At 72.9% G+C, this 80,974-nt stretch carries 71 protein-coding genes; 36 read left to right on the top strand and 35 right to left on the bottom strand.

Annotated features, from left to right (window positions below; translation table 11 throughout):
• A partial coding sequence (locus GB864_RS01925; RefSeq protein ID WP_336603836.1) for a hypothetical protein occupies positions 1 to 517 on the top strand: 517 nt, incomplete at its 5' end.
• 79 nt (positions 518 to 596) lie between these two features.
• Here the strand turns inward: GB864_RS01925 and GB864_RS18885 are convergent.
• From GB864_RS18885 to GB864_RS01910, 3 genes are all read right to left on the bottom strand, one after another.
• Positions 597 to 1,583, bottom strand: coding sequence for a GNAT family N-acetyltransferase (locus tag GB864_RS18885; RefSeq protein WP_160422666.1), 987 nt, complete (start codon positions 1,581 to 1,583; stop codon positions 597 to 599).
• Between the two features lie 230 nt (positions 1,584 to 1,813).
• Entirely contained in the window at positions 1,814 to 4,132 is a 2,319-nt protein-coding gene (gene purL, locus GB864_RS01915) for a phosphoribosylformylglycinamidine synthase subunit PurL (RefSeq protein ID WP_160422665.1), read from the bottom strand.
• Between the two features lie 197 nt (positions 4,133 to 4,329).
• On the bottom strand, positions 4,330 to 5,427 hold the full coding sequence (locus GB864_RS01910; protein ID WP_160422664.1) for a CE1 family esterase: 1,098 nt from the start codon (positions 5,425 to 5,427) through the stop codon (positions 4,330 to 4,332).
• Between the two features lie 184 nt (positions 5,428 to 5,611).
• Here GB864_RS01910 and GB864_RS01905 point away from each other — a divergent pair, with 184 nt between their 5' ends.
• The 5 genes from GB864_RS01905 to GB864_RS01885 all read left to right on the top strand — a co-directional run bounded on the left by GB864_RS01905 (position 5,612) and on the right by GB864_RS01885 (position 10,123).
• Positions 5,612 to 6,352 carry a DUF5058 family protein gene (locus GB864_RS01905; RefSeq protein WP_160422663.1) on the top strand — a complete coding sequence of 247 codons (741 nt, stop codon included), beginning with the start codon at positions 5,612 to 5,614 and terminating at the stop codon, positions 6,350 to 6,352.
• Positions 6,353 to 6,390: 38 nt separating this feature from the next.
• Entirely contained in the window at positions 6,391 to 6,999 is a 609-nt protein-coding gene (locus tag GB864_RS01900) for a hypothetical protein (RefSeq protein ID WP_160422662.1), read from the top strand.
• A gap of 73 nt (positions 7,000 to 7,072) precedes the next feature.
• Complete coding sequence (locus GB864_RS01895; RefSeq protein WP_160422661.1) at positions 7,073 to 8,362, top strand: amidohydrolase; 1,290 nt, start codon at positions 7,073 to 7,075, stop codon at positions 8,360 to 8,362.
• 35 nt (positions 8,363 to 8,397) lie between these two features.
• Complete coding sequence (locus GB864_RS01890) at positions 8,398 to 9,402, top strand: Lrp/AsnC family transcriptional regulator (RefSeq protein ID WP_160422660.1); 1,005 nt, start codon at positions 8,398 to 8,400, stop codon at positions 9,400 to 9,402.
• Positions 9,403 to 9,490: 88 nt separating this feature from the next.
• Entirely contained in the window at positions 9,491 to 10,123 is a 633-nt protein-coding gene (locus GB864_RS01885; protein WP_160422659.1) for a hypothetical protein, read from the top strand.
• A 5-nt stretch (positions 10,124 to 10,128) separates the two neighbouring features.
• Here GB864_RS01885 and GB864_RS01880 read toward each other — a convergent pair whose 3' ends face one another.
• Positions 10,129 to 11,088: a hypothetical protein gene (locus GB864_RS01880; protein ID WP_160422658.1), complete on the bottom strand. Its 960-nt coding sequence runs from the start codon at positions 11,086 to 11,088 to the stop codon at positions 10,129 to 10,131.
• A 136-nt stretch (positions 11,089 to 11,224) separates the two neighbouring features.
• Between GB864_RS01880 and GB864_RS01875 the strand changes: the two genes are divergently transcribed.
• The 5 genes from GB864_RS01875 to GB864_RS01855 all read left to right on the top strand — a co-directional run bounded on the left by GB864_RS01875 (position 11,225) and on the right by GB864_RS01855 (position 15,099).
• Complete coding sequence (locus tag GB864_RS01875; protein WP_160422657.1) at positions 11,225 to 11,584, top strand: hypothetical protein; 360 nt, start codon at positions 11,225 to 11,227, stop codon at positions 11,582 to 11,584.
• A 64-nt stretch (positions 11,585 to 11,648) separates the two neighbouring features.
• Positions 11,649 to 12,575 (top strand): SDR family NAD(P)-dependent oxidoreductase, encoded by a 927-nt coding sequence (locus tag GB864_RS01870; protein WP_160422656.1) that lies wholly within the window; start codon positions 11,649 to 11,651, stop codon positions 12,573 to 12,575.
• A 104-nt stretch (positions 12,576 to 12,679) separates the two neighbouring features.
• Positions 12,680 to 13,117, top strand: coding sequence for a Fur family transcriptional regulator (locus GB864_RS01865; protein ID WP_160422655.1), 438 nt, complete (start codon positions 12,680 to 12,682; stop codon positions 13,115 to 13,117).
• A 198-nt stretch (positions 13,118 to 13,315) separates the two neighbouring features.
• Positions 13,316 to 14,785: a catalase gene (locus GB864_RS01860; protein ID WP_160422654.1), complete on the top strand. Its 1,470-nt coding sequence runs from the start codon at positions 13,316 to 13,318 to the stop codon at positions 14,783 to 14,785.
• Entirely contained in the window at positions 14,782 to 15,099 is a 318-nt protein-coding gene (locus tag GB864_RS01855; RefSeq protein WP_160422653.1) for a hypothetical protein, read from the top strand. Before GB864_RS01860 ends, GB864_RS01855 begins: the two co-directional genes overlap by 4 nt.
• Before the next feature lie 4 nt (positions 15,100 to 15,103).
• On the opposite strand, the gene GB864_RS01850 is transcribed toward GB864_RS01855, so the two are convergent.
• A complete protein-coding gene (locus GB864_RS01850; RefSeq protein ID WP_160422652.1) occupies positions 15,104 to 15,919 on the bottom strand; it encodes a shikimate 5-dehydrogenase in 816 nt (271 codons plus the stop codon).
• A 167-nt stretch (positions 15,920 to 16,086) separates the two neighbouring features.
• Complete coding sequence (locus GB864_RS01845) at positions 16,087 to 16,542, bottom strand: DUF3817 domain-containing protein (protein WP_160422650.1); 456 nt, start codon at positions 16,540 to 16,542, stop codon at positions 16,087 to 16,089.
• Positions 16,543 to 16,635: 93 nt separating this feature from the next.
• Between GB864_RS01845 and GB864_RS01840 the strand changes: the two genes are divergently transcribed.
• From GB864_RS01840 to GB864_RS01830, 3 genes are all read left to right on the top strand, one after another.
• Positions 16,636 to 17,193 carry an adenine phosphoribosyltransferase gene (locus tag GB864_RS01840; protein WP_160422647.1) on the top strand — a complete coding sequence of 186 codons (558 nt, stop codon included), beginning with the start codon at positions 16,636 to 16,638 and terminating at the stop codon, positions 17,191 to 17,193.
• 58 nt (positions 17,194 to 17,251) lie between these two features.
• Positions 17,252 to 17,947 carry a hypothetical protein gene (locus tag GB864_RS01835; protein WP_336603835.1) on the top strand — a complete coding sequence of 232 codons (696 nt, stop codon included), beginning with the start codon at positions 17,252 to 17,254 and terminating at the stop codon, positions 17,945 to 17,947.
• A 70-nt stretch (positions 17,948 to 18,017) separates the two neighbouring features.
• On the top strand, positions 18,018 to 19,277 hold the full coding sequence (locus GB864_RS01830) for a mechanosensitive ion channel family protein (RefSeq protein ID WP_160422645.1): 1,260 nt from the start codon (positions 18,018 to 18,020) through the stop codon (positions 19,275 to 19,277).
• Positions 19,278 to 19,439: 162 nt separating this feature from the next.
• Here the strand turns inward: GB864_RS01830 and purQ are convergent, their stop codons facing one another.
• Both purQ and purS read right to left on the bottom strand, forming a co-directional pair.
• Positions 19,440 to 20,138, bottom strand: a complete 699-nt coding sequence (gene purQ / locus GB864_RS01825) for a phosphoribosylformylglycinamidine synthase subunit PurQ (RefSeq protein ID WP_160422643.1) — start codon at positions 20,136 to 20,138, stop codon at positions 19,440 to 19,442.
• Between the two features lie 14 nt (positions 20,139 to 20,152).
• Positions 20,153 to 20,407 carry a phosphoribosylformylglycinamidine synthase subunit PurS gene (gene purS, locus GB864_RS01820; RefSeq protein WP_336603834.1) on the bottom strand — a complete coding sequence of 85 codons (255 nt, stop codon included), beginning with the start codon at positions 20,405 to 20,407 and terminating at the stop codon, positions 20,153 to 20,155.
• Positions 20,408 to 20,710: 303 nt separating this feature from the next.
• Between purS and GB864_RS01815 the strand changes: the two genes are divergently transcribed.
• The 4 genes from GB864_RS01815 (at position 20,711) to GB864_RS01800 (ending at position 25,594) form a co-directional block, all read left to right on the top strand.
• Entirely contained in the window at positions 20,711 to 21,313 is a 603-nt protein-coding gene (locus GB864_RS01815) for a PadR family transcriptional regulator (protein ID WP_160422641.1), read from the top strand.
• A gap of 63 nt (positions 21,314 to 21,376) precedes the next feature.
• Positions 21,377 to 22,882 carry a DHA2 family efflux MFS transporter permease subunit gene (locus tag GB864_RS01810; RefSeq protein WP_160422639.1) on the top strand — a complete coding sequence of 502 codons (1,506 nt, stop codon included), beginning with the start codon at positions 21,377 to 21,379 and terminating at the stop codon, positions 22,880 to 22,882.
• A complete protein-coding gene (locus GB864_RS01805; protein ID WP_160422637.1) occupies positions 22,879 to 24,144 on the top strand; it encodes an aminoglycoside phosphotransferase family protein in 1,266 nt (421 codons plus the stop codon). Before GB864_RS01810 ends, GB864_RS01805 begins: the two co-directional genes overlap by 4 nt.
• A gap of 139 nt (positions 24,145 to 24,283) precedes the next feature.
• Complete coding sequence (locus GB864_RS01800; RefSeq protein WP_160422635.1) at positions 24,284 to 25,594, top strand: LCP family protein; 1,311 nt, start codon at positions 24,284 to 24,286, stop codon at positions 25,592 to 25,594.
• A gap of 19 nt (positions 25,595 to 25,613) precedes the next feature.
• Here GB864_RS01800 and GB864_RS01795 read toward each other — a convergent pair whose 3' ends face one another.
• Positions 25,614 to 26,867: a kynureninase gene (locus GB864_RS01795; RefSeq protein ID WP_236778823.1), complete on the bottom strand. Its 1,254-nt coding sequence runs from the start codon at positions 26,865 to 26,867 to the stop codon at positions 25,614 to 25,616.
• 69 nt (positions 26,868 to 26,936) lie between these two features.
• Here GB864_RS01795 and GB864_RS01790 point away from each other — a divergent pair, with 69 nt between their 5' ends.
• On the top strand, positions 26,937 to 27,536 hold the full coding sequence (locus GB864_RS01790) for a gamma carbonic anhydrase family protein (protein ID WP_160422631.1): 600 nt from the start codon (positions 26,937 to 26,939) through the stop codon (positions 27,534 to 27,536).
• 263 nt (positions 27,537 to 27,799) lie between these two features.
• Here GB864_RS01790 and GB864_RS01785 read toward each other — a convergent pair whose 3' ends face one another.
• The 3 genes from GB864_RS01785 to purD form a co-directional block, all read right to left on the bottom strand.
• Entirely contained in the window at positions 27,800 to 28,681 is an 882-nt protein-coding gene (locus GB864_RS01785) for a VOC family protein (protein WP_160422629.1), read from the bottom strand.
• Positions 28,682 to 29,076: 395 nt separating this feature from the next.
• Positions 29,077 to 30,024, bottom strand: coding sequence for a phosphoribosylaminoimidazolesuccinocarboxamide synthase (locus tag GB864_RS01780; RefSeq protein ID WP_160422627.1), 948 nt, complete (start codon positions 30,022 to 30,024; stop codon positions 29,077 to 29,079).
• Positions 30,025 to 30,041: 17 nt separating this feature from the next.
• Complete coding sequence (purD, locus tag GB864_RS01775) at positions 30,042 to 31,352, bottom strand: phosphoribosylamine--glycine ligase (RefSeq protein WP_160422625.1); 1,311 nt, start codon at positions 31,350 to 31,352, stop codon at positions 30,042 to 30,044.
• Between the two features lie 139 nt (positions 31,353 to 31,491).
• Between purD and GB864_RS01770 the strand changes: the two genes are divergently transcribed.
• Together GB864_RS01770 and GB864_RS01765 are read left to right on the top strand one after the other, a co-directional pair.
• Complete coding sequence (locus tag GB864_RS01770) at positions 31,492 to 31,881, top strand: sterol carrier family protein (protein WP_160422623.1); 390 nt, start codon at positions 31,492 to 31,494, stop codon at positions 31,879 to 31,881.
• Positions 31,882 to 31,975: 94 nt separating this feature from the next.
• Positions 31,976 to 32,464, top strand: a complete 489-nt coding sequence (locus tag GB864_RS01765) for a GNAT family N-acetyltransferase (protein ID WP_160422621.1) — start codon at positions 31,976 to 31,978, stop codon at positions 32,462 to 32,464.
• Positions 32,465 to 32,511: 47 nt separating this feature from the next.
• On the opposite strand, the gene GB864_RS01760 is transcribed toward GB864_RS01765, so the two are convergent.
• The 3 genes from GB864_RS01760 to GB864_RS01750 form a co-directional block, all read right to left on the bottom strand.
• A complete protein-coding gene (locus GB864_RS01760; protein ID WP_160422619.1) occupies positions 32,512 to 33,351 on the bottom strand; it encodes a heme ABC transporter ATP-binding protein in 840 nt (279 codons plus the stop codon).
• Entirely contained in the window at positions 33,348 to 34,361 is a 1,014-nt protein-coding gene (locus GB864_RS01755; RefSeq protein ID WP_336603837.1) for a FecCD family ABC transporter permease, read from the bottom strand. Before GB864_RS01755 ends, GB864_RS01760 begins: the two co-directional genes overlap by 4 nt.
• 176 nt (positions 34,362 to 34,537) lie before the next feature.
• Positions 34,538 to 35,680, bottom strand: coding sequence for a heme/hemin ABC transporter substrate-binding protein (locus GB864_RS01750; RefSeq protein WP_160422615.1), 1,143 nt, complete (start codon positions 35,678 to 35,680; stop codon positions 34,538 to 34,540).
• Between the two features lie 160 nt (positions 35,681 to 35,840).
• On the opposite strand from GB864_RS01750, the gene GB864_RS18880 reads away from it, so the two are divergent.
• Together GB864_RS18880 and GB864_RS01740 are read left to right on the top strand one after the other, a co-directional pair.
• Positions 35,841 to 39,911 (top strand): HtaA domain-containing protein, encoded by a 4,071-nt coding sequence (locus GB864_RS18880; protein ID WP_160422613.1) that lies wholly within the window; start codon positions 35,841 to 35,843, stop codon positions 39,909 to 39,911.
• A 151-nt stretch (positions 39,912 to 40,062) separates the two neighbouring features.
• Entirely contained in the window at positions 40,063 to 40,467 is a 405-nt protein-coding gene (locus GB864_RS01740) for a hypothetical protein (RefSeq protein ID WP_236778815.1), read from the top strand.
• A gap of 81 nt (positions 40,468 to 40,548) precedes the next feature.
• On the opposite strand, the gene purF is transcribed toward GB864_RS01740, so the two are convergent.
• The 3 genes from purF to GB864_RS01725 all read right to left on the bottom strand — a co-directional run bounded on the left by purF (position 40,549) and on the right by GB864_RS01725 (position 43,288).
• A complete protein-coding gene (gene purF / locus GB864_RS01735; protein ID WP_160422611.1) occupies positions 40,549 to 42,006 on the bottom strand; it encodes an amidophosphoribosyltransferase in 1,458 nt (485 codons plus the stop codon).
• Between the two features lie 245 nt (positions 42,007 to 42,251).
• Positions 42,252 to 42,686: a hotdog fold thioesterase gene (locus tag GB864_RS01730; RefSeq protein ID WP_160422609.1), complete on the bottom strand. Its 435-nt coding sequence runs from the start codon at positions 42,684 to 42,686 to the stop codon at positions 42,252 to 42,254.
• On the bottom strand, positions 42,683 to 43,288 hold the full coding sequence (locus GB864_RS01725) for a zinc-binding alcohol dehydrogenase (protein WP_160422607.1): 606 nt from the start codon (positions 43,286 to 43,288) through the stop codon (positions 42,683 to 42,685). The genes GB864_RS01730 and GB864_RS01725 overlap by 4 nt, the downstream gene beginning before the upstream one ends.
• A 60-nt stretch (positions 43,289 to 43,348) precedes the next feature.
• Between GB864_RS01725 and purM the strand changes: the two genes are divergently transcribed.
• Positions 43,349 to 44,455 carry a phosphoribosylformylglycinamidine cyclo-ligase gene (purM, locus tag GB864_RS01720; protein WP_160422605.1) on the top strand — a complete coding sequence of 369 codons (1,107 nt, stop codon included), beginning with the start codon at positions 43,349 to 43,351 and terminating at the stop codon, positions 44,453 to 44,455.
• Positions 44,456 to 44,496: 41 nt separating this feature from the next.
• The gene (locus GB864_RS01715) at positions 44,497 to 45,267 is read left to right on the top strand and encodes an LLM class flavin-dependent oxidoreductase (RefSeq protein ID WP_160422603.1); all 771 of its coding nucleotides are present in this window, start codon (positions 44,497 to 44,499) and stop codon (positions 45,265 to 45,267) included.
• A 69-nt stretch (positions 45,268 to 45,336) separates the two neighbouring features.
• Here GB864_RS01715 and GB864_RS01710 read toward each other — a convergent pair whose 3' ends face one another.
• A complete protein-coding gene (locus tag GB864_RS01710) occupies positions 45,337 to 45,537 on the bottom strand; it encodes a DUF3073 domain-containing protein (RefSeq protein WP_160422601.1) in 201 nt (66 codons plus the stop codon).
• A 193-nt stretch (positions 45,538 to 45,730) separates the two neighbouring features.
• Between GB864_RS01710 and GB864_RS01705 the strand changes: the two genes are divergently transcribed.
• The 3 genes from GB864_RS01705 to GB864_RS01695 all read left to right on the top strand — a co-directional run bounded on the left by GB864_RS01705 (position 45,731) and on the right by GB864_RS01695 (position 51,447).
• Complete coding sequence (locus GB864_RS01705) at positions 45,731 to 46,912, top strand: NAD(P)-binding domain-containing protein (RefSeq protein ID WP_160422599.1); 1,182 nt, start codon at positions 45,731 to 45,733, stop codon at positions 46,910 to 46,912.
• Positions 46,913 to 47,058: 146 nt separating this feature from the next.
• Positions 47,059 to 50,271 (top strand): hypothetical protein, encoded by a 3,213-nt coding sequence (locus GB864_RS01700; protein ID WP_160422597.1) that lies wholly within the window; start codon positions 47,059 to 47,061, stop codon positions 50,269 to 50,271.
• Between the two features lie 75 nt (positions 50,272 to 50,346).
• Positions 50,347 to 51,447, top strand: a complete 1,101-nt coding sequence (locus GB864_RS01695; protein WP_160422595.1) for a glycosyltransferase family 4 protein — start codon at positions 50,347 to 50,349, stop codon at positions 51,445 to 51,447.
• A 24-nt stretch (positions 51,448 to 51,471) separates the two neighbouring features.
• Here the strand turns inward: GB864_RS01695 and GB864_RS01690 are convergent, their stop codons facing one another.
• From GB864_RS01690 to GB864_RS01660, 7 genes are all read right to left on the bottom strand, one after another.
• Positions 51,472 to 52,374 carry a glycosyltransferase family A protein gene (locus GB864_RS01690; RefSeq protein ID WP_160422594.1) on the bottom strand — a complete coding sequence of 301 codons (903 nt, stop codon included), beginning with the start codon at positions 52,372 to 52,374 and terminating at the stop codon, positions 51,472 to 51,474.
• Positions 52,371 to 53,513 carry an NAD-dependent epimerase/dehydratase family protein gene (locus tag GB864_RS01685; protein ID WP_160422592.1) on the bottom strand — a complete coding sequence of 381 codons (1,143 nt, stop codon included), beginning with the start codon at positions 53,511 to 53,513 and terminating at the stop codon, positions 52,371 to 52,373. The genes GB864_RS01690 and GB864_RS01685 overlap by 4 nt, the downstream gene beginning before the upstream one ends.
• A 22-nt stretch (positions 53,514 to 53,535) precedes the next feature.
• Entirely contained in the window at positions 53,536 to 54,369 is an 834-nt protein-coding gene (locus GB864_RS01680) for a hypothetical protein (RefSeq protein ID WP_160422590.1), read from the bottom strand.
• On the bottom strand, positions 54,366 to 55,466 hold the full coding sequence (locus tag GB864_RS01675) for a glycosyltransferase (RefSeq protein WP_160422588.1): 1,101 nt from the start codon (positions 55,464 to 55,466) through the stop codon (positions 54,366 to 54,368). Before GB864_RS01675 ends, GB864_RS01680 begins: the two co-directional genes overlap by 4 nt.
• 2 nt (positions 55,467 to 55,468) lie before the next feature.
• Positions 55,469 to 56,542, bottom strand: a complete 1,074-nt coding sequence (locus GB864_RS01670) for a glycoside hydrolase family 99-like domain-containing protein (protein ID WP_160422586.1) — start codon at positions 56,540 to 56,542, stop codon at positions 55,469 to 55,471.
• A 135-nt stretch (positions 56,543 to 56,677) separates the two neighbouring features.
• Positions 56,678 to 57,496: an ABC transporter permease gene (locus GB864_RS01665; protein WP_160422584.1), complete on the bottom strand. Its 819-nt coding sequence runs from the start codon at positions 57,494 to 57,496 to the stop codon at positions 56,678 to 56,680.
• On the bottom strand, positions 57,496 to 58,704 hold the full coding sequence (locus GB864_RS01660; protein WP_160422582.1) for an ABC transporter ATP-binding protein: 1,209 nt from the start codon (positions 58,702 to 58,704) through the stop codon (positions 57,496 to 57,498). The genes GB864_RS01665 and GB864_RS01660 overlap by 1 nt, the downstream gene beginning before the upstream one ends.
• 271 nt (positions 58,705 to 58,975) lie before the next feature.
• Between GB864_RS01660 and GB864_RS01655 the strand changes: the two genes are divergently transcribed.
• Positions 58,976 to 60,121 carry a GNAT family N-acetyltransferase gene (locus tag GB864_RS01655; RefSeq protein ID WP_160422580.1) on the top strand — a complete coding sequence of 382 codons (1,146 nt, stop codon included), beginning with the start codon at positions 58,976 to 58,978 and terminating at the stop codon, positions 60,119 to 60,121.
• Between the two features lie 15 nt (positions 60,122 to 60,136).
• Here the strand turns inward: GB864_RS01655 and GB864_RS01650 are convergent, their stop codons facing one another.
• The gene (locus tag GB864_RS01650; protein WP_160422579.1) at positions 60,137 to 60,934 is read right to left on the bottom strand and encodes a polysaccharide deacetylase family protein; all 798 of its coding nucleotides are present in this window, start codon (positions 60,932 to 60,934) and stop codon (positions 60,137 to 60,139) included.
• The gene (locus tag GB864_RS01645) at positions 60,931 to 62,223 is read right to left on the bottom strand and encodes a glycosyltransferase family 87 protein (protein WP_160422577.1); all 1,293 of its coding nucleotides are present in this window, start codon (positions 62,221 to 62,223) and stop codon (positions 60,931 to 60,933) included. Before GB864_RS01645 ends, GB864_RS01650 begins: the two co-directional genes overlap by 4 nt.
• Positions 62,224 to 62,458: 235 nt before the next feature.
• Here GB864_RS01645 and GB864_RS01640 point away from each other — a divergent pair, with 235 nt between their 5' ends.
• Together GB864_RS01640 and GB864_RS01635 are read left to right on the top strand one after the other, a co-directional pair.
• The gene (locus GB864_RS01640) at positions 62,459 to 63,580 is read left to right on the top strand and encodes a DegT/DnrJ/EryC1/StrS family aminotransferase (protein ID WP_160422575.1); all 1,122 of its coding nucleotides are present in this window, start codon (positions 62,459 to 62,461) and stop codon (positions 63,578 to 63,580) included.
• The gene (locus tag GB864_RS01635) at positions 63,577 to 64,536 is read left to right on the top strand and encodes a Gfo/Idh/MocA family oxidoreductase (RefSeq protein WP_160422573.1); all 960 of its coding nucleotides are present in this window, start codon (positions 63,577 to 63,579) and stop codon (positions 64,534 to 64,536) included. Before GB864_RS01640 ends, GB864_RS01635 begins: the two co-directional genes overlap by 4 nt.
• A 64-nt stretch (positions 64,537 to 64,600) precedes the next feature.
• Here the strand turns inward: GB864_RS01635 and GB864_RS01630 are convergent, their stop codons facing one another.
• Together GB864_RS01630 and GB864_RS01625 are read right to left on the bottom strand one after the other, a co-directional pair.
• Positions 64,601 to 65,632: a glycosyltransferase family 2 protein gene (locus GB864_RS01630; protein ID WP_160422568.1), complete on the bottom strand. Its 1,032-nt coding sequence runs from the start codon at positions 65,630 to 65,632 to the stop codon at positions 64,601 to 64,603.
• A 90-nt stretch (positions 65,633 to 65,722) separates the two neighbouring features.
• Entirely contained in the window at positions 65,723 to 66,853 is a 1,131-nt protein-coding gene (locus GB864_RS01625; RefSeq protein WP_160422566.1) for a glycosyltransferase, read from the bottom strand.
• Between the two features lie 185 nt (positions 66,854 to 67,038).
• On the opposite strand from GB864_RS01625, the gene GB864_RS18875 reads away from it, so the two are divergent.
• The 4 genes from GB864_RS18875 to GB864_RS01605 all read left to right on the top strand — a co-directional run bounded on the left by GB864_RS18875 (position 67,039) and on the right by GB864_RS01605 (position 75,105).
• The gene (locus tag GB864_RS18875) at positions 67,039 to 68,406 is read left to right on the top strand and encodes an O-antigen ligase family protein (RefSeq protein WP_160422564.1); all 1,368 of its coding nucleotides are present in this window, start codon (positions 67,039 to 67,041) and stop codon (positions 68,404 to 68,406) included.
• Positions 68,403 to 69,554, top strand: coding sequence for a glycosyltransferase (locus GB864_RS18870; RefSeq protein WP_160422562.1), 1,152 nt, complete (start codon positions 68,403 to 68,405; stop codon positions 69,552 to 69,554). The genes GB864_RS18875 and GB864_RS18870 overlap by 4 nt, the downstream gene beginning before the upstream one ends.
• Before the next feature lie 19 nt (positions 69,555 to 69,573).
• On the top strand, positions 69,574 to 73,746 hold the full coding sequence (locus GB864_RS01610) for a glycosyltransferase (RefSeq protein ID WP_160422561.1): 4,173 nt from the start codon (positions 69,574 to 69,576) through the stop codon (positions 73,744 to 73,746).
• Positions 73,747 to 73,908: 162 nt separating this feature from the next.
• Positions 73,909 to 75,105 (top strand): glycosyltransferase, encoded by a 1,197-nt coding sequence (locus GB864_RS01605; protein WP_160422559.1) that lies wholly within the window; start codon positions 73,909 to 73,911, stop codon positions 75,103 to 75,105.
• Positions 75,106 to 75,120: 15 nt separating this feature from the next.
• On the opposite strand, the gene GB864_RS01600 is transcribed toward GB864_RS01605, so the two are convergent.
• From GB864_RS01600 to GB864_RS01585, 4 genes are all read right to left on the bottom strand, one after another.
• Positions 75,121 to 75,741, bottom strand: a complete 621-nt coding sequence (locus GB864_RS01600) for an arsenate reductase/protein-tyrosine-phosphatase family protein (RefSeq protein WP_160422557.1) — start codon at positions 75,739 to 75,741, stop codon at positions 75,121 to 75,123.
• Positions 75,735 to 77,576: a polysaccharide biosynthesis tyrosine autokinase gene (locus tag GB864_RS01595; protein WP_160422555.1), complete on the bottom strand. Its 1,842-nt coding sequence runs from the start codon at positions 77,574 to 77,576 to the stop codon at positions 75,735 to 75,737. Before GB864_RS01595 ends, GB864_RS01600 begins: the two co-directional genes overlap by 7 nt.
• Before the next feature lie 93 nt (positions 77,577 to 77,669).
• Positions 77,670 to 78,272 (bottom strand): PadR family transcriptional regulator, encoded by a 603-nt coding sequence (locus tag GB864_RS01590; protein ID WP_160422553.1) that lies wholly within the window; start codon positions 78,270 to 78,272, stop codon positions 77,670 to 77,672.
• Positions 78,269 to 79,132, bottom strand: a complete 864-nt coding sequence (locus GB864_RS01585; RefSeq protein ID WP_160422551.1) for a DUF4097 family beta strand repeat-containing protein — start codon at positions 79,130 to 79,132, stop codon at positions 78,269 to 78,271. Before GB864_RS01585 ends, GB864_RS01590 begins: the two co-directional genes overlap by 4 nt.
• A gap of 143 nt (positions 79,133 to 79,275) precedes the next feature.
• Here GB864_RS01585 and GB864_RS01580 point away from each other — a divergent pair, with 143 nt between their 5' ends.
• Positions 79,276 to 80,055, top strand: a complete 780-nt coding sequence (locus tag GB864_RS01580) for a MerR family transcriptional regulator (protein WP_160422549.1) — start codon at positions 79,276 to 79,278, stop codon at positions 80,053 to 80,055.
• 146 nt (positions 80,056 to 80,201) lie between these two features.
• On the opposite strand, the gene GB864_RS01575 is transcribed toward GB864_RS01580, so the two are convergent.
• On the bottom strand, positions 80,202 to 80,627 hold the full coding sequence (locus GB864_RS01575) for an MmcQ/YjbR family DNA-binding protein (RefSeq protein ID WP_160422547.1): 426 nt from the start codon (positions 80,625 to 80,627) through the stop codon (positions 80,202 to 80,204).
• Positions 80,628 to 80,974: the final 347 nt, after the last annotated feature.

The following is an 80,974-nucleotide window of genomic DNA, read 5'->3' as shown; positions in this document are numbered from 1 at the left end:
CGAGGCCGCTCCCGTCGACGCCGCCCTCGCACTGGCCCGGGAGGCCGCCGCGCGGCTCCGCGAAGCCGGCGCGCGCGACGAGGCGCTCGCCGAGTTCGTGCCCGCCCGGCGCCGCCTCGGGCTGCCGTTCGCCCCGCGGATGCGTCCGCTCGGCCGCGTCTGGCGGCTCGGGGTGCTGCTCCTCGACGCCGAGGGCGGGCTCCGGGCGACCGGCCGGGTCGTGCGCGCCGAGCGTCCCGTGCGCAAGAGCGTCACGGCCGAATCCGTCGCCGAGCACCGCGCCTACCGCGCCGCGGCCGTCAAGGGCGGCTATGCGGAGGGCGAGACCGTCGTCTTCGACGCGGCGCCCATCGACGCGGCCGCGCTCGCCGCGGGCGGCTCGTCCGGGCCCCTCGTCGTGCAGGGCGGCCGGGTGCTCGTGCGGTGGAGCCCGAACCAGCCCGCGGCCGTCGCCGACTTCGCGTCGTACCTGCGCGACCGTGTCGGCCTGCTCGTCGACCCGCCGGGCGGGGCCTGACGGGCGCGGCCCGACTGGCTGGCACGACTGGCCGGCCCGACGGGTCCGCGCCGTCGCGGCATCCATCGCGGGCGAGCCGTCAGGGCGTGCGCACCCAGCGCCGCCAGTCGAGCTGCTCGGTGTAGCCCAGGGCGGTCCAGAGCCGGCGGCCGAGGTCGTTGTCGTCGAGCACCATCGCGTCGATGCGCGTCACGCCGAGGGCGACGAGCCGCTCCTCGGCACGGCGCAGCAGTTCGCGGCCGACGCCGCGGCGGCGCTCGGCCGGGTCGACCGCGAGCCGGTACAGGTGGGCGCGCCAGCCGTCGAAGCCGGCGATGATCGTGCCGACGATGCGCCCGCCGCGACGGGCGACGATGACGGCATCGGGGTCGCGGCCGATCAGCCGGCCGACCGCCGCCGGAGTGTCGACGGGGCGCGAGCCGTTCTCGGCGGCGGTGAGCCAGAACGCGATGAGGTCGTCGAGGTCGCTCGTGTCGGCGCCGCCGTAGACGAGGTCGTCGTCGCCGTCCGCGGTCGTCGCCGGGGGCACCGGGCCGGACTCGGCGGCCTCGGCGGTCGCATCCGGCGCAGCGAACCCGAACGCCGCGATCGGCGGCGCCGCGCCCGCGGCGACGGCCTCGAGCACGAACCGCTCGTGGTGCACCACGCGTTCGGGTAAGGCGTCGAGCGGGAACCAGCGCAGGTCGGCTGCGGTCTCGGGCTCGAGCAGCACCGGCACGACGTTCCATCTCCGGCAGGCGAAGAAGAAGTCGACCCGCTCGTCGGCCGGACCGCCCGAGCCCGTGCGGTGCACCGTCGTCAGCGGCACGAGGGCGTCCGCGTCGATCGCGACGCCGATCTCCTCGGCGGCCTCGCGCCGCGCGGCGTCGACGGCCGACTCGCCGCGCTCGACGTGCCCGGCCGCCGAGGCGCCCCACCAGCCGTCGTAGTACCCGGTTCCCGAGCGCAGTTGCAGGAGCACGCGGTCCCCGTCGAGGAGGAACGCGTAGGCCGCCGGGATCAGCGCGAAGTCGCCGTGCCGTGCCGCGTACTCGGCGGAGTAGTGCTGGCGCGCGGAGTCATCCATGCGTCGAGTCTGGCGCAGCGCCCGCTGGTCGAGGGAACCCGCTGGTCGAGTAGCGAGCGCAGCGAGCGTATCGAGACCCCGTGAGACGACTCACCAGGTCTCGATACGCTTCGCTACTCGACCGACGACGGGCTTCGCGACTCGACCGACGACGGGCTTCGCGACTCGACCGACGACGGGTTTCGCGACTCGACCGACGACGGGTTTCGCGACTCGACCGACGGAAGGGGTTACTGGCCGAGCACCGGGCCGAACGCGTCGGCGAGCGGGGCGCGGTTCGTGCTGCGCAGTTCATCGATCGAGACCGAGAACAGGCCCTGCACCTCGAGCGAGCCGCTCGTGGCGTCGGTCACGCCGATGCGGCGCACCGGGTAGCCGCGCGCGTCGCACATGGCCTGGAAGCGCACGTCGTCCTCGCGGGGCACGGTCACGATCGCGCGGCCCTGCGTCTCCGAGAAGAGCGCGGTCGCGGCGTCGATGCCGCCGTCCTGCATCACGGCGTCGAGCACGACGCGGGCGCCGACGCCGAAGCGCGAGACGGCCTCGGCGAGGGCGACCGCGAGGCCGCCGTCGGAGAGGTCGTGCGCGGAGTCGATGAGCCCGTCGAGCGCGGCGCCGTGCAGCAGGCTCGCGAGCGTCGCCTCGTTGCCGAGGTTCGCCTTCGGGGGCAGGCCGCCGAGGTGGTCGTGCACGAGGCCCGCCCACGCCGAGCCGTCGAGCTCGAGCGACGTGTCGCCGAGGAGGTAGATGTTGTGGCCGTCGTCCTGCCAGCCCGAGGGGATGCGGCGGGCGACGTCGTCGATGACGCCGAGCACGGCGACGACGGGCGTCGGGTGGATCGGCACGTCGCCGGTCTGGTTGTAGAACGACACGTTGCCGCCGGTGACGGGGATGCCGAGCTCGAGGCACGCGTCCGAGAGGCCGTCGACGGCCTCGGCGAACTGCCACATGACCTCGGGGTTCTCCGGGGAGCCGAAGTTCAGGCAGTCGCTGACGGCGGCCGGCACGGCGCCCGTGACGGCGACGTTGCGGTACGCCTCGGCGAGCGCGAGCTTCGCGCCTTCGCGCGGGTCGAGCTGGCAGTAGCGGCCGTTGGCGTCGGTCGCGATCGAGACGCCCAGCCCGGATGCCTCGTCGACGCGGATCATGCCGGCGTCGTCGGGGTAGCTGAGGGCCGTGTTGCCGAGCACGTACTTGTCGTACTGGTTCGTGACCCACGAGGCATCCGCCTGGTTGGCCGAGCCGACGAGCCCGAGGAACTGGCCGCGGAGCTCGTCGCCGCCGGTCGGGCGGGGCAGGTTCGCGGCGGTGTCGGCCTGGAGGGCGCCGAGCCACGCCGGACGCGCGACGGGGCGGTCGTAGACGGGGCCGTCGACGGCGACCGTGCGCGGGTCGACGTTGACGATCTCCTGGCCGCGCCACGTGATCGAGAGGCGGCCGGTGTCGGTGACCTCGCCGAGCACGCTCGTCTCGACGTCCCACTTGTGCACGACCTCGAGGAAGCCCTCGAGCTTCTCGGGACGCACGACGGCCATCATGCGCTCCTGCGACTCCGACATGAGGATCTCCTCGGGCGTGAGCCGCGGGTCGCGCAGCAGCACGTCGTCGAGCACGATCGCCATGCCGCCGTCGCCGTTGGAGGCGAGCTCGCTCGTGGCGCAGGAGATGCCGGCGGCGCCGAGATCCTGGATGCCCTCGACGAGGTCGTTCGCGAAGAGCTCGAGGCAGCACTCGATGAGCACCTTCTCGGCGAAGGGGTCGCCGACCTGCACCGCGGGGCGCTTGGTCGGGCCGCCCTCGGCGAAGGTGTCGGAGGCGAGGATGGACGCGCCGCCGATGCCGTCGCCGCCGGTGCGGGCGCCGAAGAGCACGACCTTGTTGCCGGCGCCGCGGGCGTTGGCGAGGTGGAGGTCCTCGTGGCGGAGCACGCCGACGGCGAGGGCGTTGACGAGGGGGTTCGCCTGGTACGTCGGGTCGAACCAGGTCTCGCCGCCGATGTTGGGCAGGCCCAGGCAGTTGCCGTAGAAGCTGATGCCGTTGACGACGCCGTGCACGACGCGAGCCGTGTCGGGGTGGTCGATGGCGCCGAAGCGGAGGGCGTCCATGACGGCGACGGGGCGCGCGCCCATGGAGATGATGTCGCGCACGATGCCGCCGACGCCGGTCGCAGCGCCCTGGAAGGGCTCGATGTAGCTCGGGTGGTTGTGCGACTCGATCTTGAAGGTGACGGCCCAGCCCTCGCCGATGTCGATGACGCCGGCGTTCTCGCCCATGCCGACCATGAGGTTCTGCTTCATCTCGGGCGTGACCTTCTTGCCGAACTGGCGCAGGTACTGCTTCGAGGACTTGTAGGAGCAGTGCTCGCTCCACATGACCGAGTACATCGCGAGCTCGGCGCTCGTCGGGCGTCGCCCGAGGATGTTGCGGATGCGCTCGTACTCGTCGGGCTTCAAGCCCAGCGCGGCGTACGGCTGCTCCTTCTCGGGGGTGGCGGCGGCGACCTCGACGGTGTCGATGGCAGAGCTGACGGCGGTGGGATTTTCGGTCACGAGTGGCGCACTCCAGAACAGGCCGTCGAGGATGCCTCGCGGCGGCGGATGCCTGACCGCTCGAGTCTACCCGGGCGATTCCCGGCGGCCGTCCGGGCGGCGCAGCCGAAGCTCGAGCGGATCGGCTGATTTTTTCGCAGGACCCTCGACCAGGCGAACGGACGGAGCGGCGGCCGCGGACGCCGCCCCGCCCCAGATCACCGGGCGTGCTGCTCGAAGAAGTCCCACATGAGCTGCGACGCGGTGATGTCGGTCGTCATCGCGCCCATTCCGAACGTGCCCATGTCGATCGGGCTGCCGGGCCAGGTGTGTCCGCCGCCGGCGACGCGATAGAGCACGACGTCGGCGCCGTCGTCGCAGCGGGTCCAGCTCACCCGGGTGACCTCGTCGCTCACGGACTTCGAGGTCGGCGTGCGGCGGCAGCCGTTCTCATCGGCCCACGCCGCCAGCGCGGTGTCGACCGAGTAGCCCCAGCGGGGGTCGGTGTTGCCGTCGTACGGGTTCACGGGGTCGGCGGTGCCGTGGAAGGCGATGACCGGCGTCGCCTCGTCGGGGTCGCACGTGCCGCGTGCGATGCGGCCGAGGTCCGACGTGTCGGCGCGGCCGTAGCGCACGCCGTCGACCGGGGCGATCGCGGCAAACAGGTCGGAGCCGGAGCCGGAGCAGGCGACGGCGGAGACCATGCGGGCGCCGCCCGAGTAGCCGGTGCCGTAGACCCGGTCGTCGTCGACGCAGCCGGCCGCGTCGATCGCGTCGACGACGGCGGTGAGGTAGGCGACGTCGTCGCGGGCGTCGGTGCCGGGCACGTTGCCGGAGGTGAGGGGGACGCCCGGCACGTTCCAGGCCCAGTTGCCGCCCGGCAGCGTCGCGGGGAAGGCGAGGGCGCCGGTGGGCTCGGCGACGATGAAGCCCTCGCTGTCGGCGACCGCGTCGAGGCCCGAGACCTGCGCCTGGAGGTCGCCGTTGTTGTTGGAGCCGTGCAGATCGAGCACGAGGGGCAGTTCGCGGCGGGCGTTCGCGGCGGGGACGTGGACGCGCACGACGGTGTCGGCGCCGCCGAACGCGACGGCGAGGTCGGAGGTGCCGGTCGGCAGGGTGCGGCGGCAGTCGCCGCCGCGGCCGTCGCGGTCGCCGACGTCGTGCCGCGACGAGCCGTGGTCGGCGTGCTGCGCGCCGGCACGGTCTGCGGTCGCGGGGGCGGCAAGGGCGGCGGGCGTCGAGGCGAGGGAGCCGGCGGCGAGCGCGCCGACGGTCAGAGCGAGGGCGGCGAGCCGGCGCAAGGCGGGTCGGGGCATGTGGAAACTCCTTCGTTCCGGGATCGCGCCGCCGTGGCCGGCGTTACGCGATGTTCACAGCGCTGATCGTCGCACGAAACGCGCAATTGTTTAAATCTCAGCCAATCCGGACTAGCGGAACCGCTATATCGGCCGTACAGTCCCATCCACTTGACCGAAACGGTCATCCCGAAACGGAGTCCCCATGGCTGTGGTCCACCTCGCCGCCGGCGAACTGCACGATGTCGCGTTCCACCCGGTGCTGTGGGGGCTGGCGGTGGCGGTCTTCGCCGTCATCATCCTGCAATCGACGATCTACCTCCGCGCGATCCGCCGCTCGGCCGAGGCTGCGGAACTGACGCAGCAGGAGGTGTCGCAGGCGGTCAAGACCGGCGCGATCGCCGCGATCGGGCCCTCGCTCGCCGTCGCCCTCGTCGCACTGTCGCTGCTGCCGCTGTTCGGCACGCCGGCCGTGCTCGCCCGCATCGGACTCGTCGGTTCGGCCCCCTACGACGTCGCCGCGGCCGGCATCGGCGCCTCGACCGTCGGCGCCTCCCTCGGCGGCGACGACTACACGGCCAAGGTCTTCGCGATCTCCTTCGCCTCGATGTGCGTGCTCGGCGTGCTCTGGATGACGGCCGCCCTCATCATCACGCCCCTCTTCAACACGACGAGCACGGCCCTGCGCAAGACCAGCCCCAAGGTCGGCAAGGTCCTCTCCATCGCCCCGCTGGTGGTGCTGCCGCTCGCCTTCGCTTTCCTCATCTTCGGCGAGGTCAGCAAGTCGCCGGTCAACGGCATCGTGCTCGTCGCGAGTGCGATCATCGGCGGCGCCTGCCTCCTCATCGCGACCAAGTGGGGCATCCACTGGCTGCGCGAGTGGGGGCTCGGCATCGCCATCTTCGGTTCCCTCCTCATCGGCGCCGGCGTGGCCGCGGCCGCCTGAGCCGGTTCCCCGGACGAAGCAACGGAAAGGCGCATTCCATGGCACACGGCACCTCGGCTCCCGCACGCGGCAGCATCGCGGAGTTCGACCGCACGACCTCGATCTGGGGTCCCATCACCCTCGGCCTCGGCCTCGTGGTCACGATCGCGGCCGCCCTCTTCATGGCCTTCGGCACCGGCCTCGGCGTCACCGCCGGCGAGTTCTGGACGGCCGTCGGCGCCGTCGCCCTGCTGCTCGGCGTCGGAGCGATCGTCGAGCCGATCATGTACTACCCGATCCTCGGCAAGTCGGCCATGTACCAGGCCTTCATGATCGGCAACATCGGCAACAAGCTCCTCCCGGCGAGCATCGTCGCCCAGAACAAGCTCGGTGCACGGCCCGGCACGAAGCGAGCCGAGTTCATCTCCGGGTCGGCCATCATCGGCGCCGTCATCGTGCACATCGCGTCGCTCGTCCTCCTCGTGGGCCTGCTCGGCACCTGGTTGCTCAGCCTCATCCCGGCCGAGTTGATCCAGACCGTGCAGACGTTCATCCTTCCCGCCGTGTTCGGCGCGATGGTCCCGCAGCTGCTGTCGTTCCTGATCAAGCCGAAGACGAAGCAGACGGACGAAGCGCCGGAGCCCGTCGGCGTCGCAGAATCGAACTGAGCCGTCGCGCCGGGCGGCCCGAACCCGCCCGGCGCCGAGCACGAACGAACACCGAAGAGGAACGACCGACACCATGAGCAGCCCCCTCGAAGCGATCATCCGCGCCGCGGCGACCGCGACGCTCGACCCCGACGCCGTCCCCGCGGCGGCGCACCTGCTCTCCGACGAGTTCGTCTCCGAACACGTCGAGCGCTACCGGCACCTGCACGCGCATCCTGAGCTTTCGTCGTCGGAGACCGAGACGGCGGCGTACATCACGGCCCGGCTCGGCGAACTGGGCCTCGCCCCCTTCGCCGTCGGGGGCACCGGCGTCGTCGCCGTCGTCGAGAACGGCGACGGTCCCGTCGTCGCGTTCCGCGCCGACACGGACGGTCTGCCGATCCTCGAGCAGACGGGGCTCGACTACGCGAGCTCCGCGACGGGCGTGCTGCCGAGCGGCGAGGCGGTGCCCGTCATGCACGGCTGCGGGCACGACACCCACATCGTCGCCGGACTCGGCGTCGCACAGCTCCTCGTGGAACGTCGCGACGAGTGGAGCGGACGGGTCGTGCTGATCTTCCAGCCGGCCGAGGAGACGGCCGCCGGCGCGCGGGCACTGCTCGACGACGGGCTCTGGCTCAAGGCGCCCAAGCCCGACGTCGTCCTCGCCCAGCACGTCGGCCCCGCCCCCGAGCTCGTCACCTTCCTCAACCCCGGGAACATGGCGAGCCTCGCCGACTCGTGGCGCATCACGGTCTTCGGCAAGGGCGCGCACGGCTCGCAGCCGGAGCAGTCCATCGACCCCATCGTCCAGGCCGCGGCGATGGTGCTGCGCCTCCAGACCATCGTCTCCCGCGAGCTCGCGCCCCAGACCCCCGCGGTTGTGACCGTGGGCACCTTCCACGCCGGGCTGAAGGAGAACATCATCCCGGAGACGGCGGAGTTCACCGTCAACGTGCGCACGCCGAACGAGGAGGTGCGCGAGCAGGTCCTCTCGGCGATCCGCCGGATCGTCGCCGCCGAGGCGACCGCGTCCGGCGCGCGCGAGCCCCGCATCGAGGAGATCAGCCGGTTCCCCCGGCTCTACAACGACCCGGGCCTCACGCCCGGGGTCGCCGCCGCCCTCGAGGCGGAGTTCGGCGCCGGCACCGTCATCTCGATGCCGATGGGCATGGGCTCCGAGGACGCAGGTCTCCTCGGCGACGCGATCGGCGTGCCGGTCGTCTTCTGGGGCTTCGGCTCGATGCCGGTCTCGGAGTTCGCCGGGGGGATGCCCGCCGCCAATCACTCGCCGTTCTTCAAGCCGAATGCCCGCTCCGCGGTCATCACCGGGACGCGCGCGGCGTACGCCGGCATTCTGCACTTCGTGGGCTCGGAGCGCTGACCGGGCGGCGGTCCGGGCTCTGGGAGGATGCTGGCATGACGCTGCTCCTGGACGACCTGGACCGCCGCATCGCCGCGGCACTCGTCGGAAACGGCCGGGCGTCGTGGCGTCGCATCGCGACGGTGCTCGGCGAGCCGGAGCGCAGCGTCGCCCGCCGCGGCGCTCGGCTCCTCGACGAGGGGATCGTGCGGGTGCTCGCCCTGCCCAACCTGCGCGGCCCGCTCCGCGTCGATCCGCACGCGCTCCGGGCGAGGGTGCGGCCCGGGGCCATGCGGGCGACCGGCGAGGCGCTCGCCGCGCGCGAGGACGTGGGGCGCGTGTCGGTGCTCGCAAGCGAGAACGTCGTCTACGCCGAGCTCTTCCTCGCTTCCGGCGAAGTGCTCGACTTCGTGGATGCCGGTCTCGGCGCCATCGAGGGCATCACGGGATACCGGCTCGACGAGATCTCGCGTTACCACCGCACGGCCTCCGGCTGGCGGCCCGACCTGCTGACGTCCGAGCAGTACGAGCTCCTCGGCAACGTCGACGAGCACGCCTCCCTGTTCGCCACCCCGATCGATCTCGACGAGGGGACGACGACGCTCTTCGCCGCGCTCCGGCAGGACGGGCGCGCGACCGCGCAGCAGCTCGCGCGCGAGCTCGGAGTCTCGACTGCGACGGTCGCGAGCCGGCTCGAGCAGGCGAGCGCAGCCGGCGCCCTCTTCATCCGCGGGGTCGTGAGCCCCGCCGTCCTCGGCTACCCCGTCGAAGCGCTCCTCCGGCTGGACCCGATGCCGGGCGAACTCGATCGCGTCGCCGCGGTCTTCGCGGCGCGGCCCGAGACGCGCGTCTGCGCCGTCGCGGGGGCGTCGGTCGTCGTCGATCTCGCGACCGCGGACGTCGCTGCGCTCGAGGCGGCCGTGGCCGCGGCGGCCGCGCGCCTGCCCGCGCCGTGCCCGATGCATCTCGACCTCGTCGCGGCCGGCCCCAAACGCGGCGGCGTGCGGTTCGACGGCGACCTGCCGACGCACGACGCGCTGCAGATGCGCCTCACCACCTGACGGCGGCGCGGCACCCGGCTGGCCGGTTTCCGCCATGGCGCACGGTGGCCGCCCGAACCCCTGGCGGAGTCTCACGGAACGCTCCAGCATGAGAGTCGACGTCCTCGGGTTCCCGGCCGAGTCGGGCGTCTCATCGGCGAGCACGGACGACGGGCGGGGCGGCATGCAGGCGGAGGTTCGACGACGCGCGCTGCGCCGTACGGCCGCGGTCGTGGCGGCGGCCTGCGCGCTCGGCTTCGCGGCGGTCGCGGCCCGCGCCGACGACCTGCCCGGGGCGGACGACGGCACGGCCGTCGCGGGTGATCGGGTGATGCCGCTGGAGGGTGGGACCGCGGATCACCCGCGCTCGCGGCTCGCGACGCTCGAGCCGACGTTCTCCGCGCTCGTCGAGACGGGGGAGCCCGTCAGGCTGGAGGTGGTCGGCCTCGATCAGTACGGCGACCCGCTCGGGCCGGTCGCGGGCATGCGGGTCTCCTCGAGCGTCGAGTCCGACGTCGTCGTGGGGCGGTCCGTCGTCTTCCTGCGACCGGGGCTGCGCGACGTCGAGCTCGTGCACACGGCGTCGGGGCGGGCGACCCGGGTGACGATGTTCGTCCGCGACCGTCCGGTCGGGTCGTGGCCGGCGCAGCCGTGCGCGGCTGTCGACGCCGGGTTCGACCGGTACGCGGCGATCGTCGGCCGGCGTCCGGCCGCGAAGTTCGCGGCGACCTGCGTGCCGTGACGCGGTCAGCCCTCCGAACGGGGGCGACCCGCCCAGGCGACGCCGAGCGAGAAGAGGCTCGCGGCGCCGTACTCCTGCATCGCCTGCGCGATGCGCCGGTTGGCGGTGCGCACCGAGACGCCCGCGGCAGCGGCGGCAGCCTCGACGGTCTGGCCCGCGGCGAGGCCGGCGAGCAGGGCGTCGGGGGCGTCGTCGGGATCGAGCACGGCGCCTCGCGTGAACAACGCGTCGAAGTAGTCGCGCAGCACCGCCGCGACCGCCGCGTTGCGCACGATCACGAAGCCGCCCCCGTCCGGCGCCTGGATGATGGCGAGGTCGGTCGCGACGACGAGCCAGTGCGCGGCGTCGACGTGGCTGCGGTAGGTCGCCGACGGCACGCGCTGCGCGAGCACCGCCTGGAGCACCGCGGGGGAGCCGAGGGCGCCGGCTGGCACCAGCACGTCGGCGCGCACCCCGGAGCGCTGCAGGTAGTCCTCGTTGGTGCCCTGCAGCGGTCCGATGACCCCCATCTGGCGGAGATCGGAGAGCATGATGCGCAGGTGCCGGGTGTCGCGCTCGAGGAAGCTGTGTCGCGCGAGCCGGACCAGGTCCTCGAGGGTATCGGCGATCTGCAGCGACGACGCGGCGCCCGCCGGGTCGAGCCCGGCCGCCCACTCGTCGATGCGGCGCGGCAGCGCGGCGAGTTCGCCCTCCACGGCGTCGAGCCGGGCCCGGGCCTCGTCGAGCAGCCGTCCGACGCGGCGCCCGCCGACCAGGGCCGGGCTCGGGTAGACCAGCCGGCCGCCGTCCCAGCCGACGCGTTCCGCGGCGACGAGCCGGTCGAGGACCGCACCCGCCTCGGCCTCGTCGATGCCGAGCGCCAGCGCGACCTCGGCGATCGTGTCGGGACGACGTTCGAGCAGCACGCGCAGCGCGCTCTCGTCGGGCGATCGACCGTCCCCGCCCGGGCCCCCCAGCTCGGTCACCTTTCGATCATGGCGGCTCGCCGCCCGGTTGCGAAACCTCTCCGAACGGTTTCCTGGGCTCCGTGGGCGGGAATCCACACCGGATGCCTCGGCCGGGCATAGCCGATCGATGGGAACGTCGGCGACCATCGCACCCATGAGCAGCGCACCGACGGAGTCGACGACCCAGTACCCGGCCGAGGGACCGGCCGGGTACGCCGAACACTGGAATCAGCCGCCGGCGCCGGCCGCCGCTCCCCGCGGCAGCGGCCCCTGGTACCGACGCACGTGGGCCGTCGTGACCGGGATCGTGCTCGTCGGCGCGCTGCTCATGGGCATCGGCTTCCTCAGCGGGTTCGCGACCGGCGGCGGCTTCGACTCCGGCCCGGGACGGAGCGGGTTCACGCCCGGCGACTTCCAGGAGGGCGGTCCCGGTCAGGGCGGCCCCGGCGGCGGCCAGGACGGCGAGTTCCCCGGGTTCCCGGGACGGGACGGCTCGGGCGGCGCCGACACCTGAGCGGCTTCGGCAGCTGATCCACAACGGCGGGCCGGCCGATCGCGGCAGCCAATAGGGTCGAACCGTGCCCGACACCCGACCTGATCGCAACCTCGCCGCCCGCCGTGCCGCCGTCATCGGCGCGACCGCCGGCGTGGGCTTCTTCACGGCCGCCGGCCTCACGGCCCAGGGCTTCGACGTGACCCTCACCGGCCGTAGCCCGCGCAAGCTCGACGCGGCCGTGCGGGCGATCCGCACGAGGCATCCGGATGCCCGGCTCGACACCCTCGTCATGGACCAGTCCGACCCCGCCGCGGTGTCGGCGGGCACGGCCGTGCTCGCCGCGAGCCCGCTCGAAGTCCTCGTGCTGAACGCCGGCGTCGTGCACACGCCGAAGCGGCGCGAGACGACGCCCGACGGGGTCGAGCTCGTGTTCGCGACGAACGTGCTCGGCCACCAGCGGGTGCTGGCCGGCGCGCTGCCCGCTCTCGAGGCGTCGGCCGCGGACCGCTGGACGGCGCCGCGCGTGGTGTGGCTCGGTTCCCTGTCGACCCGGTTCGAGGAACTCGACTTCGCCGATCTGGAGCTCGAGTCGGACTACACCGGGTGGAAGGCCTACGCGCGCTCGAAGGTCGCGGTGGAGACGCTCGGGTTCGAGCTCGACCGTCGGCTGCGCGCCCGCGGGTCGCGGGTGGCGAGCGTCGTCGCGCATCCCGGCTATTCGATCGGCGGTCGCACGCCGCGCGTGCCCGGGGTGAACGAGCCCTCGACGTCCAAACGGTTCGCCGACGCGCTCCAGGCGTGGGCGCAGGGCAAGGACGACGGCGCCCGCGCGGTGGTCCACGCCGCGACCGCGATCGGGGTGGAGGGCGGCGACTACTGGGGTCCTCGCTTCCTCACCCGCGGCGAACCGGCGCGGGGTCGCACGACGGCCCAGGTGCGAGATCGCGAGCGAGGTGCGCGCCTCTGGCGCGCGGTCGAAGCCCGCACGGGAGTCTCCGCGCTCGTCTGACGGGCCCGCGATCCGCTCCCCTGCGGGCACGCGTGCGCGTGGTGCACGCGAGTGGTTCGGCAAGTTGTTTTGAACTATTCAAAACAACCGAGTAGGATGGTGGCATGACGACGAACACGGGGCACGAGAGCACCGCGGAGCGCTTGCGCTCGGCGGGTCTCAAAGTGACCGCCCCGCGGCTCGCCGTGCTCGACGCCCTCTCGGGTCACGGGCACGACGATGCCGACACGGTGTTCGCACGAGTGCAGCAGGAGCTGCCGACGACCTCCCTCCAGGCGGTGTACGGCGTGCTCACGGCGCTCTCGGGTGCGGGGCTCATCCGCAAGATCGAGCCCGCCGGCTCCCCGGCCCTCTACGAGAGCCGGATCGGCGACAACCACCACCACCTCGTCTGCACGAGCTGCCAGCGCGTCGAAGACGTCGATTGCGTCATCGGCGAGAGCCCGTGCCTCACCCCGTCCGCCACGAACGGCTTCGAGATCCACTCGGCCGAGGTCACCTTCTGGGGCCTCTGCGGCGAGTGCCGGAGCCGCACCGTCTAGCGCAGTACCCGCGGCACACCCGAAGCCGCGGAACGGAACGCCCGCACCGGGCGGCATCCGGCGCGCCCGCGAACCGCACGGCCGTCGTCGCACGACGTCGACCGCGCCCGGGCATCCTCGACGACCCCGCAGGGGTCTCGTCGTCGACCCCGGAGGCGGACGGACCCACCGCCACGCCCACGACCGAAGAAGGACGACATGGCCGAACCGACCACCACCCAGACCGGCACTCCCGTCGCCAGCGACGCCCACTCCCTCACCGCGGGCGCCGACGGCGCCACGGCGCTCCACGACCGCTACCTCGTCGAGAAGCTCGCGCAGTTCGCCCGCGAGCGCATCCCGGAGCGCGTGGTGCACGCCAAGGGCGGCGGCGCGTTCGGCACGTTCACCGTGACCCACGACGTCTCGGCCTACACGCGGGCCGCGCTCTTCCAGCCGGGCGCCGAGTCGGAGACGCTGCTGCGCTTCTCCTCCGTCGCCGGCGAGCAGGGCTCGCCCGACACCTGGCGCGACGTCCGCGGCTACTCGCTGAAGTTCTACACGACCGAGGGCAACTACGACCTCGTCGGCAACAACACCCCCGTGTTCTTCATCCGCGACGGCATCAAGTTCCCCGACTTCATCCACTCGCAGAAGCGCCTGCCGGGCTCCGGCCTCCGCGACGCCGACATGCAGTGGGACTTCTGGACCCTCTCGCCCGAGTCGGCCCACCAGGTCACCTACCTCATGGGCGACCGCGGCCTGCCGAAGTCGTGGCGCGAGATGCAGGGCTACGGCTCGCACACCTACCAGTGGATCAACGCCGCCGGCGAGCGCTTCTGGGTGAAGTACCACTTCGACTCCCAGCAGGGCGACCTGCGCCTCGAGGCCGACGAGGCCGAGGCGATCGCCGGCGCCGACGCCGACTTCTACCGTCGCGACCTGCACGACGCCATCGAGCGCGGCGACTTCCCGAAGTGGGACCTCTCGGTGCAGGTCATGCCGTACGAGGACGCCAAGGAGTACCGCTTCAACCCGTTCGACCTCACGAAGGTCTGGCCGCACGCCGACTACCCCCGCATCCCCGTCGGCACGCTCGAGCTGAACCGCAACCCGCAGAACTTCTTCGCGGAGATCGAGCAGGCGGCGTTCTCGCCCGCGAACACGGTGCCCGGCATCGGCATCTCGCCCGACAAGATGCTCATGGCCCGCGTCTTCAGCTACCCGGACGCCCAGCGCTACCGCGTCGGCACCAACTACAACCAGCTGCCGGTGAACGCGCCGCACGCCGCCCCGGTGCACAACTACTCGCAGGACGGCGCGGCGCGGTACACGTTCAACGCCCCGAGCGCGCCGGTCTACGCCCCGAACTCGGTCGGCGGTCCGGCGGCCTCCGCCGAGGCGGCCGGCGAGGGCGCGTGGGAGTCCGACGGCGCCCTCGTGCGCTCGGCCGCGACCCTGCACCGCGACGACGACGACTTCGGCCAGGCCGGCTCGCTCTACCGCGACGTCTACTCGGCCGAGTCGAAGGAGCGCTTCCACGCGACCCTGCTCGGCCAGGCGCAGGCCATCACGGTCGACGACATCCGCGAGCGGTTCTTCCAGTACTGGACGAACGTGGACGCCAGCCTCGGCGCGATCCTCCGCGACGGCTACGCCGCAGCCTCGGGCGAAGCGGACGCCGCGTGAGCGCCGTGGACCTGCCGCTCGACGACGGGCTCGATCTGCAGCAGCGCGCGATGGGCTCGGCCGGACAGATCCAGGCGGCGCTGTCGCTGCCCGCGACCGACGACCCGATCGCCGCGGCGATGGGCTCGGCCTCGCAGTCGGTGCTCGCCCGCCTGGAGGGCGCGTACGTGACGAGCGCGGCCGTGTCCGCGGTGCGCGGCGCGTACGCCGGCGGCGACGTCGAGGTGGATGCCGTGGTCGGCTCGTACGTGTCGGCCGCGGCCGCCGCCACCGCCGCGGCGGCCCCCGGCCGCTACGTCGACGCGCAGGCCTGAGCCGCTACTCGGCGCGCGAGAACGCTGACGCCCGGGCGATCTGCTCGGGCGTCAGCGCCACGCCGGTGTAGCGCTCGAACTGGCGAGCCGCCTGCAGCGCGACGACCTCGGCGCCCGTGACCACGGGCAGCCCGGCCTCGCGCGCCGCACGGATGAGCGGCGTCTCGGCGGGGAACGCCACGACGTCGAAGACCGCGCTCGCGGCGGCCAGCTGCGCGGGAGAGTACGCGAGCGCGTCGGCGTCGGCGCCGGACATCCCGAGCGGCGTGACGTTGACGAGCAGCTCGTGACCGGGCTCGGGATCTTCGCCGGTCCAGGCGTAGCCGTACTTCTCGGCCAGTGCGCGCCCCGTCGCCTCGTTGCGCGCGTACACCGTGAGGTGTTCGAACTCGGCGCCGCGGAATGCCGCCACGACGGCCTTCGCCATGCCGCCGGAGCCGCGCACGACGACGTCGAGGCCCGGGTCGAGCTCGTGCTCGGCGATGAGCTGGGCGACGGCCTCGTAGTCGGTGTTCGAGGCGGTCAGCCGACCGCCGTCGTTGACGATCGTGTTGACCGAGTCGATCGCGGCCGCCGACTCCTCGAGCTCGTCGACGAGCGGGATCACGGCCTCTTTGAAGGGCATCGACACCGACGCACCGCGGAAGCCGAGCGCGCGCACGCCGCGGATCGCCCCCTCGAGGTCGTCGGTCGTGAACGCCTTGTAGACGAAGTTCAGGCCGAGCTCGTCGTAGAGGTAGTTGTGGAAGCGGGTGCCGAGGTTCGACGGCCGCCCCGAGAGCGAGATGCAGACCTGCATGTCCTTGTTCAGGATGGGCATGCACCCATTCTCCTCCCCCGTTGGTCGAGTCGGCGCCCCAGCGCCGTATCGCGACCGGGCGAGCGGCTCACGGGGTCTCGATACGCGACCCGCTGGTCGAGTAGCGACGCAGGAGCGTATCGAGACCTCGTCCCCCGGTCCCGATACGCGTCGCTCCTCGACCGGCGTCAGGCCTCGCCGCCGCCGGGCGGGCCGACGACGAGCAGCGCCGCGAAGACCGCCGCCACGAGGGCGATCGCGAGGATGCCGGTGACGAGCGGCCTGGCGAGGAGCGTCCGCAGCACCTGATCGACGAGCCGGTCGGGCTCCTCGCCGGGCTCGCGCCGCCAGTCGCCCTCGAGCCGGCCGCGCTTGATCTGCGCGATCTCGAAGGGCACGGTCGCGAACGGCGGGATCGCCATCGCGACGGAGAGCGCGATGCGGCCGACGCTCCAGCGCTGGTTCACGCCGACGAGCACGGAGACGGCGATGAACGCGAGGAACACGAAGCCGTGCACGCCGCCCGCGATCGAGACCGCCCAGTCCTGTCCGAAGCCGTACTTCGCGACCATCGCGCTCAGCAGCAGCGCCCACGTCACCGCCTCGGCGATCGCGGCGATGCGGAAGAGTCGTTTCGGGCTCACGGGCGCTCCTTCGGGTCGGCTGCCTCCATCGTGGCCGGTCGGCCTGGGCGAGAACCGAGCAGCGGCCCGGGTGCGGGATGGGACAATGGTCGGATGACCGAGCCCGCAGCGCCTCAGCCCGCGACCGACGACCACGCCGCGGCCGTCGCCCGGCTCATCCTCGACATCCCGGACTTCCCGGAGCCCGGCGTCCTCTTCCGCGACCTCACGCCGGTCTTCGCCGACCCGCTTGCGCTGCGCGCGGCGACCCTCGGCATCACCGAGCCCTTCGCGGGGCGGTTCGACCACATCGGCGGCATCGAAGCCCGCGGGTTCTTCCTCTCCGGGGCCGGTTCCGCGCTGACCGGTGCGGGCATCCTCGCGATCCGCAAGGCGGGCAAGCTGCCGCGTACGACCATCCGCGAGGAGTACGCCCTCGAGTACGGCACCGCCGCGATCGAGGTGCACGAGGGGGAGCTCGAGCCCGGCGCGAAGGTGCTCATCGTCGACGACGTGCTCGCCACCGGCGGCACGGTCGCAGCGGCGGCCCGACTCGTCGAGCGCGCCGGCTGGGAGGTCGCGGGCATCTCCGTCGTCGCCGAACTCGAAGACCTCGGCGGCCGCGCGCTGCTCGAGGACCGCTACGAGGTCTTCAGCCTGCTCAAGTTCTGAGGCCGCACCGGCCTGCGCGCGCCGACGGGTCCGCCCGCGGCGATGCTACGGTGACGCCGTGGCAGGGATCGGGGGACCCGCGCCGGAGGACGGCGCCGCAGCGGATGAGGGTGCTGAGCCCGATGACGCCGTCGTGGGCGGGCACGTCGCACTGCCGTCAGCACCGCCGGTCGGACCGGACGACATCGTCGATCCGCGTGCGAAGGCGCCGCGGTCGCGCCGTCCGCCCGTCGGCGGTGTGCTCCTGTTCGGCATCGCCATCGCGATGTGGTGGCCCGCCTTCACCCTCGGCGCGTGGGGCGACCTCTTCTTCGACCAGTTGCTGACGGTCTGGGTCGCCTCGACGGTGATGGTGTTCGTCGTGCTGCTGCAGCCGCGGCCCTACCCGCGCCGCGCGCTGCAGGTGGCGCTGCTGCTGATCCCCACGCTCTGGCTGGTCCTGACCTTCGTGCCGGCCGACGACGACGAGAATTTCGGCGTGCTCCTCGGCGAGATCCTCGCCCTCACGGTGGCGCTGCTCGGCATCCCGTTCACGATCTGGACGCTCGCGCGCCTCGTCTGGCCGGAGTTCGGCTCGCAGCTCGGTCGGGGTCGGCGCCTCGTCGCGATCCTCGCGCTCGTCGTGACGACGGTCGGCTCCTACGCGCTCGGGGCCAATCAGGAGCACTTCCTCACCTGCGAGGATTTCTCGATCTCGGGCAATTCCGAGCCGCCGGGCTGCGTGCACGAGCCGACGCCGGCTCCCGCGCCCTGACCCGGTTCGGCGCACTGCTCACCCCGCCCCGTCGTTGCGGTGGTCCGCCCTGGCGGGCCAGGCTGAGGCGATGAACGAGACCTGGCAGGACTGGCTCTTCTTCGGCCTCGCGCTCCTCGCGCTCGCACTCGTCGTCTTCGCGATCTCGGGCCTGGCCGCGCTCATCCTGCGTGCCATCGCCCGCAAACGGGAGTGGGCGAACCGGCTCATCGTGCGACTGCGCTGGCCGTTCCGCACGCTGCTCGTCGTCATCGGCCTCTGGGTCGTCATCTCGACGAGGTACCCCGACTACCACGCGCGCGGCGCAGTCGATCACACGTTCCTCATCGTTCTGATCGCGTCGACCGCGTGGCTCCTGTGCCAGGCGATCCTCTTCGCGACCGACCTCGCCATCGCGCGCTACCCCATCGACGTCGCCGACAATCGCCGCGCGCGCCGTGCGCGCACGCAGCTCGCCGTGCTGCGGCGGCTCGTCGTCGTCGTCATGGTGTTCCTCGCGGCGGGCGTCATCCTCTTCACGTTCGACGAGGCGCGCGCGCTGGGAGCGTCGCTGCTCGCCTCCGCGGGCATCGTCTCGATCGTCGCGGGCCTCGCGGCGCAGTCGACGCTCGCCAACCTGTTCGCGGGCATCCAGCTCGCCTTCTCGGACGCGATCCGCGTCGACGACGTCGTCGTCGTCGAGGGGGAGTGGGGGCGGATCGAGGAGATCACGCTCAACTACGTCGTCGTCGGCATCTGGGACGAGCGCCGGCTCGTGCTGCCGTGCACGTACTTCACGACGAAACCGTTCCAGAACTGGACTCGCACGGGCAGCGAACTGCTCGGTTCCGTCGAGCTCGACCTCGACTGGCGGGTGTCGGCGCGGCGCATGCGCGACGAGCTCGATCGCATCCTGGAGCGCACCGACCTCTGGGACGGGCGGGCCAAGGTGCTGCAGGTCACGGACGCCGTCGGCGGCTTCGTGCGAGTGCGCGTGCTCGTCACCGCGATCGACTCCCCGACGCTCTTCGACCTGCGCTGCTTCGTGCGCGAGGAACTCGTCGACTGGGTGCAGCGCGAGCACGAGGCCGCCGAGCCCGCCCAGCACGTGCTCGTCGAGCAGCGGAAGGCCCCGTCGAAGCGCAGCGCCGGAGAGAACGGCGCTGCGGCGACCGTCCCGCCCGCCGAACCCGAGGAGCACCGCCACGACGGGCTGTTCAGCGGCAGCCCCGAGGCCGAGCAGCGGGCGGCGCAGTTCACGCAGGCGATCCCGATCGTGCGGCTCGAGGAGGAGGAGGCCGAGCGCGCCGACGGCTCCTCGCCGGCCGGCGGGCCCCCGTCGGCCGAGTAGGCGCGCCAGCGCCGTATCGAGACCCGGACCCGCTGTAGGCCCCGTCGGTCGAGTAGGCGCGCCAGCGCCGTATCGAGACCCGGACTCGCGGAGGGGCTCGATACGCTCCTTCGTCGCTACTCGACCAGCGGGTCCTCGACCAGCGGAGAAGTCGAGCGGGTCTTACGCCTCGACGAGCGCCGAGCGGATCACCGACGTGAAGAAGCCGAGGCCGTCGACGCCGGAGCGCATGGCCGCGGCGGTGTCGGGGCCGAAGCCGGCCTCGACGGCGTGCTCGGGGTGCGGCATGAGGCCGACGACGTTGCCGCGGTCGTTCGTGATGCCGGCGATGTCGCGGAGCGAGCCGTTCGGGTTGACGTCGACGTAGCGGAAGGCGACGCGGCCCTCTCCCTCGAGGCGGTCGAGGGTCTCCTCCGAAGCGATGAACCCGCCCTCGCCGTTCTTCAGCGGGATGGTGATCTCCTGGCCGGCGGCGAAGTCGCCCGTCCAGGCGGTCGACGCGTTCTCGACGCGCAGCACCTGGTCGCGGCAGATGAAGGAGCCGTGGTCGTTGCGGATCAGGCCGCCCTCGAGCAGGTGCGCCTCGACGAGCATCTGGAAGCCGTTGCAGATGCCGAGCACGGGCATCCCGGCGTTCGCCGCGTCGACGACCTCGGTCATGATCGGCGACAGCGAGGCGATCGCGCCGCAGCGCAGGTAGTCGCCGTACGAGAAACCGCCCGGGAGGATGAGGGCGTCGACGCCCTCGAGGTCGTGCGAGCCGTGCCAGAGGGCGACGGGCTCGGCGCCGGCGATGCGGACCGCGCGCTGGGCGTCGCGGTCGTCGAGCGAGCCGGGGAAGGTGATGACGCCGATGCGCATGATCGCCTCGCCCCTCAGGACTCGTCGCCGAAGTCGATGTTGACGACGTCCTCGATGACCGAGTTGGAGAGGATCTCCTCGGCGATCTTGGTGATCTCGGCCTTGACCTCGTCGGTGACGGGGCCTTCGACGGTGAGTTCGAAGCGCTTGCCCTGGCGGACCCCGGCGATCTCGCCGTGACCGGTGCGGGAGAGGGCGCCGGCGACGGCCTTGCCCTGGGGGTCGAGCAGTTCGGGCTTCGGCATCACGTCGACGACGATGGTGGGCACCGTGGGACTCCTGTCCGGGTCGAGGGTGGGATGCCACGAGTCTACCCGGCTGCGCGGAGCATCCCTCACGCGCGGCCGCCGCACGCTCCGCCGCCCCTGCGGGACCGAATCCCAGTCCACCGACTCGCCGGTTCCGCCGCTCCCGCGCCCTGAGCAGCGATCAGGAAGGGCGACTCGACGTCGTCGGACTTGTCATCTCGAAGCTCCGAGCGTAATATTCCACGCGGAATAGTCGAGGTGGAGTGCTCCGGAGCCCGATCGGCGGGCCGCCGGACGCCGCCGCAGGAGGAAGGAACGATCGCGATGAAACCGCTCGCGCCGCTCGGTGTCGCCGCGCTCGGCCTCCTCGTCGAGCGCGACCAGCATCCGTACGAGATGTTCCAGACGATGCTCCACCGCCGCGAGGACCGCGTCGTCAAGGTCAGCGCCGGCACCCTCTACCGCACCGTCGAACGCCTCGAGGCCGACGGCCTCATCGCCGCCGCGGGCGTCGAGCGCGCGGGCAACCGCCCCGAGCGCACCGTCTACGCGATCACCGACGACGGGCGCGAGGCCCTGCGCCGCGCGGTCGCGCGGATGCTGGGGCGCGTCGCCGACGAGTACCCCGAGTTCGTGCTCGCGATCAGCGAGATCAGCCACCTCCCGCCGGGCGACGCGGTCGTGCTGCTCGAGCAGCGCCGCGACGAACTCGAAGCCCAGCTCGAACTCTTCTCGGGCGTCATCGAGCTGACCGCGGCCAAGGGCGTCCCGCGCCCGTACCTCCTCGACCTGCCCTACCTCGTGGCGATGCGCCGCGCCGAGCTCGAGTGGCTCGACGCGACGATCGCCGAACTCCGGGACGGACGCCTCGACTGGCCCGCCGCCCGCCCCGCCCGCCCCCAGCCCTCGCCCGGCGAGGCACCGTGACCCCGATCGGGCTGCGCCGACCCGGCGCCGACCCGATCCCACTCTCCGAACGGAACACCCCGCATGCAGCACGAGACCAAGCCGTGGCCCGCCCTCTGGGCGCTCGTCTTCGGCTTCTTCATGATCCTCGTCGACTCGACGATCGTGTCGATCGCCAACCCCGCGATCCTCGCCGACTTCCAGACCGACCTCACGAGCGTGCTGTGGGTGACGAGCGCGTACCTGCTCGCCTACGCGGTGCCGCTGCTCATCACCGGGCGCCTCGGCGACCGGTTCGGCCCGAAGCGGCTCTACCTGATCGGCCTCGCCGTGTTCACGCTGTCGTCCCTGTGGTGCGGCTTCGCGGGCACGATCGAGATGCTCATCGCGGCGCGCGTCGTGCAGGGCCTCGGCGCCGCGCTCATGACCCCGCAGACGATGGCGGTCATCACCCGCATCTTCCCGCCGACCCAGCGCGGCGGGGCGATGGCGATCTGGGGCGCGACCTCGGGCGTCGCCCTCCTCGTCGGCCCGATCCTCGGCGGCGTGCTCGTCGACGCGGCCGGCTGGCAGTGGATCTTCTTCGTCAACGTGCCCGTCGGCATCGTCGGCTTCCTGCTCGCCTGGCGACTCGTGCCCGATCTGCCCACGCACCCGCACCGCTTCGACTGGTTCGGCGTCGCGCTCTCCGCGGTCGGCATGTTCCTGCTCATCTTCGGCATCCAGGAGGGCGGCACCTACGACTGGAACGGCTGGATCATCGCCCTCATCGCGGGCGGCGTCCTCGTGCTCGCCGGGTTCGTCGTCTGGCAGCGGTTCAACCGCTCCGAGCCGCTGCTGCCGCTCGCCCTGTTCCGCGATCGCAACTTCTCGCTCGCCAACGCCGGCATCACCCTCGTGGGCCTCGCGATCACGGGCTTCGCCCTGCCGCTGACGTTCTACTTCCAGGTGGCGCGCGGCCTCGAGCCGACGCAGTCCGCGCTCATGCTGGCGCCGATGGCGATCGCCGCGCTCGTGATGGCGCCGCTCGTCGGCCGGCTCAACGACCGCATCGACCCGAAGTGGCTCGCGATCCCCGGTTTCGCGCTCGTGGTCGTCTCCCTCGTGCTCTACGCCGTGCTGCTCACCCCCGATCGCCCGCTCTGGGTGCTGCTGATCCCGTCGGCGATCCTCGGCCTCGGCCAGTCGGGCGTGTGGGCGCCGCTCGCCTCGACGGCGACGCGCAACCTCCCGCCGCAGCAGGCGGGCGCCGGTTCGGGCGTCTACAACATGACCCGCCAGATCGGCGGCGTGCTCGGCTCGGCCGCCATGGCGGCGCTCCTGGATGCCCGACTCAGCGCGAACCTCCCCGGCTTCACGGCGGGCTCCGCGGAGCAGGCCGGCGGCGGCGGAGCGCTCCCGCCGCAGCTCGCCGAGGGCTTCTCGACCGCGATGAGCCAGGCGCTCTGGCTGCCGGCGGCCGCCTTCGCCGTCGGGCTCGTCGTCGTGGCGTGCTTCGCCAAGCCCAAGGTCACGGTCGCGTGGGGCGAGCGTCCCGCGGATGCCTCCTCGCCCGAGACGCCCACCCCGGCGTCGGTCGAGTCCCGATGACCCAGCGCCCGATCGTCCCCGTGCGCACGGCCGTGCTCGTGCTCGTGGAGCGATCGGGCGCCGTGCTCGGTGCACTGCCGGAGATCGGGCTCTCGACGCCGTGGTGGCCGGACATCGGCGAGGCGGTGGAGTTCGTCCGGCGGCGCGACGGCGTCGAGGTGCAGGTGCTGCGTTTTCTGGATGCCGTGAGCGACGGGCCGAGCGGCGGCCGGGTGCGCTACCTCGCCGAGGTCGTCGGCGGCCTGCCCGCGGGACTCGAGCTCGCGCCCGCGTTCGCCGACGATGCCCCGGAACCCCGCCGCGCGCCGTACGCGCGGCCCGGCGGACCGGCGGCGTCCCTCGCCTGGGCGCACGACGCCCTCGCCGCGGCGGGACGACGCGCCACCGGCGCGACGCAACTGCGCACCTGGAATCTCTCGAGCCTCCATCGACTCGACACGGTCGATGGCCCGGTCTGGCTCAAGGAGGTGCCGTGGTTCTTCGCGCACGAGCCCCGGGTCATCCGCCGGCTCGCCGAGCTGCGCCGGGGGATGCCCCCGGAGTCGCGGTTCGCCGGGTCGCCGACCGACTCGGCGCATCCCGGTGACGGCGCGCTCCCGGAGGTGCTCGCCGAGGCCGACGGCCGGATGCTCCTCGCCCACGTCCCCGGCAGCGACGGTCACGATGCCCCGCTGAGCGTCCGGAGGCGGATCGCGGCCGCCGCCCACGGCATCCACGTCGCCGGGCTCGATCGGGCGGCGGAGTGGCGCTCGCTCGGCGTGCCCGACCGCACGGCGAAAACGCTGCCCGATCGCCTCCTCGCGGTCGGGCGCCGACTCGACCGGGAGCGGCGCGACGGACTCGACCGGTTCCTCGACGGCTTCGACGTGCTCGCGGCCGAGCTGGGCGCGACGGGACTGCCCGACACGCTCGTCCACGGCGACCTGCACGCCGGCAACACGCGCGCCGCCCGGGGCGGGCCGCTCACGATCATCGATTGGGGCGACGCGGCGCTCGGGCTGCCCTCGTTCGATCTGCACGTCCTCGGCGTCGGCCTGCCCGGCGCCGAGCGCGCGGTCCTCGCCGCCGACTTCACCCGCCGCTGGCGTGCCGACTGTCCCGGCTCGGACCCGGATCGCGCCCTCGCGCTCTCGGCGGCGCTCCAGCACTGGCTGCTCGCTGCCGTCTACGCCGAGTTCCTCGACCGGATCGAGCCCGCCGAGCATCCCTTCCACGCGGGCGATCTGCTCGCCGCCGTGGATGCCGCCATCGCGGCGCAGTGAACGGAGCAGGCCGCCGCACCGGGTCTCCAGCCGAGGGACCCTCAGGGTTCCGGGGTAGGTTCGAGCCGGGCGCGCCGCCGGGATCCCGCCGGGCGGCGGTCGGTTGCTCGCAGCCGCTGCGCCGAGCTGGAGCCGACTGATGGACGAATCCGAACCCCGAGACGAGGTCGACGTGGACGTCGACGGGCTCCTCGAGCCCGAGGGCGCCGTCGACGAGGCCGGCCCGGTGCGCCACGGCCGTCTCACCGGACAGGGGATGTGGCGTCCGGCGCTCAAGTGGATCGCGTCGGTGACGGCGATCCTCCTGGTCGCCCTCGCCGCGACGGTCGGATTCGTGATCTGGGACACCGTGCGCTCGGTGCAGGAGGACGCCGTCGACCTCGGCGGCGACGCGGGCGAACTGCCCGAGCTCGCCGGCATCGGCAGCATCGACGGCGGCTTCGACCTGCTGCTCGTCGGCACCGACAACGACGCGGAGCAGGGCGACGCCTTCGGCGAGCGCGATGCCACCCTCAACGACGTGAACATCTGGCTGCACGTCGCCGACGACCACGAGGACGCCGTCGCGGTGAGCTTCCCGCGCGACCTCGTCATCCCGCATCCCGAGTGCACCGACCCCGACGACGGCACGGTGTACCCGGCGATGTCGGCGCAGCCGCTCAACACCGCCTACGGCCGGGGCGGGCTCGCGTGCGTCGCCGCGACGATCGGCGAGCTCACGGGCGTGCAGATGGACTACGCGGCGTCGATCTCGTTCCTCGGGGTCATCGCGCTCAGCGACGCCGTCGGCGGGGTCGAGGTGTGCGTCGACGAGGCGATCTCCGACCCGTACTCCGGCTTGGAGCTGCCGGCAGGGATCTCGACCATCGAGGGCGCCGACGCGCTCGCGTACCTCCGCACCCGCCACGGCGTCGGCGACGGCAGCGACCTCGCGCGCATCTCGAACCAGCAGGCGTACCTGTCCTCGCTCGTGCGCAAACTGCAGGCCGACGACACCTTCTCCGACCCCGCGACCCTGTTCGCCCTCGCGCGGACGGCGGCCGATCACGTGGAGGTCTCGACCTCGCTCGCGGATCCCATCACCATGGCCTCGCTCGCCCTCACCCTGCGCGAGGTGCCGCTGGAACGGATCGTCTTCGTGCAGTACCCGGTGCTCGACAGCGTCGACGCACCGGGCAAGGTCGTGCCGAACACCGAGCTCGCGGACGAGCTCGTCGCCGCGATCGTCGCGGACGAGACCTTCACGCTCGCCGACGGCTCGCTCGGCTACGGCGTCGAGGCGGAGGCGACCGAATCGCCGACCGACCCGACCGTCGAGCCGGCGACCGAGGGTCCCGCCACGGCCGATCCGGGGGCGACCGTGCCGCCGACAGAGACCGGTCCGCCCGTGCTCGACGGGCTGACGGGCCAGAGCGCGGATGTCGCGACCTGCGCCCGCGCGAACGGATGACGCGCCGACGGGACCGGGTTCACCCGAGCCCGGCGCGCTCGGCGAGGACCTCGCGCAGCACGGTCTGCACGGCAGTGAGCCCGCGGTGCACCTCCTCGAAGCTCGTCGAGAGGGGGGCGAGGCCGATCCGGAGGCCGCCGGGGTCGCGGTAGTCGCCGATGACGTCGCGCTCCCAGAGGCGGGCGTTGACCTCGCGCATCGCGTCGTGGTGCAGCAGCACGTGGCCGCCGCGCTCGGCGGGGTCAGGCGGCGATCCGAGGGTCACGCCGAGCGGGGCGAGCAGTTCTTCGGCGAGGTCGATGGCGAACTCGGTCAGGGCCACCGACTTCTCACGGACCGCGGCCATCCCGGCATCCTCGATCATCTCGAGCGTCGAGACCATCGCGAGCATCCCGACGATCGGCGGGGTGCCCGACTGGAATCGGCGGATGTCGGGTTCGGGGCGGTAGCCGGGCCCCATCGCGAACTGGTCGGCGGAGCCGAACCAGCCCTGGATCGGCTGGCGCAGCAGCGGCTGGAGGTCGTCGCGCACATACGCGAAGGCGGGGGAGCCCGGGCCGCCGTTCAAGTACTTGTACGTGCAGCCCGCCGCGAGATCGAAGCCCCAGGCATCCGCCTCGATCGGCACCGAGCCGGCCGAGTGGCAGAGATCCCAGAGCACGAGGGCACCCGCGTCGTGCGCGATGCGCGAGAGCAGTGCGGCGTCGGCGAGGTAGGCCGAGCGGTAGGACACGTGGGATGCCACGACGAGCGCCGTGCGCGGACCGACGGCCGCGGCGAGCAGTTCGGGCGTGAGCCCGCGGGAACGATCGACCGGCACCCAGCGCACGCGCGCCCCGCGCTCGGCCGCGATGCCCTCGACGAGGTAGCGGTCGGTGGGGAAGTCGTCGTCGCCGATGACGATCTCGACGCGGTTCGGGTCGCGGCGGCGCTGGCCGTCGACCGCGGCCCGCATGAGCTTGTAGAGCAGCACGGTCGTCGAGTCGCCCACGACGGTCTGACCGGGCTTCGCGCCGATGACGGACGCCCCGATGCGGTCGCCGAGCTCGAGCGGCAGCCGCAGCCAGGACTCGTCCCAGCCGCGGATGAGCCGGCCGCCCCACTGCTCGCGCAGGAACCGCTCGACGCCCTCGACCGCGGCGATCGGCGGGCGCCCGAGCGAGTTGCCGTCGAAATAGACGAGGTCGGTGTCGGCGCCGACGAACCGGGTGCGGAAGTGCGCGAGCCCGTCGGCGCGGTCGGCGCGTCGGGCGTAGGCGAGTCGGGCATCCAGCACGCGGCTCACCCTAGGCCGCGGTGCGGGTTCGGCACGGCGACGCCGCGCCGTGGCTACGCTCTGCCCATGCGGTTCGAGCATCTCGGGGCCGAGCCCCGCATCCACCCCGACGCCGTGGTCGCGCCCACCGCGGTGATCTCGGGCGACGTCACGATCGGCGCCGATGCGCAGGTGCTGCACGGCGCCGTGATCTCCGCCGAGGGCGGCCCGATCGTCATCGGCGAGCACGTCGTCGTCATGGAGAACGCCCTCATCCGGGCGACGTCGGTGAACTCGGTGCACATCGGCGACCATTCGCTCGTCGGACCGATGGCGAGCGTGTCGGGGGCGACGATCGGCGAGGAGGTGTTCCTCGCGACCGGCGTGCGCATCTTCAACGGCGCCGTGATCGGGGATCGCAGCGAGGTGCGCATCAACGCGATCGTGCACCTGCGCACGAAGCTCGAGCCCGGATCCGTCGTGCCGATCGGGTGGGTCGCGGTCGGCGATCCGACGCGCATCCTGCCCCCGCACGAGCACGAGGCGATCTGGGAGGCGCAGCGCGAGCTCGACTTCCCGGGCTACGTCTTCGGCGTCGACCGGGACACCCCCGACCTCATGGTGCAGCTCACCGAGCGCTACGCGCGCAGCCTCGCACGCCACGCGGACGATCGCCGCCTCGACTAGGCCGTTCCCGCTGGTCGAGTAGCGACGAAGGAGCGTATCGAGACCCGGTGACGGGGTCTCGATACGCTTCGCTACTCGACCGACGAAGCGTATCGAGACGTTCCCGCTGGTCGAGTAGCGACGAAGGAGCGTATCGAGACTTGGTGACGGGGTTTCGATACGCTTCGCTACTCGACCGACGGAGCGTATCGAGACGTTCCCGCTGGTCGAGTAGCGACGGAGGAGCGTATCGAGACCTGGTGGCGGGGTTTCGATTCGCTCCGCTACTCGACCGACGGGCCCTCGACCTGGATGACGTTGGCCCACGGGTCCTCGAAGGCGAGGGTGCGTCCGTCGTCGGCGGTCTGCACGCCGAAGTGGCGCATCCGTTCGCCGAGGGCGCCGAGGTCGTCGGCGCTCGGGACGACGATCTCGACCTTGCCGAGGCCGAGCACGGGGCGACGCTTGCCGGCGCCCGCGCTGTTCCACGTGTTCATCGCCATGTGGTGGTGGTAGCCGCCTGCGCTCACGAAGAGCGCCTGCGAGCCGAACATCGTGGTCTGCTCGAAACCGAGCTGCTCGACGTAGAACTGCTTGGCGGCGGGGATGTTGCCGACGGAGAGGTGCACGTGGCCGACGACGGCGTCGCCGAGCTTCGCGTCGGGGGCGGCCCCCGCTTCGCTGAGGTGCTCGCGGAGGAAGGCGTTGGGGTCGAGGAAGAGGGAGTTCATCTCGATCTGCCCGTGCACCCAGCTCCAGGTCGAGCGGTCGCGGTCCCAGTAGAGCTCGACGCCGTTGCCCTCGGGGTCGTCGAAGTAGAACGCCTCGGACACCAGATGGTCGGCGGAGCCCGTGAAGGAACCGGGATGACGCACGGCGACGTTGTAGATCGCGGCCGCGAGCGCCGCCTTCGAGTCGAAGAGGATGGCCGTGTGGTACAGCCCGGCGTCCTTCGGGGAGGCGTGCTTCAGCTCGGGAGCGTGCTCGAGGATCATGATCGGCGTCGTGCCGCGGCCGAGCACGGCGATACCGTCGTGCAGCGACAGCAGCTCGAGCGTCACGGCGTCGCGGTAGTACGCGATCATCCGGTCGAGGTCGCCGACCTTCAGGGTCACGGCGCCCATGCCGGTGTCGGCGGCGAGGAGGTCGGGGTTCGCGGCGGTCATGCGGAGCATCCAATCACTTGCAGGTACAAGTATTCAACGCGACGCACCTGAGAACATTCCCGATCCGTCGGTCGGTTTTCGTTGGTCGAGTAGCGACGAAGGAGCGTATCGAGACCTTGTGCGCCGACCTGCCGGAGCGGGGAGGGCATCTTGCGGGGTCTCGATACGCTTCGCTACTCGACCGACGGGTCTCGATACGCTTCGCTACTCGACCGACGGCTCGCCTCCCGTCGGTCGAGTAGCGACGAAGGAGCGTATCGAGACCTGGTGCGCTGACCTGCCGGAGCGGGCGAGCGTCCAGCAGGGTCTCGATACGCTTCGCTACTCGACCGGCGGGTCTCGATACGCTTCGCTCGACCGACGGGTCTCGATACGCGCGCTACTCGACCGGCGGGTCAGCCCTGCAGCCGGTCCAGCAGTGCGCGGTAGCGATCGGCGGTCTTCGCCACGATCTCGGCGGGCAGCACCGGCGGCTCCTCCGACTCGTGCTGGTCCCAGTTCGCCGAGAGCCAGTTGCGCACGATCTGCTTGTCGAAGCTCGCGAGCCGCAGCTCCTTCGAGGGCGCGCCCACGTAGGCCTCGGCATCCCAGTAGCGGCTCGAGTCGCTCGTCAGCACCTCGTCGCCGAGCGTGACGATGCCGGTCTCGCGGTCGGCGCCGAACTCGAACTTCGTGTCGGCGAGGATGACGCCGCGCTCCTCGGCGATCGCCGAAGCCTCGGCGAAGACGTGCAGCGAGAGCTCGCGCAGCTGCGCCGCGACGACCTCGCCGACGATCTCCTCCATGCGCTCGTAGGAGATGTTCTCGTCGTGCTCGCCCTGCGGTGCCTTCCAGGCCGGGGTGAAGATCGGCTCGGGCAGGCGATCGCCGTCGCTCAGGCCCTCGGGCAGCACGAGCCCGCCGATCGCGCCGGTGGCGACGTACTCCTTCCAGCCGGAGCCGGTGAGGTAGCCGCGCACGACGCACTCGATCGGGAACATGTCGAGGGTGCGGGCGAGCATGGCCCGGTCGGCGACGGACGCCGGGATCTCGGGCAGGAACGACTGCCAGCGATCGTCGAGCGGCTCGGCGAGGTGGTTCGGCACGTCGGGGAGGCGGTCGAACCACCAACGGGTGAGCGCCGTCAGCAGGGCGCCCTTGCCGGGGATCGCGGGCTCGAGCACGCAGTCGAACGCGCTCACGCGGTCGCTCGCGACGACGAGCACGATCGGGGAGGTGCGCAGCGGGTCGCCCGTCCAGGTGTCGTCGTCGTCGAGCGTCGACGTCGGCACGTAGAGGTCGCGCACCTTGCCGCTCGCGACGTGGGTCCAGCCGGCGGCGGAGAGTTCGGTCTCGTCGGTCATCCTCATCACCCTTGCGTTCAGCGGCCCGCGGCGGCGAGCGCGATGTCGGTGCGGTACTGGCCGCCCTCGAGCGAGATGCCCGACAGCGCCGCGTACGCGCGGTCCCGTGCATCCGCGAGGTCCTCGCCGAGCGCGACGACGCCGAGCACGCGGCCGCCCGTGGCGAGCAGGCGTCCGTCTTCGGCGCGGGCCGTCGCGGCGTGCGCGACGTGCACCCCCGGCGTCGCGTGCGCCGCCTCGACGCCCTCGAGCACGCGGCCCGTGAGCGGCGCGTCGGGGTAGCCCTCGCTCGCGAGCACGACCGTCACGGCCGCCTCGCTGCGGAACTCCGGCTTGGCGCGGCCGGCGAGGTCGCCCGTCGCCGCCGCGAAGAGCAGCTCCGACAAGGGCGTCGCGAGCCGCGGCAGCACCGACTGCGTCTCGGGGTCGCCGAAGCGGGCGTTGAACTCGATGACGCGGATGCCCTTCGACGTGAGCACGAGGCCCGCGTAGAGCAGGCCGACGAACGGCGTGCCCTCGTCGCGGAGCTGCGTCACGGTCGGCAGCGCGATCGTCGTGACGACCTCGTCGACGAAGGATGCCTCGCTGCCGAAGCGCTCGTCGAGCCACGGCAGCGGGGAGTACGCGCCCATGCCGCCCGTGTTCGGGCCGGCGTCGCCGTCGAGCAGTCGCTTGAAGTCCTGCGCGGGGGAGAGCGGCAGCACGTGCTCGCCGTCGCTGAGCAGGAAGAGGGAGACCTCGGGGCCGTCGAGGAACTCCTCGACGAGCACGGGGCCGAAGGGCAGGTAGTGGGCGGCGTGCGCCAGGGCTGCTTCGCGGTCCTCCGTCACGATGACGCCCTTGCCCGCGGCGAGGCCGTCGGCCTTGACGACGTAGGGGGCGCCGAACTCGTCGAGCGCGGCCTCGACGGCGGCGAGGTCGGCGGCCTGCACGGCGCCGCCGGTCGGCACGCCCGCGGCCTCCATGATGCGCTTGGCGAAGGTCTTCGAGCCCTCGAGGGCCGCGGCCGCCTGGTCGGGGCCGAACACCGGGATGCCCCGGCGGCGCACCTCGTCGGCGACGCCCGCGACGAGCGGCGCCTCCGGGCCGATCACGACGAGGTCGACGTCCTCATCGACGGCCGCGTCCGCGACGATGCGGGGGTCGTTCGCGTCGAGCGCGAGCAGTTCGACGGTGCCGGGCACGTTCGCGGCGCCGGGCGCCGGGGCGGATGCCGCGATACCCGCGTTGCCGGGGGCGGCGACGATCTCGTGTCCCGCATCCTCGGCGAGGAGGGCGAGGACGATGGCGTGCTCTCTGGCACCGGACCCGACGACGAGGATCTTCACCCGGCAAGGCTACCCCGGCCCGCTCGCGGGGCCACGCGCCGTCGGGCGGCGATCGCCGTCGAGAGCGGACCCCGGGTGCGGACCCGCGAGGCACCCCGCGCCGCACCCGGCGTCCGCTCGCGGCTGGGAGGATGGGGGAATGGCCAGAGCACGAATCGCGGATGTCGAGGGGCGCGACGCCGTGCGCGCGTGGGCGACGGCGGACGGCACGGCCGGCTCCGGCACCGCGGTGGATCGAGACACCCTCGCCCTCGCCGTGCGGTACACCCTCCAACTGCTCGCCGAGCAGGCGCCCGGCAACAGCGTCGAGGTGCGGGTGCCGCCGTTCGGCGCCGTGCAGTGCGTCGAGGGCCCGCGGCACACGCGTGGCACTCCCCCGAACGTCGTCGAGACCGACCCAGCGACCTGGCTCGCGCTCGCCGTGGGCGACGAGGGCTGGGCGGATGCCCGCGCCGACGGCCGCATCCGCGCCTCCGGCACCCGCGCCGACCTCACCGGCCTCGTCCCGCTCATCGACCGCGTCCGCTGAGCGCCGGCGTGGCACTGGGCAGAGGCGCGCTGCTCTCGTGCCCGCGGATCGTCCTGCTGGCGTGAGCCGCGCGCGGGCCGATACCGTCGCCCCCATGCCCGATGCACCGGTCCCCGCGTTCACCGTCCGCGCCGCCGTCCCCGCCGATGCCGAGGCGATCAGCGACGTGCGCATCGCGTCGTGGCGGGTCGCGTACGCGGGGATGCTCTCGGCCGCGTTCCTCGCGGACCTGCCCGACACCGCTGCGATCTGGCGCGGTGCGATCGAGCGCGGCCACCACGTGCCGGTCGCGGAGCTCGACGGCCGGGTCGTCGGCTTCGCGGTCGCTCGGCCGTGCGGCGACGAGCATCCCGTGCGCGACACCGAGCTCGGACTGCTCTACACGCTGCCCGAGACCTACGGCACCGGTCTCGGCGCCGCGCTGCTCGACGCGGCGCTCGACGGCCGCCCGGCCTCGCTGTGGGTCGCCGAGCGGAACGTGCGCGCCATCGCCTTCTACCGCAAGCACGGCTTCGAACCCGACGGCGAACGCGTCATCGACCCCGAGATCGAGGACCTCGCCGAGATCCGCATGGTGCGCTGACGCCCGGGGCGGTGAAATCCCGGCTGTGCGCAGCCCTCGGCGGGGTCTCAGCGGATCGGCAGGATGAGCGGCACCCCCGTGCGCGGGTGCGGGAGCACCTCGACCGGCTGCCCGTAGACGGCCTCGATGCGCTCGGCGGTCAGCACATCGGACGGCGCGCCCGTCGCGACGACGGCGCCGTGCGCGATGAGGGTCACGTCGTCGGAGTAGGCCGCGGCGAGGCCCAGGTCGTGCAGCACGACCACGACGGTGGCGCCCGCCGTCGCGCGCTCCCGCGCGAGCCGCAGCACGTCCTCCTGATGCTTGAGGTCGAGGGCGGCGGTCGGCTCGTCGAGCAGCAGGATCGGCGTCGCCTGCGCGAGCACCCGCGCGAGGGCGACGCGCGCCCGTTCGCCGCCCGAGAGGCTCGGCAGGGTGCGCTCGGCGAGGTGGGCGACGTCGGTCAGCCGCATCGCCTCGGCGATCATCCGCTCGTCGTCGTCTTCTGCGGGCGTCTTCGCCCACGGGTGGCGGCCCATCTCGACGATCTCGCGGGCCGGGAACGGGAAGGTCACGGCGTGCTCCTGGGTGAGCACCGCGCGTTCGCGCGCGAGGTCGCGCAGGTGGATGTCCGCGAGGGGCCGTCCGCCCAGCCGGACCTCGCCCGCCGTCGCCGCGCGGTCGCCGGCGAGCACCCCGAGCAGCGTCGACTTGCCGGCGCCGTTCGGACCGATGAGGGAGTGCACCCGCCCCGGGTGGGCGGTGAAGTCGACGCCGTCGAGCAGCACGGCGCCCTCGACGACGACCCGCGCGCCGACGGCTTCGAGCGCTGCGGCGACGCCGCCCGGTCCGGGGGCGACCGTCGCCGCGGGCGCGGCGTCGCCGCGAGGCATCCTGATCGGGCTCATCCCCACCCTCCCGACTTGCGACGCTGGCGCCGGAGCAACCAGAAGAAGAACGGTCCGCCCACGAGGCTCGTGAGCATGCCGATGGGCAGGTCCGCCATCGGCACGGCGGTGCGGGCGACGAGGTCGGCGGTCAGCAGCAGCAGCGCGCCGCCGAGTGCGGAGGCGGCGATGAGGCCGCGGTGCGAGGGCCCGATGACCATCCGCATGAGGTGCGGCACGATCAGGCCGACGAAGCCGATGATGCCGGCGAACGCGACGGCCGCGCCGGTGAGCACGGCGACGACGACGATCGAGATCACGCGCGTGCGCTCGACGTTCACGCCGAGGTGGCGGGCGCCGCGCTCGCCGAGGGAGAACAGGTCGAGGCGCCGGGCGAGCGCGAAGCCGGCGACGAGCGCCGCGGCGATCACCGGGAGCATCACCTGAACCTCCTCCCAGCGCGCGCCGTTGAGGGAGCCGAGCTGCCAGAACACGATCTCCTCGCGGCTCTGGTTGTCGCCGAGGAACGTGAGCAGGGCCAGGCCGCCGGACGCGAACGCGTTCACCGCGATGCCCGTGAGCACGAGGGTCACGACCTCGGTGCGCCCGCCGGAGCGGCTCGCGAAGTAGACGGCGAAGGTCGTCAGGATGCCGGTGCCGAACGCGATCGCGGCCGTGACCCAGTCGCCCGCGGCGGTCCAGCCGAAGACGATCGCGGCGGCGGCGCCGAGCGCGGCGCCCGACGAGACGCCGACGACGCCCGGCTCGGCGAGCGGGTTGGAGAAGACGGCCTGCATGATCGTGCCGGCGACGGCGAGGGCGGCGCCGATGAGGATCGCCATGACGATGCGCGGGAAGCGGATGGTCCAGAGCGCGGCGTCGGCGTTTGGCACCGACTCGGGCACGTCGGTGAGGCCGAGCGCGCGGAGGATCGAGTTCCAGACCTCGCCCGCCGGCAGGTGCAGTTGGCCGCTCATCGCGGCGACGACCGCGACGGCGACGAGGGCGAGGGCGAGCCCGGTGAAGAGGATGACGCGGCGCGCGGCCGTGCCGCGGCTGGTCGGCGCCGCGGGGTCCGCAGTCGACGGGCGGTCGGGGTCGCGACTCGCCGCGGGGGCGACTTCGCCGACGGCGCTCGCAGCGGGCGGAGCATCCGCCGACTCGCCGACCGGCCGCTCGTCGGTGCGGGGCGCGGCGTCCTGCGCGCTCACTGGAGCGGACCGGAGTCGGCGGGGGCGTAGATCGCGCGAGCGAGCGCCTCGATGATCTCGGGCGCGCGCGGGCCGAAGCTCAGCACCTCGCTGTCGGCCATGTCGACGATGCGGCGGTGCTCGCCGGCCGGCGTCGCCGCGAGGGCGGGCACGCGGTCGAGCAGGCCGTCGACGCCGCCGGTGGACTCGAGCCCGTGGGTCATGACGAGCACGAGGTCGGGGGCGGCCTGCACGAGCGCTTCGGCGGTGATGGGCTTCATGCCCGTCCAACCGATCTCCTCGGCGACGTCGACGCCGCCGACCGCGTCGATCAGGGAATCCGCGCCGGACTCCTCGCCGAAGAGGTAGTAGACGTTCGCGGTGCCGCGGACGTAGAGGAAGAGCATCCTCGGCCGGTCGGCGGCGTCGGCGGGGATCGCGTCGTCGATCGCGGCCGAGACGGCGTCCAGCCGATTCTGGGTCTCCGCGACGAGCTGGGCTCCGCGCCCGGGGACCCCGAGCGCGTCTGCGACCTGCACGACGAGGTCGTCGATGAGCTCGACCGAGCGCTCCTTCGTGACGATCACGAGCGGGATGCCCGCGTCGCGGAGCTGTTCGAGCACGTCGCGGGGACCGAGCGTCGTGTCGGTGATGACGACGGTCGGATCGAGGCTCAGGATCGTCTCGGCCGAGAGCGAGTGGCCGCCCTGGGTGACCTCGGGGAGGTCGGCCGCCTCGGGGAAGCCGGTCGAGGAGTCGCGGCCGACGACGTGCTCGCCGAGCCCGAGGCTGAAGACGGTCGCGGCGATCGAGCCCGTGATGTCGAGCGGGAGGATGCGTTCGATCGAGGCGATCTCGACCTCGTGGCCGTCGACGTCGATGACCGTCGCGGGCAGAGCCGGCGACTCGTCGGAGTCGACGACGGGCAGGCTCGTGTCCTCGAGGCACGCCGTCGACGGGCCCTCGAAGGCCTTCGGGTCGGCGGCGAACGCGAGCTCGGCGAACGGCGTCTGCGAGCCGGCGCACTCCGCCTCGCGCGACACGGCCGCATCGGCCCGGACCCCCGTGCCGGTGGGCACTGCGGCCGCGCAGCCGGCGAGCGCGGCGGCGGCGGCGATCGCCGCGATGGACAGGACGGAACGTCGGAATCTCGAAGACATCGTGATGAGGTTAGCCTTACCTACGGCTTGCGTTTCGGGGGGAATGTCGTTTAGCTTAGCCAAGCCTAACCTGAGGCATTTCTCCCAATCCGCCCGATCCGCGCAGGCACCCGGCTGCATTCCGGTGCCGGTTGCCGCGCGCCCGCAGAAGGACCGCGTCGTGAAGACACCGTCAATGCCCGAGACGAGACCAGGCCGCGCACGGCGCTGGCTCGCCGGCACCCTCGCCGCTCTGCTCGCCCTCACCGGCGCCTCGCTCGCCGCACTGCCGGCGACGGCCGCCGAGGGACCGGCGATCACCGTCACCGAAGCGCCCCGCGAGGGCGGCACGGTCACGGTGACCGGCACCGGCTTCTCGACCGCCTCCGTCGGCGTCTACGTCGGCATCGGCGACGCCGCGGCCGCTGGCTTCTACTCGGCGGGCATCACCGCGGACGCCTCGGTCTGGGTGAACGTCGGCAACGCCTCCACGGCGACGCAGGCGCCGATGAACGCCGACGGCAGCTTCGAACTGACCTTCCCGGTCGCCGCCGTCGGGGGCGAGCTCGCCGTCTTCGCATCGAAGGCGCATGGCCAGGGCATCGGTGACGTTTCGCAGAACGTCAAGACCCCGATCGTCTACGCACCCGAGCCCGAGCCCGAGCCCGAGCCCGAGCCGGTCCCGACCGTCACCGTGACGGAGGCGCCGGCCGAGGGCGGCGCCGTGACGGTGATCGGCACCGGCTTCTCGACCACCGCGCCCGGCGTCTACGTCGGCATCGGTGCCGCGTCCGCGGCGACCTTCTACACCTCGGGCGTCAGCCAGAGCGCGACGGTCTGGGTCAACGTCGGCAACGCCGCGTCGCCCGCGACCGCGCCGATGAACACGGACGGGTCGTTCTCCGTCACGCTGCCGGCGCCCGCCGGGGCGAGCGGTCAGTACGCCGTCTTCACGTCCAAGGCCCACGGCCTCGGGTTCTCCGATCGCAGCCAGGACACGAAGACCGCGCTGCCCTACACGGCGCCGAAGCCGGTGCCGACGCTCGTGCTGTCCAAGTCGAGCGACCTCGACCCGGCCGGCGAGACGATCACGGTGACCGGCACGGGGTACAACCCCGCGCAGGCGATGTACCTCACGACGTGCACGGACGTGCCGCTCGACCAGGTGAGCTTCGGCTTCATCAACACCGGCTGCACGGCCGGGGCGAAGATGATCACCCCGAACCCGGCCTCGCCCACGATGGTGAAGCTCGAGGCGGACGGTTCGTTCACGACGGAACTGGCGGTCGCCCCGAAGGGCGAGACGACGGCCGTCTACACGATCGCGAACCACACCGCGATGAACGACCGCACCCAGGATGCCAAGGCGACCGTGACCTTCGCGCCGGTGAAGCCGGTGCCGACGGTCACGGTGTCGAAGACGGTCGGGCTGGACCCGGCCGGTGACACGGTGACGGTGACGGGTGCTGGCTTCGTGCCGGAGGCTCCGGCGACGAGCGGCACGCGGCCGCCGCTGGCGGGCAAGTTCGGCGGTGCGTACGTCGTGTTCGGTTCGTTCCTCGAGAACTGGAAGCCGAGCGCGGGTGCTCCGTCGTCGGCGCGCAAGGTGCTGGCCCAGCGATGGGCGTTGACCGAGGCGGATGTCGCGGTGGCCGGTGCGGTGGGCGTCGCGATCGACGCGGACGGTTCCTTCTCGGTCGAGCTGCCGGTGTCGGCGGTTGCGGGGCTGGAGGGCGGCCGGTACGGCGTCTACACGTACTCGGGTTCGGGTGCGGTGTACGCGCCGTTCGAGACCGAGACGCTGATCTCGTTCGCCGACCCGAAGCCGGTGCCGACGGTCACGGTGTCGAAGACGGTCGGGCTGGACCCGGCCGGCGACACGGTGACGGTGACGGGCACGGGCTTCGTGCCGGAGGCTCCGGCGACGAGCGGCACGCGGCCGCCGCTGGCGGGCAAGTTCGGCGGTGCGTACGTCGTGTTCGGTTCGTTCCTCGAGAACTGGAAGCCGAGCGCGGGTGCTCCGTCGTCGGCGCGCAAGGTGCTGGCCCAGCGGTGGGCGCTGGCCGAGGCGGATGTCGCGGTGGCCGGTGCGGTGGGCGTCGCGATCGACGCGGACGGTTCCTTCTCGGTCGAGCTGCCGGTGTCGGCGGTTGCGGGGCTGGAGGGCGGCCGGTACGGCGTCTACACGTACTCGGGTTCGGGTGCGGTGTACGCGCCGTTCGAGACCGAGACGCTGATCTCGTTCGCGGAGCCGGAGCCGGCGCCGAAGCCGACGGTCTCCGTCACCCCGGCGACCGACGTGGATGCCTCGAAGGACACGACCTTCACCATCACGGGTTCCGGCTACGTCGGCCCCGGCGCCGTGAACGGCGCCTACGTGCTGATCGGCGAGCAGTCGGTCTGGCACGGCGAGGGGGCGCTCCCGCAGGAGGGGTGGCTCGCGAGCGCCTTCGTGCTGCCCTCGCGCATCGTCGACGGCACCTTCATCACGACGATGACGGTCAAGGCCGGCTCGTTCGACCCGAGCAAGACCTATCAGGTCGCCACCTCGGCGGCCCACGGCCTCTCGATCACCGATCGTAGCCTCGACGCCTTCGCGCCGATCACGATCAAGTCGGGCACCACCACGCCGCCGACGACCCCGCCGACCACGACCCCGCCGACCACGACCCCGGTCGTGCCGCCGGCGACGGTCATCCCGAGCGGTTCGCTCACGTGGGGCGTCTCCGCGTCCTTCCGCTCCTACGTCACCGGCAGCATCGCGCAGGGCGCGGTGTCGGTGTCCGGCGGCGCGACCCAGTCGGGCGGCGTCTTCCAGTTCGGCCAGAGCGCGAGCACCTTCACCGGCTCGACGGGCAGCGCCGACTACTTCGGCTCGGTGCGATTCACGGGCCACTCGGGCGTGCTCGACCTGACGTTCGCGAACCCGACGCTGCGCGTCGACTCGCCGACGGTGGGCACCCTCCAGGTGACGGTCAACGGCTCCCGCGTGAACCTCGCGACGGTCAACCTCGCCGCCGCATCGAAGTCCACCGCGAAGGGCGCGACGACGTTCGCGAACGCACCGGTGACCCTGAACGGGGAGGGCGCCGCGGCGTTCGACGGCTTCTACGCCGCCGGTCGCGCACTCGATCCGCTGACCGTCGTCATCGGCTCCGCCGGTGCCGCGCCCGCGGGCTCCACCGGCACGGTTGCGGCCGCGCCGGCCGCGACGCCCGCCGTTGCCGCGAGCGCCACGGTGCCTGCGACGCCGCCGGCCACCACGGGCATCCGGGTCGACGACGAGACGCTCGCCGCGCTCGTCGGCGGCGAGGAAGTGACGATCTCGGTCGACGGCTTCGAGCCGAACGAGACCGACGTGAAGGTCGTCGTCTACTCGACGCCGATCGTGCTCGCCGACGACCTCGTCGCCGACGCCGCGGGCGTCGTCACCTGGACAGGCAAGCTTCCCGCGGGCCTCGAGGCGGGTCAGCACACGCTGACCTTCCAGGGCTCGACCACGAAGGGGCTCGTCTTCGAGATCGAGGCCGTCGAGGGCTGCGTCGTCGAGGGCGCGAGCCTGGACTGGGGCTTCAAGGAGTCGTTCACGTCGTACCTGACGAGCGGCATCGCGAACGGCGACTGGGCCCTCGTGAACGTCACCGAGGAGGGGAGCGTGTTCTCCTTCACGGGCGGCACGGGCAACCTGGATGCCGTGACGCAGCGCGGTCTCGTCGCCTTCGAAGGTGCGTCGATCGAGTTCACCGGCCATGACGGCGCGCTCGACACGACCATCGCGAACCCGCAGCTCGAGCTCAACGGCGACGGCACGGGCACGCTCATCCTCGACGTGCACGGCACGACGCAGGACGGCTCCGCGGTGACCGCCGAGGACGTCCGCTTCGCCGAGCTCGACCTCGAGGGCGCGCTCGCCGACGACGACGGGTCGCTCGTCGGCACCGCCGTGCCGGCCGTGCTCACCGAGGACGGCGCCGCCGCCTTCGGCACGTACGCCGCAGGCGAGGCGCTCGACCCGGTCGACTTCGTCATCCCGCTCCCGGCGGACTGCGACCTCGCGGTCGCGGCCGACGAGGAGCCGGCCGCCGAGGTCGAGGCCGCGGCGGGCGGCGACGACAGCGCCGCGGCGGACGTCGAGCCCGTCTCGTCGACCATCCCGGCGTGGGTGATCTGGACGGTCGTGATCGTCGCGATCCTCCTCATCGCACTCATCACGTGGTTCCTGGCGCGTCGTCGCCGCGGCCGTCACGCCTGACGCTTCGCGAACGCGCGGGCGCGGCCCGGGGCATCCACGGATGCTCCGGGCCGCGCCCGTTCCGTCCCGCACCCGAACCCGGCCCCGCCGGCAGGCGGGACGAGCGCCTCGGGCGGCGCCCGCTCCCAGGCGGATGGGGGAGAATACCGGCGTGAGCAGCACCCCCGCCGAATCCGAGCAGACGCCCGCCGAGCCCGCCACCGCCCCCTGGCCGGAGGCCGAGTCGCTGCCGGCGAACGAGCCGGCGCCGATGCCCGAACCCGAGCTCGTGGAGTCCGAGGAATCCGACACGGTGGTCGTGCGGCACGCGCCCCGCTACGGGCGCTTCCTCGCGCTCGGCGCCGCGGTCGGCGTCATCCTCGCCCTCGTGCTCACCTTCTCGTTCCCCGAGAACGACGAGTACAGCCAGGGCCAGGTCTTCGGCTTCCTGCTGCTCGCGTGCGTGGCGATCGCCGGCGCGGCCGGCGGCCTCGCCGCCATCCTGCTCGACCGTGCGGCGACCAAGCGCGCCCGGAGCCTCCCGGCCGTGCACGAGACCGGTCGTCGCGTCGACTGACGAGCCGCATCGCCCGGTCCGGCCGAGACCGACCGGACGACGAACGGCCCCGCCGAGGCGGGGCCGTTCGCGCATCCGGGCTCAGGAGAGCTGCGTGCGCTCCACCCACTCGAGGTACTCCTCGGTGACGGTGCCGGTGACGTAGTCGCCCGTGAAGCACGAGAGGTCGAGCTCGGTGATGCCCGTGCCCTCGGTGATCGCGGCCTGGAGGTCGGCGACCTCCTGGTAGATCATGTGGTCGGCGCCGAGCTCGGCTGCGATCTCGGGGATCTTGCGGCCGTGGGCGATGAGCTCGTGGCGGCTCGGCATGTTGATGCCGTACACGTGCGGGAAGCGCACGGGCGGGGCCGCCGAGGTGAACGTCACCTTGTTGGCGCCGGCGTCGCGGGCCATCTGCACGATCTCCTTGGAGGTCGTGCCGCGCACGATCGAGTCGTCGACGATGAGGATGTTCTTTCCGGCGAACTCGCTCGACATCGCGTTGAGCTTCTGGCGCACCGAGCGCTTGCGCTGCGCCTGCCCCGGCATGATGAACGTGCGGCCGACGTAGCGATTCTTGTAGAACCCCTCGCGGTAGGGGATGCCGAGCTGCTGCGAGACCTGCATCGCCGCGGGGCGCGAGGAGTCGGGGATCGGCATGACCACGTCGATGTCGCCGAGCGGCATGTGGGTCGCGATGGTCTTCGCGAGGCGGTCGCCCATGCGCAGGCGCGCGTCGTAGACCGAGATGCCGTTCATGACCGAGTCGGGCCGGGCGAGGTAGACGTACTCGAACGAGCACGGGATGAGGCGCGGGTTCCGGGCGCACTGCTTCGAGGCCATCGTGCCGTCGACGGAGATGAAGATCGCCTCGCCGGGCTCGACGTCGCGCACGATCTCGTAGTCGCCGTTCTCGAGCACGAGCGATTCGCTCGCGACGATCCACTCGTCTTTGCCGTTCGCGCCGTCGCGGCGGCCGAGGATGAGGGGGCGGATGCCGAAGGGGTCGCGGAAGGCGAGCAGTCCGTAGCCGGCGATCATCGCGATGACGGCGTACGAGCCCTCGACGCGCTCGTGCACCTGCTCGACGGCGCGGAAGACCTGGTCGGCGTCGAGGGAGAAGCCCTGGATCTGCCCGGTCAGCTCGGTCGCGAGCACGTTGAGCAGCATCTCGGTGTCGCTCGTCGAGTTCGAGTGGCGACGGTCGATGCGGAAGAGGTCTTCGCTGAGCTCGCGCGTGTTCGTGAGGTTGCCGTTGTGCACGAGGATGATGCCGTACGGGGCGTTCACGTAGAAGGGCTGCGCCTCCTCCTCGCGCTCCGCGGCGCCCTTGGTCGTGTAGCGCACGTGGCCGAGGCCCATGTTGCCGAGCAGCGAGCGCATGTCGCGGGTGCGGAACGCCTCGCGCACCTGGCCGCGCGCCTTCGCCATGTGGAAGGTCGGGCCCTCGGCGGTCGCGATGCCCGTCGAGTCCTGGCCGCGGTGCTGCAGGAGCCCCAGGCTGTCGTAGATCTGCTGATTGACGGGTTCGGTCGAGACGATTCCGACGATGCCGCACATGCGGAGGGGACTCCTCAAAGTGGTGGGAAACGCGTCCGAAACGGACCCGCATATCCTCGCACAGCGTAACCGGACGCCCGCTTGGAGAGACTCCGCTGGTCGAGTAGGCCGCTCGCGGCCGTATCGAGACCGACCGTCCCGCTCTCGGCAGACGACTCCGCCGGTCGAGTAGGCCGCTCGCGGCCGTATCGAGACCGACCGCCCCCGTCTCGATACGCGCTTCGCGCTCCTCGACCGACGGATCGTCAGTACTCCGTCGGGCGCGGCAGCACCGCCATCGTGCAGCGCGAGACGCAGACGAGCTTGCCCCGCTCGTCGGTGATGCGGATCTCCCAGATCTGCACCGTGCGGCCGATGTTGAGCGGCCTGGCTTCGCCGAACACCCAGCCCTCGGCCACGGGGCGAACGTGGTTCGCGTTGATCTCGAGGCCGACGCAGTAGCTCGTCGCCGGGTCGGCGGCGAAGGTCGCGCCCCAGCTCGCGAGTGTCTCGGCGAGGGCGACGGATGCCCCGCCGTGCAGGACGCCCGCAGGCTGGCGGGAGCGCGCGTCGACGGGCATCCGCGCTCGGATGGCATCGTCGGCGATCTCGGTGATCTCGATGCCGAGCGTCTCGATCATCGTTCCCGCGATGCGGGAGTTCGCCCACTCGACGCTCGGCTCCCCGAACCAGATGCTCATGCGAGCTGCGCGATGATCGGGTGCAGCGCCGCGTCGAATGCGGCCGCGTCGCTACGCAGCGAGTCGGTCACGGCGATGGAGTTCGTGCCGATCCACCACACTCCGGTCTGATCGAACGGCAGCACCTGCACGTTGAGCTCGAACGAGTAGGCGCGGCGGCCCACCACGCGTTCGTGCTGCGCGATCGTGCCCGCGTAGGCACGGTACGCATCGCCGCGCCGCGAGCGCGAGTCGCTCGTGTAGCGCTGATGCGACCACTCCACCCACGCTCGGGCGGCCTCCGCGTGCCGGGGCACCGCCGCCGTCAGCTCCGCCGCGCCGCTCGTGGCGAGGGCGAGCCCGGTGCCGTACTCGTCGACGAGCGCGAGCGGCACGGGCGACGGATGCTGCTCCGGCTCGATCGTCATCGCCCAGAGGTCGAGCCATTGCGCCTCGAGCGCGAGCGCCCGCAGGTCGTCGGACGGCGGCGAGGTCGCCCCGACGCCGCGCAACCGCGGCAACGCGACCGGCGCGCCGATCCCCAGAACCTCGCGCAGATAGAGGGCCAGCAGCACCGGTCTGCCGGCATCCTCTCGGATCACCCAGGAGCCCCCCGCACCCATGGCGGCAGTGTAACCCCGAGCGGCGACGGGCGCGCCGAGGCGCCCGGGTAGAATGACGGGGTGAGCACGAATTCGCCGTACGCCGCGGCCGGTGTCGACACCGCCGCGGGCGATCTCGCCGTCGAGCTGATGAAGGAGGCGGTCGCCAGGACCCACGGCACGAATGTGCTCGGCGGCGTCGGCGGCTTCGCGGGCCTCTACGACGTCTCGTTCCTCACGAAGTTCCAGCGGCCGCTGCTCGCGACCTCGACCGACGGCGTCGGCACGAAGATCGCGATCGCGCAGGCCCTCGACGTGCACGACACGATCGGCCAGGACCTCGTCGGCATGGTCGTCGACGACATCGTCGTGGTCGGCGCGAAGCCGCTGTTCATGACCGACTACATCGCGTGCGGCAAGGTCGTGCCGGCGCGCATCGCGGCGATCGTCGCGGGCATCGCGCGCGCCGCGGCCGAGACGGGCACCGCGCTCGTCGGCGGCGAGACGGCCGAGCACCCGGGCCTCCTCGGTCCCGACGACTACGACGTCGCCGGTGCGGCCGTCGGCGCCGTCGAGGCCGACCGCGTACTGGGCGCCGACCGCGTGCGCGAGGGCGACGTGGTCCTCGCGATCGAGTCGAGCGGTCTGCACTCCAACGGGTTCTCGCTCGTTCGCCACATCCTCGCGGGCGCCGGCATCGCCTACACCGACGCGTCGGCCGACCTCGGCACGACGTGGGGCGAAGCGCTGCTCGAGCCCACGCGCCTCTACACGACGCCGATCCTCGACCTCCTCGACGACCCCGCCGCGGGCGCGGGCGTCCACTCGCTCTCGCACGTCACCGGCGGCGGCATCGCGGCGAACCTCGCCCGCGTGCTCCCGCAGGGCTCGTGGGTCGAGCTCGACCGCGGCACCTGGTCGCCGCAGCCCGTGTTCCGCGTCCTCGCGGACCTCGCCGGCACGCCGCTGACCGAGACCGAGGGCACCTGGAACCTCGGCATCGGCTTCTTCGCCGTCGTCGACGCCGCCTCGGCGGACGCCGCGATCGCCGCGCTCGGACGTTCGGGCATCCCGGCCTGGCGGACGGGCACCGTCTCGTTCGCGCCGCGCGACTTCGCCGGCTTCGAGCAGGGCGCCAAGGGCGTCGACGGCGGAGCGGTCCGCCTCGTCGGGGCCTACCGGGACTGATCGGTCGGATCGGGCCGGACGGACCAGTCGGAACCGCGGCGATGACCACCGGGATCTCCATCGGCCTGCACGGCCGGACGGACGCCGCGGTCCTCCGCGCGCTCGCGCCGCGCATCGAGGCCGCGGGCTTCGCCGGCCTCTGGCTCAACGACGTCCCCGGCGGCGACGCCCTCGCGGGACTCCGCGCCGTCGCGGAGGTGACCGAGACGCTCCGGCTCGGCACCGGGGTGATCCCGCTCGATCGGCGTCCCGTCGATTCGCTGGACCTCGCCGGGCTGCCGACGGCCCGCACGACGATCGGGATCGGCTCGGGCGCGACGGCCCGTCCGGTCGCACTGGTCGGCGACGGCATCGCGTCGCTCCGCGAGCGCACGGATGCGGCGGTCGTCGTCGGCGCGCTCGGGCCGCGGATGCGTCGGCTCGCCGCCGAGCATGCGGACGGCGCCGTCCTCAACTGGCTCGACCCCGCGAGTGCGTCGGCGCAGGCTCGCGAGCTCCGCCGCGACGCGGGCGCCCTCGGTCGACCCGGCCGCAGCATCCTCTACGCGCGCACGATCGCCGCATGCGAGGCCCAGGGTGCGCTGGAGGCCGAGGCGTCGGCCTACGCGTCCTTCCCGGCCTACGCCGCGAACTTCGACCGGCTCGGTATCCGCGCGATCGACGCAACCGTCGCCGGACCCGACGCGCTGCGCGCCTACCTCGACGCGGACGACGCGGTCGAGGAGCTCGTGCTGCGCGCGATCACGCCGACGGGCAGCGCCGAGGAACTCACGGCGTTCGTGATGACCACGGCCGAGTGGTTCGCACGATGACCGACGGACGCGACGCGATCGCAGGTGCGGGGCCCGACCGGCCCGGTGCAGCGCATCAGCGCGGGGCGGTCAGGAATGCGAGCGGTCGTCCGGCACGTACCGGTCGTCGTCGGCGGAGTACTCCGACCATTTCGAGAGTTCTTCCTGCAGATGCTCGTCGTGGGACCCGCCGAGCTCTTTCTGGAGTGCACCGTAATCCGTGTCGGGGCTGAAGTACTTCAGCTCCCGAGCCACCTTCGTGTGCTTGGCTTTCTGACGGCCGCGCCCCATGCGTGACCCCCTTACGAGTACTGGCCGGACGGAATGGACTTCGCCCGGCGCTCTGCTGAATATGAACAATCGCTGACCGAGTTTAGCACCGGTCGATCGGGTCCCTGCGCGCGCCCTCCACACTCGGTTTCTTCCGAGGCCGTGGTCAGGTTCGATGCCCGAGTGTGCGGCCGGACGTGCTGAGATTGACCTCATGGTCGAAGACATCGGCGCGACGCGCGTCACGGTGATCGGAGCCGGGCAGGCCGGTCTCTCCGTCGCGTACTACCTGCGTCGATTCGGGCTCGAGCCCGGCGCGGACTTCGTGATGCTCGACCGCGGCCCGGGTCCCGGCGGCGCGTGGCAGCACCGCTGGTCGAGCCTGAAGCTCGGCACCGCGCACAAGGTCAACGACCTGCCGGGCATGGGCGAGCTCGGGCTCAGCTTCGCCACGGCCGACCGCGGCGTGCCGGCGAAGGACGTCGTTGCCGACTACTACACGCGCTACGAGGAGCACTTCGGCCTCGAGGTCCACCGACCCATCGACGTCAAGCACGTTCGCAACGAGGGCGTGGAGCTCGGCGTCGAGTTCGTCGACCTCACCCCGCGGCCGGTCGAGGACCCCGCGGCCGCCAAGCGCGCCGGGCTGTTCCGCCGCCGGCGGGCCGCCGAGGTCGAGGACGAGGGCGGGCCGCGCGTGCAGCGCCTGCGCAGTCAGTTCCTCGTGAACGCCACGGGCACGTGGGGTTCGCCCTTCGTGCCCTTCTACCCGGGCATGGGGGAGTTCGCCGGGCGGCACGTCCACACGGCCGACTACCGCGGCGCGGAGGACTTCCGCGACAAGCACGTCGTCGTCGTGGGCGGCGGCACGTCCGCCATCGGGTTCATGCTGGAACTCGAGCACGTCGCCGCTTCGCTCACGTGGGTCTCGCGGCGGCCGATCGACTGGCGCGACGGCGAGGAGCTCGACCTCGAGGGCGCCTCGGCCTCCGTCGCGGTCCAGGACGAGGCGGCGCGGTCGGGTCGGGCGCTGCCGTCGATCGTGAGCGGCACGGGCGTCGCGCGGAGCCGCCGTATCGCCGCCGGTATCGAGCGCGGGCTGCTCGAGGCCCGGCCGATGTTCGACCGGATCGAGTCCGACCGCGTGAGCTGGGACGGCGACGAGAGCGGGATGGCCCGTGCCGACGCCATCATCTGGGCGACGGGCTTCCGCCCCGACCTCCGGCACCTCGCGCCGCTGAAGCTGCGGGAGAAGGCCGGCGGCATCAAGGTCGGCCAGGGGGCCTCCTGGTCGGACCCCCGGATCTTCCTCGCCGGTTACGGCCCGCAAGCCTCGACGATCGGCGCGAACCGCGCCGGGCGCATGATCGCGCGGCAGATCTTCGCAATGCTCTGAGGCCCCTGTGGGGGGACGATGCGGCGCCGGTGCGGTGGCCGTGCGGAGGCTGTCCGGGGGGTCGCGGGGCGCCCGTTCGACGGCCGAACTGGGGGTGCCGAACCGCTCGTCGAACGCTTAGGCTCCCCGGGAGCGGGGGGAGACGGATGCGACGGACGGCGCGCGGAGCCATCGCGGCGGTCTCCGTCATCTCGGTCGCGGTCGTCGTCGGCATCGTCGTGGCCGCGGCATCCGGCCCGCCCGCCCGCAACGCCGATTCGGCCGCCCCGCCCGCGACCCCCGTCGACGCCGAATGGACGCCGGTCTGCGGATTCGCGGGGAACCTCGTGAACAAGCTCGTCGCGGACTCCCCCGAATCCAGTCCGACGCCCGCGCCGCTCGAGACCGTCGTCGCCGACCTCGGCATCGACGACGGAGGCCCGTCTCAGCTGCTCGTCAGCGACGCGGGCATCCTGCTGCGCTTCGACGGCGACGACCGCATCGTGCGCTACGGGCTCGACGGCCGGGCCGAGGGATCGTTCGATCTCGACCTCCGATCCGACCCGGACTCCCGCCCCGTCCCGCCGGCCGCGCTCACCGACGACGGCCGGCTCTTCGTGCTCGACCTCTGGGACGGCCGTCGCGCCGTCGTCGAGTACGACCTCGGCGGCCGTCGCGTCGGCGGCTTCGACGTGCCGGCGACCGAGGAGACCACGGACGACCCCTGGAACGTGATCGGACTCGCCCTCCTCGACGACGTCGACGGTTCGCCGGCCCTCGTCGTCAACGAGGGCGAGGAAACGACCTCCCTCTTCCGACTCGACGGCACCCCGCTCGGCACCCGGGAGGGGCCGATCGGTCCGTTCGGCAGCGGCACGGTGTCCTACGGCGCCGATGGGATGCTCCGGATCGCCGACGAGGTCGGCGGGGACCCCGTCGCGCAATTCCGTCTCGGCGATCCGCCGGACGGGGACGCCGAGGCGCAGCAGGCGCCGTATCGGCAATACGAGGTCGATGTCGTGCCTTCGCCCGACGGGGTCGGCGCGCTGCTCTACTCCGCGGATGCGGGCATCGAGTCGGTCGACGCCGTCGGCGTGCGCCGCGCGATCTGGCCGTCCTCGGAGTTCCCCGACACCCTCGTCGGCGACGGCGGGATGGTCGTGCACGGCGGCGACGCCTACCTGCTCGTCCGGAACGAGGACGAGGGCATCGTCGCCCTCGCCCGTATCACGCCGGAGCGCCTCGCCGCGGGACTCGCGGCACCCGTCGGGCTGACCGCGTCCACGGAAGGGCAGCTCGCGCAGCTCGGCCTCGGGATCGGTCCGGTGACGGACCACAGCGAGGGGCACTTCGACGACGGCGACGAGCCCGCCGTCGCGGTCCGCTTCGATCCCGGGTGGGGCGAGGTCGGGGACGAGCGACCCGGGGAGGACTACGAGCTCGTGGTCCGCGTGACCGGCGACCCGCTCGCCGCCGAGCCCATCGTCTCCGAGCCCGAGGTCCTCCCGGCCGCGGTCGGCGGCGGCGACGTCCCGGTGACGTTGCCGGGAGCCGAACCCGGCCCCTATCTCGTCGACATGGCGCTCCGCGAGCGCGGCTCCGACGAGTACGTCTCCGGCGCCTGCCTCCACTACACCGTCGGCGCCCCCGGCGTCGAGCTCGCGATGGACGGGCTCGACGGCGAAGCCGGGTGGGGCGGGGCCGCCCCGCTGCGCGGTGTGGAGCTCGCCGACCGGCTCGGCATCGGCAGCCACCGGGTGCAGCTCGACTTCGGCGCACTCGTGCCCGACCCCGCCTCCGAGCCCGACGCCGACGCGATCCAGTGGGAGGGACTGCCCGGTGCGGCCGACGACGAGGACGGCGGCCCCTTCGGCGAGCTCGTCGCCGCCGCCCGGGCCGCGCGCGACGACGACGTGAAGCTCATCGTCCAAGTGGGGCAGAACTCCGAGGCGGAGCTCGCCGCCGCCGAGGCCGGCACCTGGGGCGGTTGGAGCGAGCTCATCGTGGCCGGGATCTCCGAGCGGACGGGCATCCGGTACTGGGAGCCCTGGAACGAGCCGAACCTCGCCATCGGCGGCGGCGATTACGCCCGCGGGGTCGCGGCGCCCTTCCAAGCCGCCGCGCACGCCGCCGACCCGGAGGCCGTCGTCATCGAGGGGAACACGCTGGGTTTCGCCGGCGACTGGTGGCCGGAGGCCGTCGATGCGGGGATCTGCGACGACGCCGACGTCGTGGGCGTCCACCCCTACACGGGCTGGTACCGGTCCTGGGAGGAGGAGGGCTTCGCGGCCGACGGCGACGGCTACGACGCGTTCCGCGAGACGCTCGGGGACGGCTGCGGGGAGCTGCCCCTCTGGGACACCGAGACGGGCTGGACGAGCGACGGGCCGGCCAACTACTGGGCGCAGGGGGCGATGACGGCCCGCAAGCTGGTCTGGAACCGGCTCGAGGGCATCGACGAGTGGACGTACTTCTTCAGCGAGGGCGCCTGGGGCGAGGCCGGCCTCAGCTGGTCGCTGGTGCAGGCCTGGTCGTACGTCAAGCCCGCGGGCCTCGCGATGGCCGCGACGTCCGCACTGCTCGAGGATGCCCCGGCGCCGACGCAGCTCGACACGGGCATCCCGTTCGTCTACGCGGCCGAGTTCGGCGGCGAGCGGCCGTTGACCGCGTTCTGGTCCGACGACCTGCGCACGAGCGCCGTCGTCGAGACGGGCGCCGACCGGCTCGTCGTCATCGACCAGTACGGCGGCCGACGCACCGTCGACGTGGTGGACGGCCGCGCGGAGGTCGTCGTCACCGGCGCGCTCCAGTTCCTCGACGCCGGCGACGCCGACGTGCGGCTGAGCCCGACCGAATCGTTCGGAGCGGACGTGCTCAAGGGCTTGCCCGTGCAGGCGACCTCCACGCACGAGGGGCTCGACCCGGACGTGATCACCTCGGGCACCGCCGACGTGGACCGCGCGTGGCGCGCGGGCGTGCTCGCCGACGGCTCGATCGACGAGGCGCCCGCCGTGGAGATCGCGCTCGCGCGCCCCACGACCATCGACCGGATCGCGGTCGCGAGCCCCGCCATCCTCTGCTGCGAGAGCGGCCTGCGCGACTACGAGCTCTCGGTGCAGACCGCGGACGGCGGATGGCAGGTCGTCGCGACCCAGGAAGGGCAGTTCCACGACCGCATCGCGCTCTTCGCGATCGAGCCGATCGAGGCGACCGCGGTCCGACTGACGATCCCCCGGACGCTGGTCCGCGATACGGAGATCCTCTCGGTGAACTACGGCAGTTTCGCCGGCGGCCTCCCGCCGCCCTTCTTCGGGCTCAGCGCCACGAGCGACTACTTCGCCGCCGTCAGCGCCATCTCGGCCTGGGCGCCCGGCGCGTGAACCCCCTGCATGACGAGTAGCCTTTCGGAGGCCGATCGCCGCGGGCACCAGGGCGATTCGACACGGATGGAGATCATGAGCCGAGTGCTGTGGCTGAGCGCCGAGACCCCGAACCGCTTCGGCAACGGCGGAGCGCGGCGCCAATTCCACCAGATCCGGGAACTCGTGGCCCGCGGGCACCGCATCGACGTCGTCTCGCTCGGCCGGCGGCGCGAGTCCGCGTCGATCCGTGCCGTCACCGGCTATCGGCGCCACCGCTGGCCGCTCCTCAGCTGGCGGCCGTCGAAGCTGCTCGTCGATCTGCAGTCGCCCGCCGAGAACTGGGACGCCGTCGTCGTCTCGCACCTCGAGTCGTGGTGGATGCTCCTGGGCGGCGAGCGCGACCGGGAACTCGACGTCCCCGTCATCCTCGACATGCACAACGTCTACAGTGCCTGGCACACCGCGTCCGGCGAACTCGAGCTCGCCGCGAACCGGCTCGCGGAGGAGCGCACGGCGCTCGCCGGCTCGAGGACCGTGCTCGTGTGCTCCGAGCAGGAGCGGCAGCGCCTGCTCGCCGGGCATCCCGAGCGGGTCGCCGGGGTGACGGTGGCGCCGCTCGGCGTCGACCCCGAGGAGTGGCCCGACCGCGGCTTCGACCGGAGCGAACCGATCGTCGCGCTGTTCGGCTCGTGGGGCTGGGCGCCCAACCGCGACGGCCTGGCCTGGTTCGCCGCGAAGGTGTGGCCGCTCGTGCGCGAGCGGTATCCGCGGGCGCGCGGACTCATCGCGGGCGGCGGCACCCCCGAGGTCCTCCCCGAGGGCCTCGTCGCGGTCGGGCGCGTGCCCGACCTGGCGGAGTTCACCTCTCGGGCGAGCGTGATCGCGGTCCCGGTGCGTAACGGCGTCGGTGCGGCCGTGAAGTTCGCGGAGTCGCTCGCGACCGGTGCCGCCGTCGTGGCGACCTCGGACGCCGCGAGCGCGCAGCCCGGCGCCCCGGCCTTCGTGAGCGACGATCCCGAGGAGTGGGCGGCGTTCATCGCCGACCGGCTGCGGGAGCGGGACACGGCGACGGCTCCCGACGCAGCCCGCGAGATCGCCCTGACGCGCTACAGCTGGGCGCGCTGCGTCGATCCGATCGCCGAGCTCCTCGACGAGTTCGCCGCGTCGACGAACGGGGCCCGGCACGCCGGCTGATCCGGCGCCCCTGCGGCGACGGGATCAGCGCCGTCGGCGCAGGCGTCGCCCCACGGCATCGAACGGCGCGGTCGGTGCGAACCGCACCGCCCACGCGACGGCGCCGGCGGCCTCGCCGCGTCGCCCCGCCGCCGCGGAGGCCTTCGCCGCGCGCAGCGCCGCCCACCACGCGAACCGACCGTTCGCCCGACGGCTCTCCAGGTGCGCCGAGGCGAGCGCCCCATCTCCCGCAGCGACGGCCTCGCGTCGATGCCGCTCGACGACGTCGCGGATCGCCGCGGCGAGCGGGCGGTACGAGCCCGTCGTGTTGCCGGGGTGGGTGCGGTAGTCGACGAGGGCGCCGTCGGTGAACACGAACCCGCCCGTCTCGGCGAGGCGGAGCACGAGGTCGAGGTCCTCGGCCAGCCGCAGGCCGGGGTCGAAGCCGCCGATCTCCTCGAACGCGCTGCGGCGGACGAGGGCGTTCGGCAGCAGGATCCCGGTCGTGCGCCGCGCGATGTCGAGTCGGTCGGCGACCTGCACCTGATCCGGCTCCGCGACGACGCGGTCGTTCTCGTCGATGGAGCGGAGCCCGCAGTAGCCGACCACGGCGCCCGGGTGTCCGGCCAGCGAGGCGAACTGGCGCTCGAGGCGTTCCGGATGCCAGCGGTCGTCGTCGTCGAGGAACGCGATCCACTCGCCGCCGGTGGCCGCGGCGCCCGCGTTGCGCGCCGCGCCGACGCCGCCCGCCGGCAGATGGAGCACGCGGACGGACGGATGGGCGGCCAGGGCGGCGTCGAGGGCGTCGGGGTCGGGACCGCCGTCGTCGACGACGAGGATCTCGCTCGGCGGGAGGGTCTGGGCGAGGGCCGAGGACACCGCGGCGTCGAGGAACGGGCTCATGCGGTTCGTCGCGATGATGACGGCGAGCTCCGGCCGGTGCGTCATCCGCGCCTCAGGAGGTTGCGCGACTCGAGCTCCTCGAGGGACTGCCGGTAGCCGTCGGCGCCGACGTCGCGGCCGTCGGCCCAGGCCGCGAACGCCGCGAGCCCGGTGGCGAAGTCGGTGGCGGGGACGAAACCGAGGGTCTCGCGCAAGCGGGTCGTATCGGCGATGTTGTGGCGGATGTCGCCGAGGCGGTAGTCGCCGGAGACGATCGCGGGGACCTCGGCGCCCGCGGCGGTGAAGAGCGCCCGGACGACGTCGAGGACGCTCGTGCCGACGCCCGTGCCGACGTTGAAGACGCCTCCGGCGGCGGCGGGCTCCGTCGCGGCGAGGAATGTGGCCTCGACGACGTCGTCGACGTAGACGAAGTCCCGGCTGGGCAGTCCGTCCTCGAACACGTTGATGGGCTCGCCGCGGGCGATGAGCCCGGTGAAGATCGAGAGGATGCCGGTGTACGGGTTGCGCAGCGACTGCCCGGGTCCGTAGACGTTCTGGTAGCGCAGGGTCACGGGCTCGATGCCGACCGCGGGGGAGACCGCCCGGACGAGCGACTCCTGCGTCAGCTTCGTGATGCCGTACACCGAGGTCGGGGCGAGCGGGGCGTCTTCGGGCGTCGGGGCGGGCCGCAGCGGCCGTCCGTCCGCCCCTGCGGGGTCGAACTCCCCGGCCCGCAACCGGGCGTCGTCGCGGCCCGCCGGATAGACGATCCGACCGTCCGCGTCGGCGTAGGCGCCCTCGCCGTAGACGGCCCGCGAGGAGGCGACGACGACGCGCCGTACCGAGTGTCCGCCGCGCACGAGCCGGTCCAGGAGCGTCGCGGTGCCCCCGACGTTGACGTCGGCGTAGCGACCGATCTCGTACATGGACTGGCCGGTGCCGGTCTCGGCCGCGAGGTGCACGACGACCTCCGCGTCGCCGAGCGCGGCCTCGAGCGCGTCGGGGTCGGACACGGAGCCGATCGTGAGGCGGGCGCTGTCCTCGAGTCCGCGCAGGGAGGCCGAGGTGCGCACCGGATCGACGCCGTGCACCTGCTCGCTCAGCGGGTCGAGGACGTCGACGTCCCAACCCGACCGGGCGAACCGCGCCGCGAGGCGGCTGCCGATGAACCCGGCACCGCCGGTGATGAGCGCGCGTCGTGACATGGGCATCCTCCGATCAGGCGGTTCAGTTCGGCTCGGCCGGCGTCGCGCCGCCGCGCAGACGGCGGAGCGTCGAGGACACGGCACGGGGGCCGGCGCGCAGCGCCCGGGCAGCCCGGCGGATCGTCCGGGTGTTCTCCTCCAGGGCCACGAGTTCGCGGCGCGTCGCCATGCCGGAGTCGAGCACGACCTTCAGCCGCTGCTCCGCGGGCGTGAGCGCGGCCTCGAGGAACTCGAGCTCGAGGCGGTAGGCGTTCTCGGAGTCGTACGCCCGGCTCTTCGGGTGGTCCACGAACACCGAGTGGTCGATGACGACCTCGCGGGCGAGGGCGTGCGCGTGGATGGCCACGCCGATGTCGATGCCCCAGCCGTAGTGGTCGAGTGCGAGGTCGAGCGGGCGCAGCCAGTCGCAGATCTCCGCGGAGAGCGCCCAGACGACGGAGTCCGTCGACGTCACGAGTCGCAGGTCGTCGCCGAGATCGGCGAGCGAGGTCAGCCAGACGGGCAGCGGGGTGTAGTCGACCTCGGGAGACCAGATCGCGAGGTCGGGTCGTGTCGCGAAGCGCTCCCGGCACCGTGCGACGAGCGCGCCCCAGTCCTCGGTGACGGCGTCGGCCTGCACGTGCAGCATGATGTCGCCGTCGAAGTCGAGCAACGACGACTCGAACTTGCGTCCGTAGAAGTAGTCGTCGGGCACCTGCATCCAGTGGCCCGCGCCGTCCTCGATCGTCCCCGCGCGATTCGAGTAGACGACCACGAGCCGGCCGACGTGCTCGACCAGCGCGGCGGCCAGATCGCGGGAGCGCTCCTCCCAACCGGTCCAGCAGATGATGTAGGCGACGAGGCGGTGATCGCTCATGCGGCGGCTCCAGGCGTGCGGGCGGCGGTGCGACGCGGGCGCCGGCGAGGACCGCCCGCCGGCGTCGCGCGGTAGAGGGACTCGTACTGGTCGACGACGCCCGCGAGGTCGAACTCGCGCGAGCGCTCGAGCGCGGCGGCGGCGAGCTCGGCCCGACGATCCTCGTCCTGCAGCACGTCGCGGAGTGCCGGACCGAGCGCGTCGAGCGGCGCGAGGACGCCGGCGCGGCCCTCGTCGGTCACGTACCGGGCGCCGATGTTCGGCGTCGCGATCACCGGCGTGCCCGAGGCCATGGCCTCGGCGTACGGGATGCCGAAGCCCTCGTAGTCGCTCGGCAGGCAGAACGCCCACGCACGGCGGTAGGCGGCGGCGAGCTCGTCGTCGTCGAGCCGGCCGAGCACCTCGATGCCGGCGCCCGGGTGCTCCGGGACGTCCCGGGCGACGAGCTCGAGACGCGCGTCCGGCACGGCGGGCAGCACGTCGCGCTGGAAGGCGGCGGCGAGGTCCTTGCCGCGCTTGCGGTTCTCCCACGTGCCGACGAAGAGCACGGTCGGATGCTCCGCACGCTCGCTCGCATCCGGGCGGAAGCGCGTGGTGTCGACGCCGTTCGGGATCACGCGCCGCACCCACGGGAGCCACCGCCGCGTCGCGGGGGAGACGACGACCGTCTCGTCGGCGACGAAGCTCGCGAGGACCTCGCTGCAACCGAGCAGCACCATCCGGAGCTTCTCCCACGCGCCGGGGATGCGCAGCGCCTCCTCGAAGCACGAGCCGTGGACGGTGCGGATGTGCCGCGGCGCGCGGCGCCGCCACAGCCAGTAGTCGTCGCCGTGGGCGTGCAGGACGTCGTAGGAGGAGAAGTCCGCCTTGCGCAGCGCGAGGGCGAACCGGAACGTGCGCAACCCGCCCGTCGAGGCGAAGTGCCGGTGGCCGTAGATCGCGCCGGGAACCGGCGGGCAGTCGCTGAAGACGTCCACGCGGTGCCCGCGCCGCGCGAGTTCGGTCGCGAGCTCGTGCACCTGGTAGCCGACGCCGATCTTCGATCCGCTCGGCAGGTAGTACGAGATGATCGCGATCGAGAGGGGCGCGCCGGCCACGGTCAACTCCGCAGCCCGTCGGCGAGCGTCTCGAGCCACTCCCGCCCGTAGGCGAGGTCGGGCTCGAGGTAGTTGCCCTCGGCCCACTCGTTCCAGGACTTGATCCAGAGCAGCCGCTCCTCGTCGGGCCGGCCCTCGAGCGTGCCGATGGCGTGCTCGACGTTCTCGGCGAACCGCGTCGGCTCGGAGCCGGTGAGCACGAGGCCGCGCGCGCCGGAGCGCGGCGTGTTGTCCCAGTTCGGGTAGAGGCTCGGCTGGAGTTTCGGGTCGGCGCGCACGGCGTCCCAGAGCGCGGGGTCGGTCGAGTACGGGTACGCCTCGGGACCGCCGAGCTTGCGCCGCACGCGCATCCGGAGGGTCGTCGCCGGGGTGACGGTCGCCGGGAGCCGCACGTACACGCCCGAGTCGAAGCCGTCGTCGTCGACGCCGACGTACTTCGGCCCGCGACCCAGCAGGTCGCTGACCTCGGCGACGAGGTAGAGCCCGCCGAGCCCGGCCTCGACCGCCATGGCCTGCCAGCGGTCGACGAACGCCCGGGCGTCGGGGAGTTCCTCGGGCCGGAAGACGTAGAAGACGGGCTTGCCGTCGACGCGCAGGTACCGCTCGTCGCGGAAGGCCGGGAGGATGGCGTCGAAGTGCGCCCGGTCGTCCTCCGGGCCGGGATACGTCTGCTCGCGCAGCACGCGGTTGGCGGCGTCGTGCCAGATGCCCGTCCACGACTGGTTCGCCCAGCCGAGGCAGAACTTGATCGACGGCTCGCCCGTCGCGACGACCTCGGTGAAGGGCCGCTCGAGGATGCGCGAGCCCTGGCCGAACCAGTAGTGCCAGTAGCAGAACGCCTCGACGCCGTGCTCGAGGGCGAGGGCGCTCTGCGCCTCGCGGGCCTCGGGCAGGCGGAGGTCGTAGAAACCGAGGTCGGCCGGCAGGTGCGGCTGCTCGTGTCCGCGGAACAGCGGGCGGGCCTTCGCCGCGTTCGTCCACTCGGTGAAGCCCGGGCCCCACCACGAGTTGTTCTCGGGGATCGGGTGGTACTGGGGGAGGTAGAACGCGATCGCCCGCGCCGCGAGCCCGCTCACGAGCCCGCCGCCCGTCGGAGCGGCCGAGGCGCGGGGATGCGAGCGAACATGCAGGACTCCGGATTCCGTACGGGGCGTTTCAGCGTATCCCGGGCGGGCACGCCGGGTGAGCCCCTGTTCGGGGGCGCGATCGGGTCAGATGACGTCGGCGAACGTGCGCTCGTACCGCTGGAACACGGTCAGGCCGAGGGCGAGCAGGAGCACCGCGAAGAGCGCGAATCCGCCCATCTGCCAGAGCGGCGGCGCGTCGAGCCCGAGCATCGACCAGCGGAAGGCCTCCATCATCCACGTGAGCGGGTTGAGCTCGAAGAGCCAGCGCAGGTCGGCCGGAGCGCCCTCGAGCGCGTAGGCGACCGGGGTCGCGTAGAAGAGGACCTGCACGACCCACGGCAGCACGTAGCCGACGTCGCGGTACTTCACCATGATCGCAGACGCCGCCATGCCGAGGCCGAGGCCCGCCATCAGCGCGAGCAGGGCCCAGACGGGGAACAGCAGCACGGGCCAGCCGGGGTTGACGCCGAAGACGAAGAGGAGCACGACGAAGAGACCGAGGCCCACCGCGGTGTCGAGCAGCACCGAGAGCACGGTCGAGGCCGGCACGAGCAGGCGTGGGAAGTAGACCTTCGAGACGAGCGCCTGGTTCGACACCAGTGAGGGGGCCGATCGGTCGATGACGCTCGCGAACAGGTTCCACGACAGCAGGCCCGCGAGGGAGAAGAGGAAGTAGGGCACCCCGCCGCTCGGCAGGCCCGCCACGCCGCCGAACACGAGCGAGAAGATGCCGGCGCCCACGAGCGGCTGGATGACGACCCAGGCAACGCCGACGACCGTCTGGCGGTAGCGCAGCAGGATGTCGCGCGTTCCGAAGCGCCAGAGCACCTCGCGAGCGCTCCAGATCTCGCGGAACGACGGCAGGCCGAGTCCCTTGGGCGGGGTGATGATCGTGCGGGCCATCAGTCGACCTCGAAGTCGAAATCGGCGAGGACGATGCCGTTGGCGGTCGCGTCCTCGGAGGTGAGCTCGGGGTAGGGGAGCGAGGGCAGCACGTCGAAGGCGGCCGCGCCCTCCCAGGCATCCAGGATGCCCATCTGGCAGACGTAGACGTCGACCGAGTAGGTGCCGGGCTTCAGCCAGAGGTTGCGGACCCGCAGCGTCACGTCGTGGGGGCGCGACGGGTCGAGCCAACGGCCGAGCAGGCGCGAATCGCACTGCGCGATGACGACGCCGTTCTGGTCGTTGATGTGGCACGAGAGGAAGTAGTCGCCGATGAGGTCGGGGGCCGCCGGCAGGGCCAGCTCGACGATGGTGTCGTCGGTCGGCGACTGGGTGAGCTCCCCGAGCGTCACGTCCTGGAGCCGCAGCTGGCCGGTGCCGGCCCGGTTGTCGGGCTCGCGCTGGGTCGCCTGGTAGCGCTCGAAGCTGCTGCGGTACACCTCGAGGGCCCCGTTGACGCTGCCCTGGTACTGGAGGGTGCCGCGGTCGAGGTAGATGGCCGAGGTGCAGAGGTTCGTCACCGTCTGCATCTGGTGGCTGACGTACAGGACGGTGCGGCCGTCCTTGGCGACGTCGCGCATCTTCGCGAGCGACTTCGCCTGGAACTCGGCGTCGCCGACGGCGAGCACCTCGTCGATCGCCAGGATCTCGGTGTCGAGGTGGGCCGCGACGGAGAACGCCAGCCGCACGTACATGCCCGAGGAGTAGCGCTTCACCGGGGTGTCGAGGAAGCGCTCGACGCCCGAGAAATCGACGATCTCGTCGAAGCGGCGGCGGATCTCGCCGCGGGTCATCCCGAGCAGCGCGCCGTTGAGGAAGATGTTCTCGCGACCGGTCAGCTCGGGGTGGAAGCCCGTGCCGACCTCGAGCAGCGAGCCGACGCGGCCGCCGAGGTCGATGCGGCCCGTCGTCGGCGCGGTGATGCGCGTGAGCAGCTTGAGCAGGGTCGACTTGCCGGCGCCGTTGCGGCCGATGATGCCGAGCGCCTCGCCCCAGGGCACCTCGAAGTCGACGTCCGACAGTGCGTCGAAGTGGTCGTACTCGGCGCGGGCGAACGGATGCTTGATCCGGTTCCACACCGCATCGGTGATGCGGTCGACGCCTGCCGAATTCCGGTTGAGCCGGTACGTCTTCGACAGGCCCTCGACGGTGATCGCGGTCTCGCGCATGTCGCTCGGGCTCCCGGGTGTTCTCGATCGCCCCCGGCGGGGTGCGACACCATGCGAGGCCGCACGGGACCCTCAAGCTACCACGCACCCCGGGCCCGGCAGGGGGCCCGGGAGGGGCCCCAATTCGGGTGGATGCGGGGCTCGTGCGGATCGGGGAGACTGGGACGGCCAGGGCGTCGTGGTGTTGGCGAACGAGACGTTGGAGGCTCCGGCCGATGGGCATGGTGACGACTGTCGGAACGAGCTGCGGGACGCTGGGCGGGATGCCCGCGTGAGCGCCCGGCTCGTGCCCCTCGCCGAGGTCGCCGACCGGGATGCCGCCCGTTGGGCCGAGCTCGCGGAGCGCTCGATCGACGCCCATCCCTTCTTCGAACCGCGCTTCCTCCTGACGTCCGCGCGGCACCGCGCCGAGGCGCGCGACCTCGCGGTGGTCTTCGCCGAGGACGGCGACGACCTCGTCGCGGTGCTGCCGATCGGCATCGAGTCGCGCATCGGCGGGCTGCCGATCCGCACGGTCTCGACGAACGGACCGTTCCTGCGCCGCTGGGCGGGCCGGCATCATCCGCTCGTCGACGCATCGTCGCCCGCCCGCGCGCTCGAGCTCCTGCTCGGCGGCATGCGCCGCCTGCGGCAGCCGGGGCTGCTCGACCTCTCCCGGTTCCCAGTCGACGGCCCGCTCGCCGAAGCGCTCGCCGCGGCGGCGCAATCGACGGGCGCGCGCGTCCTGGAGCGCGAGCGCGAGGAACGCGTCATCGCCCTCCCGGATGCCGCGGGCTCGACGCCCTGGGCGCGCACGGATGCGCCGGACTTCGTGCTGCCGCATCGCGGCGGGGAGGCGAAGCGCCGGATCCAGCGCGACGCGCGCGGGCTCGCGGCGCAGCTCGACGCCCCGCTCGAGCTCGACGACCGCGGCGCCGACCCGGCCGGTTCCGCCGCCGAGTTCCTCGACCTCGAGGACGAGGGCTGGAAGGGCGACGCGGCGCGCGGCGGCGAGGGCTTCCGGCTCACCGGGCAGGACGGCTGGTTCACCGAGATCCTCGCGGCGTTCGCCGCCGACGGCCGGCTGACCGTCAACGTCCTCGGCGGCGGCGGCACCGACGTGCACCTCTCCGTGAACCTGCGGTCGGCGTCGGCCGAGTTCGGCTTCGTCGACACCTTCGACCGGCGCTTCCACAAGTTCCGTCCCGGCGTCCTCGGCCGTGCCGCGGCGATGCACAAGATCCTTCGCACGCCCGGCACCGACTACTTCGACCCGTGCATCAACCCGAGCTTCGTCGAGAGCCAGCGCCTCTACCCCGGGATCCGGACGCAGGCGAGCCTGCTCGTCGCGTACGGCGGCGTCCGCTCCGCGGGGCTGCTCTCCGCGCTCCCCGCCGCCCGGCGCATCCGGGACCGCCTCGGCCGCCCGCGCGGCTGAGCGCTCGGTGGGCGGTCAGTCCGCCCGGCTGAACCGTGCGAGGCTGCGCACGTTCGAGTGGCGCTCGGACAGCCCGCCGACCGTGGCCGTGCCGTAGCCCGCCGCGGTCGCCGCGTCGAGGAGCCGGTCGAGCACCGCGACGCGGTCGAAGGCGGGCAGCGCCTCGTCCGGCCGGAGCGTCTCGGGGTCGCCGCGGTGATCGTGCAGCAGCAGGATCGCGCCCGGGTGCAGGGCGGCGATCGCGCGATCGGCGACGGCGTCCCCGTCGTCGTCGCGCCAGTCGACGGCGTCGGCCGACCAGATCACGACGTCGAGGCCGGACAGGCGCAGACCGAGCGCCTGCGCGGTCGTGTACTCGCCGAACGGCGGCCGGTAGCGGCGAACGCGGATGCCGGCGATCCGTTCGACCCGGCGGCGCGCCTCGCGCACCTTCCGGACGCCGGCCCAGGGCCCGTACTCCCGGAGGGAGCGGTGGTCGACGCCGTGGAGCGCGAGCTCGTGCCCCTCGTCGACGATGCGCCGGACGAGCTCCGGATGCTGCTCGGCCTGCTCGGCGAGCACGAAGAACGTCGCGACGGCACCGCGCTCCGCGAGCCGATCCAGCAGCCGCGGTGTGTCCGCGCCGGGTCCGTCGTCGTAGGTGACGGCGACGAGGTGCTCGTCCGTGTCGACGCAGAAGAGCGCGAGGGCGCGGGCGAGCACGCTCGGGATGCGGCCGCCGTAGAGGGCGAGGTCGGCGAAGCTCCCCGAGTTGCGGACCGCCGCGCCGTTCTCGAGGTCGCCGAGCCGCACGACCAGGGAGGCTGCGCTCACTCGACGCCGATCGGATGGGCCGCCGTGACGGCCTCGTCGGCGGAGGCCGTCGCGGCCGGTCCCTCGACGGGACGTCGGCGCAGACGGAGCCCGAGCGGATCGCGGCGCGCGGCGAGGAGCACCGACGCGGCGTACACGAGCACGGTGAGCGTGACGATGACGAACGAGGACACGAGCGGATCGCCGTCGTTCCCGAAGCGGAACGCGACGAGCCACCAGAGCGCCATGAGCCCGACGAGGGCCCACGAGTCCGGCTTCCGGCGCTCCGCGAGCGCGATGCCGAGCCAGTGCCAGAGGATCGGCAGCAGGATGAGCTGGTAGAAGTGGTGCGAGACGGGCAGCAGCAGCAGGGTCGCGGCGACGACGTTCCACATCGCCAAACCGGGTTCCCCGGGTCGCCGGAGCGCGAGGACGAGCAGCGCGAGGACGATCACGGCGAGCGTCCACGACACGATCCGTCCCGCGAGCGGCGCCGCGTCCGCCGCGACGGGGTCCGCGGAGCCGGCGAACAGCTCGCGTTCGAAGAACCAGACCGAGTAGATCTGCAAGGGCTGCTCGCGCAGGTCGAGCGTGCGCTGCACCCACTCGGCGATGCTGTTCGGTCCGTCGACGAGGATCATGATCCCGACGAAGACGACCGCCGTCCCGATGGCGCCGAGGAGTTCCTTGCGGCGGTTCGGGTTGTGCGCGCGGAGGATCCACAGACCGAACATGGCCGGCCACGTCTTCACGAGGGCGCCGAGCGCGAGCATCACGCCGGAGACCGCGGGCGTGCGGGCGGCGAAGAACACCGCGAGCGCCGTCGTGGCGAGCACCGGCAACTGGGACTGCCCATCGAGGAGTTCCCAGTTGACGACCTCGTTGTAGTCGAGCGTGACGATCCCGACCGCGGCGACGAGCACGCGCCCCCACGGGGTGAGCCGCGGCCACAAGGTGGCGGTGACGGCCGCGACGGCGACGACGCCGCAGAGCAGGCAGAATGCGGTCCAGATCTGGCCGAACAGGCCGAGCTGCAGGAACGGCATGAGCGCCCAGGCGACGAGGGGGGAGTAGGTATAGGAGCCGGTGAGGTAGCTGCCGCCGAGTGCGGCGGCGTCGTACGGGTCGCCCCCCGACGCCTCGAGCCGCGCGGCCTCGATGAAGATCTCGAGGCTGCCGTCGGTCGGGTCGGCGGCGATCGCCGCACTGTACTTGGTGATGAGCAGGATCGCGGTGAGCACGGCGACGCCAGCCCATGCTGCGACGATGAGCCAGCGTGATGCGGAGGACGTGCCTCGGAGCTCGGACATGGTTCGTCCTTCGTCAGACCGGGTCCGGTCTGACGGCCGAACGGTGGAACCGGCGGAGCCGGCTTCCGAATCGTACCCGGGCGCCCCTGCCCGGCCCAGCCCCCAGAACGGGGCGTCGGGTCCCCGGGGGACCCCCGGAAACGGGGCGCGCCGCGCGGCGCCCGCGTGGCACGATGGAGCGCACCGTGACCCCGATCGATGCCCGCGTGCTCTCGGCATCAGTGAGCGACCCAACATGACCCTGCAGCCGGACGCCCGCCAGTTCGACCTGATCCCCGTCGCCAAGCCCCTGATCGGCGAGGAGGAACGCGCCGCCGTCGACCGCGTCCTCGCCTCCGGCATGCTCGCGCAGGGCCCCGAGGTCGCGGCGTTCGAGCGGGAGTTCGCCGAGCGCTTCACGCCGGGCCGGCCGGTCGTCGCGGTCAACTCCGGGACCTCCGGCCTGCACCTGGGGCTGCTCGCGATCGGCATCGGGCCGGGCGACGAGGTCGTGGTGCCCTCGTTCACGTTCGCGGCGACGGCGAACGCCGTGGTGCTCGCGGGCGCGACGCCGGTCTTCGCGGACATCGACCCGGTCACGTTCTGCATCGACCCCGAGGCGGTCGCCGCGCTCCTGACGCCGCGCACCGCGGCGGTGGTGCCGGTGCACCTCTTCGGCCAGCCGGCCGACATGGCAGCGCTCGCCGCACTGCAGCGCGAGCACGGCTTCAGGGTCTTCGAGGATGCGGCGCAGGCCCACGGCGCGACCCTCGGCGGTGCCCCGGTCGGCACGTTCGGCGACGGCGGCATGTTCAGCCTCTACCCGACCAAGAACATGACCGCGGGCGAGGGCGGCATGGTGGTGCTCGCCGACGAGGAGTCGGCCCGCCGGGTACGGCTGCTGCGCAACCAGGGCATGGAGCGGCAGTACGAGAACGAGGTGGTCGGCTTCAACGCCCGCATGACCGACCTCCATGCGGCGATCGGGCGCGTGCAGCTCACGAAGGTGGATGCCTGGACCGCGCAGCGGCGCGCGAACGCCGCGTTCCTCGACGCCGCGCTCGCCGGGATCGTCACGACGCCCGCCGTGCGGCCGGAGGCGACGCACGTCTACCACCAGTACACGATCCGGGTGCCGGAGGACCGCGACGGGTTCGTCGCCGCGCTCCGGGAGGAGCACGGCGTCGGCAGCGGCGTCTACTACCCGATCCCGGCGCACCGGCTCCCTTCGCTCCGCGAGCACGCCGGTGCGGACCTGCCGCAGACCGACCTCGCCGCCGCCGAGGTCGTCTCCCTCCCGGTGCATCCTTCGGTCGGCGCCGACGATCTCGAGCGCATCGCGGCCGCGGTCGCCGCGGTCGCGGGGGCGGGCGCGTGAGCGCGCTCCGCGTCGCCCTCGTCGGCATCGGCGCGATGGGCCGGCATCACGCCCGGCTGCTGCGCGAGATCGACGGGCTCGAGCTCGTCGCGATCGTCGACCGCGGCGGCGATCCCTACGGCGTCGCGGGCGGGCTCGAGGTACTCGAGGAGGTCGACGACGCGCTCGCCGTCGGGATCGACGCGGCCGTGATCGCCGTGCCGACGGCCGCCCACGAGCCGGTCGGCCGGCAGTTCGCCGAGGCCGGCGTGCACTTCCTCGTCGAGAAGCCCGTCGCGGAGACCGTCGAAGGCGGGCTGCGGCTCGCCGCGGCGGCCGCAGCGACGGGCGTCGTCGGTGCGGTGGGCCATGTCGAGCGCTTCAACCCGGCGGTCGCGGCGCTGCGCTCCGAGCTCGCCGCGGGCCGCCTCGGCCGCATCACGCGCATCGAGGCGCGCCGCCAGTCGCCGTACCCCGCGCGCATCCGCGACGTCGGCGTCGGCAAGGACCTCTCCGTCCACGACCTCGACCTGGCCGCGTGGCTCGGCGGGGGTGCCTGGGGGCCGATCTCGGCACGGTCGTTGCGGGCGGCGGGACATCCGCACGAGGACGTGCTCGTCGTCGACGGTCTCCTCGGCGACGACGTGCGCGTGCAGGCGACGGCGAACTGGATCAGCCCCGTACGGGAACGGTTGCTGATCGTCACGGGCGAGCTGGGCGTGCTCGTGGCCGACACCGCGGCCGGCACGCTCGGCGTGCGCGCGGCGGACGGCCGCGCCACGAGCCCGCTGCCGGTCGGCGACGCCGAACCGCTGCGCGCGGAGCTGGAGGCGTTCCGCGACGCGATCGCGGGCTTCCCGAGCTCGATCGCGACGCTCGAGGAGGGAACCGCGGCGCTCGCCGCGGTCGAGGCGGCGCTCGAGTCCGCCCGCACCGGGCGCTCCGCGGTGCGCGCCGACGCGACCGTCGCCGGCTGAGCTCGGTTCACCGCTGCCGCCGCGAGGGGTCGCCCACGGTCCCGTCGACCGACGGGCTGGTCGTTCAGACGGTGCGCTCGGACCCGGCCGTGCGCCACGGGTCGGCGCGGAGCTCGCGCACCCGGGCGGCGATCGCGGGCGACGCGGGGATCTGCTCGACCGACTCGTCGACCTTGCCGAACGTGCGGCCCAGGCGGTGCGCGGTCTGCCAGGTGACGTCCGCGGCGAGCGAGCGGACGCGGCCCTCGCGGATGCGGCGGGCGATCGTGCGGGAGTAGCGGACGATCGGATTGGGACGCCGCTCGGCCTCCGCGGGAGGCGTGCTCGACGCGGCCGTGCCCGCCGCTGCGGGGGCCGCGGCCGCGTCGTCCGCGACGGCGGCGGCCACGAGCGCCCACCGACGGCGGAGGGTCGGCTGGTACGCGCCCCAGTGATAGCCCTGACGGGCGATCGAGCGCAGCGACTGCCGCGTGCGCACGTGGTACATGGTGTCGCAGATGACGAGCGGTGCGCCCGTGAGCTGCACGCGCCACGAGAAGTCCGCGTCCTCGCAGCTCTCGAGCGCCTCCTCGAACCCGCCGACCTCGAGGTAGAGGTCGCGGCGGATGCCGAAGTTGCCCGACCCGGTCGCGGCGAGGCCGGGCATCGCCGGGAGGGTGAAGACGAAGGGGCCGGCGTCGTTCCAGCTGACCGAGATGCTGCCCTCGGCGCGCAGGCGGTCGTACTCGACGTGCCCGCCGACGTAGGGCGTCGTGCGGAGCGCCTCGACGAAGGTCTCGAGCCAGTCGTCCGCGACGACGTCGTCGGCGTCGCAGTAGACGAGGAACTCGGCGCGGCTCGTGCGCGCGCCCGTGTTCATCGCCGCCGACGGACCGCGTCGGTGCGAGGCATCCACGATCGTCACCGGCGGCAGCCGGTCGCGCCACTCGTCGATCACGCCCGCCGTGTCGTCGCTGGAGCCGTTGTCGCACACGAGGATCTCCCACGGCGCATCGAGGCGCTGCGCGGCGAGGGCGGCGAGGGTCTCGCCGATCGTGCGCTCGGCGTTGTAGGCGGGGATGACGACCGAGACGAGCGGTGCGGGGGAATCGCCCATGCGTGGATCCTTCACATCGGGGCCGGGTTCGAGGTGGTCCCCATGGTAGAGGCGTCGTGCTCGTCGCCGCAGGACCGCGAACGGGGGCCGTCAGTCGACGGTGCGCACCCGTGCGGCCGACGTCGCGGCGGGGTCGGCGGCGGCGTCCTCGAGGTGCTTCGGCGCGTAGACGACGAGCGAGTGGAAGACGAACCGGACCACGAACGCGATGATGAGCGTGATCGCCGCTGCGAGCACCGAGGGGATGTGGGTCGCCTCGATGAGCAGCGACATGGCCGGGATGCGGATGACCGCCTCGGCGTTGTTGAAGGCGAAGGACTTCGCGAACCTCGACCACGTCGCGCTCGCGTGCGAACGGAGGTCCGCGAACACGAAGTGCTCGATGAGCAGGAAGTTGCCGATGATCGTGATCTCGCTCGCGATGATCGCCGCCCACAGGTAGTCCAGGCCGAGCGATTGGAGGCCGGCCATGATCAGCAGGTTCGCGACGGCGCCGATCGCGCCGATCACGGCGAACCCGGACATCCGGCCGAAGCGCAGCATCGTGAGCTGGAGCAGGAAGCGCAGTCCCTGGAGGAACGACGCCTTCGACCGGCCGGCGAAGCGCTCGGCGAAATCGAAGGGCACCTCGGCGACGCGGTAGCGGGCCCGGGCGAGGATCTCGAGCAGGATCTTGAACCCGCGCGGCTTCAGCGTCTCGGAGCGCACCGCGTCGCGGTCGACGAGGAAGAACCCGGTCATCGGGTCGGAGCAGGCGCGCAACCGCACCGGGAACATGGCCTTCGTGACGAGCGTCGACAGCCGGGAGACCGCCGTGCGCAGCCACCCGGCGAGGCCGGCGGACGTGCCCCCGGCGGCGTAGCGGGAGGCGACGACGACGTCGGCGTCGCCCTGGCCGGCGCGCTCGATGAGCCGGGGCAGCACCTCCGGCGGGTGCTGGAGGTCGCCGTCCATGACGACGCACCACTGGTTCCGCGCCGCGGCGAGCCCCTCGACCACGGCACCGCCGAGCCCGCCGTCGGGAGCATCCCGGTGGATGAGCCGGACCGGCGCCTCGGATTCCGCGGCGCACGCGGTCACGATCGCCGGGGTGTCGTCCGTGGAGTCGTCGACGAAGAGGACCTCGTACGAGTCGGCGGGCAGGACGGCCGCGATCCGACGCAGCAGCTCGGCGATGTTCGGGCCCTCATTGAACGTCGGGACGATGATCGAGACGTTCATGGGGCGGGTCCTTCGGAGCGGCAGGAGCCCGGACGGGACGGGCGCATGCCTTGAATCTAACCGCGGGAACCCCGGGACGCGACGTCGGAACGGGACATCTCCCCTGTTCTGGGGGCTGCCCGCGACGGGGTGCGACCCCGGATCTGGGGGAGCCGGGATCGACGGGCGCCCCCTATCATGGCCAGGTGCAGCGGGGATTCCGGGAGAAGCTCGCCCTCGTCCGCAGTCCGATCGCCCTTGCTGCGATGGTCGTGGGCGTCGGCGTCGTGCTCGGGTTCGTCAGCGCGCAGGCGCCCGACGTGGCCCTGCCCATCGCCCTCGTCGTGCTCCTCATCGGCGCGAGCGCCCTCGACCTGATGGTCATCCCCGTGCTGGCGCTCGGGGCGACTCTGGTGCAGGAACGCGTCGGCGGGGTGCTCAGCGTCTCCGACTTCGTGCTCGCCGCCGCCTTCGCGATCTGCATCTTCCTCCTGCGCGGCCGCGGGGGCATCGCCCTGCAGCCGCTCATCTGGGCCGGCACGGTCTACCTCGCGCTGACCGTCCCGACGCTCATCCTCAATCCCTACGACGCGAACCTCGTGGAGTGGCTCCACGAGGTCGTCCTCGTCCTCGGCAGCATGGTCGTCGGGTTCGCGCTCGGTCGCGAGGGCAAGGGGTCGCTGGCGATCACGATCTACTGCCTCGTGTGCGCCTCGATCGGCGTCGCCGCCGTCGTCGTCGCGCTCCCGTCCTTGTTCACGGTGCCCGTCTTCCTCCCGGGCCTCCACAAGAACACGATCGGCGGGATGCTCGCTGCGGCGCTCGTCATCGCGTGCGCCCGACCCGTGTGGTTGTCCTGGAGCCGGCGATTCGCCTACACGATCGCCGTGATCTGCGCGGGCGGCATCCTCGCGGCGCAGTCGCGTCAGGCCATCATCGGCGCCCTCGTCGGCATCTTCATCGTCGCGGCCCGACCCCGGCTCCGCGCCGTCAAGCGCGGGCGCGTGATCTTCCTCGTGCTCCTCGGCGCCGCGGCATCCGTCTTCGTGCTCGCCAACGTCAACGAGCAGCTCGCGTCCGGCAATCAGTACAACTCCGCGAACCAGCGCGTGAGCTGGTACGAGGAGTCGGTGCGGATCTGGATGACCTCGCCGCTCTTCGGCGTCGGCATGCGCTGGTGGTACACCGATCGCTTCCCCGAGAAGTTCCAGCCGCCGAACGCGGAGCTCGAAGTGCTCACGACGACGGGCGTCGTCGGGCTCATCGGCTTCCTCGTGATGTTCGCCGCGGCGGCCTGGCTGCTGCTGCGCATGGACCCGGTCTACGGCACCGTGGGCGTCGCGATCATCGCGACGAGGTTCGTGCAGGCGCAGTTCGACCTCTACTGGGTGGCCGGCCAGGCCTCGCTCCTCTGGATCATCGCGGGGATCTGCTACGGCGTCCGCGAGCGGGACCGCGCCCTCGGCATCGATCGCGTCGCGCTCGCCGAAGCGGCGGCGCAAGGACCGCCGACGGGACGACGACGGCCGATCGCGGCCCGAGCGGGACGACCGAGCGACGGCGCTTCGTCGTGATCCCGGTCATCCACGCGATCACCCCGGGCGACCACTACTCCCCGCGCACCGGTTCGGCGGTGCCGACCGTCGTCGACGGCCTCGCGCGCGCCGCGGAACGCGATCCCGACGGCGGTCGCCAGTCCGTGGCGATCGACGCGTCGACGTTCCGCCCGCGCTACCCGAGCGCCGAGATCGTCGAGTACGTCGGCACCGGCGCGCCGAGCGGCCGCGAGCGCGCGATCGAGCTCGGGCTCGCGCGCCTCGGCATGCCGCGCTCGGCGACCCGTCGGTACTGGGCGCCGCAGGCCGACGCCATCGCGGCCCGGCCGCCCTCGATCGTGCTCGCCCACAACGCGCCGATCCTGCCCGAACTCCTCCGCGGCACCGGTCACCGGGTCGTGCTCTACGCGCACAACGAGCTCCTGCGCACCATGAGCCGGGCCGAGATGCGACGCAGCCTCGGCGAGGTCGCCGCGATCGTCTGCGTCAGCGAGGCCCTCGCGGCGAGCTACCGCGCGCAGCTCCCGCCCGAGCTCGCCGAGCGCGTGCACGTCGTCGTCAACGGCGTGGATGCCGAGCGCTTCGCGCCTGCGGACGCGCGCCCGGTCGGCCCGCTCCGCGTGCGCTTCGTCGGGCGCATGATCCCCGACAAGGGCGCCGAGACCCTCGTGCGGGCGGCGCGCCGCCTCGACCGCGCCGACGTCGAGGTGGTCCTCGTGGGCAGCCGCGGATTCGCCGCGGGCGACGACCTCTCCGACTACGAACGCGGTCTCCGCGACCTCGCGGGCGATGCCCCGGGCATCCGGTTCGAACCGTTCGTCGACCGCGACGCGCTGCCCGCGCTGCTCGCGAGTGCCGACGTCTTCGTCGTGCCCTCGCAGTGGGCCGACCCGTGCCCGCTCACCATCGGCGAGGGGATGGCGAGCGGCGCGGCCGTGGTCGCAAGCCGGGTCGGCGGCATCCCCGAGCTGCTCGGCGACGCGGGCGTGCTCGTCGAGCCGGGCGACGCCGACGCCCTCGCCGACGTCATCGCCGGACTCGCCGACGACCGGGAGCGCCTGGGCGCGCTGCAGCGCGCGGCGCGCGAGCGAGCGCTCGCCCACGACTGGGGGTGGTCGTGGACGACGCTGCGCGGCATCCTCGAGTCGGCCCTCGACCCCGCCTGAGCCCGAACGGAGCCGCCGAATGACCGACCCGCGTCGCCTGCGCGTCCTGCGGATCGCCCACCACGCCGTCGTCGACGCGTGGCGCGAGCGCGAGCGCGAGCTCCGCCGCCAGGGGCTCGAAGTGGCGCTCGTGTCGTCGAAGCGGTGGAACGAGGGCGGCCGCGACCTCGATCTCCGCCCCGGCGGCGACGCGCGGTGGGTGCGCGGGGCGCGCACGTTCGGCCGGCATCCGAGCGTCTTCCTCTACGACCCGCGACCGATCTGGCGCGCCCTCGCCGGACGTCCCGACGTCGTCGACCTGCACGAGGAGCCGAACTCGCTCGCGGTCGCCGAGGTGCGCCTGCTCATGCGCCTGCGCGGCATCCGGGCGCCGTTCGTCATGTACTCGGCGCAGAACCTCGCGAAGCGTTATCCGGTGCCGTTCCGCTGGTTCGAGCGGTCAGCACTCCGTCACGGGGCGGGCGCGTACGTCTGCAACGCGGAGGCGGGACGCATCCTGACCGAGAAGGGGCTGGCAGGACCCGCGCGGCTCATCCCCCTCGGCGTCGACGTCGACGTCTTCACGCCCGCCGACCGCGACGCGCCGGGCGAGGATGCCGTGGTCGGCTACGTCGGGCGCCTCGAGGCGCACAAGGGGGTCGACGTGCTGCTGCGCGCGATCGCGCTGCGGCCGGGTCGCCGCCTCGTCATCACGGGCGACGGGCCGGAGCGCCCCGCACTCGAGCGGCTCGCCGCGGACCTCGGCATCGCCGAGAGGGTGGAGTTCGCCGGCTTCGCCGCCGACGGTGCACTCGCCGATCGCTACCGCGCCCTCGACGTCGTCGCCGTGCCGAGCCTGCCGACCCCGACCTGGCTCGAGCAGTTCTGCCGGGTGGCGGTCGAGGCCATGGCGTCGGGCGTGCCCGTCGTGGGCAGCGATTCGGGTGCGATCCCGGACGTCGTGGGGACGGCGGGCGTGATCGTCCCGCCCGGTGATCCGGAGGCGCTCGCCGCGGGGCTCGACGAGGCGCTCGCCCGATGGTCGGAGCTTCGCGCGGCCGGGACGGCGCACGCCGCGGACTTCACCTGGGAGTCGGTCGCCGCGGAGCAGGCCGCGCTCTACCGCACGGTGCTCGGCACCGACGATGCGGCGGCCGACGTCCCGCCTCGCATCGTCGTGGTCGCCTACGGCCCGCCGGACGAGCTCGACGGCTGCCTCGCCGCCCTCGACGGCGCCTTCGAGGTGCTCGTCGTCGACAACTCCTCGGAGCCGCGCACCCGAACCGTCGCCGAGGCGCACGGGGCGCGCTACCTCGACGCGGGCGGCAATCGCGGATTCGCGGGCGGCGTGAACCTCGGCCTCGCAGAACTCAGCGGGGCGACGGGGCTCGGCGGGGACGTTATGCTGCTGAACCCCGATGCCCGGATCGGACCCGACGACGTGCGGCGCATGCACGCGGCGCTCCGCGCGGCGCCGCGCACCGCCGCGGTGGGCGCCGAGCAGACCGTCGCCGCGACGGGCGAGCCGGTGCGGGTGCGCTGGCCGTTCCCCACCCCGCTCGGCGCGTGGATCGAGGCCTTCGGGCTCGGCGGGCTGCGTCGGCGATGGGGCTTCGCGATCGGTTCGGCCCTGCTCCTGCGCGCCGAGGCGGTCGACGCCCTCGGCGGACTCGACGAGCGGTTCTTCCTGTACTCCGAGGAGACCGACTGGCAGTACCGCGCGCGCCGCGCCGGCTGGCGCATCGACGTCGTGCCGACGTCGGCGACCCACGAGGGCGCGGGCACCGGCGGCGATCCGGCGGTCCGCGAACGGCATTTCTACGCGAGCGCCGAGCGCTACCAGCGCAAGCACTACGGCGCCGCGGGCTGGCAGGCGTACCGGCTCGCCAACCTCCTCGGCGCGGCCGCGCGCGCACTCGTGCTGCCGGGCGAGCGCGGCGCCGAGGCCCGTCGTCGCCGCGACCTCTTCGCCCGCGGTCCCGTCGCGGCCCTCGAGGACGCCGAACGCGCCGCCCGTCTCGCGGCGGAGACTGCTCCCGGCCGCCCGCGCACCGCGCACGTCGTCGTCACCGACGCCTTCGCCGGCACCGAGCGGTACGTACTCGGCGTGGCGCTCGCTCAGCGCGCCGCCGGCCACGACGTCGCGGTCGTCGGCGGTGAGGAACGGCGGATGCGGGGGCCGCTCGAGGCGGCGGGCGTCCGCTGGCTCCCCGGTGCGACGCTCCCGGCCGCGAACGCCGCGCTCGGCCGCCTCGGCGGGCTCGACCTGCTCGTCTCCCACATGACCGCCGCCGACCTCGTCGCCTGCCGTTTCGGTGCACGTCGCGGCATCCCGGTGGTGAGCGTGCGCCACTTCGCGGCGACGCGGGGATCGAACGCGCTCGGTCGGATCGCCGGTCGGTGGATCGCCGGCCGGCTCGCGGGGCAGATCGCGGGCGCGCGGTTCATCGCCGACCGCGTCGAAGGAGCGTCCCGTGTCATCGCGCCGGGCGTGCCGTCGCTCGACGACGACGGCGAGCGGCGCTCGGCGAGCGTGCTCGTCGCGCAGCGCTTCGAGGCGGAGAAGCGCACCGCGCTCGCGCTCGAAGCCTGGGCGCTCGTCGCGGACCGCGGCGAGTGGCGGCTCGTGCTCGCAGGCGATGGCGCCGAGCGTGCGGCGCTCGGCGAGCTCGCCGACCGGCTCGGCATCGCCGGCTCCGTCGACTTCGTCGGATTCCAGGCCGACATGGATACCCGCTTCCGCGAAGCCTCCGTGTTCCTCGCGACGGCGCCCGCCGAGCCCTTCGGGTTCTCGGTGCTCGAGGCGATGTCGCACGGGCTCCCGGTCGTCGCCGCCGCGGGCGGCGGTCACCTCGAGACTGCGGGCTCGGCGGGCGACGCCGCGGCGCTGTTCGCACCGGACGACGCCGTCGCCGCGGCCCGCGCCCTCGAGCGGCTCATCGGCTCCGCACCGGCGCGCGACGCCGCGGGCGCCGCACTCCGCGAACGCCAGCGCGAGGCCTTCGACGCCCGCCGCCAGGGCGAGCGACTGGCCGAGGCGCTCGCCGGGTTCGCCCGCACCGAGCCAGATGCCGTCGGGCGTCTCCTCGTCGTCGTCTCGCTCGAGGCGTGGGACGAGGTCTGGCGACGCAACCAGTACCTCGTCGACGGGCTGCTGCGCGCCGACCCCGACCTCTCGGTGCTCTTCGTCGAGCCGCCGGTCGACCCCGCGCACGACGCCCGGTCCGGCCGTCGTCCCCGCACGGGGAGCGGCGTGCGGTCGATCCCCGGTTACGCCGGGCGTCTGCGCGCGTTCGAGCCCACGAAGTGGCTGCCGCGCGCGGCCGGCCCGCTCGCCGACCGCCTGCTGCGCCGTTCGGTCCGCCGCGTCGTCCGCCGCCTCGGGGCGGTACGGCCCCTGCTCTGGATCAACGACCCGCGCTGGGCCGGGCTGCGGGCCGAGACCGGTTGGTCGACGCTCTACGACGTGACCGACGACTGGACCCTCGCCGATCGGCCGCCGCGCGAGCGCGCCCGACTGCTCGACGGCGACGCGGCGCTCGTCGCGGAGGCCGAGGCGGTCGTCGTCTGCTCGCCCGCGCTCGTCGCGAGCAAGGGCGCATCCCGGCCGGTGCGGCTCATCGCCAACGCCGTCGACCTCGCACGCGCCCGCACGCCGCATTCCCGCCCGGCCGACCTGCCGGACGGGCCCGTCGCCCTGTATGCGGGGACCCTGCACGAGGACCGGCTCGACGTCGACCTGGTCGTGGAGACCGGTCGCGCGCTCGCTGCGGCCGGCGCGCTTCTGGTGCTGCTCGGCCCCGTCGCCCTCGGCGAGGCGAACCGGGCACGGCTCGAGGTCGAGGCCGGCATCCGGCTCCTCGGGTCGCGGCCCGGATCCGCCGTGGCGGCGTACCTGCAGCACGCCGAGGTGCTCGTCGTGCCGCACCTCGTCGACGAGTTCACGGGCAGCCTCGACCCGATCAAGCGCTACGAGTACCGCGCCGCCGGACGACCGGTCGTGGCGGCACCGGTCGCGGGCTTCGTCGAGGCCGACGGGGAGCCCGGTCTCGTCGTCGCATCGGGGGACGGGTTCACGTCGGCAGTGGTGCGGTCGGCGCTCGCGGGGACGCCGTCGCTCGAGTTCGACGACGTCCCGGACTGGTCCGAACGGGCCGCCGCGATGGCGGCCGTCCTGGGCGAAATCGAGGGGGCTCGCGGGGTCGTATCCTGATCCGCGGCCGAGTGCATCCCGCATCCCGGCTGGATGCCCCCCGAACGAGTGTCACCCGAACTGGGAATCCTGCCAGGCGCTGATCGCTGCGTAGCCTCTCGAACGTGAGATCCGCTCAGTCCCGGTGGATCGCGCTCGCACCGACCCCCTGAAAGCAGGCTGATGAGCGGCCTCATCGTCCATGAATGGCTCGAGCCGCGCGGCGGTGCGGAACGCGTGCTGCACGGCCTCGCCGACGCCTTCCCCGACGCCCCCGTCCTCTGCGCGTGGGACGACGTCGACGACCGTTTCGCGCCCGGCCGGCTCCATCAGACGTGGCTCGCCAAGACGCCGCTGCGCCGCCGCAAGGCGCTCGCGATGCCGTTCATGCTCGGCGCCTGGCGCGGGATCGACGTCCACCCCGACGCCGACTGGCTGCTCGTGTCGAGCCACCTCTTCGCGCACCACGCGACGCTCGCGGATCGGGACGTGCCCAAGTTCGTGTACGCGCACACCCCCGCCCGCTACATCTGGGAGCCCGACCTCGACGGCCGCGGCAGCGGCGTCGTCGGCCGCGCGGTGTCGCCGTCCCTGCGACGCATCGACCGCGCCCGGGCCCAGGAGGCGACGTCGATCGCCGCGAACAGCCGCTTCGTCGCCGAGCGGATCGCCCGTGCCTGGGGACGTGAGAGCACCGTCATCCACCCGCCGGTCGACGTCGCCGCGATCGCCGGCGCGCGAGAGACCCTCAGCCTCCGGGACGAGGCGACCCTCGCCGCACTGCCGGACTCCTTCGTGCTCGGCGCCTCGCGCTTCGTCCCCTACAAGCGGCTCGACCTCGTGATCGAGGCGGGCCGTGCGGCGGGCCTGCCGGTCGTCCTCGCCGGTGACGGACCCGACCGACCCCGGCTCGAGGCGGTCGCAGCCACGCATCCCGGTGCGGTCTTCTTCGTGGACCGGCCCTCGGACGCCCTGCTCCACGAGCTCTACCGCCGCGCACTCGTCTACGTGTTCGCGCCGATCGAGGACTTCGGCATCATGCCGGTCGAGGCGCTCGCGGCCGGAACGCCGGTGATCACGAACCCCGTGGGCGGCGCCGCGGAGACGGTGCAGGACGGGCTCACCGGAGCGCACCTGCGCGGCGAGGACGCCGGCGAGCTCCGCCGCGCGATCGAGGTCGCCGCGACAGCCGACCCTGCCGCGTGCCGAGCGCGGGCGTGGGAGTTCGACGGCAGCGGATTCGGCGCGAAGATCGCCTCGTGGATGGGCGTCGCCGCTTCGCCGGTCGCGGCAGCGACGGAGGTCACGGGTGCCGCGGTGCACCTGCCCGCGGAGCGCACCGAGCCGGCGATCGCGGACGACCCGAGCGCCGCCGCCTGAGCGGCAGCCCGACGCTCAGACCCGGCGTCGGCGCCCGCGACGCGGGGCGACGAAGGCGAGGAGCCGGTCGACGTGGTCCTCGAGCTCTTCGGCGACCTGCCGCCAGACCTTCACCGGTTGGTCGACCGGGTCGACGATCTCGTCGACGGGATCGGAGCCGAGCAGCTCGGTGCGCTGGCGGTCCGCCGCCGCGGCGTCGATCCATCCCGAGAGGTCCGCATGCTTCGGGAAGCGGCGGCCGTCGGCCCATCGCGTGAACTGCTTGAGCGTGAAGACCCGCGGCCAGAGTTCCGGGCTCTCCGCGAGGATCTCCCGGGCCTGTTCGCGCGTCATCGTGAGCACGAGGTCGTAGTGGGCGACCTCGGCCCGGTCGTAACGCCGGCTGCGATGCTCGCTGAGGTCGAGGCCCGATTCGGCGGCCACCTCGAGCCCGGTGCGCGGCATCGGGGCGCCGCCGCGCAGCAGGCCCGCCGAGTCGAACTCGACGGGCATGCCCTCGGCGTGCGCCTCGGCGATCGCGCGGGCGAGGGGAGAGCGGCACTGGTTGGCCGTGCAGACGAAGAGGATGACGGGGCGCGCGGGGACCGGGACGCGGGCCTCCCCGCGCCTCGATCGCCCGCCGCCGGCGTTCACCACGTGCGACGGAGCGCCTGGCCGTCCTGGCTGCGGTCGTCACCCGAACCCTCGGGTTCCGAGAACGGGCTGCGCGAGCTCGATCGATCCGATCCCGGACGATCGCTGCCCGACCGGACCGTGCCCGGCCGGCCGGTGCCGCCGCGTTCGGCGCTCGTGCGGCCCGGGCCCGACGGACGGGAGTCCTTCGGCGCGGACGACTTCGGCGGCGTGGGGGCGGCCGTCGTCTCCGACTCGGGCTCTTCGGGGAGCGCGTCGTGCTCGTCGATCTCGGGTTCCGGTGCGGTCGCGGCCTGCGCCATCGCCGCACGGCGGTCGCCGGCGGTCTGGCTGCGTTGCACGTAGTACGGCGAGTACGACTTCGGGACGCGCCGCTTGGCGCGGTTGACCACGACGCCGAGCAGCGGCGCCCCGTTCGCCTGCAGCGTGTCGACGGTGCGGGTCAGGTGAGCCCGATCCGTGCGGCGGACCGAGGCGATGACGAGCACGCCGTCCGCGTGGCCGGCGAAGAGGCTCGCGTCCGTGATCGCCATCGCCGGCGGCGAGTCGACGATGACGATGTCCGCGGCCTCGCGCAGGGCGGCGAACACGGTCGAGAGGTCGGGACCGGCCAGGAGATCGGCGGGGTCGATCGGCTCGGCGCCGGGCGGCAGGATCAGCAGGTTGGGGTGCCCGCTCGGCGCGAGGAGCTTGAGCACGGCCTCGCCCGTGAGGGGTTCGTCCCGCAGTTCGGGGTCGAGCAGGTCGGCGAGTCCCTCGAGCCCGGAGACCACCGAGAAGTACTCGTCGAGTGCGGGACGGCGCAGGTCGCCGGCGACCAGCACGACCTTGCGGCCGGCGCGGGCCCAGGCGAGCGCGAGGTTCGCGGCGATGAAGGTCTTGCCGTCGCCGGGCTCGACGCTCGTGATGACGAGGATGCCGCGTCGGCGCGGCAGCACCACCTGGAGCGACGTGCGCAGGGCGCGCAGATCTTCGCTGATGGCGGTTCGTCGTCGGCTCGCGGCGGGCAGCCGCTCCTGGGCGCGCGCCACACCGCGGTCGAGGCTCAGGACGCCGATCGACGGTAGCGACGTCAGGTCCTCGATCTCCTCTTCGCCGCGCAGTCGGTTGTCGAACTGGTCGCGGGCGAGGGCGATGCCGATCGCGGCGATGAGGCTCGCGGCGAAGGCGATGAGGATGATCGTGAGCGGCGAGGTGCCGAGACGCACGCCGGGCTCCGCCGCGAACAGCGTCTTGGTGGGCGGCGGGTCGGCCGTGAGGTCGGTGACCTGCTGCTTCGCGGTCTGGTTCGCGCCGATCGCGGTGACGAGCTGCGTCTGGGCGATGGCGCTGTCCGGTGCGGCCGTCGCAGCCTTCTCGGCGTCGATCGCGGCCTGCTGCGCCGCGGCCTGCTGCTCTTGGAGCACCGTGAGCACGCGCGCCGTCTCGGACTGCAGGTACTCGTCGTACGACTTCGCGATCGTGTCCGCGCGGGCGCGCGAGGCGGCGGGGGAGTCGGCGGTCGTCTCGATGGTGATGATCGCGGACAACGTGTCGCCGAGCGTCACCGTCGTCGTCGAGGCGAGCTCGCGCTGCGGGACGCCGAGGGCGTCGGAGGCCGGACCGAGTACGAGGTCGGTCGTGATCACGGTCGGATCGACGTCGACGACGACGCCGTACAACTCGCTGGATTCGGCGGCATCGGCCATCGTGGAACTGAGGCGGATCGTGGTCGAGGACGAGTAGACCGCCTGCTCCTGGCTCACCACGTACCACGAGACTCCGACGGAGACCGCGACGATCGCGAGGACCATCCACTTCGCGCGCCAGATCACGGCGAGAATCTGCTTGAGCGTCACTGGTTCCCTCGGTGCTATCCGGGCTCGTTCCGGGTGCCTGACAGACTACCTTTCCCCGCGGCGGGCGGGCGTGCCCCGGTCGGGGGGCGCCCGTCAGCCGTTGATCCGCGCGAGCACGTCGCGGCGCACTTCGTCGAGGCGCACGCGCAGCAACTCGACCGCGTCCTCCGGGATGCCCCGTCGCGCGCGGGTCCGCAGGTCGGTGCGGAGCCGCTGCCGGAACGCCCCGAGCACGAGCTCGGCCTCCTCGAAGGCCCGCCCCGAGGCATCCCGCTGCTCCTTCGGCGGCGGCGCCGACGGGGTCTTGCGCGCCTCGCGCGCCGCGGTGGCGAGTTCCGCACGGAGGGTGCGCATCGCATCCTCGACCCCGGCTCGGACGCCGTCGGCCAGGCGCCGGACGGAGTCGTCGACCTCGTCCTCGATGGCGTCGAGCTCGTGCCGGCGTGCGTCGAGCTCGGCACGGCCGGCGTCCGTGATCGTGTAGACGGACTTGCGGCCGTCGGCGCTCTTGGCGACGAGCCCCTCCGCCTCGAGCTTCGCGAGCCGGGGGTAGATCGTGCCGGCGCTCGGGGAGTAAGTGCCGCCGAACCGGTCGGAGAGCGCCTGGATGAGCTCGTACCCGTGCCGGGGTCGCTCCTCGAGCAGGCTCAGCAGGTAGAGGCGGAGGCTGCCGTGCGCGAAGACCGGCGGGGTCATGCGCCCGCTCCGGCGCCCGAATCGGCGGATGCCTCGCGCGCCGAGTCCGTGGGCGCCGTCCGGCGCAGGACGGAGACCTTGCCGGAGACCGAGTTGGCCCCGAGGTCGAGCCACTGCCCGTCGAGGTTGCCGACCGTGCGTTCGAAGCCCTGGCCGAGGTTGCCCTTGATGGTGAGGTCGTCGAGCACGATGAGGCCGGAGATGGTGTTGACGCGGTAGCGCGCGCCGCCGCTCGTGCCGTCGAAGCGCACGGTGAGGTCGCCCGAGACCGTGTTGGTGTCGATGCGGTCGGGCACGCCCGAGGCGTCGACGATCATGTCGCCGGAGACGGTGTCGACGCTGAGCTTGGTCACGTCGCCCGAGACGACGACGTCGCCCGAGACGCTGTGCACGTTGACGCCGCCGTCGTGGTGGGAGACCGAGAGCTCGCCGGACACGCTGTTGAGGTCGACGTCGCCGACGTGGGAGTCGAGGACGAGGTCGCCCGAGACGGTCGAGAGCTTCGCGGACCCCGTGAAGCCGGAGATGAGGCCGTCGGCCGAGACCATGCCGAACTTCAGGGCGACCGAACGCGGGGCCAGGATCGAGACGGTCGCGCGGGCGTTGCCGCGGAAGCCCTTGAAGACGTCGATCCAGTTGTCCCAGCGCAGCTGGGGGTGGTCGATCTCGAGACGGTCGCCGTCGATCTTGATCTCGAGGTCCTTGCCGGTCACCTCGTCGACGACGATGCGGGCGCCGGGTTCGTCGTGGGCGATGACGTCCACCTTGCCGCCGATGAGGGAGACCTTGAGCGAGCGGACGAGCTCGAGGTCGATGACCTTCGTCTGGCCGGGGGTGATGAGCCACTTCTCGATGGCCATGGCATGCTCCTTGAGGATCGAGTTATATCGCGTTGACGCAATGTCACGATATATCGCGAGTCTGGCGTATCGCAACCGCTCGGGACGAACGGCTCGTGGCAGCGCTTGACCTTGACGTGGCGTCAACTCCTAGCGTGGACACCATGAACGGACGAACGAGCACCGACTGGTCGATCCAGGAGGTCGCGCGCCTCGCGGGCACGACGAGCCGCACCCTCCGCCACTACGGCGACCTGGGCCTGCTGCCGCCGAGCCGCGTCGCGGCCAACGGCTATCGCCACTACGACGAGGACGCCCTCGTGCGGCTGCAGCGCATCCTGCTGCTGCGCGATCTCGGCCTCGGACTCGGCGACATCGCCGACGTCCTCGACACCGAGGCCTCGGCGCCCGTCGCGCTCCGTTCCCATCTGCGCTCGCTCGAACGCGAGCGCGAACGACTCGGCCGCCAGATCGCGGCGGTCGAGCGCACCATCACCGCACTCGACGAAGGAGCAGGGCTCATGGAGGCCGACATGTTCGACGGATTCGATCACACGCAGTACGAGGAGGAGGTCGCCGAGCGCTGGGGGGCCGACGCCTACCGCTCGAGCGACGCCTGGTGGCGAGGGCTCGGCGCGGAGGGCCAGGCCGAATGGAAGGCGCGCGCCGACCGGCTCGCGACCGACTGGCAGGAAGCGGCCGCCGCCGGCATCGACCCGGCGTCGACCTCGGCGCAGGAGCTCGCCGCGCGGCACGCCGCGTGGCTCGGCGCGATCCCCGGCACACCGGGATCCGAACTGGGACGGCCGCAGCGCGGCTACCTCGAAGGGCTCGCGGAGATGTACGTCGCCGACGAGCGCTTCGCCGCGAACTACGGCGGCGTCGACGGTGCGACCTTCGTGCGCGACGCGCTCCTCGTCTACGCGGCGGGGCTTGAGCAGTAGGTTCGCGCCCCTCACCCGCACGGCGCGCGAGAGCGGAGTGCGAGCCCGGGGCGGATGACCGCCGGCGTGGATGACGACCGGGCCCGCGGGGTGCGGATGACGGCGGGCGCGGATGACCGTCGGGCCGCTCCCCGGAGGCGACGTCCTCAGGGCTCGCGGTCCTCGGCGTTCCCCTGACCCGCGAGCCACGCGGCACCGACCCGGGCCGGCACGCGCGTGAGCCACGCCTCGACGATCACCTCGCGCAGCTGCGCCGGGTCGACGGTGTCGAGGATCACGAGCACCGCCGGGTAGCCCGTGAAGTGCGGGATGGTGAAGAACGCCTCGGGGAACGTCTCCACCAAGGCGGCCGCCGACTCGACGCCGTCGGTTCGCGCGCCGGCGACGTGCCCGTCGGGCCAGCTCCGACCGAGTTCGGCGAGCTGCTCGAGATCGGTCCGACCGGGGCCGCGCTCCCACACGACCATCCCGCGGGCCGTCCGCCAGGCCGCACCGCCGCGGTGGCCCTCGACTCCCTCGGTCACGCCGGGGAGGGAGAGTGCGATGTCCCGGACGTCGTCGAAGGTCGGCATCCCGTCAGTGTGCTCTGCTGACCGGCTGCCCACCAGGGACGGCGAGGCGGCCGGCCCGCTCGGATCGCTCGCCCGCGACGGCCCCGTTCGCGACGGCACCGTTCGCGACGGCGCTGGTCGCGATCAGACCGGTCGCGGAGCGCGTCCGCGCGGTCGATTCGGGCGTGGTCGGGGGTTTGGGTGGGGTGCTGGGGTGCGACACGCCCGGGGTGTGGGCTGGGTTTGCGGGGTGGGCGGGTTCGGCGTAATGTTTTCCCTCGTTGCCCCGGAGGCGCAGGAAGCGGAAAACGCGGACTGGAACCCCGGGTGCAACCGCCTGGATCCCTGGTTTTGCGGGGGTTCGGAAG

Source organism: Agromyces seonyuensis (genome assembly GCF_009789225.1).
GTDB lineage: Bacteria > Actinomycetota > Actinomycetes > Actinomycetales > Microbacteriaceae > Agromyces > Agromyces seonyuensis.
This window is presented reverse-complemented; position numbering and strand designations above follow the sequence as displayed.

Excerpts from the sequence above, each read along its gene's own strand:
- GB864_RS01660 (WP_160422582.1), bottom strand. The coding sequence starts at position 58,704 with ATGCGCGAGACCGCGATCACCGTCGAGGGCCTGTCGAAGACGTACCGG.
- GB864_RS01680 (WP_160422590.1), bottom strand. The coding sequence starts at position 54,369 with ATGAGCGATCACCGCCTCGTCGCCTACATCATCTGCTGGACCGGTTGG.
- GB864_RS01590 (WP_160422553.1), bottom strand. The coding sequence starts at position 78,272 with ATGACCCCGCCGGTCTTCGCGCACGGCAGCCTCCGCCTCTACCTGCTG.
- GB864_RS01705 (WP_160422599.1), top strand. The coding sequence starts at position 45,731 with ATGGTCGAAGACATCGGCGCGACGCGCGTCACGGTGATCGGAGCCGGG.
- GB864_RS01610 (WP_160422561.1), top strand. The coding sequence starts at position 69,574 with ATGACCGACCCGCGTCGCCTGCGCGTCCTGCGGATCGCCCACCACGCC.
- GB864_RS01875 (WP_160422657.1), top strand. The coding sequence starts at position 11,225 with ATGAGCAGCGCACCGACGGAGTCGACGACCCAGTACCCGGCCGAGGGA.
- GB864_RS01790 (WP_160422631.1), top strand. The coding sequence starts at position 26,937 with ATGCGGTTCGAGCATCTCGGGGCCGAGCCCCGCATCCACCCCGACGCC.
- GB864_RS01770 (WP_160422623.1), top strand. The coding sequence starts at position 31,492 with ATGGCCAGAGCACGAATCGCGGATGTCGAGGGGCGCGACGCCGTGCGC.
- GB864_RS01580 (WP_160422549.1), top strand. The coding sequence starts at position 79,276 with ATGAACGGACGAACGAGCACCGACTGGTCGATCCAGGAGGTCGCGCGC.
- GB864_RS01575 (WP_160422547.1), bottom strand. The coding sequence starts at position 80,627 with ATGCCGACCTTCGACGACGTCCGGGACATCGCACTCTCCCTCCCCGGC.
- purF (WP_160422611.1), bottom strand. The coding sequence starts at position 42,006 with ATGTGCGGCATCGTCGGAATCGTCTCGACCGAACCCGTCAATCAGCAG.
- GB864_RS01730 (WP_160422609.1), bottom strand. The coding sequence starts at position 42,686 with ATGAGCATCTGGTTCGGGGAGCCGAGCGTCGAGTGGGCGAACTCCCGC.
- GB864_RS01690 (WP_160422594.1), bottom strand. The coding sequence starts at position 52,374 with ATGACGCACCGGCCGGAGCTCGCCGTCATCATCGCGACGAACCGCATG.
- GB864_RS01885 (WP_160422659.1), top strand. The coding sequence starts at position 9,491 with ATGAGAGTCGACGTCCTCGGGTTCCCGGCCGAGTCGGGCGTCTCATCG.
- GB864_RS01785 (WP_160422629.1), bottom strand. The coding sequence starts at position 28,681 with ATGACCGCCGCGAACCCCGACCTCCTCGCCGCCGACACCGGCATGGGC.
- GB864_RS01625 (WP_160422566.1), bottom strand. The coding sequence starts at position 66,853 with ATGAACGTCTCGATCATCGTCCCGACGTTCAATGAGGGCCCGAACATC.
- GB864_RS01815 (WP_160422641.1), top strand. The coding sequence starts at position 20,711 with ATGAAACCGCTCGCGCCGCTCGGTGTCGCCGCGCTCGGCCTCCTCGTC.
- GB864_RS01710 (WP_160422601.1), bottom strand. The coding sequence starts at position 45,537 with ATGGGGCGCGGCCGTCAGAAAGCCAAGCACACGAAGGTGGCTCGGGAG.
- GB864_RS01750 (WP_160422615.1), bottom strand. The coding sequence starts at position 35,680 with ATGTCTTCGAGATTCCGACGTTCCGTCCTGTCCATCGCGGCGATCGCC.
- GB864_RS01585 (WP_160422551.1), bottom strand. The coding sequence starts at position 79,132 with ATGGCCATCGAGAAGTGGCTCATCACCCCCGGCCAGACGAAGGTCATC.
- GB864_RS01905 (WP_160422663.1), top strand. The coding sequence starts at position 5,612 with ATGGCTGTGGTCCACCTCGCCGCCGGCGAACTGCACGATGTCGCGTTC.
- GB864_RS01830 (WP_160422645.1), top strand. The coding sequence starts at position 18,018 with ATGAACGAGACCTGGCAGGACTGGCTCTTCTTCGGCCTCGCGCTCCTC.
- GB864_RS01800 (WP_160422635.1), top strand. The coding sequence starts at position 24,284 with ATGGACGAATCCGAACCCCGAGACGAGGTCGACGTGGACGTCGACGGG.
- GB864_RS01665 (WP_160422584.1), bottom strand. The coding sequence starts at position 57,496 with ATGGCCCGCACGATCATCACCCCGCCCAAGGGACTCGGCCTGCCGTCG.
- GB864_RS01685 (WP_160422592.1), bottom strand. The coding sequence starts at position 53,513 with ATGTCACGACGCGCGCTCATCACCGGCGGTGCCGGGTTCATCGGCAGC.
- GB864_RS01900 (WP_160422662.1), top strand. The coding sequence starts at position 6,391 with ATGGCACACGGCACCTCGGCTCCCGCACGCGGCAGCATCGCGGAGTTC.
- GB864_RS01605 (WP_160422559.1), top strand. The coding sequence starts at position 73,909 with ATGAGCGGCCTCATCGTCCATGAATGGCTCGAGCCGCGCGGCGGTGCG.
- GB864_RS01640 (WP_160422575.1), top strand. The coding sequence starts at position 62,459 with ATGACCCTGCAGCCGGACGCCCGCCAGTTCGACCTGATCCCCGTCGCC.
- GB864_RS01895 (WP_160422661.1), top strand. The coding sequence starts at position 7,073 with ATGAGCAGCCCCCTCGAAGCGATCATCCGCGCCGCGGCGACCGCGACG.
- GB864_RS01725 (WP_160422607.1), bottom strand. The coding sequence starts at position 43,288 with ATGGGTGCGGGGGGCTCCTGGGTGATCCGAGAGGATGCCGGCAGACCG.
- GB864_RS01850 (WP_160422652.1), bottom strand. The coding sequence starts at position 15,919 with ATGCCCATCCTGAACAAGGACATGCAGGTCTGCATCTCGCTCTCGGGG.
- GB864_RS01630 (WP_160422568.1), bottom strand. The coding sequence starts at position 65,632 with ATGGGCGATTCCCCCGCACCGCTCGTCTCGGTCGTCATCCCCGCCTAC.
- GB864_RS01865 (WP_160422655.1), top strand. The coding sequence starts at position 12,680 with ATGACGACGAACACGGGGCACGAGAGCACCGCGGAGCGCTTGCGCTCG.
- GB864_RS01890 (WP_160422660.1), top strand. The coding sequence starts at position 8,398 with ATGACGCTGCTCCTGGACGACCTGGACCGCCGCATCGCCGCGGCACTC.
- GB864_RS01840 (WP_160422647.1), top strand. The coding sequence starts at position 16,636 with ATGACCGAGCCCGCAGCGCCTCAGCCCGCGACCGACGACCACGCCGCG.
- GB864_RS01805 (WP_160422637.1), top strand. The coding sequence starts at position 22,879 with ATGACCCAGCGCCCGATCGTCCCCGTGCGCACGGCCGTGCTCGTGCTC.
- GB864_RS01695 (WP_160422595.1), top strand. The coding sequence starts at position 50,347 with ATGAGCCGAGTGCTGTGGCTGAGCGCCGAGACCCCGAACCGCTTCGGC.
- purQ (WP_160422643.1), bottom strand. The coding sequence starts at position 20,138 with ATGCGCATCGGCGTCATCACCTTCCCCGGCTCGCTCGACGACCGCGAC.
- GB864_RS01910 (WP_160422664.1), bottom strand. The coding sequence starts at position 5,427 with ATGCCCCGACCCGCCTTGCGCCGGCTCGCCGCCCTCGCTCTGACCGTC.
- GB864_RS01860 (WP_160422654.1), top strand. The coding sequence starts at position 13,316 with ATGGCCGAACCGACCACCACCCAGACCGGCACTCCCGTCGCCAGCGAC.
- GB864_RS01780 (WP_160422627.1), bottom strand. The coding sequence starts at position 30,024 with ATGACCGACGAGACCGAACTCTCCGCCGCCGGCTGGACCCACGTCGCG.
- GB864_RS01765 (WP_160422621.1), top strand. The coding sequence starts at position 31,976 with ATGCCCGATGCACCGGTCCCCGCGTTCACCGTCCGCGCCGCCGTCCCC.
- GB864_RS01715 (WP_160422603.1), top strand. The coding sequence starts at position 44,497 with ATGACCACCGGGATCTCCATCGGCCTGCACGGCCGGACGGACGCCGCG.
- GB864_RS01810 (WP_160422639.1), top strand. The coding sequence starts at position 21,377 with ATGCAGCACGAGACCAAGCCGTGGCCCGCCCTCTGGGCGCTCGTCTTC.
- GB864_RS01645 (WP_160422577.1), bottom strand. The coding sequence starts at position 62,223 with ATGTCCGAGCTCCGAGGCACGTCCTCCGCATCACGCTGGCTCATCGTC.
- GB864_RS18885 (WP_160422666.1), bottom strand. The coding sequence starts at position 1,583 with ATGGATGACTCCGCGCGCCAGCACTACTCCGCCGAGTACGCGGCACGG.
- GB864_RS01760 (WP_160422619.1), bottom strand. The coding sequence starts at position 33,351 with ATGAGCCCGATCAGGATGCCTCGCGGCGACGCCGCGCCCGCGGCGACG.
- GB864_RS01700 (WP_160422597.1), top strand. The coding sequence starts at position 47,059 with ATGCGACGGACGGCGCGCGGAGCCATCGCGGCGGTCTCCGTCATCTCG.